The sequence below is a fragment of the Microbulbifer weihaiensis genome (assembly GCF_048323715.1).
Classification (GTDB): Bacteria; Pseudomonadota; Gammaproteobacteria; order Pseudomonadales; family Cellvibrionaceae; genus Microbulbifer.
In genome coordinates, this window is sequence record NZ_JBLWFL010000002.1 from 1 (window position 1) to 115,343 (window position 115,343).

Sequence of the window (115,343 nt, forward strand, 5' to 3'; positions counted from 1 at the left end):
AAATTCTGTGAGTGTGATCTGTTGGTCACTTTCACGCAGTTGAAGCCCCTGTTAGGGGCTTTTTCGTATCTGCGGCAAGCCGGTTTCCGGGGTTGCCATCCGAATGGGCCGGGAGTCGGCGCCGCGGTTTCTCATTCGGACCGTGGGGTTAGCTCCGCTGCCCATTTTTTGTTTTTAAAGTGCGCCTGCGCACCTGCTCCAGTGCAACGCCGGGTAATAAAACGGCAATGCCCGAGAGCCAAAGTGGTTATATGGCAAGCAAACGCGAAATACTGGAAGAGCTGTTGGCACCGGTGGTTGAATCACTGGACTGTGAGCTGTGGGGTATCGAGTACCAGACCCACGGCCGCAACGCCATGCTGCGGATCTATATCGATGCCGAGAACGGCATCAGTGTTGAAGACTGTGAAAAAGTCAGTCGCCAGGTGAGTGCTGTGATGGATGTTGAAGATCCCATCAGCAGCAATTACACCCTGGAGGTCTCTTCTCCAGGTATGGATCGACCGCTGTATAAGTTAGATCACTATCGCCGCTTTATCGGTGCCCAGGTGGAAATGCGTCTGCGTATGCCACTCGAAGGCCAGCGCAAGTGGCGCGGCCTGATTGCGGGTGTAGAAGGTGATGAAGTAGTGCTGCGTATAGACAGCGAGAATGAATACCTGCTGCCTATCGACAGTATTGAAAAAGCGAACATTATTCCCCAGTTTGAAGACTGAAAGCGGGCATATCCGGTAAGGTCTGACTGAGTTTTAGTAGAGGCAGTGTTGCAGGGCGTTCCGGTGGTGTGATCCGGGAGTTCATTGGAGCATTGATTAAACAGCACGTAGCGTTTTTGAAGAGGCAGCTGCATGAACAAAGAAATCTTGCTGGTAGCCGAAGCGGTTTCCAACGAGAAAGGCGTCGACCGGGAAATTATTTTCCAGGCAATCGAGGCGGCCCTGGCAACGGCCACCAAGAAACGCTACGACGAAGACTCCACCATTCAGGTGATCATTGATCGTAGAAGCGGCGACTACGAAACTTTCCGCAGCTGGGAAGTTGTGGGCGACGAGACGCTCGCCGAGCTGGGTACCCAGTTCACGCTGGAAGAAGCGCATGAAAAAGATCCGGAGCTCAAGGCCGGTGATGTATTCCGTGAACAGGTAGAAAACGTCGAGTTCGGCCGTATCGCTGCGCAGACTGCCAAACAGGTAATCGTGCAGAAAGTACGTGAAGCCGAGCGCGCCAAAATTGTTGACGAGTATCGCGATCGCGTCGGTGAGCTGGTCAGCGGCACCGTTAAAAAGGTTACCCGTGATTTCATCGCGGTAGACCTGGGCAATAACGCCGAAGCGCGTCTGCCGCGGGATCAGCTGGTCGGTCGCGAAATCTTCCGCCTTGGTGATCGCGTGCGTGCTGTGCTGCTGGAAATCCAGCCCGAAGCACGTGGCCCGCAGCTGATGCTGAGCCGCTCCTGCCCGGAGATGCTGATCGAATTGTTCCGTATCGAAGTGCCGGAAATTGCCGAGCAGGTGATCGAAATTCGCGGCGCAGCGCGCGATCCCGGTCTGCGCGCCAAGATTGCAGTAACCACCAACGACGGCCGTATCGACCCGGTTGGTGCCTGTGTTGGTATGCGCGGTGCACGTGTTCAGGCGGTTTCCAACGAGCTGTCTGGTGAGCGTGTGGATATCGTGCTGTGGGACGACAACCCCGCCCAGTTCGTTATCAATGCCATGGCGCCGGCTGAGATCGAGTCCATTGTGGTGGACGAAGACGCTGGCTCCATGGATGTGGCAGTCGCCGAGGAAAACCTGGCGATGGCCATTGGCCGCAGCGGTCAGAACGTACGCCTGGCGTCTGAACTGACCGAGTGGCAGATCAACGTCATGAGCGTTGACGAGTGGCAGGCCAAGCAGGAGGCCGAGTCCGGTGGCATCATGGAAACCTTCATGGAGCGTCTGGATATCGATGAAGATGTAGCGAGTGTGCTGGTCGATGAAGGCTTTACCACCCTCGAAGAAGTGGCTTATGTGCCCATCGAAGAGATGCTGGCGATCGAAGGCTTCGACGAAGACATCGCCGAAGAGCTGCGCGCCCGCGCCAAAGATGCGCTGCTGACTCAGGCGCTGGCATCTGAAGAGCAGCTCGAAGCCGCTGAGCCGCAGGAAGACCTGCTGAATATGGAAGGTATGGATCGTCAGCTCGCATTCCAGTTGGCCAGCCGCGGCGTGGCCAGTATGGAAGACCTTGCCGAGCAGGCAGTGGATGATCTGCTGGACATTGAAGGAATGGACGAAGAGCGTGCAGCCGCGCTGATCATGAAAGCTCGCGAACCCTGGTTCGCCGACGACAGTGACCAGTAAGCCGGATGCCCTGGCGCCGGGCGAAAGCCCGGCACAGACCGCACCTGAATATGATGGTGCGCCCAGAATTGCCTGCCGAGCAGGTGAAGGGCGGAGCAGCAAAATGAACTGACGCTGCGCCGCTACTAAGCGACTTTTTAGGAGAGAGAATGGCCGAAGTAACAGTTAGCGAACTCGCCAAATCGGTTGGTGCCACCGAGGAGCGTCTGCTCAAGCAGATGCAGGAGGCGGGTTTGCCCCACACTTCCGCAGATGCAAAAGTGTCCGCAGAAGAAAAGCAGGTCTTGCTCAACTTCCTGAAAAGCAGCCACGGCAGCACCAAGGATGAGGAGAGCGCTGCTCCCCGCAAGATTACCCTCAAGCGTAAAACCACAACCACGCTGAAAACCGGTTCAGGCACCGGCCGCAAGACCGTGAATGTGGAAGTGCGCAAGAAGCGCACCTACGTCAAACGCGCCGAAGAAGCCGAACAGGCCGAGCCGGATACCAGCGCGCTGAAGCAGGCCGAAGAAGAACTCGCGGCAGCGGAAAAGGCTGCGGCAGAGCGCGCGCAGGCTGAAAAAGAGGCTGCGGAAGCGGAAGCCCAGGCACGCGCAGAAGCGGAAGCCAAGGCAAAAGCGGAAGCCGATGCCAAAGCGAAGGCGGAAGCAGAAGCGGCGGCGAAGGCTGCAGAAGAAGCCAAAGAAGTCGCCAAGCCGGCGCCAGAAAAAGTTCAGCCGAAAGCCAAGCCTGAGCCAGCGCCCATTCGTTCCAGCTATGTAGACGATATCGAAGCGATGCGTATTGCGGCGATCGAACGCCGCAAGAAAGAAGATGAGCGCGAAGCGGCAGAGCTGGAAGAAAAGAAAGCTCGCGTAGAAGCAGAGCGTGCGCGCGTTGAAGAAGAAAAGAAAAAGCAGGTGGAAGTTGCCAAGAAGAAGGTAGCTACCGAAGCAGAGAAGCCTGCGACTGCTGTGCGTCGCAAGCATGAAGGCGTCGTTACTGTTGCCGATGATCGAGACGATGATGAACCGCGCAAGCGTCGCAGTCGTCGCGGCAAGGGCGGTCCCAAGAAGTCCAGCAAGACTTCACTTTACGATGCTGCTCTGGAGGCTTTCGAGTCCGATGAGGAAGAGAAGCGCAGCACTCGCTCGCTGTCTCGCGCCGCCGTCAAGATGAAGAACACACACGGCTTCAAACGGCCGACAGGAAAGCAAGTGTACGAAGTACAGCTGGGCGAGACGATCACTGTCGGCGATCTTGCCAAGCAGTTGAATATCAAGGCCGGCGAGCTGATCAAGCGCCTGATGAAGATGGGCGAAATGGTCACCATCAATCAGAGCCTGGATCGCGATACCGCGTCCCTGATCGTCGAAGAGCTGGGTCACAAAGTTGTTCTGCGCTCTGAGAACGAGCTGGAAGAAAAGCTGGTTGCGCAGTCCCAGGAAATTGAAGGCGAAGAAGTATCCCGTGCGCCGGTGGTTACCGTAATGGGCCACGTTGACCACGGTAAAACTTCCCTGCTCGACTACATCCGTAAAACCAAGGTGGCCTCCGGCGAAGCCGGTGGTATTACCCAGCATATCGGCGCATACCGGGTGAAGACCAGCCAGGGCGAGATCGCCTTCCTGGATACCCCGGGACACGCAGCATTTACCGCTATGCGCGCGCGCGGTGCCCAGGCGACTGACGTGGTTATTCTGGTGGTCGCTGCCGACGACGGTGTTATGCCGCAGACCGAAGAAGCTATTGCGCACGCCAAGGCCGCGGGTGTTCCGCTGGTTGTCGCGATTAACAAGTGCGACAAGGAAGCAGCGGATCCGGATCGCGTGAAGAACGAGCTGGCAGCAAAAGACGTCATCCCGGAAGACTGGGGCGGTGATACCCAGTTCATCGAGGTTTCTGCCCACACCGGTCAGGGTATCGATGACCTGCTGGAAGCGGTTTCCCTGCAGTCCGAAATGCTGGAACTGAAGGCGAAAGTCGGTGTGCCGGCAAGCGGTGTCGTGATCGAAGCCCGTCTGGAAAAAGGCCGCGGTGTGGTTGCCACCCTGCTGGTTCAGAGCGGCGAGCTCAAGCGCGGCGATATCGTGCTGGCAGGCCAGAGCTATGGCCGTGTGCGTGCGATGACCAACGAACTCGGCAAATCCGTGAAGGAAGCTGGCCCGTCCACCCCGGTGGAGCTGCTTGGTCTGGACTCCACCCCGAACGCCGGTGATGAATTCCTGGTTGTAGCCGATGAGCGCAAGGCCCGTGAAGTGGCTGAGCAACGTGCGAACAAAGAGCGCACCGAGCGTATGCAGCGCCAGCAGGCGGCCAAGCTGGAAAACATGTTTGCCAACATGGAAGCCGGCGAGAAGAAGGTTCTGCCCGTGGTGGTCAAAGCCGACGTGCGCGGCTCGCTCGAGGCAATCCTCGCTTCGCTGGCCGATATCGGCAACGAAGAAGTATCCGTCAACGTGGTTTCCAGCGGTGTCGGCGGTATCGCGGAAAACGATGTGAACCTGGCGCTGACTTCCGGTGCGATCATCATCGGTTTCAACACCCGTGCCGACGTGGCTGCGCGCAAACTGGCGGAGACCGAGAGCGTAGAGATCCGTTACTACAGCGTGATCTACAACCTGCTGGACGAAGTGAAGCAGGCGCTGTCCGGCATGCTGGACCCGGAAGTCCGCGAAGACATCGTAGGTATTGCCCAGGTGCGCGACGTATTCCGCTCGCCGAAGTTCGGCGCCATTGCCGGCTGTATGGTGATCGAAGGTACTGTGTACCGTAACAAGCCGATTCGTGTACTGCGCGATAACGTCGTGATCTACCAGGGTGAACTGGAATCCCTGCGTCGCTTTAAAGACGACGTTCAGGAAGTTCGCAACGGTATGGAATGTGGTATCGGCGTTAAAGACTACAATGACGTGAAGCCGGGAGACCAGATTGAGGTCTACGATATCGTCAAGGTAGCTCGCGAGCTGTAATCCAACGTTCAAGTCGTTACCCCGGTGAAAGCCGGGGTTTCTGTGTTCGCCTGCAAGCAGGCTCCTGCAGGGTCATTCCCGGGAGCCTGCTTGCAGGCGAACCGCCATTATCAATAGGTAAACAATGGCCAAAGAATTCCATCGTGCAGACCGGGTAGCGGACGCCATGCGTCGTGAGCTGGCCCGGCTGATCCAGCACGAAGTACGCGACCCGCGTGTTGGCATGGTCAATGTCAACGATGTGGAAGTGAGTCGAGACCTCACCGTCGCCAAGGTCTACGTCACTCTGGTGGGCGAAGACGATCGCAGCAAGATCGATATCTCCATGAACGCGCTGAACAAGGCCGCAGGTTTCCTGCGCACCCAGCTCGCCAAGGAGATCCAGATCCGCACTATTCCACGCTTGCAGTTCCGCTACGATGAAACTTCCGTGCGCGGCCAGCACCTCTCGGCGCTGATCGACAAGGCAGTTAAGGCGGATCAGAGCAAGTCCCAGGACAGCGACCAAGATACCGACAAAGATAGCGACGACTGATGGGCCGCAGACCAAAATGGGGCCGGCAGGTCGACGGTGTGCTGTTGCTGAACAAGCCCGCCGGGATCACCGCCAATGATGCCCTGCAAAAAGCCAAACGCCTCTTTTTTGCCAACCGAGCCGGTCACACGGGCGCGCTGGACCCGCTGGCTACCGGTGTGCTGCCGATATGCTTTGGTGAGGCGACCAAGTTTTCCCAGTACCTGCTGGATGCCGACAAGCGCTACCGCAGTACATTCTGCCTGGGCATGACCACCGAGACCGGTGATGCGGATGGCAATGTTATTGCGACCAGTGATGCCTCCGGTATCACCGAGCAGCAGGTTCGCGACGCCATGGCGGCCTTTCGGGGCAAGATCAGCCAGATTCCCTCGATGTACTCTGCTCTCAAGCATAATGGCCAGCCGCTGTATAAGCTGGCGCGCCAGGGTATCGAGGTCGAGCGGGAACCGCGGGAAGTTGAGATTTTTTCCTACGAGCTGCTGAATTTCGTGCCGGGCACCAACCCCCGTGTGGAAATTGAGGTGCATTGTTCCAAGGGCACCTATGTGCGCAGCCTGGCCGAGGACCTCGGCAAGGCGCTGGGCGTGGGGGCCTTTGTGGAAAAGCTGCACCGCAGCGCCGCTGGCCCGTACGAGGAGAAAGATGCCATCACGCTGGACGAGCTGGCGGAAGAGCGCGGAGAGGATCGGGCGGAATTGCTGGATCATCACCTGTTGCCAATGGATTCTCCGGCGTCCGGGCTGCCGAAAATGATCCTCAGCGAGGACACCGGTTACTATCTGCGTCAGGGCCAGCCCGTTATGGATCTGCAGGTCTATCGCTTGGGCGACGAAGGTGATATGGTGCGCCTCTTCCTGGAAAGTGGTGAATTTCTGGGCGTTGGAGAGATTACTGATGACGGGCGGGTCGCACCCCGCCGGTTAGTGAAATAATCCGTAGGGGCGCCTGCTTGCAGGCGACCGTGGGTAAACGAGTAGCTGGTCTGTAAACATGCACGGGCCAGCCGAATCTTTAAAGCATGTTACGAACGAGGTAATTCGTTATGGCACTGTCTGCAAACGAAAAAGCAGCCATCCTGAAAGAGCACGGCCAGTCTGAAGGTGATACCGGTTCTCCGGAAGTTCAGGTAGCCCTGCTGACTGCCAACATCAACAAGCTTCAGGGTCACTTTGCTTCTCACAAGCAAGACCACCACTCCCGTCGTGGTCTGATCCGCATGGTAAACCAGCGTCGTAAGCTGCTGGACTACCTGAAGCGTAAGGATCTGAACCGTTACGCACAGCTGATCGCCAAGCTCGGCCTGCGTCGCTAAGACCCTGAGAATGCCCGCCAAATGGCGGGCATTCTTCTATCTAGATTCTGAATTTTCAGGGGCAAGAGGTTTTTCCCCTGGGAGTGCCGGGTTGCTTTTGGGTCGCTGAGAGTGGTTATCTTGCCGCTTAGGGCTCAAACTCGGCAATTCGCCTGCAAGGCTGGATCCTACGAAGTAATTAGTGACTGTAGGAGCCTTACTCGCAGGCGAGCAATGTAGGGGCTGTTGGAATGGGCCAGCAGCCGTGAGGAAACAGGAAAGATACTAGTGAATCCAGTAACCAAAACATTCCAGTACGGAAATCAACAGGTCACCATCGAGACCGGCCGAATCGCGCGTCAGGCTACCGGCGCAGCGCTGGTCACCATGGGCGAAACCGTGGTGCTGTGTACCGTTGTCGGTGCCAAAGAAGCCAAAGCGGGCCAGGACTTCTTCCCGCTGTCCGTACACTACCAAGAAAAGGCCTATGCGGCCGGCAAGATTCCCGGTGGCTTCTTCAAGCGTGAAGGCCGCCCGTCAGAGAAAGAAACCCTGACTTCCCGCCTGATCGACCGTCCGATCCGCCCGCTGTTCCCGAAAGGCTTCATGAACGAAGTACAGGTGATGATCACCGTACTGTCCGCGGAAAAAGACGTAGATCCGGATATCGCTGGCATGATCGGCACTTCCGCAGCCCTGTCTGTTTCCGGTATTCCGTTCGGCGGCCCGATCGGTGCTGCGCGTGTGGGTTACACCGAGAAAGACGGCTACCTGCTGAACCCGGGCTACAAGGCCCTGAAAGAGTCCGAGCTGGACATGGTTGTAGCAGGCACCAAAGACGCGGTACTGATGGTTGAATCCGAAGCCGCCGAGCTGCCGGAAGACATCATGCTGGGCGCGGTGCTGTTCGCCCACCAGGAAATGCAGGCCGTGGTTAAGGTCTGTGAAGAGCTGAAAGCCGAAGCTGGCAAGCCCACCTGGGACTGGCAGCCGGAAGCCGTAAACGAAGAGCTGAAGTCTGCACTGGAAAGCCAGTTCGGCGCGCAGGTAGCAGAAGCCTACAAGATCACCGACAAGCAGCAGCGTACCACCCGTCTGGGCGAACTGCGCAGCGCGGCGGTGGAAGCGCTGGCGACAGAAGAGCTGGATGACGCTACCGTCAAAGGTTACTTCGGCAAGCTCGAGAAGAAGATTGTACGTGGTGCTGTAGTTCGCGGTGAGCCGCGTATCGACGGCCGCGACACCAAGACCGTCCGCCCGATCGCCGTAGAAGTAGGCGTACTGCCGAAAGGTCACGGTTCTGCACTGTTCACCCGTGGTGAAACCCAGGCCTTGGTTGTGGCCACTCTGGGGGCAACCCGCGATGCGCAGATCATCGACGCGCTGGAAGGCGAGCGTAAAGACTACTTCATGCTGCACTACAACTTCCCTCCCTACTCTGTAGGTGAAGCGGGTCGTGTAGGCGCTACTGGCCGTCGTGAAATCGGCCACGGCCGTCTGGCCCGCCGCGGTATCGCCGCGGTACTGCCGAACCCGGAAGAGTTCCCGTACACCCTGCGTGTGGTTTCCGAAATCACCGAATCCAACGGTTCCAGCTCCATGGCTTCCGTATGTGGTTCCAGCCTGGCGCTGATGGATGCGGGTGTACCGCTGAAAGCACCGGTTGCCGGTATCGCCATGGGCCTGGTGAAGGAAGACGATGGCTTCGCGGTTCTGACCGATATCCTGGGTGACGAAGACCACCTGGGCGATATGGACTTCAAAGTAGCTGGTACCGCCTCTGGTGTGACCGCGCTGCAGATGGACATCAAGATCGAAGGTATCACCGAAGAGATCATGGAAACCGCTCTGGAACAGGCGCTGCATGCACGTCTGCACATCCTCGCGGAAATGAACAAGGTGATCGGCGCTTCCCGTGAAGTTGTAAACGAGAACGCACCGCGCTACGCGACCCTGAAGATCCATCCGGACAAGATCCGCGACGTGATCGGCAAGGGCGGCGCGACCATTCGCTCCATTACCGAAGAGACTGGCGCTTCCATCGATATCGAAGACGACGGTACTGTCAAAGTCTTCGGTGAAGACGGTGAGAGCCTGGAAGCAGCGGTTACCCGTATCGAAGAGATCACTGCAGAAGCAGAGATCGGCGCGATCTACGAAGGTAAGGTTGTGCGCATCGTCGACTTCGGCGCCTTCGTAAACTTCCTGCCGGGTAAAGACGGTCTGGTACACATTTCCCAGATCGCGGAAGAGCGTGTAAACGCGGTTTCCGACTACCTGAGCGAAGGCCAGATGGTTAAGGTCAAGGTACTGGACGTAGACCAGCGCGGCCGTATCAAGCTGTCCATCAAGGAAGCCAACGCTGACGCGGCGGCGGAAGCTGATGAGGCGACCGGCGAGGAGTAATCCTTCCCGGTGAACCAGCCTGCATGCAGGCGGTGAAAAGCGGTGGCTATAGGCCACCGTTTTTTTTGTCTTGAATTTGGCCGAATCAAAATAGCGGAAAAATAATGGAAGTTTTGCTGATTTACCTTCTTGTCGGTATCGGTGCGGGAACCATAGCGGGCCTGTTCGGCGTTGGCGGTGGGCTGATCATTGTGCCGGCCCTGGTACTGGTATTCACCGCGCAGGGCATTGCACCGGAAATCCTCACCCATATGGCGGTTGGAACCTCGCTGGCGACAATCATCGTCACCTCCATCAGCTCTATCCGTACCCACCACGGCAAGCGCGCGGTGGACTGGAACATCGTGGTCGCGATGGCACCGGGAATCCTTGTGGGCTCCTGGCTTGGGGGTACGACCGCGGACTGGCTGAGCGGTGCGTGGTTGCAGCTGCTGATTGGTGTATTTGCTGTGGGGATCGCGCTGAAGATGTGGCGGGATGGCCTGCGCAAAGAACCGTTATCCACAGATGGAGGCCGTGTGCCCGGGAAGGCAGGGCTGTCGCTGGCCGGAGGGTTTATTGGCTGGGCATCCGCGATTTTCGGGATTGGTGGGGGCTCACTTACGGTGCCCTTCCTGTCCCGCTGTCACGTGGTGATGCAGCGCGCTGTGGCAACTTCTGCGGCCTGTGGCCTGCCGATTGCCGTGGCCGGGGCGCTCAGCTTTGCCTACCAGGGGTGGGGCAATGTGCAGTTGCCCGAATGGAGCAGTGGCTATATCTACTGGCCGGCCTTTTTCGGCATTGTTCTGACCAGTGCCTGGTTCGCCAAGCTGGGGGCGCTACTTGCCCACAGGCTCTCGCCCCAGCTGTTGAAGAATTGTTTTGGCGGACTGCTTTTCCTGATCGGCGTGCGGTTTGTCTGGCTGAACTACCAAGTACTTTTCAGCTGATATATATGCCAAATAAAAAGGCCGCTGCGGGTAACCGCAGCGGCCTTTTTATTTGCTGTGAGGCTTAATGCCTTAGCTGATGGTCTTGGCCGGGGCCTCGGCGGGCTCTACAGGCTCGATATGATCGTCTTCCGCACCTTTTTCCCAGACCTTGGACTTCATGCCGACCAGCACCAGGATGATGCCGATACCGATGCTGAACAGGGCGATCTGCAGGTACAGGTTGGGCAGTTCCTGGATGTTCTCCGGATCGAAGTTACCTGCCAGCAGGCCGGAAATGATGTTGCCGATGGAGTAGGTGAGCACGAACACACCCATCATCTGGCCAGCAAAGCGGCGTGGAGACAGCTTGCTCACTGCGCTCAGCGCCACCGGGCTCAGGCACAGCTCACCAACAGTGTGCAGGAAGTAAGTGGTGATCAGCCAGTAAGGCGCGACTTTCAGGCCCTGTGCCGCATACTGGGCGGCAAAGAACATGATCAGGAAACCGGACGCCATGATGATCAGGCCGATTGCGCATTTCATGCTGTAGGACGGGGTGATCATGCGCTTGCCCAGGTTGATCCACAGGGCAGCGAAGAACGGGGACAGCACAATGATGAAGAAGGCGTTGGCGCTCTGGAACCAGGAGGCCGGCACTTCAAAGGCGCCGATCAGGCGGTCGGTGTAATCGCGACCAAACAGGTTCAGGGACGAGCCAGCCTGTTCGAAGCCGGACCAGAAACAAGCGGACGCCAGGCACACCAGGAACAGTGCCCACATACGTTTCTTCTCCGCGTCGGTCAGGTTACCGGCGAAGTAGATGAATCCGTAGTAAGCGAAGAAGGTCAGAGTGAAGGCGACGGCCACATACTGTGCGATCACGACCGGGTTAATGGTGATCTTGCCAGTCAGGGCCAGGCCAGCGACAACCGCGGCCAATACCACTACTGCGCCAATCACCTGCCAGGCGCGCTTGGCGCCATGCGCGGAGAGGGGGTTTTCCGGCTCGAGGCTGGCGTTGCCCAGGTTGCTGATCGTGAAGCGGTACTGGATCAGGCCTACCGCCATACCAACCGCAGCGGCACCGAAGCCCCAGTGCCAACCCACGCTCTCACCGAAGTAACCACAGATGAAGTAGCCGATCAGGGAGCCGATGTTGATGCCCATGTAGTAGATGGCGTAGCCGCTGTCACGACGCACGTCATCTGACGCGTACAGGTGGCCAACCAGCGCACTGATGTTCGGCTTCAGCAGGCCGGTACCGGTCGCAACCAGCATCAGGCCTACGAAGAAGGTGCTTTCGTTGGGAATGGCCAGCACGATATGGCCACACATGATGATGATGCCGCCGTACCAGACGGTCTTCTGGCCGCCGAGCAGGCGATCCGCGATCCAGCCACCGGGGAGGCCGAGGAAGTAAACCGCACCGGTATACAGCCCATAAATGGCGGCGGCAGCGGCTACAGTAAACCCGAGTCCTTCTTCCTGCAGGCTGGCGGTCATGAACAGGACCAGCAGGGCCCGCATTCCGTAGTAACTCATGCGCTCCCACATTTCAGTAAAGAAGAGCGTGGAGAGCCCTTTCGGGTGGCCGAAGAAGCCGGCACTGTTCTGATGCGTATTTGACGACATATCAGTGGTTCCAGTTGTTATAGCTTTAATAAGTAAAACGAACTCGAGTTTAACAGCGGACTCTATTTCAGGCGAATGGTTACAGGTGAAACAGGCTATGAACCTGCCAAATGCTTTTCTTTGCGACAGGAATAATGGTAAATCTGCCATTTCCAGAGATGAAATGGGGAGAAAAACGATGAAAACCCCGCAAAATTCTGCACCATCATGGTGGATATGGTCACAATGGCCGACTTTGTCCATCCGTGGGGTGTTGCTCGCTGCTGCTTTACTGGTTGGTTGCGTTGCGGCTCCCCCTGAGCCGGCGAGCAATATTGATACCGCATGGCTGTTATCCGGAGTGGCACTCCTTGGCGAACCGCTCGATCCATCGAACCTCCCGGATGATCGAATCCTCGAACTGCCCTGGGCCATGAAGGACTACCTAGCACAACTTGAACCAGCCGCTGATCCGGATACGCGCCTGCAGGCTCTCATAAAGGGCTTTGAAACTCAGGATTTTCAGGTGGAATACAAAGCCGACGCGACACTGACGGCCGCAGAGACCTACACGCGCCAGCAAGGCAACTGCATGGCATTTACCGTGATGATGGTGGCCATGGCCCGGGAACTGGGCGCCGATGCCTACTTTAATCAGGTCGATGTTCCGCCGATCTGGGAACACGACGACCTCCACACGTTTGTGGTCTATCGACACATCAATATGGTATCCCAAAGCGCCCGCGGGCGTCGGGTAGTGGATTTCAACCTTGCCGCTTACGATCCGGTGTTTGATCAACGAAGGCTGCGTGACTCCGAAGCCTTTGCGCAGTACTACAGTAACCGCGGTCTCGAGTGGATGCAGCAGGGGAATCAGGCTGATGCGTTTTTGTATATACGCAAGGCGCTTGATTTGCACCCGGGCAGTGCGGATTTGTGGGCCAATCTGGGAGCGCTGTACAGCCGCAATCTGCAACCGGATGCGGCCGAGCAGAGTTACTTGCAGGCGTTACAGCTTGATGCGTCACACGCGATTGCGATGAGTAACCTGGAGCGGCTTTACCGGCATGACCAGCGCCATGCCTTGGCTGATTATTACGCTGAAAGGGCGCGCTACCATCGAGAGCGCAACCCTTACTACCTTTATTATCAGGCCCGCAACGCCTATGAGAGTGGAAATTATCGCACGGCGAAAAAACAGCTAACGCGGGCGCTGGGGCAACATCAAGGAGATCACCGGTTCCACTTCTTGATGGGCTTGACCAGCTATCGACTGGAAGAATTCGCGACCTCACGAGAACACTTTTTTGAAGCGTTCCATTTGGCTGATAACCCATCTGCCCAAAGTGTTTATATTAAAAAACTGGAGTTGCTGGAGCGAGAGCTTCCAGACTCACTCAATCAAGTAACGCACCACAACCTGCGAAATACTCCGGGAACACTTCATTTGAACCTCGAAAGACTTCGACATCGGTAGATCAATATTTCTGTGTTGGCTAAGGGCGTTTACGGCTCCCTGCATGGTGGATTCAGTGCTGCAAAATGTAATACAAGTTTCGCTTGAGCCGCGCGACGACCTTTAAGTATTGCTACTTTCGAACAGGAATAATTCAATCTGTTCTTTTTGTGAGCTGCCTAACGTAAGAATTGTGACATGGAGCATATTTTTCTTTTGAGATTGTGATTCCGTTGGTAGATTTCTCCGCCAAATGAGCCCGGTAGGAATCTATGCTTTTACGAATAATCTTTGCCTTAATCGTGGCTTGTACTTGCGGTTGCGCCACCCATTCACAAGTTTCTCCTTCGTCACACATGTCCGGGCAGGCATCTGAGACACTTATTGACGCGGAATACCTACTTAGTGGCACAGCGCTGTTTGGCAGCGCTGTAACCGATAATGTGGTAGAGCCAGGCTTGCTGGAAGTGAGTGCTGAGATGGCGAGCTTTATCGAGGAGTTGGCTCCGGGAGAGCCCGTTGAACAGCGCTGGCAGGCGTTGGTGGCTCATTTCAACCAGGGAAGCTTCGCAATTGAGTACAGCGCGCAAACGACTTTGTCTGCAGCGGAAACTTTCCGGAATCGCTCGGGTAATTGCTTGGCCGTCACGCTATTACTGGTAGCCCTCAGTAGAGAACTGGGTATCGAAGCTCATTTCAATCAAGTGGAAACACCACAGCTTCGGAAATTCGAAGACCAACACACCTATGTAAATTATCGCCACATCAACATGGTGGCCTACCCTCCATCCGGCAAGAAAGTTGTGGATTTTGGGCTGATCGATTATCAACCCACCATGTACCAGGAAGAAATTTCTGATCGGGTCGCATTCTCCCAGTATTACAGTAACCGTGCGGTGGAAGTAATGCGTGAAGCCGGAGACCCGCTGTACGCTTTCACGCTTCTGAAAAAAGCGATCTCTCTGTCACCAGGTGACAGTAACTTCTGGCTAAATTTGGGGGCCATATACAAGCGCCATGGCCACTTCCAGGAGGCCGCCGGTGCCTTCCAGATCGCGCTGCAACTGGATCCTAAAAGTTATATCGCGATGAGTAATATGGAGCGGCTTTATCGTGAAAGCGGAAATGCGCAACAGGCCTTAAAGTTTCTCGAGGCGAAGCAAGAGCTACTCGCTCTCAATCCCCATAATCAGTATTACATATCGAAAAGCCTATTTATGAATGGAGAATACCGGGCTGCTAAGGCGAGGCTGCAACAGGCTTTGAAAGAAAACGCGGATGATCACCGCCTGCATTTTCTTATGGGGAAAACTCAATATCTGCTAGGAGATCTCAAGGCTGCCACATCGCATCTTACGAAAGCATTCAGTCTACTCGAAAGTCGGGAAATTGAATTGGCTTATGAAGCCGAGCTGTCGGAGCTGAAGTCTACAAAGCGGCTTTAATTTAAGGGTTGCGGGAGAAGGGCAACATTTGCCTGTAATTTGTGACAAGTAGTCACAAACTTTGGAAAGTAAGAGATAGAAAAAACAAAACCCCGGCGGAGCCGGGGTCTGTGATTTTTCCTGGCCCTTGGTACTACTTAGGGCAGAAAATCTAGTGTCACTTAGAAGCGGTGGCGAATACCAGCAGATACAACGCGTCCAGTGATTGGTGTCAGTGCCATGGAGACCGCGGAAGTTACTGAGTTCCAACCAACGGTATCCTCAATAGTCGGATCTTCGTCAGTCAGGTTCAGCACTGCCAGGGAAAACTCGGTACCGAAAGGTGCAGAGTACATCATGGTTACGTCGTGACCGCTCCAGGACGGGAAAGTGCCACCGTAGTCGGAGTCGGTTTCTGCCAGCCAGGTGTACGTATAACCGACGGTAACGTCGTTCCAGTTGTAGCTTAACGCAAGGTTCGCCTTATCCTGCGGGAATTCTTGCGTTCCAGCCTGTTCTTTTAGGCCGATAACTGGAAGGATTTCGTTGTACTTCGCGATGTGAGACCAGCTCAAGTCAGCTTCCAGTGCACCAAACTGGGTGTCGATACTCCAGTTGGCTTTCAGATCTACACCCTCGACCTCACGCTCGGCCAGGTTGGCAACTACGTTGACGATACCGCAATCCGGTACAGTTTTGCCGCTGCCTTCGCAACGAGTGATCGCGCCCGGTACGCCGTTGGCTGAAGGTGCACGATTTACGTACATGCCCGCAGGTAGTTCACCGGACTTTTCCAATAGCAGTACGTCGTCCAGACCTAGCTGGGTAACCGCTCCGTCAATTTGTACGTTCCACCAGTCCACGCTCAAAGTCAGGCTTTCCAGCGGAGATACAACGACCCCGAGATTCCAGGACGAGGTTTCTTCTGGTGCAAGCTCGATGTTACCGCCTGTATAGTTCTCGATCTGCGAAGAGGGGCAGTCTGCCGGTGCGATGCCCTGTGCTTCACAGCGCATCAGGTCTGGAGTTTCGTTAAAGCTCTGAGCGAAGCCCTGGTACATGTCAGCCAGGTTCGGCGCCTTGAAACCTTCGCCCGCGGAAGCTCGCAAGGTAATGATCTCGCTAGGCTGGTAACGCAGGGAAACCATCGGAGAAAATTCGCCGCCCACGTCATCGTAATCGTCGAAGCGTGCTGCAACATTGGTAGTCAGAGTGTCCAGCACCGGCAGCTCGACTTCCGCAAATGCCGCTTTGCGACTGCGAGAGCCGCCTGCGGAAATGCCTGCGGAACCGATAATGTTGCCTGCTTCGCGGTAGGAGTCGTAATCATCCTTGTATGATTCTCGAGCGGATTCGACACCTGCCGCCCAGCCAATCGCGCCGCCCGGTAGTGAGAATTGCTCCAGCATGCCGTCAAAGGTAGCGCCAAAGCCTTCGAATACAGTGCTGATATCCCGGGAAACGGTTGCCTTGGATTGCGCTATCGCATCTGCGTTTTCCGCTGAGAACGGATTGGTCGGATCGTATGCGCCAGATGCAACCAGATCGGTAATGATACTGGCTATCACATAGTTCTCGCCTGAACTGTCTGCATTAAAGCGATAATCTCGAGCATAAACTTCGAAGTTTACAGCATCGTTGAACAGGTTACCCTTGAAGCCCAGAGTGGTGTCGAATTCGTTGGAATCTCCATAGTCGTCACGAGTGCCGTGCGCAACAAAGCGATGGTACAGGATGGCATCCTGGCCGAATTCGTTGTAGGGCGATGATTCAGAAAAACCAAAACCGCCGATAGCTGGGGCGAATACGCCTTTATCTGACTTGTTGCTGAAGCGATTTTCGATGAACACTGACAGATCGTCATTCAGGTCGAACTCACCAGACAGGAACGTGGAGCGGCGCTCGTAACCCCGGGACGCAGCGCTGTAATTTGCAAAAGCGTAACCGCAGCCGGTGCCTTCAACCCCGTAAGGATTTGCTACTGGGGTCAGGCCTGCATAATCACAGGAGCCAACACCACCGAGTGCTTGGGTGAAATCGGTAGTGAAAGCGGAGTTACCTCCACCGTTGATACCTTGTACGTCACTACCGTCAATCGGCAGCCCATTCACACCTGAGGTACCGTTAATTTGCGGCGCGGAATACCAGCGGTCTCGGTCAAAGATGGTGCTTTTCTTCACATATTCGGCAGAGAAGACCACGTTGCCGCGCTCTGAAGATGTGCCTAAAGTAAAGCTGGCGCTTCTGCCATCCGCGTTATCGCGCGAGGGAGAGGTTGCGCCCAGGGACAGCTCTGCGCCTTCCCAGTCTTTTTTCATGATGATGTTAATGACACCACCAATTGCGTCTGCCCCGTAAACCGCGGACGCACTGTCGGTGAGGATTTCAACACGCTCGACAGCGGCCATTGGTATTGTGCTGATATCCACCGCGGAAGAGCCTGTCCACGGGTTACCCGGCACGCGTCGGCCATTGACTAGTACTGCTGTGCGGTCTGCGCCGAGGCCCTTAAGGCTAACAAGTTGCGCGGAGCCAAAGCTCGAGCCTGACTGGCCGGTGTAAGAACCCAGGGTGTTGTAGGAGGAATTGCGCAGGTAATCGGCAATAGTATCCGCGCCGCTCATTTGGATATCTTCCACGCTTACGGTGGTCACGGGGCGAGGGGTGTCGGAGACTGCGCTAGCTATGCGCGAGCCGGTTACTACAATTTCTTCTACCTGTGCGTCTTGTGCTGATGCGCTCAGGGCGGCGAAGCCACTGAGTGCTGCAACAGCAATGCTCAACTTGGTCTTGATCATAATGCATCCTTTATGTACTTAGTGCACTTACAACGTTTTTATCGTGAAGATGTATTTTTAGCGCGACATGACTTTAAATGATCAAAATCCCTAATGGAACTTTCGTGACATTTGGTGGAGGGGATAACGGGTGCCGGGGAGTTTTTTTTTTGGTCGTATTGGTTGATTATTGATCTTCTTGGGTGTTTTATTTTTTATAAAATTAAAATATTTTGTTACAAAATTTCTGATATTCAATTTTATTAGGATGGGATTAACTAAAGCGAGAATTCGATGTCCATTCGTCGAGTGGTTCAAAAATTAGCCGGTATGTACAAAAAATGAAATACGCTGAAGCGGAATCGCTCTGGAAGAGCGGGATGGTGGGGAGTGGATATGAGATTTGGTGAATCCCCGAGCAGGGATATTATCACGCAGAGCCTCTACCTGGCCCTGCGCAATCGGTAGCCATTTGTAACGTAGGTTATGCGAGACTTTGCTTGATTCCGTCCAAGAACAACTGTACTGCCAACATAACCAGCACCATCCCCATAAGACGCTCCACGGCAATGAGCCCGCGGTTGCCGAGCAGGCGGGCCAGCGGAGACGAAGCCAACAGAATAACGGCGGAAACGCCCCATGCTCCGAGTAGCGCCAGGGTCCAATTCCACAACTGTTCCCCTTCACTATTTGTCATCAGCATCAGTATGGCCATCGTCGAGGGGCCAGCCACCAATGGAACTGCAAGGGGAACAAAAAACGGCTCGCCTTCCAGTCTTTCTCCCATGATCCCACCTTCTATCGGGAATACCATTCGGATGGCAATCAAGAACAGGATAATTGCGCCCGCAATTCGAATAGCTTCTTGTGAGAGGCCAAGCCAAGCGAGTACATAGCGCCCAGCATAGAGAAATACAAGTAATACAATCAATGCGAAAACCAGCTCGCGCATGATCACGAAGAGTTGCCGGCGTTGCGGCACATTTTTAAGTGCCGCAAGGAAAACGGGGATATTACCTAATGGATCCATGACGAACAGGAGTGTCAGGAACGCGGTTAATGTATCCATATGCTTAAAACTAGTCAGGTGAGAGTGCGAAAGGGACGCGTGCGGAATACCCCGCACCACGAGAGAATAAGCCAATAATAGACTGTGCCAGGGGGGAGATTAAAGTCGCTTTTGCCACGGTGCATGAAATGCCAGCTGTTCCGGCATTAGGCGGGAGATATATCGGCAGCAGGGGAGAGTTATGTGAGTTGGAGGCGTTGACCTTCAAAATGACTGCTCCCCGCCAAGCGGCGGGGAGCAGTGTAAGGCTAAGCTGTTAAACTTATATCAGAAACGCGCGCTTGCGCCGAAGCGGAAGTAACGCGGAGTTTGATAGGCCTGGTTGATGCCCCATTTGGGATCAGGGGTTCCCGGAGCCAGTTCTGCAAACTCATAAACTTCGGTTTCAGCTTCAGCATCCAGCAGGTTGAAGACTTCTGCACGAAGCTCAACATCGGCAAGACCGAAGGTAGTGTTGTATACCAGTGACAGGTCGATCTGGTTTACCCAGCTGGTGCGGCCGCGGCTACCACGCTCGGTAAACACGAGGTCGCCATTCGGATCCGTGATGTAGTAAGTGTCACCGTATCCGGGAGTGCCATTGGGGTGTCCAGCACCGAAGGAGTTGATCGGACGACCAGACTGCAGCAGGAAGTTTGCGCCCAGCAGCAGGTCTTCGGCTAGCTGATAGTTACCGTAGACTTTGAACTTATGGGTACGGTCGTTCGGCAGGTAACCGTACGCGCCGTCCATCAGCTCGGGGAAGTCGAAGTCCTGAGTGATACCTGCATCATCCTGTCCGTTGTCTGACTTTACGTAACCTTCGGTATTACCCTTGCTCTCAGACCAAACATAGGTTGCAGTTAATCCCCAAACGCCGTCGAACGCTTTCTCTGCAGAAAGCTCCATCTCTTTGTAAGTACGTTTGGCTTCCGGGTAACCCAACAGCTCGGCAGAGAAAGTGGTCATTTCCAGCTCGCCGGTACCAAAACGATCATATGGAATCGTAATGTCGTTACCGGGGTTTGCCAGAACGTAGCCGTGGGCGTCACCAGTGTGCTCGTAACCCAACGCGTCGATAGCGTGATCGATGATCACATCGTCGATGTGAGATTTCAGGTCGCGATAGGTAAATTTGGTGCCGAAGGTCCAGTCGTCATTCAAAGCTCGCTCGTAACCTAGAATGAATTCGTCCTGATACATAGGATCCATGTTCACGTCAGACAGCTGGGCGCTATCTGGCACCTCGCCGCTGCCGGTAACCTGGATTGAACCAATTTCTTGAGTTGTCGGTACGCCTTCGGCGCCAATGTTGACTGGCGCGATGGTTTCTGGATCATACTGACCGTCGAACACAAAGTAGCGCTGAGTGCCCAGCTCACCACCGGAGAGGCGTACGTTGGTGTTGGACGCGATCGGCATGTAGTAGCGGCCCCAGTTACCGAAAACGCGCGACTCACCGTTGCCTGTTGGATCCCAGGAGAAGCTCAAGCGGGGAGCCCACTGGTCATCGATCTCGATAAATACGTCACCTTCGCTGTTGTAGTTGGAGAAGGTTTCGTTACGCAGACCGGCGCTGATTTCAAGGTTGTCGAGGATTTCCCAGGTGTCTTCGATGTAAAACGCCTTAGATTCAACCTCAAAGTCACCGGCAACTTCACCAAGACGGTAGCGGATGATATGTACCGGTGAGCCATCGCCATTGGCATCCGGCACGATGCCGCCATTGGAAAGTTGCGTACCAGGATCAGCGGTGTAATAGCGATAATAGACACCACCCGCTTCACGGAAGCCAAGACCGGAATAGGTTTCTGAAGATGTAGACGCGTTGCTCTCCTGGTCATAGCCGAAGCGTACGCTGTGATCGCCCAGTACCCACTCGAAGTCGATGCGGTCTGCAATTCGCTCGTCACCACCAAGCTGTACGCGTGCATTCGCTTCACAGCCCGGGAAGAGGGAAGAGTTGCCAGGGATAGCACCAGCACTGGTGTCTACCACGTAAGGACAGGTAACGTCGGTGCTGCCGGTGGTGGTGAGGCTGTACTCGTTTTGACCGTGCAGGGCGGAAACGCTGAAGTTATCGGTGATTTGGCCGTCATAACGAATCAACCAGTTTTCACCGCCGCGCTGATCCGATACCGAGCCTTTCGCACCCATTTTTTTGTTGGTATCGGTGTCGAAAGCGTACTGCTGGTTTTCGCGGGTGCGCTCGTCACTGAAGTGGGTGTAGGTCAGCAGGTGATCATCGGTAATGTTCCAGGTCAGGTTGACACCCCAGAAGTCGTCGGTAATTTCACGATCATTAAAGGTGTCGGGTGCACCGCGGGTAGTGAACTCTTCCGCAGTCTCCTGTTGTTCGTACAGTGCGTAGAAGAACAGTTTGTCCTGGATGATTGGGCCACTAACGTAGTAGTCCGTAGTGTATTTTGAGCTGGTGTTTTCCGAGTTCAGGTCGTAGAGAGTACCGTCAGTGGAGAGAGTGTCAGGGCTTTCTCCTCTCATGCTGCCGGGTTCGAAGTAGGAAACCATGCCGTAGTGGAATTCATTGGTACCGCGCTTGGTTACGGCATTGAGTACCCCACCCAGAGAGCGACCGAATTCGGCGCTGTAGCCACCAGTTTTGATCTGGAACTGGTCGTAGAACTCAAATGGAACGGAAGATCCACCGAGACCGTTGCGGAAGTTGGTTACGTTCAGACCATCGATGTAGTAGGCGTTTTCACCAACGGATGCGCCGCCGAATGACACCAAGTTCTTGTCTTCACCGAAGGCAGAGTCACCGAGAACGGTGCCTGGAGCCAGCAAGGCAACAGACTCGATGCTTCTTGAAACCGGCAGCATGGCGACGTCTTCGAGGCCAATGTTCAGTGCTGATTCTGCGGTGCCGGTGCGAATTGGGGAGATGACATCACCAACTACCACGACTTCCTCAACACTACCCATTTGCATCGGAATGGTGAGGTCTGCTTCACTACCAATGGAGACCATTACGGACTCTACAGAGGCACCTTGATACCCTTCTTTGGTGGCAGTGATTCGGTAATTGCCGGCAGGTAGATTAACTTTAAAGTCACCGTCGCTTCCGGTTGAAATGGTGCGTTTGAATCCGTTATCGGCATTCTCGATGGTAACGGTGACGCCGTTGATTTCGCTGCCGCCTTCCGCGGTGATGAAAGTACCCTCGATGGAGCCGTTCACGTTGCCGGCAGCAAAGACCGGAGTGCTCACAATGGAGGCGCCTATAGCAAGCCCCAATAAACTCTTCCTGAAGTTAGTCTTCATAAACCCTCTCAATTATTGGTTCATTTATCACTTTTTTATTTCGAAAGAGGGCGCTGCCCCAAACAGCGACCTCTGTGCCCAACAAACCAATAACGAGTGCGTGGGGGCAAACCTCAATTGCGCTGGCAGATAATTTCAATATTTTTATTTTTTGTTAACTTTTGTGCCAGCATAATCGGATTTAATGGGTTTTTATTATTTTGTGACTAATGTCCTATTGCCTTATTTGTTGCCAATCTGGCATCTATGAATTATTTCGACCTAAAAAAAAGGCGGCCCGAAGGCCGCCTAAAATGATCAAGATATTTTTTTCACTTAGAAAGTGAATCGAACGCCAACAAACGCGCTACGGCCAATCGGGTTGTACACTGCCGCGTTGGTGTCGGTGCCCGTGCTGTTGCCCGGAACACCGGACAGGATGATCGGCGCGTCTTCATCAAGGACATTATTTACGCCGAGGTTAGCACTGATGCTGTCGGTGAACTGGTAGGACGCGAACAGATCGTGGGTCACGAACTCACCTACAGAGTAGTTAAAGTCCGCGCTGCTCAGATCCGGGGATGCGTCGCTCAGGTAGGAAGTTTCCCACTGAACCATCAGGCGATCCAAGGAGTAGTTGATGGTTGCCAGCCACTGATCTTCGAAGAAGCCCACTTCGCCAACCAGTTCGTCAGCATCACCAAATTTGGTCTGGGTGTACTCCAATACGTGTCCGTAGTTCAGACCTACGTCCAACTGGCCCTGACCAACAGCCATGCCCCACTGTACCTGCAGGTCGATACCTTCGGTCTTCAGTGTACCTTCGTTGATGAAGCCAGAGTTCACTTCGGTGATCTCACCTTTCTGGAACGCAGGGCCGCTGCCATCACGAACGATGAAGTCACAGAAGTTGTTCGGGAAGCTGGTAGAGTTGTAGCAGAAATCAACAGAAGTCTGGCGACCTACGGTGTCGATCAGGTCTTCGATTTCAATGCTGTACCAGTCCAGAGACAGGGTGATATCACCGAAGTTACCGAGTTCCTGACCGAATACTGCACCGAAGGTGAAGCTGTCGGATGTTTCGGTGAACAGATTCTCGTTACCCTTGCCAGTGAAACCGCCAGTGCCCTGGATTTCTGGTTGGGTCAGCTCGAAAATGCCTTCAGAAGCGATACGATCGGCAACCGCCGGGATGCTGCGACAGTTGTCGGCTACAACACCAGTGGTGGATGCAGTTACGCCGTTACAGGGGTCGCTGACAGAAGCAAAGTTCTCACCACCTGGGGAGTACAGTTCGCTAATGTTCGGCGCGCGGACTGCACGAGCATACTGACCGCGGATACGCAGGGAATCGTCAACCACCCATGAAACACGGCCTGTGTAGGCTTCGGTGTCGCCAATGGTGCTGTAATCGGAATAACGGTAAGCCGCGCCAACACTCAGTGACTGAACCAGCGGCAGGCCGGCCAAAACAGGGGCTTCCACTTCGACATAGATTTCATTGACGTCGTAGCTGCCTTCCGTCGGTTCTTCTTTGTTACCAGCGTTCTGGCCTGTACGGGTCAGTGCGTCGGGGAAATCAGCCGCGTACTCGTCACGATATTCCCAACCAGTCGCCAGACTCAGCGGGCCAGCAGGCAGTTCTGCGATAGTACCGTTCAGGTTAATGCCGGCGATGGTCTGTTTGGTGCGCTGGTCGCGGACGGACGGCGCAGAGACATAATCGGCAGCATCCTGAGAAATGGAGCCTTTACCAAAGATGTTGATCGGCACACAGCCTTCAGCGACTGCGGCAGGGTCGGCACAGATGATGTTGCCGTTACCGTCGTCCACGACGTTCAGAGCGTTGCGGAAGTTGGAGATGTTCAGCTGGCCGGTACCACGCTGGCTATCCTGCATCTGGCCCTGACCAATGAAGGCATCCCAGTTCCAGTCGTTGATCTCGCCACGGAGGCCTGTGAGGGCACGGAAAGTCTGGCGTTCCGCAAAGGAACCGCGCTGATCCAGCTCAGTGGTACGACGTACGAACTGGATGTGGTCATCGCCTGCAGCTACGGCCAGATCACGGAGCTCCTGAGGTACGAAGGGGTTATCGATGGAAATGCCATCGATGTACAAATCTTCGTAAGAGAACGGATAAGGCTCGATCTCAGTCTGAGTTTCAGTGCGTGCGAAAGTAGTTTCTACGAAGGCTTCTACTGAGTCAGTGATATTGTAGGTGAGGTTGTTGCTGATCAGGAAACGTTCGGTAGGTACAGTGTAACGACGGAAATGCTGACGGTTGAATCCGTACTTGTCGCCATCCCATGCCACGACTTCACCGAGGTCGTTGTCGAACACGTACTGGTCGCCGTTAGATGGAATACCGAAGCGGCCATACTCGGAGAAAGAGGAGTAGAATGGTGCAACGCTATCGGTAACATCACCGCCAAAGTAGATAGCAGACAGGTCGTCCACCGCGGTGTTCTTGCGATCACGGGAAAGAACGCCACCCTCGTTACTGTAGGTGATGGAAACAACCGCGTTACCACGTCCGTCGTCAAAGTTGCCGCCGGCAGTCAGGTTGAAACGATCTGTCTGGTCGTCGCCGAACTCAAGAGTTTCACCATGGGAGGTGCTGATGCTTACACCTTCAAAGTCGTCCTTCAGGATAACGTTGATTACACCAGCCAAAGCGTCGGAACCGTAGATCGCGGAAGCGCCACCAGTGATTACATCAACGCGCTCGATCAGTTCTGTAGGAATAGTGTTCCAGTCAACGGCAGCGGTGCCAGCAACGCCGGAAACATAGCGACGGCCATTTACCAGTACCAGGGTGCGGTCTTCGCCCAGGTTGCGCAGTTCAACAGTGTTGATACCGCCGCCAGAGGTCAGGAAGTTGGAGTTGCTGGAGGAAAGGCCAGATACACCAGTTGCTGGCAGTGAGCGCAGAATGTCTGCGCTGTTCAGCTCGCCGGAAAATTCAATATTGGACGAATCCAGAGTAGTGATTGCAGTCGGGCTTTCGAGGTTCGCACGTACGATACGAGAACCAGTAACGACTACTTCTTCTACCATCGCGGCGTCTTCTTGCGCGAAAGCAGGGAACATTGGAACCGTGATCGCAGCAGCTACTGCTACAGACAGGAGGTTCTTTTTCATTGTAAATCCTCTCTAAGATCGTTGGATTTATAAGTTTCACCACGGGTGTGGTATTAGCTGGAAATAGCTACCCCCAAGTGGCTATTTCCTTCCCAACGGATGTATAACGAACCAGGAATCGACCCCCTCAAAAAAAAATGAAATTTTCTTTTCGGGATGAATGACAGGTACGGGGGAGGGGGGCGCGGGGAGGTTAGATACAAAAGACAGTGACGCAGGCGGGAAAGGGGCCTTTGGGGGATAAAATGCTTGATTGGCTCAATTGGTTGTAATGACAGGTAAGGGGCCCCGCCGCAGATGCGCCGGGGCCAGGGTGAGGTGGCTAGAAACTCAGGGTTACGCTGCCGTAGAAGAAGCGTCCGACGGTGTCGTAGCTTCTCATCAGCGTGTTCATGTCATCGTTGTTGGTGACATAGGGGGGTTGCTGGTTCCACGCATTCCGGACGCCTGCAGAGATTCCAATATTCTCCCAGCGGTTGTAGCTGAAGTTGAAGTCCTGGTACCAGGTGGCATCGATATGGGTGGCCAGATCGGACGGTGCCGGGTCAAAATCATCCACTTCACCGAGCATGCGCACCGTGGTGTTGGCGCTCCAGCAGTCGTAGTCGTAGCCGACGTTAAAGTAGAGCTTCCACTCCGGGAAGGCGACGATAGCCGTTGTTACCGGGTCAGCGCCGTAGTAGCCCGCCAGATCTACCACCGGGTCTTCCGCGCTGCCGCGGTATTTCCACTCGTGCAGATAGGTGGCTGTGGCATTGACGCGTACAACCCCGGGCCCTGCGTCCACGCTGTAATCGAAGCCGAAGTCGACACCGGACGTTTCAAATGTGGCCACGTTCTGGGTATTGAGCAGCTGGCCGGCAATCGTCAGGTCGTCGGCGCGACGACCAGGAGCGGTTGCCAGGACGCTGGTGCCGACTGACTCGGCGCCGGTGATGAGGTCACACAGGGGAGAGCTGAACCCCGCGCTTTCATAGCAGCCCTGCACGATGGTGTTCGTGGTCAGGGTGCCTATGGCATCGTCGATACTGATATTGAAGTAGTCAACGGTGAAGTCCATGTCTTCCACGAACGTCGGGGTCCAGACGATACCCAGCGTATAGCTCTCAGACTTCTCGGCCTCCAGCTCTTCGTTGCCCCCAAACAGACCGGTGGCCTGATCCGAAGCGAAGGTCGTTCCAGGGGCAATACCGTCGGCCTGACAGTTGGCTACAAGGTTGGCGTTGTCGTTCAGGGTGTAGTTGTCACAGGGATCGGAGTAGGACTCTGCCGATACGGTTGGCGGCAGGAACAGGTCATCGAGGCCCGGTGCCCGGAAGCCCTCTGAATAGGTACCCCGGAAACGGAGCTGTTCCAACGGGGCATACTCGAGTACTACGCCAAAGGTGGTGTCATCGCCGATGGTGCTGTAATCCGAATAGCGAAAGGACGCCTCGAACGCAAGTACCTGTGCCCAGGGGCGGCCTTCGAGAATGGGAACACGCACTTCGCCGTAGAACTCGTCGACGTTATACCGACCTGTCCAGGCATCGCCACTGACGAAGTAGATCTGTCCGATTTCTGCCGCACCGTCGGCGACGATTTCCACGCTTTCTGAACGGTGCTCATAACCTACTGCCCACGCTGGTGGTTCGCCGGTCAGGCTCCAGTCGCCGAAGTCACCCACCAGGTTCGCCTGCAGGCTCCGCAGGGTGGAACGTTCGACCGGTGAATTGGTCACCAGGGCATAGTCCTGCATTGCCGGGGTGAGGGTGCCTACTGTGAAGGGATCCCAGGCCGGGACACCGCCAGAGTCCGCGAGTGCCTGAGCGCACTCCTCGTCTGCCGCACAAGCGACGGGGTCCAGCAGGTTGTCAAAGCGCACGGTGTTGCCGCGTCCGCGGTCAATCTGGGCATCCACCCAACGTGCATAGTTGTACGACATATCCCAGGCCCACTCATTGCAAAGCTCGCCTTCAAAGCCGACGACGCCCCGCCAGGTGTTCAGGTCCTGGGAGAAGGCGCGACCGCCGGTCTCCTCAAGGCGTCGCCCGATGGTGACGGTCTCGTCCAGAGGGTTGTAGGGGTTGGACACGGGAACTTGTGGGCCCCAGAAGGTACCTTCAGCCGCAAGCAACTGGTCGGAGCGGCGATTGACGAAGGAAAGTTCGGTGAACCCATTGATCGTGGTTACGTCTTTCCAGTCGTAGAGCTCGTATGTGCCGTAGCCATACATGGATGCAACTTCCTGGGGAGTGATCAGGTAACTCACCTCGGCAAAGTTGTACGCATCTCTGGCGGTATCGAATGCCCGCACGCCCTCGACAGGATCCAGAACAAGCTGGTCAGAGTTTGAAACCGGTGAAAAGCGGGCGGGGGTTGTGGTACTGCTGCCGCCACATAAGATCCGGCCGCCAATTTCACGCAGTGGGCACTCGGAGAAATTGCGGTCGGCCTGGGAAATGTCTTCGCGCTTGGTGTATTGCGCGTTGAGCATTACGTGCCCGCGATCATTTGCGGCGCCGATCGTCATTGCGGCGAGATATTCATCGCCATCGCCGTGGGTGGAAGAGCCATAATCAAACGTCAGCTCTGCACCTTCAAAACCTTTCTTGGTAATAATGTTGATTACACCGGCAATGGCGTCGGAGCCGTAAATGGTTGAGGCACCATCGCGCAGGATTTCCACGCGTTCAATGATGGAAGTGGGGATGGTGTTCAGGTCGACTACGCCGGTGGCGCCTGCGGAAGAGCTAAGGCGGCGGCCATTCATCAGAATGAGAGTTCGGTTGGCGCCTAGGCCGCGCAATGACACTGTAGCCAAACCGGCGCTGCCATTGTTTACCGATGAACCCAACTGGCCACCTGTCATTGATGGGATGTCTTGCAGGAAATCTTCCAGTGTGGTCTGGCCAGACTGTTCCAACTGTGCTGCGTCAAAGACACTGATGGGAGTGGCGCTATTGGCGTCTGTTGCACGCTGAATACGAGAACCGGTGACGACAACTTCCTCCACTTGTGCCTGGGTGTCCTGGGCGAAAGAGAAGGGAGAAAAACTCGATGTGACGGCGGCTGCCGCGATTGCGCCCGTAATTGCCCGAGAAAGACGGGTTTTGTCCATGGTATACCTCTCCTGATACCGGTAATGTTCGCCGAATTTGGCCGCACCCTCCCTGACAACTGCGAACTTCTATCAACAGAGGCTTGCTACAACACTAGAACAATTTTTCTTCGTTCAAGGAGATTGGTGAATGAAATTGCGCCTTTGGTTCTGAAGGGCTAATTGTTACGTCAAAGTGGGGGAAAAAGGCGAAATTAATGTGCGCCGGTTGGCTTGGGGGTGTGAGAGTTTGGTGCCACCTGCGGTCTTGCGCTGTGCTCGCGATGAGGCGCCGTATGGATTGGATTTATTCTTGAGGAAAGGATGCGGCGTATTTAGCCCGAAAAAACACTTACATGCTAAAGCTGAAAGTGGTGTACCAGTATCTGCCTGTTAGGTCGTAGGTTCGCCCGTCGAAATTATCATTGAACGCGGAGGCGGCAAATGGCGGAGACTGATCCAGCATGTTGTCGATACCGATCGCGAAACGCATCCCGGCGGGCACCGCGTAGGCAAACTGCAGGTCATGTGTTGTCCAGCTGCTGATCGAGCGATTCACTGGTTTGTCATTCAGGGTAAAACTTTCGTCCATCGCGCTGACAAAATGCACGGTGTATCCACCTTCCCAGCGGCCTTTCTGCCAATACACACCGGTGTTTGCTTTCCAGTCGGGCAGCGACCCCGCACCGCCGCTCGCCGCATCAATAAAGGTGCCCGCGAGATCTTCTATGGGGCTGCCAGGCGCCAGCTGGTTCAGGTAGCGATAAATATGGCTGCTATTCATAGACCAGCGAATCAGCCCCAGGGATTTTGACTGGTATTGATAGCGCAAGCTCGTGTCCATACCGGTAACTTCACGCGCCCCGATATTCAGGCGAGTGGCAACAATTCGGGTGATGTCACCTTTGGCATCCCGTTGCACCCGTTCGGCAAACAAACCACTGTAGGCATTTTGGTTAATAAGGTATTGCGGGCTGGTGTCGATGACGTCGTTTTGGCGAATTTCAAAGATGTCCAGGCTGGCGTGGAAGCCAGTAAAGTCCCCGGGCGTCCAGACGATGCCGAGAGCGCGGTTGTCGGAAGTTTCCGGTTGCAGGTGCGGGTTGCCGCCAAACTCTGTCAGATATTGGATGCGGGCCTGGTCTGCACGGCCCCGGCATCCGGGAAGCTGATCGGCGTAACTGTTGGTACAGGGGTCAAAGAGGTACTCCTGGCTCTGGTAGCCACTTTGGTTCATGTCGATCAGCGTGGGTGCTTTAAAGCCGGTGGCGTAGCTGGCGCGCACCAGTACCGATGGCCATGGGCGCCAGCGGAGAGCAATTTTGGGGTTGGCCGTGTTGCCGAAATCGCTGTAGTCGGAATAGCGAACGGCGCCATCCAGCCACAATGCTCCCTTCAGTAGCGGGAGGGAAATTTCCGCGAAAGCTTCACCGATCAGGCGTTCGCCTTCGGCGGAGCCTGATGCAACCCCGCCAATCAGTGACAGGCCTTCAGCTTCGGTGGAAGTAAAGTCGATGGACTCCCTGCGCACTTCAACCCCCGCCGCGGCGAGGATGTCGCCCGCGGAATTCTGACCGAGCGGGCCATCAGCGATGTACGTCAATGAGGTCATGCGGCTGGCACCATCCACGTCATTTTCAGTGCGAATGAATGTCAGTTGGTCTTCACCAATACTGCCACTTGGGCCGAGGAGGTCGACGGGAACACATCCGGCGCTGACAGAGCACTCCTCTGGTCCCTTTAAGGCTGCAGAAAGCCGATGTGGATCGATCAGATTGTTGAGTGTCTCGTGCGCGCGCGTGTAATGGGTGGTGGCTACCAGCTCCCACTGCCAGTTGTTGACGAGGCCTTTAATCCCGCTGTTGAGGCGCCAGGTATCTGTACCGTTGGTCTGGATTCGCGGGCCCAGCTCGATAACGCGCTTGCGGACATCGGTGATCTCCTGATCGAACGGGTTGTAGACCTGATCTGCGGCAATGGTCAGGTCGCCGTTGTCGAAGCGAGTGAACACCGGAGTGGGCGCCAGGGTTGCCTTTGAACGGGTGCGAACCACCATGGCCTCGGTGTGGAACTCAACGCTGTCTTCGATTTCCCGCTTGCCGGCCAGATATAGGGATTGCCGTTCTGAAGGTACCCGTGCGGACGTATATTCGCGGAAGTTGTACAGGTCTTCTGGGGTCCAGGCTCGATACCCATCCTCGCTATTGGTGACCACTTCATCGGCAAGGGCGATATAAGCCTGCGGTGCGGCTGACGAGCGTAAATCCGTACCGCCCCAATTGCGATTGTCTGCACTTTTCGACAGCCTGCGGTCACGACTCAGAATTCCGCCCTGACGGTATTGCGCCAGGCTCAGCATCAGGTGGCCCTTTTCACTGCCCTTGCCCCAGGTCAGGTTATAGGACTCAGTTTGCTGGTCGTCGCGAGCGCTTTGTCCGTAATATGTATTAACAGACAGTCCGTCGAAGTCTTGCCGCAGCAGGATATTGACCACTCCGGCAATCGCGTCGGAACCGTAAACTGCGGAGGCGCCATCTTTGAGCACTTCGATGCGGTCAACAGCAGAAAGCGGGATGGTGTTCAGGTCGGCTGCTTCGCCGCCAAATCCGTTACTGACAATGCGTCGTCCATTGATGAGTACCAGCGTATTGCTGGCGGGCAGCCCACGCAGGGTGACGGTAGCGGTTCCGTTACCACCGTTGGTCACGGAGGTGCTGGTGGAGTTGCCGGAGACGGCGGGCAAGTACTTCAGCAGTTCCGCAATGGTCTGGGCGCCGGTAATTTCGAGTTCCGGCTGGGCGAGCACGTCGATAGGGGCGTAGCTGTCCAGCTTCAGGTAGCGGAGGTGGCTGCCCGTAAGGCTGCGGCCGGTTACGGTCACTTCTTCCGCGGGTAATGGAACCAGGTCGTCCTGTGGCGGCGCTGCATCCTCCGGGCGGGCCAGAACAGCGACTGCATTCGTGCCCGTATGGGTAAATGTGAGCGGAGTAGTTTTCAGCAGCTCATTCAGCGCAGGGGTTATGCTGCCATCAGGGGTCTGCAGGTGTCGTGCGGCGATGTGGATGTTGGCCGCAATTTCAGTCTCTACAACGAGCGACACCCGGCATTGACGGCCGAGTGAGATAAGCGCGCGGGACAGGTTGCCAGCGGGGAGCTGAACGCCATCTTTCGGGCAGCCGGCCAGGGCACTCTCTGAGAGTACTGCCAGTATTCCCGTCAAAGACAAAGACGCCCAGTGCCGGAGTTTCAAAGAAATAGTCCCACCCGCCTCTTCCGGCGCGATCGGCACCGGAAAGGAGTTAATTTGTAATCTTTCGTTTTACTGGGGGGTGTGGATGCTTTTGGCTAAAAAAAATACGATCACCCCGCTGGGGGTTTATATCTTAGTTAGGCTTGGGTGACAAGAGAGTCAGGTTGGGGTCGCTGTGATCCTGCTCGAGACCCAGTGCCGCAGCGATAGCAGAAAGTGTGCTATCTGGATCCGTGAGCTCGAAAGTACCGGACAGTGTGCGGTCGCCGAGGCCCGGGGCTGCGGCGGGAACACTCAGGTAGCGATTGAGTTCTTCCAGTGCATCGCGCAGGGGTGTTTCATCGAACACCAGCTGACCACGAGTCCAGTCCAGGGCTTCTTCGGCGGAAGTGTGGCCAACATCGCCAATGCCGCCATTGGATACACTGACTTTCTGATTGCGGGTAAGCTTGACAGACTCCGGCTGCAGGCCGCTGGCCGTTCGCGATTCGCTGACGGCAACCACACCGCCGGTGACAGAAACGCGGGTGTTCTCAGGGTTGCGCTCCACATTGAATTGCGTTCCCAGCACCCGGATGTTGGCAGCACCGGCTGCGACGCTGAACGGCCGCGATGTCTGGCGGGCAACCTCAAAATAGGCTTCGCCTTTCAGGAGTTGGGTGCGGCGCTCTTCGCGGCTGAAGTTGACCACCAGTTCGGAGTTGGTGTTCAGGTGGACTTGCGAGCCATCCGGCAGTGCGACTACACGGGTCTCACCGACCGTGGTTGCGTAGGTTTGCTCGTCAGTAGGGCCCTGTTGCAGCCATTGGTTGCCCACCCAAAGCGCGACACTCAGGCAGGCAGTGGCCAGTCCGCCACCGAGCAGCCACTGGGGCAGGCTCCAGCCGGGGGCATTATCTGTCGCTGCAGCAGAGCCTTTAGTGCTGGCTGCGACAGGCTTGTCTGCGTGGCGAAAGTTGGTGCTGGGAACGCTTTCCGGGTATAGCTCGTCAATTGGCAGGTGTGAGAGCACACCGAGGTCTCCCCAAAGTTCAGACATTTCGTCGAATGCCTGGCGGTTCGCACTGGATTCCGCGATCCATGCGGAAAAAGCACGGCGGTCGGCCATGCTTAAGTCATCGGAGCGCAGGCGTGCGATCCAGGCGCATGCCTGGTCGAGTCTGTCTTCCGACTGTACGTCGTGTACTTCCTGAGGGTTCACCGCACTAATACCTTAAAGTGTTCCTGAATTCTGGGCTCGCCCAGGTAGCTGCAGGTGGGGTTTAACCTGGCAGCGCATAATGATTTGGCTGAAAAGTTCTGTCTCGCACCAATATGGTGCCCAAAAATTGGCGCTCAAATCAACTTGGTTGAGCTTCTTGTGCAATTTTTGCGATAAAAGCTGACAAAATTTAGCACAAATTTCCTGTGGGATCCGGATTTTCTTATCTGGATACCGCTGCTCATACTTAAGACGAACGTAGTTGGACACCCCTCAAATAAATTTAGTCGGCTTGCTTCAGATCAGTGCATCGGGTGCATTTGCATGATAAATCGGGTGCGGGACGCCATAGCCTGCTCTGCAAATGTCGGGGCGAGTGCCTGTGCCGGCGCGGAATGCCGGAATCAGGCCTCGACCTTTTGCCTGCACACTTTGAGTGCCTGGAGGATGTATTTCTCCACACTACTGACCGAGATGTTCATCTCCTGGGCGATTTCGGTGTAAGAGAGCCCGCGGTTGCGGTGGAGCAGGAAGGCTTGTCGACACTTCAGGGGAAGGCTGTCCATGGCCTCATGAATAGCCTGCAGTTGCTGCCGGGCTGCCAGCACCCGCTCTGGAGACTGATGGTAGGCAAAATCCTCATCTGTAGCGGTAGCGCCTTCGGCAGGAAGCTGTTGACTTACATAGTCGATGTGTAGCTTTCCCCGGCGCAGCTGGTCGACTGCCAGGTTGTTGGCAATCTGGAACAGGTAGGCGCGGGGGTTCTCAAGGTCTTTCTCGTCAGTGAGCTTTTGCAGGCGCAGGTAGGCATGCTGAGCAATATCTTCCGCATCTTCTGTGCTGCGCACGATTCTGGTGACAAAGCGCACGAGCGCTTGGCCATGATCGGCAAACAGCGATTCCAGAAGAGTCTTCCGGGCTTTATTCATCGGATAGTGGAAACCCCGTACAGCGTTCGTTCTGATAGTTATATGGCGGGTGACGCGAAGTTATAACATACATGAAGCGGAGTAGACGAGTGGTCGTTTTCCTGCGGCAGAGCGATTGAGCGGCCTGATTGATGGCATGTCTATCCCTATCTGGTGATGCCGGTATAATGCGGCCCTAGCCTCAAATTGAGGTGCTGTGAACCTGTCCTCAGGCTAACTGCAGTTGTGCCCCTGAATCAATAGAAGGCGCCAGATGGCGCGGAGAGCGGATGAGTTATCAAGTACTGGCGCGGAAGTGGCGGCCGAGGTTGTTCCGGGAAATGGTCGGTCAGGAGCACGTGCTCCAGGCGCTGATCAATGCCCTCGATAACAATCGCCTGCATCACGCTTATCTCTTTGCCGGTACACGCGGGGTGGGCAAGACCACCATTGCGCGAATTTTAGCCAAATGCCTTAACTGCGAGACAGGGGTAAGCTCTGAGCCCTGTGGTCAGTGTTCCGCGTGCTCCGAGATCGCCGACGGCCGCTTCGTGGATTTGATCGAAGTGGACGCCGCATCGCGCACCAAGGTGGAAGATACGCGCGAACTGCTCGAAAACGTCCAGTACGCGCCGACCAGAGGCCGATACAAGGTGTACCTGATCGACGAGGTGCACATGCTTTCCAACAGCTCTTTCAACGCGCTGCTGAAGACGCTCGAAGAGCCGCCGCCCCACGTCAAGTTCCTGCTGGCGACAACGGATCCGCAAAAGCTCCCCGTCACCGTGCTGTCGCGCTGCCTGCAATTCAATCTCAAGAATATGAGCCCCGAGCGGGTGGTGGCGCACCTGCGCTTCGTTCTGGAACAGGAACTTGTGCCCTTCGAGGAAGCGGCGCTTTGGCATTTGGGTCGCGCTGCCGACGGCAGTATGCGCGATGCCATGAGCCTTACCGATCAGGCAATTGCCTTTGGTGGCGGCAAGATTAGTGAAGACGAAGTGCGGGCAATGCTCGGTACTCTCGACAGTGCATTGGTCTGGAAGCTGGTACAGGCCCTGGCCGCGGAAGACCCTGCGGCCCTGTTTGCTGCGGTGAATGCACTGTCCGAGCAGGCTCCGGACTACAGCGCCGCCCTCGCAGAGCTGGCGTCAATCCTGCACCGGATCGCAATCGCACAGGTTCTGCCACAGGCTATAGATAATGCGCTTGGTGACGCGGAACTGCTGCAGCGTTACGCCGCAACTATTGCCAGTGAAAACGTGCAGCTCTATTACCAGATGGCACTGCTGGCTCGCCGGGATTTGCCTTTGGCGCCGGATCCCCGCGGTGGTTTTGAAATGGCACTGCTGCGCATGTTGGCGTTCAAGCCCCAGGGTGTGGCAAATATACCGACGGCCAGGATTGGTGCGCCGGCGACTCCTGCGGTACCTGAGCAGGCTCCAGCCATTCCGTCTGGATTCGTACCTGATCAAAACGCGACGGTAATGGGTGAGGATGTTGGCGAAAAAAAGCCGTCCCGCGAGCTTGACCCGGCGCCGGCTGGCCCGGATTACCAGCCTGGTGACTATTCCTCGGCGGTTGGTGTTGCGCCCGCGCAACACGCTCGCGAGGACGTTGCGGCCCTGCAGGCAGCGCCCCAGCCCCAATCACCAGAGCCTCAATCACCAGGGCCTCAATCACCAGAGCCCCAGTCACTACAGCCGCAACAAGCGCCAGTAGATGACACTCCTCCGTGGGAAGAGCCCGCAGTAAGAGCCGATGATGTAGCGCCGACTCCGCCATCTTCTCCGGTTGAGGCATTCGTAGAGGAGGCCGCCCCCGCTCGCGAGCAGGCCGCACCTGATCACGCTGCGCCGATGCCGGTGGAGCAAAATGGCGCGGTTGACGATCAATCGCGGGTGCCTGCCGCAGAACAAGCGCTATCCGGCCCCGGCGCCGAGAATCCCGTGCATGAGGATATGTCCGCGCCGGTTATGCATCAGCACCCTGAATATCAGGAGGCTGTCGGGCAGGCGCCTGAACCTGATGCCCGTGCCGAGATGCGCGAGCGCTTGCGCCAGCAGGTCGCTGCGGTGGTGTCCGCCCCAGCCCCAGCTGCTCCGTCACCCGCTGCGCAGCCAGTGAAGCCGGCTGCGGCCGAGCCGGCCCGGCCAGCGGCAAGGCTGGAAGCCCTGACCCCCGGCAGCTGGCCGGCTATGTACCCACAGCTGGGGGTGACGGGTATCCTGCATTCCATTGCATCGCACCTGGAGCTGCTGGGACGGCAGGACAATATACTTTCCTTCACACTGGATCATGCATTCAGCAGCCTTTACGACGAAGGGCACCAGCGCCGGCTGGCGGATGTGCTGGGGGATTTCTTTCAGCAGCCCCTGGTGGTTCAAATCCAGGTTGGCGAAGTCGTGGGGGGAACTCCGGCGCGCCTGGTCGCGGCGACGAAAGAGGCCCAACTGCAGTCGGCCCGGGATGCCCTGAGTGGAGATCCACTGGTGCAGGATCTGCAGGCCGAACTGGGTGCGCAGCTGGTACCGGAATCCGTGGAGTTCCTGGGCTGAGCCCGGCTGTGGATAAATCGAAGCAACTATTTTTTGAAGCGGTGAAGTCATGATTAAAGGTTTGGGCGACTTGATGCAACAGGCCCAGAAAATGCAGGCCGACATGCAAGAGCGCATGGAAAAGATGCAGAAGGAGCTGGCAGACCTGCGCGTGACCGGCGAAGCCGGTGCGGGCATGGTCAAAGTCACCATGAACGGCCGTCACGATGTCACTTCTGTGGATATCGATCCGGGCTTGCTCGGCGAAGACAAGGAGATGCTGGAAGACCTGCTGGCGGCTGCGGTCAACGATACCGTAAGGCGCGTTGAGGAGGCACAGCAGAAGCTCCAGAAGGAGCACATGGGTGGTATGGCTGCCGGGATGAATTTGCCGGAAGGGTTCAAGTTTCCCTTCGGCTGAGCTCCAGAGGTGACCGCAGAGGGGGCCCTTCGAGGGCCCTTTTGTTTACGCGAGCAAAGAAATTTTTATGTTTAGCCCCCTTATTGAAGACCTGATACGCGCACTGCGCTGTTTGCCCGGTGTTGGGCCAAAGTCCGCCCAGCGCATGGCCATGTACCTGCTGGAAAAAGATCGCGACGCGGCAGGCCTGCTGGCCAGCTCATTGCAGCAGGCTGTGGAAAAGGTCGGGCGCTGCGGCCAGTGCCGCACGCTGACCGAGCTGGATATCTGCTCCCTGTGCACCAACAGCAGGCGCGACCGGTCGCTGTTGTGTGTGGTGGAAACCCCGGCAGATGTACTGGCCATCGAGCAGGCGGGCAATTACCACGGGCTTTATTTTGTACTGCACGGCCATCTTTCCCCGATTGATGGTATCGGGCCCGCAGACCTTGGGCTGGACATGCTCGGCGAGCGTCTGGGGGGCAGTGGGGAAGGGATGGTGCGCGAATTGATCGTTGCCACCAACCCCACGGTCGAAGGGGAAGCGACTGCGCAATTCATTGCCGAGCGCGCGCGGGCAAAAGGGGTCACCGTGAGTCGTATTGCCCACGGCGTGCCCATCGGCGGCGAGCTGGAATACATCGACGGCGGTACCCTGGCACACGCCTTCAATAGCCGTACGGTGCTGTGATGCAACAAGTGAGCAAACAACTGGTGGATACCACACCAATCTGGATCGACAACAGTGCGCAACTCGCCGAACTGTGCGCGCGCTGGCGTCAGCAGAGTGCCGTTGCCCTGGACACCGAGTTCATGCGCAGCCGCACCTTTTACCCGCTGCCGGCGCTGGTGCAGATCGGTGATGGTAAACACAGCTACCTGATCGACAACCTGGTGATCGAAGACCTGCAGCCACTGCGTGACCTGTTGCTGGATACCCGGGTGGTCAAGGTCATGCACTCCTGCAGCGAGGACCTGGAAACGCTCGAGCGCTTACTCGGCGCTGTGCCGGAGCCGATCTTTGATACACAGATTGCCGCTGCCCTGACCAATATGGGGGCAGGGCTCGGGTACGCGGCAACAGTGCAGCAACTGCTGCAGATTGAGTTGCCGAAAAGCGAAACACGCTCGGACTGGCTGCAGCGGCCCCTGAGCGAATCCCAGAAAAACTATGCCGCGCTGGATGTGGCCTGGTTGCCGCTGGTGTATGGCATGCTCCTCAAGCGCCTGCGTGAACTGGGGCGGTTGGATTGGCTGCAGGAAGATTGTGCGGCCCTTGTGCAGGCCGCGCGAAACCCTGAAGCGCCGGAGCTGTACTACCAGCGTGTCAAAGGGGCCTGGCGCCTGCGCGGCAAACAGGTTGCCGCGCTGCAGGATCTCTGCGCCTGGCGCGAGCGCGAAGCGCGACAACTCGACGTGCCACGAAATCACCTGCTCAAGGAAAATGTCTGTTTGTCGCTCGCACAGGATCTGCCCAAGTATGTGGCCACTCTGCCGCGCCCCGGGCTGGAAGGAAAAACCCTGCGGCTCTATGGCGACACCCTGCTGCACATTATTACGCGGGCAGCCGAGCGCACCGACTTGCCGGCAGCGCTGCCGCAGCCGCTCAACCGCCGGCAGGGCGATGAGCTGAAACTGCTGAAGAAAAAGTCCACCGAAGTGGCCGAGGCGAGTGAAGTGCCTCCGGAAATCCTGGTGCGAAAGAAAGAACTGGAAGCGCTGGTGCAGGCAGATCGCCCGCAGCTTGAGGGCCGTTTGCTGGGCTGGCGCCGGGATGTCATTGGCGAGCCGCTGCTGACGTATCTGACCCAATTGAGAAATTCCTGATGAAAACCATATGTGATATTTACCGCAGCCCGCGGGAATCGGACATGTACCTGTATGTGGAAAAATCACAGGGTATGCAGCGCGTACCGGAAAAGTTGCAGGCGCTATTTGGCAAACCGATACATGTGACCACCCTGCTGTTGACGGCGGAGCGTAAACTGGCGCGCGCAGATGTGGATAAGGTCATGAATGCGCTGCAGGAACAGGGCTATTATCTGCAGATGCCGCCGGTGGCTGACGATGAAATGCGGGCAATCGCCGCGCAGAACAGCAAGCTGCCGCGGGGATGAGCCGCATGGCTGTCGCTGATGCGAGGGGATACAGGTGGTAAGCCAGACGCCTTTCTGGCTGCGCAAGCGGCTTGAGGAAATGACCGAGGCGGAGTGGGAGTCTCTTTGTGACGGCTGCGGCCGCTGTTGTCTGCACCGGTTGGAAGATGAAGATACCGGCGAGGTTTATACTACCTGCGTTTCGTGTCGCTTGCTGGACACGCATAGCTGTCGCTGCACCAACTACCCGCAGCGTAAACAGCATGTCCCGGACTGCATACAGCTCCGGCCTGCAGATTTAGCAACATTTACCTGGCTCCCTGTGACCTGTGCCTATCGAACCCTCGCCGAAGGCCGGCCACTGGCCAGCTGGCATCCGTTGATATCAGGGGATCCCAACTCTGTGCATGAGGCGGGTATTTCGGTGCAGGATAAAGTGATCAGTGAAGAGAATGTGGACCCGGATGATTACGAAGATCACATCGTCACCTGGGTTGGGGATGAATAATCAAAAGAGCATGTTAAGCGAACACTATGGTTGAAGAATTTAAATTGGCGTGGCTTATCTACGTCGGTGGGGTCATCGTGCTGCTGGCCTCCGGCTGGTGGTTTATGCGCAACTGGCGCTGGTCCTGGTTGCGCTACCTGATCCTGCTGGAAGCGGCAGTTGTATTGCTGGTACCGGCGCGGGGCACGGTTGCCGAAGCTCCGCCAATCCCGCTGTTGCCCCTATTTGCGTATCAAATGGTGTTTGAAGAGGACGGCGCGACCCCCGAGGTGTCGGCCAGCTTGGTGTTTGCCGCAGGTGGGGCCTTCGCCGTGATGCTGGCGATTGGCATCGTTATGCTGGTCATGCACCGGCGCAAAGATCGTCGCATGACAGAAAGCGACCAGTATTAACCTGATAGTCAGAACTGACTACTGGTTCTGATTCTTCCCTGCCGGCCGATCCTTCTCAGGGCGCGGGAAACCGCGCCAATCCTTCCCTCCTTTCCTGTTTCTGCCCCACTGGTACAGGGGGCAGCTGCTATATCTAATAGAGCCTGTTCCGGGCCATGTTGTCACGATGCAACCGGTGGATCGATACAGTGGTTTACCAGTCAGCCTTCGTTGATGGTGCGGGCAGGCACTGACAAAGCAAGAATCAGACAAAACACACAAGGTGCCGGATAGGGCATTGGTTGTGCGACTGACGAAGGGACAGGGATGCTCGACCATCTGTTAATTCTGACTGCCGTGATGTTGGTATCCGGCATCCTCGGTGGCCTGGTGAACTACTACCAGATGCTGTTTACGGAAGAGGATCCTGCCGGTCTCGCCCGCTGCCTCATCATGGGCCTGTGCGGCGCCCTGATGGTGCCCATTTTCCTGAAGTTTACCCAGAGTGACCTCCTGATCGAGATTCAGGGGGATCCCTCGCGCCTGTTGATTTTCACCGGTTATTGCCTGCTGGCGGCCATTGCTTCACGTATGTTCGTGTTCAATGCGGCGCGGCGTCAGCTGCGGGATGCGAGTATTGCGCGCGCCCGGGTAGAGAACCTGGAGCAGGAGATTCGGGCCATGCAGCTCGAGATGATGCCGCTCCTGGAGCATGAAATTGAGGGTGACCCGGATCAGGGGCCGACGCTGGATTTCAACCAGATCCGCAAGCTCGATGACAATGCCTTGCATGTACTCAGCCTCTTGAACAACGGGGACTGCGTATTCCGCTCCCTGGCAGGCATGGCGCAGGAGGGGGGTATGGAGACCAACTCCGCAGCCCGTGCCCTGAACAGCCTGCTGGTGCTGGAGATGGTCGGCAAGATCCACAGTCATCTCGGAATCCGCTGGTATATCACCGACAAGGGACGGCAGGTGGTACGCCGTCGCCGCGCTCAGGTAGCCTGAGCGCCATATCTTCTCTATAGATCAATTTCCACATCCAAATCCGCTGGCGCGGCTCCCGCGCGCTTGCTGCCGTCATTCAATCTGACAGATTCCGCCTTTGGCGGGACTCCGGCCTTCCTTTACCATGGTGCCATTCCTGATAAACCTATTCCGGAGCGACCATGAAATTCACGGGTACAGACAGTTACGTTGCCACGGACGACCTGCAGATGGCGGTGGACGCGGCAGTCACCCTGCAGCGACCGCTGCTGATCAAGGGGGAGCCTGGCACCGGCAAAACCCTGCTGGCGGAAGAGGTGGCCAGTAGCCTGGGATTGAAGCTGATCCAGTGGCATATCAAATCGACCACCAAAGCACAGCAGGGGCTGTACGAGTACGACGCCGTGTCGCGCCTGCGTGATTCACAGCTGGGGGTCGACAAGGTTCACGATATCGGTAATTACATCAAGAAAGGCAAGCTGTGGGAGGCCTTTGAAGCGGATGAGCGGGTGGTGCTGCTCATCGATGAGATCGATAAAGCCGATATCGAGTTTCCCAATGACCTGCTGGTGGAAATCGATCGCATGCAGTTTTATGTGTACGAAACCGGCGAAACCATTTCAGCCAAACACCGGCCGATTGTGATCATCACTTCGAATAATGAGAAAGAACTGCCGGATGCGTTCCTGCGCCGCTGCTTCTTTCACTACATCAGCTTCCCGGATCGGGCAACCATGCACAAAATCGTGGATGTCCACTATCCCGATATCAAGAAAACCCTGGTGGCTGAGGCCATGGACATTTTCTTCCAGATCCGCGATGTTCCGGGTCTCAAGAAAAAACCCTCGACTTCCGAGCTGATCGACTGGCTGAAACTGCTGATGGCGGACGACATTTCTGAAGAGGTGCTGCGCAATCGCGATACCTCCTCGGCGATTCCTCCTCTCTACGGGGCATTGCTGAAAAACGAGCAGGATGTGCATATGCTCGAGCGCCTGGCGTTTATGGCGCGCCGGGAGAATCGCTAAGTCCACCCCTGTAGGCGCCTGCCGGTAAGCGAGTAATTCCAAGTTGCTCGCTTGCACGCAGGCTCCTGCAAGTACCATCTAACACCCCGGGGAAACCCAATGCTCATCGGATTTTTCCTGAACTTACGCCGCTATAACCTGCCGGTTTCCATTACCGAGTTACTCTCGTTGCTGGAAGCTTTGCAGCAGCGACTGGTGTATGCCAACCTGGATGAATTCTACTTCCTGGCCCGTACCTGCCTGATCAAGGATGAGAAACATTTCGACAAGTTCGATCGCGCGTTCGCGGCGTATTTCAATGACCTCGAGACCCTCGATGACGTTCTCCAGCAGCTTATACCGGAAGACTGGCTGCGGGCAGAGTTTGTCAAGCAGCTGACGGAAGAGGAAAAAGCAAAAATTGAATCACTCGGCGGTCTGGAAAAACTGCTGGAGGAATTCAAAAAACGACTGGAAGAGCAGAAAGAACGCCACAGCGGGGGCAATCGCTGGATCGGCACCGGGGGAACCAGCCCGTTTGGAAACAGCGGTTATCACCCGGGTGGCATTCGCGTGGGCGGGCAGAGCCGCAACAAGTCCGCCTCCAAGGTGTGGGAAAAGCGCCAGTACCGCAACCTGGACGACAGCATCAGCCTGGGCACCCGCAATATTCAGGTGGCGTTGCGCAAACTGCGCAAGTTTGCCCGCACGGGCGCGGCCGAGGAGCTGGATCTCGACAAAACCATTTCTTCCACGGCGCGCAATGCGGGCCTGCTGGATATCAAAATGGTGCCCGAGCGGCACAATGCGGTGAAAGTGCTGATATTTTTTGATGTGGGCGGTTCCATGGATCCCTACGTCAAGCAGTGTGAAGAGCTGTTCTCGGCCTGTCGCAGTGAGTTCAAGCACCTGGAGTATTTCTATTTCCACAACTTCATTTACGAACACGTGTGGAAGGACAACCAGCGTCGCTACAGCGAGTCCACGCCGCTGCTCGAAGTACTGCGTACCTACGGCAAGGATTACAAGGTGATTTTTGTCGGCGATGCCTCGATGGCGCCCTACGAAATCAGCAGCCGGTTTGGCAGTGTCGAGCATATGAATGAGGAGCCGGGCGCAGCCTGGATGCAGCGGGTTACGGATACCTATGAAAAACTGATCTGGCTCAATCCCACGGCAGAAGAGTACTGGCAATACACCGCAAGTATCGGTATGACCCAGCGTTTGGTTGACGGGCATATGTACCCGATGACCATTGAAGGCTTGGATAAGGCGATTGCCTATCTGGTGAAGGGGCGCTGAGGAAGCGTTTTGAAAACCTGGCCGCGGACGCCTTGTCTTCTTATCACGGTGTTTGGGCATCAAAGTGAAAAATACTCCCCACGGAATGGGGCCCGAAGTACATCCGTTGTAACGGGCGGCAGCACTACCCGGTAGCGCTGCCGCCTCGTACTTTTCAGAGAATCATATCACTCGCCAAATTTCCGTTGCGGTGCACCCTCGTGATCAGCGGTAATACTGAATTCTTTCTTGGTGGTGTCTTTCAGCACCGTATTTTCCTCTTCGGCACCATGCATCCAGTCCACCAGTTTTTCGCGCAGGAAGAACAGGATGATCCCCGCCGCAATCGCTGCAATTGCCACACCGCCAAACGTCGCGAGGGGGCCGGATTCGCCGACGAGCTTACCGATTTCCGCAGCACCTTTGTTGGCGATACCGATAAACGCAAACCACAGTCCCATCATCAGTGACAGGTAGCGTAACGGAGAGAGCTTGGTGACCATCGACAGGCCGATGGGGGAAAGGCACAGCTCACCGATGGTGTGGAAAATGTAGGCGACCACCAGCCACCAGGGGCTCGCCTTGGCGGTTTCCGAGTCACCAATCTGCAACGCTGCGCCCACCATGGACACGAAGCCGAGGCCGAGGAAAATCAGGCCGAGGCTGAACTTCGCCGGTGAGCTGGGTTCGCGCGATCCCAGTCCCACCCAGATGCTCGCCACTATGGGGGCGAGAATGATGATGAACAGCGGGTTTACCATCTGCAGCCAGCTGGCCGGAATTTCAAATCCGAAGATGTGCAGGTCGGTATTGTATTTGGCGAACAGGTTCATGGAGCCGGCCGCCTGCTCAAACCCGGCCCAGAAAATCACGGTAAACAGGCCCAGGATCAGGATTACCTTGATACGGTCCCGTTCTTCCAGAGTGAGAGGACGTTTTTTCTCTTCTGCGCCCAGGTTCGGGGTGAGGCCAAGTTTGGCGGAGGGCTGATTGCCTATTTCGCCGAGAAACTTGTCGGACTGGGTCATTTGCAGAATCAGGCCCAGCAGCATGCCGAGTCCTGCCACCACAAAGGCCAGCTGGTAATCCACTTTCTCGCCGATCCAGCCAATGACCAGGTAACCGAGGATGGAGCCCAGGTTGATCCCCATGTAAAAAATCGTGAACGCGGTGTCCCGGCGTTTGTCACCTTCCTCGTAGAGATCGCCGACCATGGTGGAAATGTTCGGCTTGAAAAAGCCGTTACCGATGATCATCAGGGCCAGGCCCAGCCACAACATGTACAGCTCGGTGCCGTCGGGCAGCCACTTGTGGGGGAAGCCCATGGCAAATTGCCCAAGCATCATCAGTACGCCGCCGAACATGATGCAGCGTCGCTGGCCCCAGACATTGTCCGCCATCCAGCCACCGATAATCGGCGTGAGATACACCAGCATGGCGTACCAGCCAAGGTAACTGAGAGCCTTCGACTGGAGCTCGGTATCCGACAGATGCTCCCAGCCGAAAACGGCTGCAGTGGCGGCTGAGGTCAGGTAGAACACGAAGATACCGCGCATGCCGTAGTAGCTCAGGCGCTCCCACATCTCGGTACCGAACAACAGAAACAGGCCTTTGGGGTGGCCGAGCATCTCCCCGGCGGCTGCCGGGGGTTTTGGCTTGAGGTCTTGCATGGGGTTCCTCTCGCTGGCGCCAGACGATGTCACGCTGTCTGTAATTGGGAAACTGTCGCGCTTTGGCCTCGAATCCGGGGTTGTAATGCGCGTCATTGCCCTGAGTATAGGTCACGAGTAACGCCTGCAAGTGTAGGGACACACGCGAGCAGTCCCAGCAGGTATAATCGCCCGTTTGTCGTTTTTTACCGAATCAGTAGTCACGCATGAGCCAAGATCCATCCCGCCAGTCGCTTCAGCAGGTCGCCCAGCAGGCCCTCCAACAGATGGAAGCGCAGATAGACCTGTGTATGGGGGGAGATCGCTTTCGCCTGAGTAAAAGCCTCGCCAATGCGCGGCGGCGCCTCAAGGAAGGCAAGCCGGCCGATCACATGCTGGCACAACTGCAAGAGCAGGTGGCGCAGTCGCTGGCCCTGGCCGAGGCGCGCCGGGCCAAGCTGCCAAAGGTGGAGTGGCCGGAAGGGCTGCCAGTGGTGGCTCGCCGCGAGGAAATTGCCGGGCTCATCGCAGAGCACCAGGTGGTCGTGGTGGCCGGTGAAACGGGTTCCGGTAAAACGACCCAGCTGCCGAAAATCTGCCTGGAGCTGGGGCGCGGTATTTTCGGGCAGATTGGCCATACCCAGCCGCGCAGGATTGCCGCACGCACGGTGGCCAACCGCATCGCCGAAGAACTGGGGCAATCGCTCGGGGATTCGGTGGGGTATCAGGTGCGCTTTACCGACCAGAGCACCGAGCACACCCATATCAAGCTGATGACCGACGGTATCCTGCTGGCGGAAATCCAGCGCGATCCGCTGCTGAATAAATACGATACCCTGATCATCGACGAGGCCCATGAACGCAGCCTCAACATCGATTTCCTGCTGGGCTACCTGAAGACCATCCTGCCCAAGCGGCCGGATCTCAAACTGATCATCACGTCGGCCACCATCGACCTGGAAAAGTTTTCCCGGCACTTTGGCGATGCGCCGATTATCGAAGTCTCCGGGCGTACCTTCCCGGTGGAAATCCACTACCGGCCGCCGGCGGATTCGGATGCAGATCTCAACGAGCAGGTCATCACTGCGGTTGAGGAATTGCTGCAGGAGGAGAAGGCTTCACCGCGCCGCGGCGGCGACATACTGGTATTCATGAGTGGCGAGCGGGAAATTCGCGAGTGCGCCAAAGCGCTGCGCGATGCACAGCTCCCTCACATCGATGTCTTGCCGCTGTACGCGCGCCTGAGCCTGGCGGAGCAGAGCAAGGTGTTCGCACCGCACAAGGGGCGCCGGATCGTGCTTGCCACCAACGTGGCGGAAACCTCGATCACCGTGCCCGGCATCCGCTATGTCATCGACCCGGGTACCGCGCGGATCAGCCGCTACAGCTACCGCAGCAAGATCCAGCGGCTGCCGGTGGAGGCGGTTTCGCAAGCCAGTGCCAACCAGCGCGCGGGCCGCTGTGGGCGTGTCAGTGCCGGTGTTTGCGTGCGCCTGTACGAGGAGAGCGATTTCCTGCAGCGCCCCGAATTTACCGACGCGGAAATCCTGCGCACCAACCTGGCCGCCGTCATCCTGCAGATGCTGCAGTTGCGGATTGGCGACATTCGGGATTTCCCGTTCGTGGACCCGCCGGATCAGCGCCTGATTAACGACGGTTACAGCCTGCTGCAGGAACTCGAGGCGGTGGATAGCCGGGGCAAGGTCACAGCCCTCGGGCGCGCGCTCTCGCGCCTGCCACTGGATCCGCGACTCGGCCGCATGCTGCTGGAGTCCGGACCGGCAGGCAGCCTGCGCGAAGTACTGATCATCGTCAGCGCCCTGGCCGTGCAGGATCCCCGTGAGCGGCCGGCGGAAAAGCGTCAGGCTTCGGATGAAAAGCACAAACAGTGGCTGCACGAGCAGTCCGACTTCCTGACACTGGTCAACCTGTGGGACGGCTTTGAAGCCCAGCGCCAGGAGCTCAGCCAGAACCAGCTGCGCAAGTGGTGCCAGAAGAACTACCTGTCGTGGCAGCGCCTGCGGGAGTGGCGGGACATTCACCATCAATTGCGTTTGGCGATCCGCGACCTGAACCTGGCGATGAACAAGGAGCCGGCCAATTACACCAGTGTGCACAAGGCGATACTGCCGGGCCTGCTGGGCAACATCGGTGTGCGGGATGAAAACAGGGAGTTTCTTGGCTGCCGCAATCGCCGGTTCCATATTTTCCCCGGTTCCGGGCAGTTCAAGAAACCGCCGCAGTGGGTGGTGGCGGCGCAGCTGTTGGAAACGAGCCGGCTGTACGCGCACACGGTTGCGAAAATCGAGCCCGAATGGGTGCTGGCCTGCTCCGATCACCTGGTGAAACGCCACTATTTCGAACCCCACTACAGCCCGCGCTCAGGGGCGGTGATGGCGTTCGAGAAAGTGACGCTCTACGGACTGGTGCTGGTCGATAAACAGCGCATTCATTTCGGCAAGCTGGATCCAAAAGTCGCGCGCGAGGTATTTATCCGCGAGGCGCTGGTAGAGCGCCGTTATCGGGGCAAGGGCAAGTTCTTTAAACACTACGGCGACCTGCTGGAGGAGCTCGAAGACCTGGAGGCCAAGTCCCGGCGCCGGGATATCGTGGTGGACGATGAAGTGGTCTACCGCTTTTTCGACGAGCGTGTACCGGCAGAAATCGTCAACCTTGCCGGGTTTGAAAAATGGCGCAAACGCGCCGAGGAAAAAGATCCCGAGCTGTTGTTCATTCCGCGGGAACTGATGATGCAGCAGGATGCTGGACACGTGGGGGAAGCGCAGTTTCCCGATCACCTGAGCAGTGGCGGCATCGAATACCCGTTGAGCTACCACTTTGAGCCGGGCAGTGCGGAAGACGGCGTGAGCATTCTGGTTCCGGTGGGCGCCCTGCACCAGACGCCGGCGGCGCGCCTGCAGTGGGTTGTACCGGGCATATTGCGGGATAAATGTATCGCACTGGTGAAAGGCTTGCCGAAACAGTACCGCAAGCATTTCGTACCGGTTCCCGCCGCTGTGGACAAGGCGCTGCCGCGCATGCAGGCGGGCAACACGCCCCTGTGGCAGTCGCTCGCGCACGAACTCAAACGACAGACCGCGCAGGATATCCCGGAGGATGCCTGGCAGACCGCAGAGCAGGGGCTGGAAGACTTTTACCGCTTCAATATCCAGGTACTGGATGAAAATGGCAAACTGCTGGACCAGGGACGCGACCTGACTGAGCTGCAGGTGCGCTACCGGGATCGGGTGCAGCAGGAGCTGGCCAGTGCCGGGGACGACTTCGAACGCACCGGCATCACCGCCTGGGATTTCGGTGACCTGCCGCTTTCCCATCAGCTCGATCAGGGCGGACTCAAGGTGCGGGCTTACCCGGCGTTAATTGCCGGCAAAGACAGTGTCGACCTCAAGTTACTGGATAACCCGGAAGAAGCGCGGTGCCTGACCCGGGCCGGTATCTGCCGGCTGGCAATCCTGCATCTGCCCGAGCCGGTGAAATATCTGCGCAAGGAGCTGCTCAAGGGCAAAGAATTGGGGCTGAGCGCGGCGGATCTCGGGCGGCGGGAGGAGGTTGCCGACGATATCCTGATGGCCGCGGTGCGCGAGTGTTTCTGGCGAGACGAAAACTGGCCGCGCACCCAGGCAGACTTTGTCGCCGCACTGGAAAAACGCGAGCAGCTGGTCGCCGTCGCGCAGGAAATTGCCGACGTTCTGCTAAAGGTGCTGGCCCAGTTGGTGCCGCTGCGCAAGCAGATCAAGCAGCAGAAGAACCTGGCGGTGGCACTGGCAGTGGCGGATATCAACCGCCAGCTCAGCGGGCTTTTCTTCCGCGGTTTCCTGTTTTTGACGCCCCTGGACTGGCTGCGTCAGTACGGACGTTACCTAAAGGGCATCGAGTTGCGCCTCGAGAAGGCTGCACTCGACCCGAATCGGGATCGCCGCCTGACTGCAGAGTTACAGGATGCCCTGGAGCCCTACGAGGCCATGGTGGCCAAGATCGGCGGGGGCGATGCGCCGCTGCTACTGGCGGGTGATCCGGAGCTTGTGGAGTACCGCTGGACACTGGAGGAGTTTCGCATTTCCCTGTTTGCGCAGACACTCAAGACCCTGATGCCGGTCTCGGCCAAACGCCTGCGCAAGAGCTGGGCGGAGCTTATTGCTGCCCGCACCTGATTGATTGCGCGTGGCGGCTGGAAGCCTGACAGCGCTGACAAAAGCGTTAATACATCGTGTTCGCTGTAATAAAGCTGGTTGATCCTGCGACTCATGGTTGCTCGGAGTCACAAAACGGGCAAAGATCAGCGGATTGGCGCTGCGCTATAGAACCTGGCGCCGGCTCTGCTGGTCTCAACTCAACACCATTCCCCGCTCTGCTAACTATAATGCGGGAGCGGCGGATTTCGCGCCGCCGGGGTGTTATTACCACTATCCAAACTGGAGAACTGCCATGACCAAGAAAAACCTGCCTCTGGCCGCTGCCGTGGGTGCTGCATTCCTGGCTTCCGCATCCATTAGCGTCACGACTTCCGCCAACCCTTTTGCCGCCGAGGAGCTCTCTTCCGGCTATAACCTGGCCATGGCCGACGACGATAAAAAGAAAGAAGGTAAATGCGGCGAAGGCAAGTGTGGCGAAGACAAAATGAAAGAGGGTAAATGCGGCGAAGGTAAGTGCGGCGAAGACAAGAAGAAAGAAGGTAAATGCGGCGAAGGCAAGTGTGGCGAAGACAAAATGAAAGAAGGTAAGTCTGCCGAAGGTAAGTGCGGCGAAGGTAAAAAGAAAGAGGGCACTTGCGGCGCTTGAGCCGGTGCTCTTTTTTAAGCGCAAGCGGCAGCCCGGTATCGGGTTGCCCTTTGGCACAACAATAATGGCAGGCGGCCACTTTAGGCGATTATGGTGAACACACAGCGGCCTTATCCCGTGCACGGCGCAGGGCTCGGCCTTCGTCGCGCAATGATGGGGGAGACGATTTCCCCGGAGCACGTGGATTTTCTCGAGGTGGCACCGGAAAACTGGATTGGCGTAGGTGGCCGTCTGGGGCGCTGGCTTCGGGCGCATACCGAGCGCTTTCCATTTGTGATTCACGGCCTTTCGCTGTCTATCGGATCCCCGGCGCCCCTTGATGAAATGCTCGTGCGCGACATCAAAAAGTTCATGCTGGATCACGATATCCGCTGTTACAGCGAGCACCTGAGTTATTGCTCCGATCAGGGGCACCTGTACGATTTGCTGCCCATCCCGTTTACCGAAGAAGCGGTGCACTATGTCGCCGGCCGCATTCGCCGGGTCCAGGATATTCTCGAGCAGCGGATCGCCATGGAAAATGTGTCCTACTATGCCGCTCCGGGGCAGGAGATGAGTGAGCTGGCCTTTCTCAATGCCGTGCTGGAAGAGGCAGATTGCGACCTGCTGCTGGATGTGAACAACATTTACGTCAATGCCATCAATCACCACTATGATCCGGAGGCATTCCTGTGCGGCCTGCCCGCAGAACGGATTCGCTACGCGCACATTGCAGGCCACTTCGACGAAGCGGATGACCTGAAGGTGGATACCCACGGCGCACCGGTGATTGACCCGGTGTGGCAGTTGCTGCAGCGTGCCTATGGCATATTTGGGCCGATCCCCACACTGCTGGAGCGGGATTTCAATATTCCGCCGGTTGCCGAACTGCGCACCGAGGTTGAGCGCATCCGGCAATTTCAGCGGGATGCGGAGTCGGTAGCCGCAGGGCCAGCGGGTGGTGACCAGCTGTCGGGGGCATCGATCCATGTGCGCTGAAAAGACGCAGGGCGAACTCGCGGCGGAAACTGCGCCATTTTGCCGCCTCCAGTACGGCTTTGCCGCCCACCTGCGCGACCCCGATGCTGTTGCTGCGCCTGCAGATATCGAGCCCCGCCGCATGCAAATTTACCGGGACCTGATTTACAACAATATCGAATCCTTTGTGTCTGGCGGTTTCCCCGTACTGCGCAGCCTGTATGACGACAAGCGCTGGCATGCCATGGTGCGGGATTTTGTGCATCGGCATCAGTCGGCCAGTCCCTACTTCCTTGAGATAAGCCAGGAGTTCCTGCAGTACCTGCAAAGCGAGCGCGGAGCAAACCCCGAGAGCGCTGGTGATCCGGCGTTTTTGCTGGAACTTGCGCACTATGAATGGGTCGAACTGGCCCTGGATGTCAGTGACGCTGAATTTCCTCGCGATTTGGTGACGGAAGTCTACGCGGGAGAGGTACTCGACCGGGTACCTGTCGCGTCGCCGCTGGCCTGGAGCCTCAGCTACCGGTACCCGGTACAACGGCTGGGACCGGCCTGTCAGCCCGCCGATCCACCGCAATTACCCACCTTTTTGGTTGTGTATCGGAATCGCGCTGATAAAGTGGCGTTCCTCGAGGCAAACGCTGCCACAGCCCGGCTGTTGCAGTTGATCGAAGAATCGGCGGGAAGCGGGTTGACCGGCCGCCAGCTGCTCAACCAGCTGGCCGGAGAAATTCAGCACCCGGATCCGGATCAGTTTGCACAATTTGGCGCGGAGCTGTTGCTCAAACTGCTGCGCCTGGAGATTCTCGCAGGAGTGCAGCCCGGCTGAAGCCGGGGGGAAGATGCTATTCTGGCAAGTAATCCAGTGGCTCGCGCACAACGTAATTCACCTGCCGGATGGCGGTGCCCCGGGCGGAACTCGATAATTTCCGCTACTCCTCTTCTGGGGAAGGCGGGCCCCGCCTCTGGCCAATTCATAATGCTCGGCGTTAAAATCCTGAAATCGATCGAAAAAATCAGTTTGAACATTCAATTATCCAATGCGAGGAGCAGGGACTTGCTTGTACGCACTCATACTATCGCCTTGATGCTGTCCGGTTTGCTGGCGGCTCCCTTGGCTATGGCGCAGGACGCGTCAGATCCTTTCGGCTCAGATCCCTTTGAAGAGTCGCCAACGCAGGCCCCGGCGGCAACAGAGGAGGCACCTGCCGACCCTGACAGTGCCGGAGGCGAGAACGCCGGCACCGGCGAGGAAGACTCGGCCGCGGAAGTGTCTGCCAGCGACGACTTCGGCTCGGAACTTGAGGACGAATACGGCTTCGACCCTGCGGACGAATTCACCAGTGAAGAAGAACCTGAGGATCGGGATCCCTGGGAAGGCTTCAACCGGGCAATGTTCCGTTTCAACGATACTGCGGATCGCTGGTTTTTGAAGCCTGCGGCCACCAGTTACCGGCAGATAACCCCGATCTTCATGCAGACCGGGGTATCGAACTTTTTCTCCAACCTGTCCGAAGTCAACAACGTCTTTAACGATGTGTTGCAGTGGAAATGGGGCCAGGCAGGCAATGATACCGGCCGCTTCCTGATCAACAGCACGGTCGGCCTGGTCGGCCTGTTTGATGTGGCGCGCCATATGGGACTGGAACCCAGTGACGGCGAAGACTTTGGCCAGACGCTGGCGGTATGGGGCGTGCCCTCCGGCCCGTATCTGGTACTGCCCATGATGGGGCCCTCGACAGTGCGCGATGCACCGGCGAATGTTGTCGAGTGGTACACCAATCCGCTGACATACATTGACGACGAATCCGTGGAGTACACGCTGAAGGTCGTTGACCTGGTGCAGGTTCGTGCCAGCCTGTTGCAGGCGGAGGCCCTGCTGCAGGGCGACAGATACGTGCTGATGCGCGATGCCTACCTGCAGCGACGGGAATTCCTGATCAAAGACGGTGAAACTGAAGATGACTTCGGTGGCGACATGGATGAGTACGATTTCTAAAGTGTTCGCCCCGACACCGGTACCCGCAGTCGCGGTTGCCGGTGTTGGTGCTTTCGGGCACCTTTTGTCGTTGCCAGGTGATGCACATCAGGGAAAGTTATATGCATGAACCGCCGACAATGCCCGAACGCCACGCCCTTCTGCTGACCGGTCCCGGTCAGCCCTCCCGGGAACTGGTGCACTCTGCGCTGGTTCGCCTCGGATACTCCGTAACCGCTGTTGATAGCGGTATAGAAGCCATAGGGCAGTTTTCACCCGGCATGCACGAGTTGGTGGTTACTGACCTGGATCTTCCCGACGTGGGTGGCCTGGAGGTTTTACGCAAGGTTAAGCACCGCTCCCCCGATACTTCGGTTGTCGTACTTGCTTCCAATAGCGAAGTGAATGACGTGGTACAGGCTCTGCGCCTGGGGGCCAGTGATTATCTGCTTACCCCGATCTCCGATGCGGGCGTGATCGATCACGCGTTAACCCGGATCACGGAAGCCCGGGATCTTGCAAAACAGAACCGCGAATACCGCGAAGAACTGGAAATTCGCAATCGCGAGCTGCATGAACACATCGAACTGCTGCAGCGGGATCACGAAGCGGGCCGGCAGTTACAGCAGCACCTGTTGCCGCGCACCCCGTATGACTATCCGGCGGGCATCCAGGCGGAGTACCGGTTGCTGCCATCACTCTACCTGAGTGGCGATTTCATTGATTACGGCCTGTTCGGCGAGCGCTTTATTGCTTTTTACCTGGTGGATGTGTCCGGGCACGGCGTGTCCTCCGCCTTGGTCACGGCCCTGATCAAGCATTCGATCATGCACCTGCTGCGGGAGCGCCCGCTGTTCAGCCAGCTTGATACGATCGATAACGACCTGCTGGATATCCTCAATCTGATCAACGATGAGCTGCGTGGCACCCACCTGGACAAGCACGCGAGCATGTTCGTGGGGGTGGTAGACAGCCGTGCGCGGCAGCTGCATTACGCCGTCGCCGGGCAGGTGCCGATGCCGGCGCTGGTGACGGAAGACGGTGCCCACTGGCTTACCGGCAAAGGGCGCCCGCTGGGGCTGTTTAAAACCGGTGGTTGGGAGGTTCGCCACTGCGCATTGCCTGCCAGCTGGCGACTGGTGGCCTGCTCAGACGGGGTACTGGAGCTGCTGCAAGGCAATTTGTTGAAAAAAGAAGCTGATCTCCTGGCCAAGATCAACCAGAGCCGGGGAGACCTGAATACCCTCTGTGCAGCGCTAAAAGTCGACACCGCCGAATCCTTTCCAGACGACATTACCATCCTCACGCTAAGGCAGAACTAGGCCGGTTTAAGGCCCGGTTTTTGCTAAATATTCTGCAGTTGTATTCATGCGCCGTTCATGGGGGTTGCGGGAGACTGCTGCAGTGGAGGGCAGTTTAGTGACGGGCAAGTCGCAAATATGCTGGCGGTGCTGGTCAAGCGGGCTCTTGTCAGTCGCAGTTGGCAGGAGTAAGCTCCGCCCACTTTAGCGTTGAACTACCCTTGCACAAGGAACTGTGCGCGGCCAAAAGTCGCAAATTTACAATCCCACACCCAAATCGGGGCGAGTGGCACTGAGACGGGTGTGTCTGAGGTTACTATGCAGTCCGGGCAGATAATGGTTGGTGACCACCAGGGCATTTATGTCGTGAAACTGGTGGGCGATGTGCGCCTCAACCTCTGTACTACCTTCGATAGCTACATCAACAAGATGTTCGCTCACGGCGACTTTCGCAGTGTCGTGTTTGACCTGAACGAGGCCGAAGGTGTCGATAGCACGACCCTGGGCCTGTTGGCCAAAATTGCGTTCCGTTGTGAAGAGCGCGGCAAGATGAAGCCGCTGGTTCTCTGTGAGAACCCGGGGTTGATACGCCTCCTGGATTCCATGGGGTTTGAAGAGCTGATGGATATCAATGGCGCGGCCGCGGCGGAGGACGCTTACCCGGTGGAAACGGTAGCCCTGCAATGCAATACGCCGGATGAGCGCGCAGCCCGGGAAATGGTGCTGGAAGCGCACCGCGTGCTGATGAGCATGAACGAACAGAACGCGGAAACATTTCGCGACCTGGTGCATGCACTGGAATCGGAACAGAAGGCCGAACACCCATTGCAGCGCAAGTCGGTAGCCTCCCGCTGACCCCATTCGATTAATTGAGCGAACGCTCTGCCTTTCTTCCTGTCGTAACCGAACGCGCTTGACTGCGCGCTCGGCCTGCCTGTTCTCCGGTCGCACTAACTGCCGGAAATTATCGCAAACAGCGGAATTTCGAGGATCTCAGTTATCCCCCCGGGCCTCCGCGCGTGCGCGCGTAAACAGACCGTGGGGGAGATAGACCAGCTCGGATACACGACGGATAAGGTGTTCCTCAAACGCATCGATTTCCCCATCCGCAAATGCCACCTGCCACATCTGCTTGATGAGCTGGTACTTCTCCTGATCGCTGAAATTATCATTTACCGTCTGGGTAAACTCATACAGCGATGTGGCCTCATTACGCTGTTTCAGGGCGCGCTCGATCATGGCCTGGGCCGTATCAGCATCGAGCTGGTAGTGCTCCTGAAGCAAGTGAACCAACGCAGCATGCTCACTTTCATCCACTTTGTGATCGGCCGTGGCAATTTCAGCGAGCAGGGCTGCGCTGATCATGCGGGCGTCCGTTTCTTCACGAACTTCCACATCCTCACCGCGACCAATCTGTTCAAACAGCTTGCGGATCTTTTGCAGCATGAATAAGGCCCTGTCAGGTATTGAGGGGAATCAGCGCTGTTGTTCCAGCAGTGTCTCCAGCTTCTGTTGATCGGCAACGAAATTGCGAATGCCCTCAGCCAGCTTTTCAGTGGCCATGGCATCGTCATTCAACTGATAGCGGAATTCCGCCTCACTCAGTGCTGTGGTCGGGGCCGGCAGGCTGGCGACTTCACCGGGCAGGCCCGCTGCCAGTGTGCCTTCATCGTCCTGCAGCTCCTGCAGTAATTGCGGGCTGATGGTGAGCTTGTCGCAGCCGGCGAGTGCCTCGATTTCTCCCGTATTACGGAAGCTGGCGCCCATCACGATGGTCTCGTAGCCGCGGGATTTGTAGTAATCGTAGATACTGGCAACCGACAGCACGCCGGGGTCGTCTTCGGCAGTGTAGTCGTTGCGGCCGGTGCTGGCCTTGTACCAGTCCAGGATACGGCCAACGAACGGGGAGATCAGGGTGACCCCGGCTTCGGCACAGGCAACCGCCTGGCACTGGCTGAACAGCAGGGTCAGGTTACATCCGATACCCTCTTTTTCCAGGATCGATGCGGCATGAATGCCTTCCCAGGTTGAAGCCAGCTTGATCAGCACCCGCTCGCGGTTGATGCCTTCCTGCTCGTACAGCGCAATCAGCCGGCGTGCATAGTCGATACTGGCGCGGGTGTCGAAAGACAGCCGTGCGTCCACCTCGGTGGAAACCACGCCCGGGACAATTTTCAGTATTTCGGCACCAATCGCCACCGCCAGTTTCATGGATGCCTGTTGGATGAGATCGCCACCGGCGTTGTGCGCCCACTGGATGGCTGCTTTCAAGTGATCCTGGTACTGGGGCAGCTGCGCGGCCTTCAGGAGAAGTGACGGGTTAGTGGTGGCATCCTGTGGTTGATAGCGGCGGATGGCTTCAATATCTCCGGTATCCGCTACCACCAGACTGCGCTGTTTCAATTGCTCCAGCTTATTCATTCGTGTGTCACTCCCTGGTTATTCTGGTTGCCGCGTCGCTGGCAAGGTTACTGCAAAAATCGATGTCGGTGGCCGGGGGCCGCGTTATGCCGCCACGCTCACCATGGCCAAAGCCTGCTCGAGCACTTCCGGCCCGGCGCCATCGCGGAACGCGTTTTCGCTCAGGTGGCGGCGGAACCGGCGCGCCCCGGGTACCCCCTGAAACAGCCCCAGCATATGCCGGGTAATGTGGTTCAGGCGTCGGCCTTTTGACAGCTCGCGCTCAATGTAGGGCAGCATCGCGGTTACGGCCTCGGCGGGCGTGGGGCCCGGTTCTCCGCCAAACAGGGCGCTGTCGACTTCGGCAAGCAGCCCCGGTGTCTGGTACGCGGCCCGTCCGAGCATAACACCATCCAGTTGCGATAAGTGCGCCTGGCATTCGGCAATGGAGTTGATACCGCCGTTGAGCACAATCTCCAGCTCTGGATAGTCGCGCTTCAGCTGATACACCATGTCGTATTTCAGCGGGGGCACTTCGCGGTTTTCTTTCGGGCTGAGGCCATTCAGCCAGGCTTTGCGCGCGTGCACGATAAAGGTACTGACACCAGCTGCAGCCTGGGCTTCCACAAAGCGGGTGAGGCCGGGGTAGTCTTCCATGTCGTCGATGCCAATCCGGTGCTTGACGGTGACCGGTATGGCAACGGCGCTGCGCATGGCGGCCATGCACTCGGCCACCAGGTCGGGCTCGGCCATCAGGCAGGCGCCAAAGCGGCCTTTTTTCACCCGGTCGCTGGGACAGCCACAGTTGAGGTTCACTTCGCTGTAGCCCCACTCCTCGGCAATCGCTGCACAGCGGGCCAGCTCTTCCGGGTCACTTCCCCCCAGTTGCAGCGCCAGCGGCTGCTCGGCTGCATCGAAGTCCAGGTGGCTCTCGCGGTCGCCATGCAAAATCGCGCCGGTCGTTACCATCTCGGTATACAGCAGGGCCTCTTTCGTCAGCAGCCGCCAGAAATAGCGGCAATGGCGGTCGCTCCAGTCCATCAGTGGAGCGGTGCAGAAGCGGTGATTTACCGGCCGGCCGCTTCCGGCTGTTGGCGGAAGGGAATTGGCAGTCGAGGTTTCTGGAGATTCAGACATAAATAGGGGCAAGAAGGGCGTACAGATTAAAAACTTGCCGCATTATAACTTTGTTCGCCGCGAGTCCCAGTGGGGTGGCCGTGACCGGGGTGGTAATGCCTACCGTCTGCGCAAGTAACATGGCTCACCACACGCTGTAACTGCTGAGTTAACTGTTGCGTTCTTCTGTGGGGGCTTCACGGCTGCGTACAGAGGGCTCGCTGATAGGGGGAGGCTCCGGAGCATCCAGCAGGGGCTTGAGAATTTTGCTGACCTGGCGGGCGGTCGCGCGGTAGCTGGTGAGCTTTCCTCCGGCCACGGCCACCACGCGGGGCTGCTTGGGGTCATTGGTGCAGATCATGGTTTCTCGGCTGCGGGCGAACGGCCTGGATGCCGAGTGAGGGAGAACGCGCAGTCCGGAGAAACTGTCGCTAAGCTCGTGCAGCTGGAGTGGCCGCGTCTCCGGGAAGTACTGTTTCAGTGTCCGCAGCAGGTAGGCTTTTTCTTCCAGGGTTGGTGCCACTTCACCGGGGGCGCCGCGGTAGGGGCGCTCGGTGGTGCCGACCAGGGTTTCCCCCAGCCAGGGCATGACAAACACGGCGCGCCCGTCTTCGGCTTCCACGTAAAAAATCTTGTTTGCGAGCTTCAGTGGAACCTGGATATGGGTTCCGGCCACGAGCTCCAGCGATGGCAGATTGGCCCCCGGCGAGCACTTGCTGTTGGTTTCCTCGATCCACGGGCCGGTGCAGTTCACCAGTACTTTGCAGTGCAGGGTGCTGAGCTGGCCTTCCGAGAAGTAGTCGGCGCGGACAAACCTGTCGGTAACTTCTGCGCCTACAAGGCTGCCGGGGCAGATGAGTTCGGCGCCGCCGCGCTGGGCAGTGCGGATCACTTCGCGGGTCAGTGCGGCGTCATCGGTCTGTGCGTCGTAGTAGCGATAGACCGCCAGCAGGTCGTCGCTGTTGAGGCCGTCCAGCTCCTCCCAGTCGGAGATGTTCAGTGCCTTGAAGCGGGAATAGGGGTCAAATAGCCCGGCCAGCAGGGCATAGATACTCAGTCCCAATCTGACTTTCCAGGGCGAGCGCTTGCTGTGGCGGTACACCGGAATCAGGAATGGCACCATATGCACCAGATCCGGCTTGTGCGACAGCAGCCACTTGCGCTCTTTCAGGCACTCGTAAACCAGTGAGAACTGTCCGCTTTCCAGGTAGCGCAAACCGCCGTGGATCAGTTTTGATGAGCGCGAAGACGTACCCGAGGCCACCGCATCCTGCTCCAGGATCGCGACCCGATAGCCCGCAGCCGTCAGGGTTTCTGCTACACCGGCACCTTGGATACCGGCGCCGACCACCAGCACATCATATTCCGTAGACATTGCTGGCTTCCCTGGAGCGCATCAGTAGAGGCAGGTTTCCGGTGAGCAGGTGGTGGGCGCCCCGGTGGTGCCAGTGAACGGCTTCCTGGGCGGTATTGATTTCGTGTACGACCCACTGCCAGGGACCCGGCGGTAATTCCTGCCGGTCAACGCAGGAGTGCTCGATCAGCAGGTAATCGGGAGCCAGCGTAACGACTTCGACTGAGAGGCAGCGGGCCACGTTGGGAATGCGCAGCGCCACCTGATCAAAACCCATACTGCGGGCCATACGCAGGCTGCGAATATCGTCTGTCTGCAGCACAAACATGTCTAGATTGCGCAGAACTTCCTTTTTTATGCGGGCAATCGCCATTTCTGCGCCGATATGCTGCAGGGTCGCCGCACTGACTTCCACAAACCACTCCAGGTGACGGTGACGGGTAGACCAGTCGGCTAACTGGTCGAGTCGGCAGATCGGCAGAGTTTGCAAAACCGGGTTGCGTAACCCGTGCAGCGGACCGCTGACGTTGGCCTCGGGGAACTGGAGTTTTTCACCGTGAAAGCACCAGGGGGTGCCCTCCTCGCTGAACTGCACTTCGGTGGCGATCGCGCAGGCGCCCAGTCCATGGGCGGCTTCGAAGGCCGCGAGAGTATTCTCTGGATGGTGGATCTTGTCGCCTAAATGAGCAATCAGCATGCGCGGTCAATCCAGGTAAAAGTGGGCTTATTGTATGGGTGACCCGCAATGCGGTACTGCCTGAATGGCGCTTGGAGCGCTGCGCTTGCCGCCGGGTCTCATAAAAGAAAATAGTTCCTGCTGCGCGCCTTGCAACTTGTAAGCGTTAACTCTGGCGTAGGGAAACTTCTCTCCGGTTTTATTCGTTCAATTGCTCTCAAGCTCTCCTGGAAACGGCCGATAGCATAGTCAGATGGTATGGGTGAGAGGGCCGTTTTCGTGCTGATATTTGTCGGGTTCATAATTGTTGCGATCTCGGTTTTCGGAGGCTTCGCCCTGTCGGGCGGTCACCTGGGGCCTCTTTACCAGCCTATGGAATTTCTCATCATTGGCGGTGCTGCCCTGGGATCGTTTATTGCCGCGAACAACGGCAAAGCCATTCGCGCTACCGCGCGCACGCTGTCCCGCCTGAAGCGCTCGACCAAATACGACAAAACCATCTACATGGATCTGATGGCACTGCAGTACAAACTGCTGTGGAAAATGCGCCGCGACGGCGCCATCGGCATCGAGAAAGATATCGAGTCGCCAGCAGACAGCGAAATTTTCGCCGAGCATCCGCGACTGCTTCAGGATCCGATGATCATGGGGTTCACCACCGATTACTTGCGGCTGATGGTCAGTGGCAGCATGGATCCCATTGAACTCGACGAGTTGATGACCCACGAAATCGAAGCGTTTGAGCACGAGGCCCGGGTTCCGGCCGATGCCCTGCTGAAAGTGGGTGACGGATTGCCCGCGTTTGGCATTGTGGCAGCCGTTCTGGGGGTGGTGAAGGCGCTGGCTTCCGCCGACGCCGGCGCCGGCGAGATCGGATTGATGGTTGCCCACGCCCTGGTTGGTACCTTCGTGGGCATCCTGCTCGCCTACGGATTCGTCAATCCACTCGCAAGTCGCATTGAACGCCAGGTTCAGGAAGCGGTGAAAGTACTCCAGTGCATCAGGGTGACACTGCTGGCGAATCTCAACGGCTATGCCCCCCAGCTGGCGGTGGAGTTTGGCCGCAAAACGCTCGATACCTCAGACCGTCCGACGTTTGGCGAACTTGAGGATCACGTTCGCCCGACGCTGTCCGCCGCATGAGTAACGCCAAATTCAGTAATCGCCGAGTCGTCATAAAGCGCCCGCGCAAAGTGCGCGAGGGGCATCACGGTGGCGCCTGGAAGATCGCCCTCGCGGATCTAATGACGGCGCTGATGGCTCTGTTTCTGGTGTTGTGGATTGTTTCCAACGCCTCGCCGCAGGAGCTGCAGGGTCTGGCGGAGTATTTTCGCACGCCACTTGCGGTTGCCCTCAGTAATGGTGATCGCGACAGCGCCAGTACCAGCGTGATTCCCGGGGGTGGTGCCGATCCGGCCCATGTGAGCGGCGAGCGCGCGCGGGTTGACCTGCGCACCCAGCGGCTGCCGGATGATGTGCGTCGCTCCCTGATGGAGCTGCGCTTTCGTATCGAGAGCGTTATCCAGGGAGACCAGGAATTGTGGGAACTGCGTGATCAGGTGCGATTTGAACTAACCCCGGAGGGGCTCCGAATCCAACTGCTGGATACCGAGCAACGCTCCATGTTCCAGCTCGGCAGCGACCGCCTCGCACCCCATCTTCGGCAACTGATGCGCGCAATGGCACCGCTGCTGAACGAGCTGCCCTATGCCGTCAGCATCAGCGGACATACCGACAGCCTCAGTTATGCCGCTGGTGACAGCGGATACAGCAACTGGGAACTATCCGCCGGGCGCGCCAATGCATGCCGTCGGGAGCTGGTCGCCGGTGGATTGGACAGCAACAAAATGTTGCGGGTCATCGGCATGGGTGACCGGGTACCGATACCGGGAAGCAACCCGGGGGATGCTGTTAACCGACGAATCAGTCTCGAAGTCTTGAGCGATGCCGCCGCCATGCGCATTCGCTCGGGCGGACGGACTGAGCCACTGCAACCACTGCAGGAGCGATGATGGATATCACAGATTTTTATGACACGTTTTTCGAAGAAGCTGGCGAACTGCTCGAAGAAATGGAGCAGCACCTGCTGGAACTGGATGTCGACTCCCCGGATCCGGAACAGCTGAATGCCATCTTCCGTGCAGCGCACTCCATAAAGGGCGGTGCGGGCACCTTCGGATTTGAGGCGTTGCAGCGCACCACACACCTGCTGGAAAACCTGCTCGATTATGCCCGCTGTGGTGAACTGATTTTGCGACGCGATCTCATCGACGTATTTCTGGAAACCAAAGATATGCTGAATGACCAACTGGACGCTTATCGCCAGAGTGCCGAGCCTGACCCTGAGGCACTGGAAAGAATTTGTCAGACCCTGCGCCAACTGGCGCTGGAAGAGATCGGTGAAGAGGCGGATGTCGCCGGCGCGGAGGCCCCGGTTGCTGCAGTAACTAATGAAGCTGCCGTCGAGGCAACACCGGTCGTGCAGCAACCGGCAGCGGACAGTGGCCATTTTTGTGTGGCGTTGCTCCATGTGGCGGAAAAAGATCGCCGCCTGCTGATCGATGAACTTTCCCATCTCGGCACGGTGAAATCCGAATCCGGTGATGAAAATCGCTACGAAGTCGTACTGGCATCGTCACTTAGCAGTGACGATATCGAAGCCGTGATGTGTTTTATCGCCGAGCCGGAACAGCTGCATATTTCACCCCTTGCGGCGTTGGCCGATCCTGTCGCGGATGAGTCCGCACCGGCGCAGAAGCAGCCAGCTGCGGAAGCGGAGCGCAAAGCCGTCGCGACGGTGAGCAAACCTGCAACCCGGGCCGGTGAAAAAAGTGCTGCGCCCGGCAGTGCTGCTAAGGGCAATGGGGAGAGCGCTTCCATTCGGGTACCGGTGGCCAAGGTGGACCAGATCATCAACCTGGTGGGCGAGCTGGTGATCACCCAGTCGATGCTCGATCAGGTAGCGGAGGAGGCCGACGGCAAGCGTGGCGGCAAGCTCACCAGTGGCCTGGGCCTGCTCGCGCGCACGGCGCGCGACCTGCAAGAAGCAGTGATGTCGGTGCGCATGGTGCCGATGGATTATGTGTTCAGCCGGTTCCCCCGCCTGGTTCGGGATCTCGCCAGCAAGCTTGATAAAGAAGTCGAACTGGTCACCGAAGGCAAATCCACCGAGCTGGATAAAGGCCTGACTGAGCGCATCATCGACCCGCTTACACATCTGGTGCGCAACAGTCTGGATCACGGCATTGAAACGCCGGAGCGCCGCGAAGCCGCGGGAAAATCCCGCACCGGCAACCTGCTGCTTTCAGCCCAGCATCAGGGCGGCAGTATTCTGATTGAAGTCAGCGACGATGGCGGCGGCCTCAATCGAGAAAAAATTCTCGCCAAAGCCCAGGCTAATGGCCTCAATGTCTCTGAAAATATGAGCGATGAAGATGTCTGGCAGCTGATTTTTGCTCCCGGGTTTTCCACAGCTGCCGAGGTGAGCGATGTATCTGGTCGCGGTGTCGGCATGGACGTGGTCAAACGCAACATCGAAGCCATGGGCGGTCACGTGGAAATTCTGTCGCGTCCGGGCCAGGGCACCACAACGCGGATTGTGTTGCCGCTGACACTGGCGATTCTCGATGGCATGTCTGTACGCGTGGGTAGGGAAACATTTGTGCTGCCGGTCAGCGGTGTGATCGAGTCGTTGCAGCCGCGGCAGGAGGATCTGTATCCGATGGCGGGTGAAGACCTGCTGCTTAAAGTGCGCGAAGACTATATGCCGCTGATATCCGTACATACCGCGATGGATGTGGATGGCGCAGTCAGCGAGCCGACGAAGGCGATTGCGGTGATCGTACAGGGCCAGGGCCGACGCTATGCGCTGCAGGTGGATGAACTGATCGGCCAGCAACAGGTCGTGGTCAAAAACCTGGAAACCAACTATCGCAAAGTGCCCGGTGTATCGGCAGCCACCATTCTTGGGGACGGTCGTGTGGCGCTCATTCTCGATATCGCAGATCTGCATCGCCTGCACCAGAGCAAGAAGAAGCAGGGGGCCTTTTCAGGACAGTCCCAAGTATTTATGCCCGCATCGGCACAGCACGAGTTGGCGATGCAGTCTCCGCTTTCCCGCACTCACTAAGAGGTAGCTATCCATGAGTCATGTCAGTGCACCAGAAAAGAATTTGGCCGCGGCGCGGGAACGGGAATTTCTCGTTTTCTCCCTCGGCGATGAAGAGTATGCAATCGATATCCTCAAAGTGCAGGAGATCCGTGGCTACGACAATGTCACCCGGATTGCCAACGCGCCGGACTTTATCAAAGGCGTGGCTAACCTGCGCGGGGTAATCGTCCCAATCGTGGATCTGCGAATTAAGTTCCGCCTTTCCAATGCAGTGTATGACGAGCAGACGGTAGTCATCGTAGTCAATATTGCCGGCCGCGTGGTGGGCATCGTGGTGGATCGGGTATCCGATGTTATGACGCTGAATGCCGAGCAGATCAAACCTGCCCCGGAGTTTGGTGTCAGCCTGCCGCTGGATTACATCAGTGGCCTTGGCAATCTGGAAAAGCGCATGCTGGTTCTTGTCGATATCGAAAAACTGCTCACCAGTCAGGAAATGGCGCTGGTAGCGGAAGCCGGGGAGTAAGGTTAGATGCGAAGCAATCAACCGGTGACAAACCGGGAATACACCGTGCACGAAAATCACTTCCTGATTTCCAGAACGGATTTACAGGGCAATATCGTTTACGCCAATCCGGCATTTGTTGAGGTCAGTGGCTACCAATACGATGAACTCATTGGCGCGCCGCACAATATCGTTCGCCACCCGGACATGCCGCAGGCAGCGTTCGGCAACTTGTGGCAGACGATCAAAAAGGGCGACGTGTGGATTGGCCTGGTGAAAAACCGCCGTAAAGATGGCGGCTTCTATTGGGTACGCGCGCACGTTATCCCGGTCATCGAGTCTGGTGTGGTTACCGGTTTTGTCTCTGTGCGACTCAAGGCTGAGCGCAACGCGATTGATCTTGCGGAGCGACAGTACCGCGCGATACGTGAAGGACGCGGTAAAGGCATGACATTGCTGCGTGGACAGGTCATTCCTCGCGGCCCACGGGGCTGGTGGCACCGGGCCAGGCATGCGTCGGTTAATGTGCGCCTGGCGATCATGGTTGCATTGACAAGCGCAGTGGCTATTGGCAGTTCCATCTGGTGTTGGCAAATGGCGGTTGATGCCGGCGCAGGAGTCTCGTCCTGGTCTGTCATGCTTATGCTGGTGGAAATCGCTGCAGTACTGGGGCTCGGCTACTCCCTGAGCCGCTCGATTTTACGGCCGGTGCACGATATGCAGAACTTTGTTTTGCAGATCGCCGCGGGCAACCTGAACGCCACTGCGTATTCCTGTGAGCCGGGAGAAATGCAGGATCTCGCGCGCGCGCTCAATGTGATGCACCGCAGCCTGCGCAGTATTGTGGAGGAGGTCAACGCGGGTGTTTCCATAGTGGTGCCCGCGGCGAGAAGCATCGCTGAAGGCAATGACGACCTGGCTTCCCGTTCGGATCAGCAGGCCGCCTCCTTGCAGCAGACGGCTTCAAGCATGGAAGAAATCACCATTACTGTGGGACAGAACGCCGACAATGCCCGCCAGGCCAGCGGCCTTGCAGAAAACGCCTCGCTGGAAGTGCAGACCAGTGGCGAGACCATGACGCAGATCGTCGCCACGATGGAGCGCATTACCGCAAGCTCAAAACAGATGGCAGCCATTATCGAAACCATTGACGGCATCGCCTTTCAGACCAATATCCTCGCACTGAACGCGTCGGTAGAGGCGGCGCGCGCTGGCGAACACGGACGCGGCTTTGCCGTTGTGGCGCAGGAAGTACGCAATCTGGCTGGCCGCTCTGCGGACGCAGCCCGGGAAATTCGCGGTCTGATCGACAGCTCTACCAGAGAAGTGGACAAAGGCGCGGGGCTTGTGCGACATGCCGGCACTTCCATCGCCGGCGTAGTGAAGTCCGTCAGCCAGGTAAGCGACATTATGCGCGAGATCTCGACCGCATCGGTCGAACAGAGTACCGGTATAGGCCACATCAATGTCGCGGTTTCGCAAATGGATGAAGTCACCAAGCGCAATGTTGACCTGGTGCGTGCCACCGCAGACTCCTCCGTCGCTTTGCAAAACCGAATGGCGCAACTGTCGCAAGCGATGGATGTGTTTAATCTCGGCACATCCAGGGTCAGGCGGGAAAATAATATCGCGGCTGACACGAGAAAAGCGGGTTAACGGACGTGGGCCAGGCAGCAGCGCCAATTATCCATCGCGAGCTTGAGCTGACGGATCGTGATTTCCACCGCATCCGCAGCCTGATCGCGGAGCGCGCGGGTATAGTACTTGCCGAGCACAAGCGCGATATGGTGTACAGCCGCCTTGGCCGCTGTATACGCCAGCGTGGGCTTTGTCGATTTGGCGATTACCTGTCGTTACTGGAATCCGGGCACGGCGGCGCTGTCTGGGAGGAGTTCGTCAATGCTCTGACAACGAATCTAACCGCATTTTTCCGCGAGTCGCATCATTTTCAGCTGCTCGCGGATCACCTCCGCGGTCGCACAGAGCCCGTTCGCGTCTGGAGTGCCGGCGCCTCTACTGGTGAAGAACCTTATTCTATCGCCATGACCTTGCACGAAGTACTGGGTCCTCAGGCAAGGGGCGAGGTCCTCGCCACCGACATAGATAGTGAGGCTTTGGCGCGGGCGCGCCAGGGGATCTATCCGGTGGATCAGGTGCGCCGCCAGTTGGGGGATGAAAAACTGCGCCGCTATTTCCAGAAAGGCAGTGGCACGCGGGCAGGACTTGCCCGTATACGCCCGGAACTTGCAAAGCTAGTACAGTTTGAACGGCTTAACCTGGTGGGGCCACAGTGGGATATCAATCAGCGTTTCGACGCAATCTTTTGCCGCAACGTAATGATCTATTTTGATCGCTCGACCCAGACACGTCTGCTAGAGCGCTTTGCGCCACTGCTTAAGAGCGACGGCCTGCTGTTTGTCGGGCATTCAGAAAGCTTCACCCATATCACTCAGAAATTCCGTCTGCGTGGCAAGACGGTGTACACCCTTGCCTGAGCATCGACGACGGCTGTCCGGGATATTTCTCGGAATCAGCAAACTTTAACCGCTGTATCCCCTAAAGCTGGTCGTTTTGTTGCCGATGAATACCTTAGTGGCGGTACGCCGACGAAAGCCAGTAGCGCGAGCGGGAGAGCAGACGTTACCCATGGAAAAAATAAAAGTGTTATGTGTCGATGATTCGGCACTCATTCGCGGTTTGATGCGCGAAATCATCGATAGCCAACCTGATATGGAAGTAGTGGCGGTCGCGCCGGATCCATTGGTGGCGAGGGATCTGATCAAGCGCCTGAATCCGGATGTGCTCACACTCGATGTGGAAATGCCACGCATGGACGGGCTGGATTTTCTTGAGCGCCTGATGCGCCTGCGCCCGATGCCTGTGTTGATGGTTTCTTCGCTTACCCGCGCGGGGTCGGAGATCACCTTGCGGGCGCTGGAGCTTGGAGCGGTGGATTTTGTCCCGAAACCGCAGCTGGGCATTCGTTCAGGGCTGCTGGAATACGGTGCACTGATCGCCGACAAGATCCGCGCTGCGGCTGGCTCGCGCCCCGCGCGCCGCGAAACGACTGTAGCCGCTGCACCGCGTTCGCTGGACAGCGTGATGGTATCCAGTGAAAAGCTACTGATCATCGGTGCATCTACCGGTGGCCCTGAAGCGATCCGCCAGGTACTCGAGCCGCTGCCACCAAACAGCCCGGCGATCCTGATTGCGCAACATATGCCGAGTGGTTTTACCCGCTCTTTTGCCGAAAGGCTCGACAGGCTTTGCCGTATCCGGGTGAAGGAGGCGGAGCAGGGCGAACGTGTGCTACCGGGGCACGCCTATATAGCCCCTGGCGACCAGCACCTGAAGCTTGCCCGCAGCGGTGCCAATTACCTTGTTGCCCTGGATTCCGGGCCGGCAGTAAATCGCCACCGCCCGTCCGTGGATGTGTTGTTTCAGTCCGCCGCCGAGGTGGCAGGGCGCAATGCAATTGGCGCGTTGCTCACGGGTATGGGGCGCGATGGTGCCAGGGGGTTGCTGGCGATGCGTGATGTCGGTGCCGCCACACTTGCGCAAGACGAGCGGACATCGCTGGTTTTTGGTATGCCGCGGGAGGCGATAGCCGTGGGCGCCGCGGAGGAAATAGTCGCTCTCGAAAATGTCGCCGCGCGTCTGCTGGCGCTGGCAGCGGCTTCCGGGCGTGCGCACCGGGTTTAAATTAAAAAACCATAAGTTATTGGGCTACCGACGAGGAGTAACGCCGGCCATGATGAAATTGATAAGAAACCTCAACATCAACACGTTGGTGGCCGGGGTGCTACTGTGCTGTACCCTGCTGATGGGCGCGCTGGTGGTACTGCGTGTGGCGACCAACCAGGTGGGTGACGAATCCATCCGCACACTGCACCGCGTGAATGTGCAGGTTATGCATGATGTGTTCCGCGCATATTCGGTAATGAACCAGGGCATGATTGGTCTCAATCTCGCCGCCGGTGAACTGGACAGTGGCCGCAGTCTGAGTGCCAAGACCTACCTCAAGGATGTCGGTGAGACGCTGCAGGACGCGCGCACGGAGTTCACTAAATTGGGTAGTGTGGAACTGGATGAAAATGAAGCAGAACAGTTCGCAGAATTGCAGGAAGTCTTTGCGGATATGCTCAGCGAAGTCGAGGCTCAATACCAGCTCCTGCTACCGGAAAAACCCGATCTTGAGAGCTACCACGAGCGCAAGGAAGACCTGAGTGTATTCAGCGACGACCTTAATGCGGCACTGCTGTCACTGCTGGATAACGCCGGCACACACAGTGCAGAACTTATGCAGGACTACCGGGAAACAACCGGCTTTTATGCCAATGTTGGCGTACTGGTAGTGATCGTAATCGCGGTAATCCTGGCGCTTATTTACATGTTGTTACGCAACATAGTCGTGCGGCCCCTGGGGGAGGCGATGGAAAACCTCCAGAGCATCGCCCAGGCGGATCTTTCGCGCCCCATCAATGATCATGGCAGGAACGAAATTGGAAAACTCTTCCAGGCCATGCGCGATGTGCAGAACAGTCTCAGCCGTATTGTTACCCAGGTGCGTTCCGGAAGTAACTCGATCTACAACGGCTCATCGGAAATCGCCCGAGGCAACGTCGATCTTTCCGCACGTACTGAACAGCAGGCGGCGTCACTGGAAGAAACTGCGACGAGCATGGAACAGCTCACCGCAACGGTAAAACAGAATGCCGACAATGCGCGCCAGGCCAGTGGCCTCGCCAACGACGCTTCCGGCACCGCGACCCGCGGTGGCGAGGTAATGCAGCAGGTTTCCAGCAAAATGCAGGGCATAACCGAGAGCTCCCGCAAGGTAGCGGACATTACCGGCATGATCGACTCGATCGCCTTCCAGACCAATATCCTCGCGCTGAATGCGTCAGTGGAAGCCGCGCGCGCTGGGGAGCAGGGACGCGGCTTTGCCGTGGTAGCCGGTGAAGTGCGCAATCTCGCCGGCAACAGTGCGGATGCCGCACGCCAGATCAAGGCGCTGATTGAAAATTCGGTAGGGGAAGTGGAAGAGGGGGCATCCCTGGTGGCCCAGGCCGGGGAGACCATGAAAGAAGTTGTGGACGCGGTGAAGCGTGTGACTGACATCATGGATGAAATTTCCGCAGCGTCTCAGGAGCAGAGCAGCGGTATCGAACAGGTAAGTCGCGCGGTCAGCCAGATGGATGAATCCACCCAGCAAAATGCGGCGCTGGTTGAACAGGCGTCCGCGGCTGCGGCTTCCCTGGAAGCCCAGGCGCGCAGACTGGAAGAAGCTGTAGCCATTTTCCGCCTGACAACGGAGGCGGATGAAGGTGGATCCGGCTATGTGGAAGAGGGAGAACGGGAAGCCGGTGCATCGTCCCAGGAGCATGTATCACGTCCGCAGGTGGTGAGAAACGAGCAACGCGACACGGTCGCGGTGAAAAAGAATTCTTCCTCAGAGCGGGGAGAGCAGGAGCCGGCTTTGGCTGGTGAAGACGAGTGGGAAGAATTTTGACCCTCAAGCGAGAGAAGTAGTCATGGACAAAAATATGAAAATCCTGGTGGTAGATGATTTCCCCACCATGCGACGTATTATCCGCAGCCTGCTCAAAGAGCTCGGCTTTAACAATGTGGATGAAGCGGAAGACGGTCAGGAAGGCCTGGCTAAAATCAATGCGGGCGGTTTTGAATTTATCGTCTCGGATTGGAATATGCCCAATTTGAACGGCCTGGATATGCTGAAACAGATCCGCGCCAACGACGCCACCAAGGCGCTGCCGGTTTTGATGGTGACCGCGGAAGCGAAAAAGGACAACATCGTCGCCGCAGCGCAGGCGGGTGCGAACGGCTATATCGTCAAGCCGTTCACTGCAGCAACACTGGAAGAAAAACTCAATAAAATATTCGAGAAGCTGGGCAAATAAGGTTTTGTAACCCGCCTGCACCCGTGAGGGAAACTGATGATGATTAACGAAGTACCGTCAGCTGGTTTTGACTGCGGCCACAACGATGAGCTGGTATTGCGCATCGGCCAGCTGACCAGAATGCTGCGGGACAGCATGCGTGAGCTGGGTCTCGACAAGGAAGTGGAAAAGGCCGCTAAGGCCATCCCCGATGCGCGCGCGCGGCTGGATTACGTCGCGTCCATGACCGAACAGGCCGCAGAGCGTGCACTTAACTCGGTGGATCGCGCACAACCGATCCAGAACGAGATCGAATCGCGCGCGGAAGCACTGGATCGCCAGTGGCAGGCCTGGTTTGAAAAGCCGGTGGAACTGGATGAAGCGCGCGAACTGGTGCGCGAAACACGGGAGTATCTCGGAGCTGTCCCTGGCATGGCGCGGGAAACCAGCAAGGAATTACTGGAAATCCTGATGGCGCAGGACTTCCAGGATCTGACCGGACAGGTCATCAAGAAAATGATGGAAGTGATCCAGGAAGTCGAGCGGCAGTTGCTGCAGGTATTGCTGGAAAGCGTACCCGAGGGCGATGAGCGCGAGGCGTTCAAACGTCGCCTGGAAGACGGTTCTGCGGCAGACAATAAGCGCCGCGAGGAGGCCTCGCTGGTGAATGGCCCGCAGATCAAACCGGAGGGCGATGACGTTGTGAGCAGCCAGGATCAGGTTGACGATCTACTGGAAGAGCTGGGTTTCTGACGTCACCTGGTGGCTGAGGGGCCACGCGGGCCGCCTGCTTTACCCGGCCTTTCCCTGGTCTTTAGTGTTATGGAAACTCCAGGGACGGAGTATCCAAGGATGGACTTTCACGGACTGATAGCAGATCGCTTCGCCTGTATTGCCGGCTCGGGTTACCGCCAGCGGCATCGCAGGTGAAGATGTTCTCGGGCTAGGATGCCCATTTTAATATCACGCCTTTTGGAGTGCGCCCAAGCGCACCTTCTCACTACCGCTTAAATTCAATCGCTTGTGGGTAGCGCGAATTAGCGCCCACAAACACCGCTTATTCTTCCTTTAGTCCTTTCACCTCTGGCCGACAATGGCCGGCACCCGAGAATCACCGGATGCCGAGATGGCCGACGACAGCCAGGATCAGGACAAGACAGAAGCGGCCACACCCCGACGCCTGGAAAAAGCGCGCGAAGAGGGCCAGGTGGCGCGTTCCCGCGAGCTTGCGACAGTCATGCTGCTATGGGCCGGCCTGGGCGGTTTGTGGGGGCTGGGGCCCGCGCTGTTTACCCAGGTCGGACTGGTGATGGAGCAATCCTTTCTGTTTGACCGGCAACGGGTATTTGACCCAGTGGTGATGGTGAGCAGTGCAGGCAACTTGCTAACCCATGCCTTGCTGGCACTGTTACCCCTGTTCGCGGTATTGGCAGCGGTAGCGCTGGCAGCACCGAACCTGCTCGGCGGTTTCCTGATTTCGGCCAAGTCACTGAAGCCGCAGTTCTCAAAACTTAATCCCCTCAAGGGACTCAAGCGCCTGTTCTCCAGCCAGGCATTGGCGGAACTGGGCAAAGCCATCGCCAAGTCCCTGCTTGTCGGTGCGGTGCTTGCATTTTTCCTGCACAGCAAGCGCGGAGAGTTTCTCGCGTTGATGGATCTCGGTACCGAGCGCGCGATGGCTTCGGCATTGGGCCTCGCGGTTCAGGCCTGCGGGTTGATGGCATTTTCGCTCATTTTGGTAGTGGCCATTGATGCGCCTTACCAACTATGGAACCACGGGAAAAAACTGCGGATGAGCAAGGAGGAGATTCGCCGTGAATTCAAGGAGAGTGAAGGCGATCCGCAGCTCAAGGCAAGAATCCGTCAGCAGCAGCAGGCGATGGCTCGCAATCGCATGATGAGCCGGGTTCCCGAAGCCGATGTCATTATTACCAACCCGACCCACTATGCCGTGGCCCTGCGTTACGACGAAAACCAGATGAGTGCACCGCGGGTTGTGGCCAAGGGTGTTGAGGCTGTGGCCGCTCGCATTCGCGCGCTGGGAGACGAGCACAATATTCCACGGCTTGAGGCACCGCCGCTGGCACGTTCGCTATATCGCCATGTGGATCTCGAACACGAAATCCCCGCGCCCCTGTATACCGCGGTGGCCGAAGTCCTCGCCTGGGCGATGCGCTTGCGCCGCGCCCGGGATGAGGGCGGCAGCCCGCCCCCCGCGCCGGTCGAGTTGCCGGTTCCCGAAGAATTGGAGGTGAATCCATGAAATCTTTGACCCGGTCTTTCGGCAATAGTGGACTGTCACTGCCTGCGGGCAGGGTACTGGCTGGGCCAGTGCTGATCATGTTGATTATGTCGATGTTGATCCTGCCGCTGCCACCGTTCGCGTTGGATTTGTTTTTTACTTTCAACATTGCGCTGTCTCTGATGGTGCTGTTGGTCAGTATGTTCACCCTGCGTGCACTGGATTTCTCTGCCTTTCCCGCAGTATTGCTTTTCACCACGCTGTTGCGCCTGGCGCTCAATGTGGCATCCACACGCGTAGTACTGATGGAGGGGCATAGCGGTGGTGCCGCGGCGGGCAAGGTAATTGAGGCGTTTGGCCAGTTCCTGGTGGGGGGAAATTTTGCGGTTGGCCTCGTCGTGTTCCTGATCCTAGTGGTGATCAACTTTATGGTGATCACCAAGGGTGCAGGGCGTATCGCCGAAGTGGGCGCTCGCTTCATGCTTGACGCGATGCCGGGCAAACAGATGGCGATTGATGCCGATCTGAATGCTGGCCTGATCGGAGAAGAAGACGCGCGCAGGCGCCGTGAAGAAGTGTCGCAGGAGGCAGATTTTTACGGCTCGATGGACGGTGCCAGTAAATTTGTACGCGGCGATGCGGTGGCGGGTCTGGTGATCATGGCGGTGAACGTCATCGGTGGCCTGCTGATCGGCACCATGCAGCACGACATGTCATTTGGCGACGCCGCGCGCACCTATACGTTGCTCACCATCGGCGACGGCCTGGTTGCACAGATCCCGGCACTGGTGATCTCTACGGCAGCTGGTGTCACCGTTTCGCGCGTGAACACCGATCAGGATGTGGGCCAGCAGATGATTGGACAGCTGCTCACCAACCCGCGGGTACTTTACCTTGCGGCCGGTGTCATGGGACTGCTCGGCCTGGTGCCTGGCATGCCGAACTTCGTCTTTTTGCTGTTCACCGCAGCGCTGGCTGGTACCGCGTGGCTTATGGGGCGGCGCCGTGAAGAACAAATTGTGCGCGAACACATAGAGGCAGAAGCACCGGTTGCGCAGGAAGCACCGGAAGCGAGCTGGGATGATGTTGAACTGATTGACACCCTCGGCCTGGAAGTGGGGCATCGCTTGATCTCCCTGGTGGATCAGCGTCAGCAGGGCGAATTGTTGGGGCGGATCAAAAGTGTGCGCAAGAAATTCGCCCGCGACGTCGGTTTTCTGCCGCCGGTTGTACACATCCGCGATGACCTGGAACTCAGCCCCAACACCTACGTCATCACCCTGAAAGGAGCCGAGGTAGGCCGCGGCGAAGCCTATCCGGGGAAATGGCTCGCAATCAATCCGGGCCAGGTTAGTGGCGAATTGCAGGGGGCTGTCACCGAAGAACCGGCATTTGGTTTACCCGCGGTGTGGATCGAGCAGGAGCAGCGCGAACAGGCGCAGGTTTACGGCTACACCGTGGTGGATGCGAGCACTGTGGTGGCGACGCACTTCAATCACCTGTTGCATCGCCACTGTGCAGAAATGCTTGGCCGGCAGGAAGTGCAGCAGCTACTGGATAAGCTGTCTGGCGAAAACAAAAGTCTGGTGGAAGAAGTGGTGCCGAAAACGATTTCTCTCACTACGCTGCAGCGCATCCTGCAGAACCTGCTGGACGAGGATGTTCCAATTCGCGATCTGCGCTCCATTCTCGACACCCTGGCAGACCAGGGCGAGCAACCGGGTGACATCCATGAGCTCACCGCCAGAGTACGTCTTGCCCTGGGCCGCGTGTTGGCCCACCAATGGTTTCCTGGAACCGGAGAGCTGCGGGTAATGGGATTAAACGGCCAGCTTGAACAGGTACTGTCGCAGGCGCTGGAAGGTGGCGGTGCACTGGAGCCTGGTCTCGCCGATACCTTGATGGCGCAGGCCTCGGCAGCCATCGAGCGTCAGGAAACCGCCGGCGATCCCCCGGTGTTGGTTGTACGTCACGGCCTGCGGCCGCTGCTGGCCCATTTCCTGCGCCGCCGTTTGCGTCATCTCGCGGTGCTGTCGCAGGCGGAAATTCCGGACGACCGGATCCTGAGAATAACCAATGTCATCGGCGACCGCATGGTGGCCGGGGCATGAACCCTGGTGGCGTTTCAGGAACAGGCGGTGGAGCTATGCCAGCAACCCCGCAGTGTTTTTCGTCAACCAGAAAACGGGTTCGGGAAAACCTGTTAACGGATGAATAGGCGCAATCATTTCCGCTTATTTCCCGCATTCAATTCTTAACAACGGCAAATAATGGACTCGGTACCGGTGGCTATATATCACCTTGGCCCATCGGAGCTCCGCGAAAAGAAAAAAGGCCTCTAAAGGGGCAAACCGGGTAATCGAATGTATACAGCTCAGGGAACCATCAACCGGGATAGCCTGCTGGAAGAACATCTTCCCGCTGTGCGCCGGCAGGCCCTTTCACTTCAGGTCAAACTGCCAGCCGGTATTGACCTTGATGACCTGATCCAGGCCGGCACCGTCGGCCTGCTTGATGCGCTGCAACGCTTTGATCCGAATGCCGGCGCAACCTTTTCTACCTTTGCCAATCAGCGTATTCGCGGTGCCATGATCGATGAGCTGCGCACCCGCGACTGGGTGCCGCGCAGCGTGCGGCGCAATGCCCGGCAGCTCGAAGAGGCGCTGCGCCGGTTGGAGCAGCGCCTGGGCCGCCCTGCGGAGGAGCGGGAGGTCGCAGCGGAAATGGGCGTTTCCCTCAGTGAGTACCACCAGCTGTTGAGCGATACGAATAGTGGGAACCTGCTCGCATTTGAGGAGGTGGTTGAAGAGAGCGGTGAGCCCGAAGCCGGGCCCGGTGCTCCTCCTTCGCCATTTGCTGCGCTACTGGATGAGCAGCAGCGTGCAGGTCTCATAGCCGCGATCGAGGCGTTGCCAGAGCGTGAAAGGCTATTGATGGCGCTCTACTACCAGGAAGAACTGAACCTGAAAGAGATTGGCGTGGTGCTTGGGGTTACCGAGTCGCGGGTCTGCCAGTTGCACAGTCAGGCAGTGAAGCGCCTGCGGGCCCGGCTTGGTAATGGATAACCATGAATCCACCGCCAGCCTGCATAAGCAGAAAGCAGCAACAATGGCGAGAGGAAACCAGTCTAGTATCCTTCCGGTTTCTCGAGCTCCTGTATGATGTAGCCCAGTTCTTCCATTTTTTCATGGAAAACCTGCTGGGCATCGAAAAGGCCTCGATTGTAGAAGTACGGCCCCAGCTCTTTCGCAATAAAATCTATAAAAAATTCAGCCTCAAATCCCCCGATATCCTGATTCAGCTCATCATTAAAGTACGCTTTTAGTTTGCTGACCATGAGCTCCTTCTGTGCTTTTGAAAACTCTATCTCTTTCATGGTTTGAACGGATCCGTTGATTGTTTGTACGGCAATAACTGATATATCGGGTTGACAGTACAACGAGTCAGGCTGCATTTAAAAGAGCGTACTTTGATGTAATGGTACCAGGTAAAGCAAAGACGGCGGCCAAAAAGCCGCCGTCAAACCGGTCAGCCTTCGAGTTTAAAGTAAATCGGTACGGTAACGCTGTAATCGTCGGCACCCAGAGCCGACGGTATTGCAGGATATGGGTTTGAACGTTCAACACTGCGCAGGGCTTCGCGGTTAAGGCTGGAGTAGCTGGATTCTTCCACTACCTGAATGTCCTTTACCTCGCCGTTCTTGTTGAGGCTGATACGCAGACGCACCTCGCCTTCCCAGCCCTCTGCCCTTGCGCGCCGCGGGTAGCGGATATTTTTCAGTGTATGGCGGGTAATGGTGGCTTCATAGTGGTCTGCGGCGCTCTGTTGCTTCACACCGGTGACGCGCGGTGCGGCGTCGATGGATAGGCTCGCCGCTATTAACGGCAGTGCCAGGGCTAAATGTAAAGCTTTCATTGTCTGTTCCCTATTTAATGATTGGCATTGTGGCGCAGTGGACGCAGGCTGGTCGCCCGGTAGTGGAGTTATCGGCGGAACGGGTTGAGACTTTAGCCGAGAGCGCCGGGGAATCCCGACTGGAATACGAACATTGGCTGGCCAAGTGAACGCAGAATGATGTTTCGCTCTTTTAGCGAGGCGGATAGATATTCACCGGGCCGAAAATAGTGCGAGGCGGCCAGTTGGCCGCCCTTTTTTTCAGATCAGCCTGCGAGCTTGAAGCTGATTGGTACGGTGAAACTGTACTTGTCGGTGCCCAGCGACGCGGGGATGGCGGGGTATGGGTTGGCGCGTTCCACACTGCGCAGGGCTTCGCGGTTCAGGCTGGAGTAGCTTGATTCCTCCACAACCTGAATATCCTGCACCTCGCCGTGCTGGTTGATGCTGATTTGCAACAGCACATCGCCTTCCCAACCCTTTACCTGGGCCCGTTTCGGGTAGCGAATATTTTTAATGGTGTGCTTTGTGAGGATGATTTCGTACTGGTCAGACACGCCCTGCTGCTTCACACCGGTAAGGCGCGGTGCGGCATCGACGGACAGGCTCGCTGCCAGTAGCGGCAGGGCCAGGGCAAAATGTAAAGCTTTCATTGTTGGTTCCCGATTTAATAATTAGCTTCTTGGGCGGCGGGCAAAAAAATGCCCACAGGGGAATTTATCGGCGGGAACATTCGGGACTTTAGCGTAAGGGCAGGATAAACCCGCCTGGAATATCCAGAGCGGGTTAACCACTGGGGTGAGAGGATTCAGGTCTTTTTAATCTTCGCCGGTTAGGGCCTGCTGTGCCTGGCGTGCCCAGGCTACGCTGTGCCGGTAGGCCGTCTCGTAAATGGGCAAGCTGCCGACCAGTTTCAGTTGGGAGAATGCGCCGTTTTCATACAGTTCGACTTCGTTCAGGATTTGCCCGAGATCGCCGGCGCGTGTGAGCAGGGCATTTTTTACGTCCTGGTTCAGGGGAACCTGCTGCATAAGCTCTGCCATGGAGATATCCATTATCGCGTCGAGCAGGGACAGCAAGCCAACGATGAAGCTATCGCTGGCATTGCGGTTGCCGCACACCTCTGCGAGAACTTCACACATACGGCCGCGCACCAGCATTTTGCGCGTGAGCTCCTCCGGTTTGCCACGTTCCCCCTCGATCAGGAACAGGCTTGCCCAGCGCTGGATCTCTTTCATGCCCAGCAGGCCGATGGCGTGGGAAATGGAGTTCACCTCCCGGTGCAGGCTTACCGCGGCAGAATTCACCAGCTTGAGGATACGGTAGGTCAGCTTGGCATCGCGAAGTGCGATTTCTTCCAGTTTGAGCGGGGATGCGGCGGGGTTCTGTAGTTCGCTCAGCAGCTCCAGTAGCAGGACTTTGTTGCCACTGATCTTTTTGCCTTTCACCGGCTCCGGAGCACTGAGGAAGTCGCCCTGGTAGTAGGTAAACCCGAGTTCCAGGCAGGCGGTGAAGCGAGCCTTGGTGTCCAGGTTGTCGGCCAGGGTTTCCACGCCATGCGCACGCAGCTTGTTTACTGCAGCCCGCAGTTGGTCGTCGTTCATGGTGCGGGTATCGAGCTTGACGATGTGAGCAACGTCCAGCATTGCATCCAGCTCGGTATCTTCCGGATCGTAACTCGACAGCGCGATGCGGTAGCCCCGTTTGGCCATGTCCCGCAGGCGTTCCACCCGCTCTGAGGTGAGCAGTACGTCGTCGCCCACTTCCAGTATGTAGTGCTTCTGTGGCAGATCCGGCAGCACGGTGGCGAAAATCACATCGTCGGTGATTTTTAGGAAGCCCGGTACCCGCTTGGTTTTCCCTTGCTGGTAAACCTGGTTGTAGTTGCCGAGGATGATCGGGCTGCTGGTTTCCAGTTCTTTCAGGGTGGCGCTTTTGTTGCCGCGCTCGCCCTGCAGAAGTAGTTCAAAAGCGGCGACATCCTGATTGCGGGTGTATACCGGCCGGCAGGCCAGCAGTACGTCCAGGGTGTCGTCACTCATTGCTTGACCAACTGGTGTCACGCTGTGGACTCCTTAGTGATATTCGAAAGCGCAGCAGCATGTGTACGCCGCTGCTAGTCAGGCTCGGGAGTTGACCTTGCCGGTGTGGTTTCGGGCCCGGCCATCAGGGCCGTAAAGTCCTTTGCCCGCTGCTTCCTGCAATGCATTCAGCAGCCGCTGATTGCTCTCGGTACGGATTCCTATCATTGTGCCATTGGTGCGGTTCAGTTCCGCCGCTTCATGCGCGAGCGCGAGAAGACTGTGCCACTGTTCGAGACAACCGGCATCCTGAGCGGCATCTACATCACCGCTGCGGTCATCCTTGTAGCCCAGCCGATGCAGTGTCTGGCGACGCTGCTGTTCGAAGTGATTGATCGCTTCCAGGCTGTGCTGTTTGCGCTTGGCGAGATCCGCCAGGCACGCTCCATTGATTTCGCCCGCGCTCAACTGCTGGCGTTCCTCGCGCAATAGCTGCGCGAGATCTTCCAGCCGACCGCGGTGCTGTTGAAGGAAATGTGCCAGGCTCATAACGCTTCCGGCGGTGCATCTTCCTGCAGGCTTGCGATCAGGCCCTCGGCAATCCGGTCTGCGCGGATCTCAAACTTGCCGGACGCAATTGCCTCGCGCAGCTCTTCCACGCGCAGGGTATCGATGTCCTGGCCGGTGTCGGCGCCGGTCTGGTGCAATTGGCTGGTATTCTGGATTGAGTGCGCTGCGCTGGCCTGTGTCGCCTGCTCGGCCTTTCCGCTGGCCGGCTTTTCACGCAGCTGGTTGGCTTGCGCCAACTGGGTAACATTCTGGATTTTCAAGCTGCTGTCTCCGTTGTTCTTCCTACGCTCTATCGGCGCCTGAAGAGCGGACTTTAACTTATTTGTGTGACAAGGTTCACATTTTGGGGCGTCTCCGGGTTCAAGTACCGGAAGTGGCGTTCACGCTGACTTCACCCGGGGCGCTGACGTGGCCGGAAATGACCTGTCTGTCCGGGAGGCGTACCCGCACCCTGGTACCAAGGCCGCCTTCATCGAGGGCGCGGCCCTCGCGCACAATGCGAAATCCCTGCCCGCTGGCCACCAGGCTTACGGTCTGCCGCCGTTTTACCAGTGGGCGCGGTTTCAATTGGTGTCGTTGCAGTGTGCTGCCGGCGCGCAGCGGGCGGCTGGCGACCTGGCCCAGGATCTCGGCCGTGTTGCTGAGCGTGCCACGGGGCAATGCGCTGATCTCGCCCTGCATCCGGCGCAGCAGTGCTGCAGTGATCTCGGTGCCTGCCAACACCTTTTCCTTTGTTACCCAGTAATCACCAAAGACGCGTACCTGCGCTTGCAAATAGCGCGGGTGCAGGTCATTGCCGCACTGCACACCCACCGTCACACGGCCCCATTGCGCTTGACCATTACCGGGCAGGAAAGGCTGGGGTTTGTGGCAGTCAGGCCAGTGCGCGGTGTCTTGAATATCGACTTCCACCCGTTCGCCCAGGTGGCGGCTGCGCTGCGCCAGAAATTGCTGCACGGCTTCGGTTATCGCGTGGCTGCTATTCGCCGCCTTGAGGTTTGTACTGAGTGCCAGCAGCAGAGCAACAGCAAAAAATATACGAAGCATGGTGTTACAGGGCACCGGGTCGGTCTGCGGGTTTACGACGGCATTTTACGGACGCCGTTTTTTTACGAACGGAGGAAATGGGGGTAAAACCGGTGCTTATTTTTGAATTTGTGATTGAGTCGGTATCGGTAGTCTGCATTCCGTAAAAATAACACCGGGAGAAACGGCATGATCGATCGACTCGCCGCCGCCCTCAATTTTGATCGGGAAGCGCTCGGCTTGCGCAACCAGCGCCAGCAAGTACTGGCAAATAATATTGCCAATGCGGACACACCAAATTTCAAAGCGCGGGATTTTGAATTTTCCCGCGCGCTGGCACAAGCCACTGGGCATAGCAGCGCGGAAAAAGGTTTGCTGCTTTCCACCACGTCGTCGCAGCACTTGGCTGTGCGCAGCCGCGTCACTAGTCGGACCGATTTACTCTACCGGGTACCTGATCAGCCGAGCCTCGATGGCAACACCGTCAATATGGATGTTGAGCGCACCCGCTTTGCGGATAACGCCGTGCGTTACCAAACCGCGTTGACCCTCCTCAATAGTCGCATTCGCGGCCTCAAATCGGCCATGCAGCCGGAATAAACCACCAGGAGTGCAAATGTCGATGTTTTCAATTTTTGAAATTTCCGGTTCCGCGATGGCGGCGCAGGGGCAGCGGATGAATGTCACCGCGAGCAATCTTGCCAATGCAGACAGTGTGGCTGGGCCGGATGGTGAAGCCTATCGGGCCAAGCACCTGATTTTCGAGGCGCGCGAGCAGGATGGTAGCGATATTGGCGGTGTGCGCGTTCGCGGTGTTGTAGAAGATGCTTCGCCCCTGCGCCGGGAGTTCCGTCCCGAGCACCCCCTGGCAGATGAGGCGGGATACGTGAATATGCCGAACGTGGAACCGGTGAATGAGATGGTCGACATGATTGCCGCATCGCGTTCTTACCAGGCCAACGTTGAAGTGATGAATACGAGCAAACAGCTGATGATGAAAACCCTCACGCTGGGAGAAAGTTGATGACGGTAGGCAATGTCATTGATAGCAGCGTGCGCAGTGCGCTGAACACCTCGGCGACCACCACGAGTCAGAGTGCAGATTTGCAGGACAGCTTTATGACCCTGCTCGTAGCCCAGCTGCAAAACCAGGATCCGATGAATCCGATGGAAAATGCCGAGATGACCTCGCAGCTGGCCCAGATCAATACCGTCAGCGGAATTGAAAGTCTCAACGATACCCTGGCCGGCATCAACGGCCAGCTGGATACCAGCCAGGTGCTGCAGGCAGCCGACATGATTGGCAAAGGGGTATTGGTGGAAGGTGAACGCGTACTGGTCGGTGAAGAAGGTGCCACTACGCCGTTTGGTGTCGAGGTGCCGCAAGCGGCGGATGAAGTGCGCATCACCATCCGCAATGCCGTGGGCGAAGTGGTACGTACCTTCGAGCCCTTCTCCATGGATGCCGGCGTTGAGTCCTTTACCTGGGATGGCACCACCAATGATGGTTCCGTGGCCCCGGAAGGCGCCTATAGCGTGTCGGTCAGCGCGACAGCCGGTGGTGATTCCATTGTGGCCACCACGCTGAATTACGCACTGGTCAGCGGTGTCAGCCTCAATGGAAATGGGGCGCCAGTGCTTGATCTCGGCGGTATTAGCGAACCGGTGGATCTCGGCGAGATTCGCCAGATTCTTTAATTCCCGGATTTATTTCAATTACACGTTCAGGACAAGATTATGGGTTTTTCACAGGCTCTCAGCGGTCTCAACGCCGCCGCCATTAACCTCGATGTGGTCGGCAACAATATCGCCAACTCGCAGACCGTGGGCTACAAGGGCTCCAGTGTGCAATTCGCGGACGTCTATACCGGCGCGCTCGCAGGCCAGGGCACCCGTGTGGCTGCCGTATTGCAGGATTTTTCCAACGGCACCCTGGAGGCTACCGGACGCAGCCTCGACCTGGGTATCAATGGCAACGGATTTTTCCGCTTTACCCAGGCCGGTGAGGTGGTTTATTCCCGCAACGGCCAGCTGACACTCACCGCTGATGGTTACCTCCAGAACGCCCAGGGCGCGCGCCTCACCGGCTTTCCCGCCGGCGTCGGCACCGGTGGCCAGCCCACAGACCTGCGCGTGCCGGCCGGCGCGATGAATGCTACTGCCACCAGTCGTGTGGAAGCGTCCATGAACATGGATGCTGCAGTGGATGCAATCGATCGCGCACTTTTCCCATTCGATACCACCGACAGCGACAGCTACTCCTACGCCAACACCGGTACCGTGTACGACTCCCTCGGTATCCAGCACACCATGACCACCTACTTCACCAAGACCGCAGACAATGTCTGGGAAGTGCGCGTGGCCGTGGATGGCAATGCGGATACCGCCAACGTGGGTGAGCTGGTATTCGACAACAACGGCAGCCTCAACGAGCCATCCAGTACGTTCCCCCTGTACAGCTTCACCCCGGGTGGCGGTGCCGACGTGCTGAGTTTTGATGTGCGCTTTGACGGCACCACCCAGTTCGGCAACGACTTTGCCTTGAACTCGCTCGATCAGAACGGCTACGCCGCCGGCGCTCTGGTAGGTATCACGTTTGACGACGACGGCACCCTGATTGGCAACTACGCCAACGAGAAAAGCCAGGTGCTGGGTGTGATTGCCCTGGCCAACTTCCGCAACCCGGAAGGCCTGTCGCCGAACGGTGACAACGTATGGGTAGAAACCGGTGCGTCCGGCCAGCCTCTGCTTGGCCTTGCCGGCGTGGGGCAGTTCGGCACTCTGGAATCCGGTGCGGTGGAAACCTCCAACGTGGACCTGACCCGCGAGCTGGTGGATTTGATCGTGGCCCAGCGCAACTACCAGGCCAACACCCAGACCATCAAGGTACAGGACGAAGTGCTGCAGGCTGCAGTGAACCTGCGCTAAGCCCTGGCGCTTGCAGCGAGTGACTAAGTAAAACGAACGGAAAAACACTATGGATCGCATTCTGTACACCGCCATGAGCGGCGCGCGCCAGAGCATGGAGCAGCAGTCGGTGGTGAGCAACAACCTTGCCAACGCCACCACATCCGGCTTTCGCGCGCAGCTCCACGCACTGCGCGCAGTGCCGGTACAGGGCGACGGGCAACTGGCCACGCGCACCTCGGTGGTGGCGTCCACCCCGGGTGCCGACTTCCGTGCCGGGCCAGTCAATGCCACTGGGCGCGATCTCGACGTCGCCCTGCAGGGGGATGCCTGGCTCGCAGTGCAGGCCGCCGATGGCGGTGAAGCCTATACCCGCCGCGGCGATTTGCAGGTGGATGCCACCGGCATGCTGACCAGTGGCGGCCGCCCGGTACTGGGCGAAAACGGCCCGGTCGTGGTGCCGCTGGGTGCCGCTCTGTCCATGGGTGCCGACGGCACCATCAGTGCCATTGGCGCCGGGGAGGATCCCGAAGCGCTGGTGCAGGTTGCGCGCCTGAAACTGGTCAGCGGCGGCGACGCAGAACTGCTGCGCGGTAACGATGGATTGTTTCGCAGCTTCGACGGTGCCACAGGCACTGCGGCGCCTTTGCCACAGGATGAGCAGGCGCGTCTGGTCAGCGGCTCCCTGGAAGGGAGTAACGTCAGCCCGGTGGAGTCCATGGTGGCGATGATCGACAACGCGCGCCGTTACGACATGCAGTTCAAAGTGATCGAAAGTGCCGATGAAAATGGCCGCAAGGCAGACAGCCTGCTGTCACTGGATTAACAAGAGCCAATTTGAGAAAGCATCATGATTAAATCCCTGTGGACCGCCAAAACCGGCCTCGAATCCCAGCAGGTGAAAATGGACGTGATCGCCAACAACCTGGCGAACGTCAGCACCAATGGATTTAAAAAATCCCGCGCGGTGTTTGAAGATCTGTTGTATCAGAACATGCGCCAGCCCGGTGCGCGCAACGACATCCAGAACACCTTGCCATCCGGCATGCAGGTGGGCAGTGGTGTGCGCCCGGTCGCCACCGAGCGCCTGCATTCGCAGGGCGGTTTGGAAAATACGGGCAATTCCCGCGACCTGGCCATTAACGGCAAAGGTTTTTTCCAGGTACGCATGCCCGATGGCAGCACTGCATTTACCCGCGATGGCAGCTTCCAGTTGGATCAGAACGCGCAGATGGTTACCGCGAGTGGCTACCCGCTGGAGCCGGCGGTCATCATTCCGGACAACGCCCTCTCAGTGACGGTAGGCAAAGACGGTCTGGTATCGATCACCGAGCCGGGCAATACCCAGAGCGTGGAGGTGGGGCAGCTGACCTTGTCCACCTTCGTCAATCCCGCTGGCCTGCAGGCCATCGGCGAAAACCTGTATCTGGAAACCAGCGCTTCCGGTATGCGCAGTGAAAGCATCCCGGGCATGAACGGTGCCGGCAGCCTGTACCAGTCTTATGTGGAAACTTCCAACGTCAATGTGGTGGAGGAAATGGTCAGCATGATCCAGACCCAGCGTGCCTACGAGATCAACAGCAAAGCGGTGCAGACATCCGACGAGATGCTCTCGCGCCTGGCGCAGCTGTGATGGCCATGACGCGGGTTGCTTTGGCTTCCTGCCTCGCTATTTCCCTGCTGGCCGGGGGCTGTGCGCAATTGCCACAGCGCTCGCTGGCGGGGGAGCCGGAGTGGGTGGAAATCCCAATGCCACCGGCGCCGCGCGCTAACGGTGCCATCTTCCAGCCGGAGTCCGGCTACCGACCGTTGTTCGAAGACTATCGCCCGCGCATGAGCGGTGACCTGCTCACCGTAGTATTTAACGAGCAAGTGAGCGCCTCGAAAAGTGCGGAGGTTAATGCGGATCGTGAAGGTGGCACCACCTTTACCGCCGACACAGTGCCCATCGGTCTGGAAAAACTTGCTGATTACGGACTGGATGTAACCGGCAGCAGCAATTTTGAAGGCGGCGGCGGAGCCAAAGCGCGCAATACCTTTTCCGGCACTTTGACGGTCACCGTGCTTGAGGTATTGCCCAACCGCAACCTGCGTGTGCGTGGTGAGAAGCAGATCCGTATCAACCAGGGTACGGAATTCATTCGCTTCTCTGGCATTGTGGATCCGCGGGAAATCGCTGGCGACAACTCGGTGCTTTCGACCCAGGTGGCGGATGCGCGCATCGAATACGTGGGGGATGGCTACATTAACGAAGCCCAGACCATGGGCTGGCTGCAGCGCCTGCTGCTGAATCTCTCTCCTTACTGACTTTTATCTTCGGACCGCGGAAACCCCATGGGACAATTTTTCTCGAGCCGGTCGCTGCTGCCATTGGCAGTAGTCGCCATAAGCACCTTTGCCAGCGTTCTCGCCAAGGCGACCCCGATACGCGAACTGGCAGATTTTGCCGGCGTGCGCGACAACCAGCTGGTGGGCTATGGCCTGGTGGTCGGGCTGGACGGCAGCGGCGACCAGACCATGCAAACGCCGTTCACCACCCAAAGCCTCACGAATATGTTTTCCCAGCTTGGTATCACTATTCCCGCCGGAACCAACATGCAACTGCGCAATGTGGCGGGTGTGATGGTCACTGCACAACTGCCGGCCTTTGCGCGCCCGGGACAGCGCCTGGACGTGGTGGTTTCTTCCATTGGCAATGCCCGCAGCCTGCGCGGCGGCACGCTGCTGATGACGCCGCTCAAGGGCTTGGACGGGCGCACCTACGCGGTCGCCCAGGGCAACTTGCTGGTGGGTGGTGCCGGTGCAGAATCTGGCGGATCCAGTGTCCAGGTCAACCAGCAGGCCGGAGGGCGTATCAGTGGCGGTGCGTTGGTGGAGCGGGAAGTAGCCGTAGCCCTCGGTGCCGGTGGCTATCTCGACCTGCAGCTGCGCGAGGCGGACTTTGGTACTGCCGAGCGGGTAGTCGATGCGATTAATCGCGCGTTCGGCAGTGGCGTTGCCGGTGCAGTGGATGCCGGATTGATCCGGATGCAGAGTCCGGTTAACGACAATGAACGCGTGCGTTTTATTGCCCGCGTGCAATCCATCGATGTTACGCCCCAGGCGCCACCGGCACGCGTGGTACTCAATGCCCGCAGCGGCGCGGTGGTGCTGAACGGGCAGGTGACGCTGGGCGCAGCTGCAGTAGCACACGGCAATCTATCGATAGTGATCGACACCGCCTTTGGGGTCAGCCAGCCGGCACCGTTCAGCAGTGGCGAAACCGTCGTCGTGCCAGACAGCGATATCACCGTGCGCCAGCAGGCGGGCACATTGAAATTTGTGGAAGGTGCGAACCTGCTGGAAGTGGTGGATGCACTCAATGCCCTGGGGGCAACGCCAGCCGATCTGATGACCATTCTCGAAGCATTGAAAGTCGCCGGCGCACTGCGCGCAGAACTGGAGATTATCTGATGGATCCTGTCGATACCCGCGCGCGTTTTGCCCTGGACGTTCAGGGCCTGAACAGCCTGAAAAAAGGGCGTGATCAAGGGGAACAGTTGCAGGGTGCAGCGGAACAGTTCGAAGCGCTGTTTCTGCATCAGGTCATGCAGAGCATGCGCGATGCGGTACCGCGCTCGGGCCTGGTAGACAGTTCGGCAACCCGCTTCTATGAGTCCATGTACGACCAGCAGCTCTCCACCCACCTTGCCGGTCGCGGCCTGGGCCTTGCCGAGCAACTGGTGAGCCAGCTGTCGCAGCGTAGTACTGGCGAAACATCCGAGTAAATAATTTTATCCGGCTATCACGGCTCAAGGCTCAGGGCTCCGCGCCGATAACCGGAATAACGGTGACACGGAATCACAAGCATGAGTATTTTTTCAATTGGCCTCAGCGGCCTCAACGCCGCGCAGAATGCCCTCAATACCACCAGTAACAATATCAGTAACGTTTACACGCCGGGTTACAACCGCGAGCTGACGCTGTTGTCTGAACGCAACGGATCCGGCGGCGTTACCGTGGAAGATATTCAGCGACAGTTCGATGCGTTTGTCGCAGGGCAATTGAATCGCGCCAATAGCGAAACCAGCGCACTCAGCAGTTACGTTACCCAGGTCACCCAGATCGACAACCTGTTGGCGGATCGGGATGCGGGCCTGGCACCGCTGATGCAGGATTTCTTTGCCTCCTTTGAAGATCTGGTGAGTGCCCCTTCCGACCCCGCGGCGCGCCAGGGTGTGATTGGCGCGGCAGATACATTGAGCGCCCAGTTCCGCGCGTTCGATGAGTACCTGAATGATATGCAGGACGGTATCAACCAACAGGTGCGCGAAGAAATCACCCAGATCAACAATACCGCCTCACAGATTGCCAACCTGAACCGGGAAATTGCCCTGGCCAAGGCGAAACACGGTGAAGCCCCCAACAGCCTGCTCAACCAGCGCGACCAGCTGGTAGCAGATCTGAGTACCCGCGTGGATGTGGAACTCTCGGTACAGGAAAGCGGCACCTACAACCTGTCGATCGGCAACGGCCAACCGATTGTCGCTGGCAGCCGCAGCTTTGAGCTGGAAGCCATTGCCAGCTCTGGCGACCCCGCGCGTACTGCCGTTGCCTATCACGATTCAGCCGGCAACACGATCGAGCTGAAAAATAAGGCCATTAGCGGCGGCTCACTCGGTGGCTTGCTCAGCTTCCGCAGTGAAGCCCTCGACAAAACCCAGAACCAGCTCGGACAGCTGGCAGTATCACTCTCGAGTGCGATCAACGAACAGCACGGTAAGGGCTTCGATCTTAACGGCCTGGCTGGCGGCGACATGTTTCCCCTCGCCGAACCGCGCACCCTGAGCAATGCCAACAACAGCGGCGCTGCCGAACTGAGTGCCTCCTTTGGTGATCTCAATGCATTGGTCGCCAGCGACTACGAGTTGAAAGTCAGCGACGCCGCTGCTGGCGAATTCCAGGTAACACGCCTCGACAGTGGCGAGCGCTTTACCGCAACGCTGGACGCCAATGGTGAGCTGGTTTTCGGCGGTGTAGTGATTCAGGTAGACGATCCCACGGCACTGGCTGATGGCGATCGCTACCAACTGCAGCCGGTGCGCGGCGCGGCCGGGGCAATGGAAAACATAATTCGCGATACCGATGCGATTGCCGCGGGTGTCAGTGGCAGCAGTGGTGATAACGAAAACGCCCTGGCGCTGCAGCAGTTGCAACAACAGAACCTGGTGGGTGGTAGCTCTACCTTTAACGGTGCTTACGCGATCATGGTGAGTGATGTGGGCAGTAGCTCCAACATTGCGCAGGTAAACCTCGATGCCCGCCAGGGATTAAGTGAGCAGCTGTACGCGCTGCAACAGTCGGAATCCGGGGTAAACCTGGACGAAGAAGCCGCAAACCTGATCCGGTATCAGCAGTTTTACCAGGCCAACGCCAAAGTGATCCAGACCGCATCCACGGTGCTGGATGAAATTCTCGGCCTGCGGTGATCAGCGTCACCTGTATAGAACCCAGTGCTCGGCCAGTTGAGCCGACAGTAAGCGCGAAATTTTAAGAGGCAATACCATGCGTATCAGCACGCTCACTATTTTTGAACAGAGCATGAGTTCGTTGAACCGCCAGCAGGGCAGCCTGATGCAGGTGAGCCAGCAGATCGCCACCGGCCGTCGTGTGGTCAACCCGTCCGATGATCCGCAGGCCGCATCACAGGCTGTGCAGGTTTCCCAGGCCCTGGCGATCAACAGCCAGTACGCTGACGCGCGCACCAGCGCGCGCAATGCCCTTGCACAGGAAGAGAGCATATTAAACAGCGTAAGCGATGCCATCGGTAGCGCCCGTACACTGATCGTGCAGGCTTCCAGCGATACCCTGAGTGACGCGGACCGCGCATCCGTTGCCAGTGAACTGCGTGGTATTTACGAAACGGTTATCGGCCAGGCCAACGCCACTGATGGCAACGGCCGCTATCTGTTTGGTGGTTACAAGGACAGCAGTGCGCCTTTCGTGCGCGACGCGAGCGGCAATGTGGAATACGTTGGCGATAACAACCGGCGTGAAGTGCGTGTAGACGCTTCGCGCCTGATGCCGGTAGCCGATAACGGCGATGCAATTTTTCGCAGTGTGCACGGCGGCGCGGGATATGTGGCGGAGGCCGATAGCGGCAATCAGGGCAGTGTAACCTTCAAAGGCCCCCAGGTTGTCAATGAGGCCGACCCTGCCTACGGCGGCGCTTTCGATATCACCTTCTCCGTTGCGGCAGGTGTAGCGACCTACTCGGTAAACGGCGGCACGCCACAGGCGTATGAATCCGGGCAGGCAATCCGCTTTGGTGGCCTGTCCATGACCCTCGATGGGATCCCGGAGGATGGCGACAGTATCCGCATGGACAAGGCGGAAAACCTGAACACGGATCTGTTCAAAACTTTTGAAAAGGCCATCGCGGCTCTGGAGCAGCCCGCTGGCAGTGAGGCTCAAAGAGCCGCGCGAAAAAACACCATGAGCAGTGTACTGCGCGAATTCGACAACAGCCTCGATAATGTGCTGACTACCCGCGCCTCTGTGGGTTCGCGTATCAACGAGCTGGATGTGGTGGATGCTGTTGCGAGTAATCGCAGCCTGAACTATGAGGAGAAACTTTCCGGTTTGGTGGATCTGAATTACGTATCTGCGATTGCCGAATACAGCCTGCGCCAGGTCGGTCTGCAGGCGGCGCAACAGGCGTTTATCGATATCAAAGGCATGACGCTGTTTGATCGCATGTAACAGTGTGAGTCACTCGATGCCGGAGGCTTCTTGCAGGCGAAAGAAGTTGTGTGGTCAACCAATCACCTGCAAGCAAGCTCCTGCGGAAATACGATCAGGGCGGGTTGAGTGCGGCGACAAGCTGCACGATGGTGGTCAGGCCCTGCTCAAATAGCAGCTGCAGGAAACGACCAAGGTCGGTCATCAACACGGTGAGCAAGAATAGGCCAAAGGTGAGTGACACCGGGAAGCCAATGGAAAATACCGTCAGCTGTGGCGCCGAGCGGTTGAGGATTCCGAGGGAGAGGTTGACGATCAGGAGCGCCGCCACCATCGGCAGTGCCAGCAGCAGTCCGGAAGAAAAAATCGTCCCGCCAAATCGCGCAAGCATTTCAAATCCCGCGGGATTCAGGCCACTATAGCCAATCGGCAGTGTCTGAAAACTGCCGGCCAGCGTATCGATCACCACCAGGTGCCCATCCACGGCAAGAAACACCATCATTGTGACGAGATGCAGGAAGCGCGACAGAACCATGGTGTTGACCCCGTCTGGTGTTACGAACGTGGCGAATGCCAGGCCCATCTGCAGGCCAATGAAATCCCCCGCCGCCTGCACGACTGAAAACATCACCCGCAGTACCAGCCCGATGGCGGCGCCAATCAATGTCTGCTCGATTATGATCCCGAGCCCGGCCCAGGACCAGACGGGTACCGAAGGTAACAGTGGCAGGCCGGGTGCGATGGCAAAGGTGATCAATGCCGCGAGACCGATTTTTATCCGCGTAGGTGCCGACTTATGACCGAGCAGTGGCGCGGCCATAAAGAATCCGATGAGGCGCACAAAGGGCCAGAGAAAGGCCACGAGCCATGCGTGCAGCTGTGCGTAAGTGACGTCGATCATGAACAGGTTGTGTCGATCACGAAATCATTAATGGAATATTCTGGAACAGCGTGCGGGTAAAGTCAGTTATCAGCCCCAGCAGAAACGGGCCGGCAATCACCAGAACCGCAAACACTGCGAGAATTTTCGGGATAAATGACAGCGTCATTTCATTGATCTGGGTGGCCGCCTGAAACAGGCTCACCAGCAAACCCACAAACAGTGCGGTCAGCAACATCGGTGCGCCTAGGGTTAAGGCAACCAGCATTGCCTGATAGGCGAGATTCATTACGGTTTCTGGAGTCATAATAGGTCTATTTTTTTGAAAAAGTACCGGTATTTGATGTGCGGGTGCCAGTGGGGCGTAACGTGGCGGAACTGCTACCGGGTGTAGCCTTGTGAGACACGCCGTAAACCCATCCCTGGGGGCTCTTCCGCGAGGTCCCTCTCGCGGAAGGTCTCACAAGGCTACACCCGGTATCAGTCCCTTCACATGAAACTCTGAAAAATAAACTAGCCCTGATCAGTAATTTTCGAGCATCCGTTAAGTTGGCTGACGCTAGGGATAGAAACTCTGCGCCAACGACCCAATCAACAACTGCCAGCCATCCACCAATACAAACAGCATCAATTTAAACGGCAGGGAAATCGTGGCCGGGGGGACCATCATCATCCCCAGAGCCATCAGTACGCTGGCGACAACCAGATCAATAATCAGGAACGGAATAAAAATCGTGAAACCAATCTGGAAAGCGGTCTTTAATTCACTGGTTACAAACGCCGGCACCAGTACCCGCATGGGCACTGCCTCCGGTCCTTGCATCGGCCCTGTATTTGCCAGCTTTGCAAACAGTGCGATGTCTGGCTCGCGGGTTTGCGCCAACATAAAACTTTTCAGTGGCTCACTGCCGCGCAGGAGAAACTCTTCAAACTGGATTTCATCCCGGGTTAACGGTTGCCAGGCATCGTCGTAGATTTTCTCGAATACCGGCGACATCACAAAAAACGTCAGGAACAGGGTAATTCCCAGCAACACCTGGTTAGGCGGCGCTGCCTGGGTTCCCATGGCGGTGCGCAACAGACCGAGCACGATGATGATGCGGGTAAAGCAGGTCATCATCAGCAGAATTGCCGGCAGGAATGCAAGACTGGTGAGCAGCAGCAGCGTTTGCAGCTTGATCGACCACTGCTGGCCGCCGTCCGCTGTGGGCTGGCTGATCAGGCCGGTCAGGTCCTGGGCCCAGCCGAGCGCAGGCAGGGTTAGGAAAAATACCGCGGGCAGTAGCGCACTCAAGACTGTTTTACTGATGCTCAAGTCTGCTTCCCCCGCCCGCCCAGGTTCTGCCCCAATGCGCGTGCGAAGCGTTCGGCGAAGCTGCCTGTATTCGTTGCAGCGGCCGTGCCTTTTTCTGTGGGCGTTCTTGCCGGCAACGTATGCAGGTGATTGATCTGTCCGCCGCCCACGCCGAGCAGCAGCCACTGGTCCTCAACCTGCAGTACCACCACTTTCTCCCGTGTGCCGAGCGCCTTGCTGGCCACAATATTCAATTGCGGGCCGCCATTGGCCTGCGCCAGGCCCGGGGCCAGGCGGCGGGCCAACCAGGCGCACAGCAGGATCAGGGCGATCAGCGCCAGCAGAACGCCGGCCACCTTGCCCAGCATTGCGAGGCCGATTACGGATTCGCCGCCAGTGGCGCTTGCAGGATTCATCGGTTCAGTTTGTGAATGCGTTCCTGCGGTGTGACGATTTCAGTAATACGGATGCCGTATTTGTCTTCGATCACCACCACTTCACCCTGGGCAACCAGGTAGCCGTTAATCAGGATATCCATCGGCTCTCCGGCCAGCCCATCCAGTTCCACCACTGATCCCTGTGCGAGTTCCAGCAGCTGCTTGATCGTAATCCGGGTTCGCCCCAGCTCAACGCTGAGTTTTACCGGAATATCCATCACCATTTCCAGATCGCGGGCGGCGCCGGTGGTTGCGCTGTTTTCCAGGGGCTTGAATACCTGGTCTGCGGCGCTGCGCGGCGCACTCTCGGCGCTCTCCTGTTCCGCCAGCGCGTCAGACCAGGCGTCGCCGGCGTTATCGGTAAACTGTTCGGCCATGGCTGCGGCCCAGCTATCTTCGCCGCTCTGTTGTTCGGTCTTGCTATCAATAGCGTCGCTGTCGCTCATGCTTCAGATTCCTCGCGTTGCGGGGCGAGGCCCGCGTTGAAATTGCTGGTGAGAGAGGTTGGCCGCGGCGCGGTACGCTCGATTACCCGGTTCACCCGCAGGGCGCTCTGTCCGTTGCGGCTGCCGTATTCACATTCCAGAACCGGCACGCCGTCTACTCGGGCCGTGACTGCAGTGGGCAGTTCGATCGGCAATACATCGCCTGGCTTGAGCGCCAGAACCCGGCCGATGCGGCTGGGTATATTGGCAAACTCGGCTACCAGTTCGACTTCCGACTGGCGAATTTCCCCTGCCATGCGCCGGTTCCAGGTCTGGTCACCGGGATCGCGGCCGTCCACCACCGGGTTAGCCAGGCGATCCCTCAGCGGCTCGATCATCGAGTAGGGCATGCAGATCTGGAATCGCTCAGATAAATTGCCCACTTCCAGGTGGAAGGTGGTGGTAACGATGATTTCGTTGGGGGAATTGGTAATGTTGGCGAATCGCGCCTGCAGCTCCGAACGCAGGTAGGATATTTCCAGCGGGTACACCGAGCGCCAGGAATCCTGGTAAGCGTTAATGGCGAGATCCAGGATGCGCTGGATCACGCGCTGTTCGGTATTGGTGAACTCGCGGCCTTCGGAGCGTGTAACGAAGCGTCCGTTACCCCCGAACAGGCTGTCCACCACCATAAATACCATCGCCGGCGGAAACACCACCAGCGCGGTGCCGCGCAGCGGCTTCATGGAAATCAGGTTCAAATTGGTGGGCACGGGCAGATTGCGCGCGAATTCCTTGAAGCCCTGATAGCGCACCGACTCCACGGTGATGTCCGCCGAGCGCCGAATCAGGTTGAACAGGCTCACGCGAAAGTGCCGCGCAAAACGCTCGTTGATGATGTCGATACTGTGCAGGCGCTCGCGGATCACCCGCTGCTGGGATGCCGGGTCATAGGGGCGCATTTTCGGCGCGTCGGCGGCACTGTTGCCGCCGCTGTCACCGCTGTCGCTGTCACCGCCGTGCAGCAACGCGTCGATTTCTTCCTGGGAAAGCAGATCGTCCTGGGACATGGTGGAATTCCCTATTGCACGATGAACTCGGTAAACAGCACGTCGTCGATCAGCAGCTCTGGCTGGTCGCTCCCCATAGGCTCGGCAAGCGTTGCCAGGATGCTCTGCACCAGGGCCTGCTTTCCTTCAATGCTGGCAAGCTCTTCCGGTGCCTTGGCGGAATGCAGCATCAACAGCCGGCTGCGTACCTGCGGCATATGCTCAAGGAGAAAATCCCGGGTTTCGTTATTGCCCACCTGGAGTGACATGCCGACATACAGAAGGCGGTTGGAAAACTGGTCGCCCTGCAGGTTGACCGTGAACGGACTGATCTTGACGAAAATGGGATTGGTGGCGCGCTCGGGGCCTGCGTTCTGCTCTGCAACTGCCGCCTTGCTGTTGGGATCTTCTCGCAGTAGCAGATACAGGTTCATTGCCACCAGTGCGGCAATCAGTACCACCGCGACGACCGCGAGCCAGAGCATGCCGCGGGATTTTCCGGAATTTTCTTCAGCCATTTGTGTTGCGCCTTACTACCAGCGTTAGTTAGCGATTTCTCGCCCACGGTTGCGGGGGAGCTTGCCGGGGAGTATGCCGGGGCCCGGCGGGGATGAAGGGAAGAATAGGGCGGCGAATTAGGCTTATCTCGGCGTTTCACCAGCGCCGGAAAAATGGCGTCACAGGCGCTGGCTTGCGCGATACCTCACTGGCATCGCGCCGTAAGATGCGGGCACAGAATCAGGCTTAGAAATCAGGCTTGCAAATCAAGCGTAGAGATCGACCCCACGCAGGTGCACCGAGCGGGGTGCAGCAGGTACAGGCTGGGAATCCGGGCTTATTTCCTGTTCCCTGCCGCTAATGGCATTGCCGGCCCACGCGGGTGCCTGCTGCTGGTGTGAGGGATTTTGCTGGTGCTCGCCCACGGAGGTTTCGCCAAGCGATATCCCCTGTTGTGCAAGGGCCTCTCTCAATTGGGGCAGGGCCTGCTCGACGGCGCTGCGCACAGCCGCACTGGCGGCAAGGAACTGTGCGCGCGCGCCCTGTTCGTCGAAACTCAGGCTTACTGTCAGAGCGCCCAGCTCGCGCGGGTGGAGGAACAAATCTACCTGCTGGTCGCCGCGATGGGCCATGTTCAGCAGGTGTTGCCCGAATTCGGCACCCCAGGCACTGCTGCCCAGTGGTGATTGCATAGCCAGTGCCGGATTTGGCGTTGTGGATAAGTTGCCAGCGGAGGTTGGGGCGCTGGTCGCCGCCTGCGTGGTGGCACTCACGGCCAATTGAGCTGGGTCTTGGAGCGCGGTAGCCGGCAGCACACTGTCAGCGGCTGCCTGTCCACCTGGCCCATTGCCGGTGGCGGCCATCGTCAGTTCGCTTGAAGTGTTGTTGGCCATTGCCAGCGGTTGGGCGCGATTGTCTGCGACAGGCGTAGGGAAATCAGCCTCGCCGGCTGTATCCAGAGTGACTGTTTGTGCAGGCAGCTGCGGGCCATGTTGCGCACCTGCAAATCCGGCACGCAGTACCGCGCTATTATTTTGCTGGCTGGCTTCCAGGCTGGAGACTGCGGTTTGCAGTGCAGGCTGTACAGTGCCAGCCAGTAGAGCCATCAGCCCATTGTCGGCACCGCTGTTTTCACTGGCTTCGAGCCTGTCCTCATCTGCGAAAACGTTTTCCACCGCCAGGCGCTCAAGCAGGTCTGCCGGACCGGGCTGGCCGCTATGCCATTCGCCCAGACCGAGCTTGCCCGTGGCATTGGTAAGCGGAACCGCTGCCGAATGCACACCCGCCGTGCCGAGCCCGGGCTGTGACAGTGTTTGTGCAATGGCGGACTGCATCTTTGACTGCATGGCTGAGTGCAGCGTGCCTGCAAACGACAGTGTGCCCTCACCGCCAGTCCGGTGGCCGGGGTTTCCGCTGTTGGTGCCGTTGAGTTGTCCGGTACTTGCCGGCAGTTTGCCGAGCAGGGCGGAGATATCCATAGCTTGATGTCCTGAAATGCCTCGTAGGCTGCTTAAAACGGATTCTGCCCGCCCGCTTGTGGGCGGCGGGCGAGCAGGTTCTGGGTCATTTCATCGGCTTGCAGGCGCTCGCGGCGCTGTTCCCGCAGTTGTTCCTGTTGCGTGCGACGGGATTCGAGTGCGCTGAAAGAGGACAGTTCACGCTGGCGTTGCCGCCAGTGTTCGCTGCTCGCGTCCACGCGCTCCTGCTGCTGCGCGAGCACCGCGCGGGCGCGCTCGATGGCGTTGTCCAGTGACCGGATAAACCGGTTGTAATCGTCCAGGGTGGCAGTGCTGATTCCCTGGGTCATGGCCAGGTGCAGGCGCTCGCTGTACTCGCGGCGGTAGCGCTGCAGTGTTTCCAGTTGACCCGAGGTTTGTTCGCGGGTCTGGCGCTCTTCCGCCAGCAGGCGCCCGGCGCTGTCGCGGGCCTTGCGGCTCTGGTCGATCAGGAAATCCAGTGGTGCGGGTCGGCTCACGAATGTACTCCGGCGTTTGCGCTATCGGGCAGTAGCGCCGCCATGGCGGCGGCGGTGGATTGGATGTCGGCGCGCTCTTCCATACCCTGCTGCAGGAAATGTTCGATATGCGGGTAGCGCTGCACCGCCTGGTCCAGCTGCGGATCGTGACCGGGGCTGTAGGCACCCACACTGATCAGGTCGCGGTTGCGCTGGTAGCGGGAGAACAGTTGCTTCAATCGCTGCGCGCGGCGCTGCTGGGTACCGTCAACGATCGCACTCATGGCGCGGCTGATAGAGGCCTCGATATCGATCGCCGGGTAGTGACCGGATTCCGCGAGCGAGCGCGACAGTACAATATGGCCATCGAGAATCGCGCGGGCGGAATCGGCAATGGGATCCTGCTGGTCGTCACCCTCGGCGAGGACGGTGTAAAACGCGGTAATGGAACCACCGTTTTCGCCGTTCCCGGCGCGCTCCACCAGCACTGGCAGCCGGGCAAACACGGACGGTGGATAACCCTTGGTGGCCGGTGGCTCGCCGATGGCCAGCGCGATTTCCCGCTGTGCCATCGCATAGCGGGTGAGGGAGTCCATGATCAGCAAAACATTTTTACCCTGATCGCGAAAAAATTCGGCAATACGGGTGGCGTAGGCCGCGCCCTGCAATCGCTGCAGGGCCGAGGTGTCCGCCGGTGCGGCCACCACCGCGGCGCGGCGTCGGCCCTCTTCGCCGAGGATGTTGTCGATAAAGTCTTTCACTTCGCGGCCGCGCTCGCCGATCAGGCCGACCACGATCACTTCCGCGCTGGTGTAGCGCGCCATCATCCCCAGCAGCACCGACTTGCCCACCCCCGAGCCTGCAAACAGACCCAGGCGCTGGCCGCGGCCGACACTTAACAGGCTGTTGATTGCGCGGATGCCCACGTCGATCTGCTCGCGGATCGGCGTGCGGTTGAGTGGATTGATGGGTACGGCTGCGAGGCTGCCATTCACCGAGGCGTCCAGTGCAGGACCGCCATCCAGCGGCCGACCGCTGCCGTCTACCACGCGCCCCAGTAGTTGTTCGCCGAGGGGGAAGCGGCGCGCACCACTGCCGCCAAGGGGAAACACGCGTGCGCCGGGAATCAGGCCACTGATCTCCTCCAGTGGCATCAGGTACAGGCGCTCCCCGGTAAAGCCGACCACTTCGGCTTCCGCATAGGTTGGGGTTTCCGTGCCCGGCGCGGTGAGCTCGATCTGGCAGCCGCTACCGAGTGGAATCTTCAGGCCGACCGCTTCCAGAACCAGGCCTGTGGCGCGCACGATTTTTCCGCTGCTGCGGTAGCGCGGCGTCTGTTCCGCGCGTGCCGCGGTACGCTCAAGCGCAGCCCGCCAGCGTGCCTGGTGCGGTTGGCCGTTGGCCTGCGTTGCGGTATCGGTGATTGCCGTGTTGCTCATGTGATTGCGGTGGTGGTCAAAGTGAGGCGTCTGCATGTGTGTTGCCCGCACACGGGCGCACCCGTGCGAGCAGCGCTTGCCAGCGGGTTTCGCGGCTCGCATCAATTTCACTGTTGACGGTGGTCACCCGGCAGCCGCCGCGTTCAATGCGTGGATCCTGATCCAGTTGCCAGCCGGCGCGCTCCAGTTCGGCGCCCAGGACTTGCTGCACCAGCGCAAGGTCTTCGGCATGCAGCCACAAGCGGGTGCCGCCATTCAGGGTCGGTTCTTCCCGCAGCAGTGCCCGCACCAGCTCCGCCACCTGCTGTGGCTGTGCCTGCAGGGCGTCATCGGCGAGCTGGCGGCCTACGGTTATTGCGAGCGCACTGATGTCTTCCGCAATGACGTCATCAAGGGAGGCCAGCGCATCACTGAAGCTGCGTGCGAGCTCGGCGAGGGGCGCCAGTAGCACTTCCCTTTGCTGCGCCGTCTCCGCATTACCAGCCAGGCGACCTTCTTCCGTACCCTGGGCGTAGCCTTCAGCGAAGCCCACGTCATATCCCTCGCGCCGGCCCTCTGCGCGGGCCTGCTCGCGCAGGGCCTTCAGTTCTTCTGCCAGCGTTCGCTGGGCGGCGTCGCGCCTTTCCCGGGCGCGCTCTCCGCTCAGGTCGTCAGGCTGCCAGCGGCGCCAGGCGATTGCTTCAGACATAAACCTCTTCCCCACCGCTCAGGACGATTTCGCCCGTATCGGCCAGGCGGCGCACGATCTGCAGTATGGCCTTGCGTTCGCGCTCCACCTGGGACATACGCAGCGGACCACTGGCTTCCAGCTCCTCGCGCAGCAGGGTGCCGGCACGACTCGACATGTTGTGCAGGAATTTTTCCAGCAGTGCCGGGTTGCTGCCCTTGAGTGCGGTGACCAGCTGTTTGTTCTCCACTTCTTTCAGCACCAGCTGGATTGCGCGGTTGTCGAGGTCCAGCAGGTTTTCGAACAGGAACATCTCGTCGATGATCTTTTGCGCGAGGTCTTCGCTGTGTTCGCGCACACGGTCTATGACGGTTTCCTCTGCATTGGAATTCATCAGGTTGAGGATTTCCGCCGCGGTGCGGGCGCCGCCCATCTTCGCGCGTTTCAGGTTCTGGCCGTCGAGCATGCCGGTGAGCACCTCGGTGAGTTCCTGCAGCGCAGCTGGCTGTACACCGCTGAAGGTGGCGATACGCAGCACCACGTCCTCGCGCAGTTTTTCTTCAAAGTATTCCAGTACCGCGGCCGCCTGGCGCCGCTCCAGGTGCACGAGAATGGTGGCAATAATCTGCGGGTGCTCATCGCGGATCATTTCTGCCACGGTATTGGCATCCATGATATTGAGTGCGTCGATACCCGATTCACTGGTGGTCAATTCGAAGATATCTTCCAGCAGGCTTGATGCGCGCTCGTTGCCGAGCGCCTTGGTAAGCACTGCGCGGATACGGTCGCTCGAGTAGAGGTTGAGCGCGCCGAATTCCTCGGACTCCACATGGAAATCCCGCAGCACCGTACGCATTTCCTCATGTGTGACCGTGCGCAGCGAGGCCATTTCCTGGCTGATGTCCTGCACTTCGCGCGCGCTCAGGTGCTTGAACACTTCTGCAGCGGCGTCTTCATCCAATGCGAGCAACAGGATGGCGCTGCGGCGCAGGTTGCTCATCTTTTTCTCGCGTTGCACCGCGTTCTGTAAATGTACGTTGTTAGTCATTCTGGCTTATCCAGCTGCGTACGATCATGGCCACCATGGCCGGGTCTTCTTTCGCCATACCCTGCAGATCCAGCAGGTTCTGCTCGTAGACTGACGAGCGGCGCTTGCGGCGGGGCTGTGGTTCCGGGGGCTCTGCCTGTTGAGCTTCATTGTCCGCGACAATTTCGCCCGGCACGTTGGCCGGAACCGGTGTGTTCTGCTGCGGTGCCGGTATCGCCGCAGGAGGCGGCATGGCCTCGCGCAGTTGCAGATGGCGTTCCACCATTGGGCGCACCAGCCAGCGGAAGGCAAACAGCAGGGTGATACCAACCAGCAGGTAGCGACCGAGTGCCAGCATCAGCTGGCGCCAGAAGGGGTCTTCATGCCAGGCCAGTTCGGGCAATACGTTTTCTTCCTTTGGGGAGAAGGGGCTGTTGACGACTTCCAGTCCATCACCGCGGGTTTCCGAATAGCCCATCGCCTGGCGCACCAGCTGCTCGATGTGCTGCAGCTCCTCATCGCTCAGGGGCGCCTGGGTTACCACGCCTTTTTCATCGGTCACGTCACGGTAATTCACCACTACCGCCGCGGTCAGTCGCTCGACGCGACCGCGCTGGCGCTGGATGTGAGTGATATCGCGATCCACTTCGTAATTGACCAGCTGCTCCTGACGCAGGCGGCTGCGGTCTGCGGTGTTTTCTTCCCCATCTTTTTTCGCCTGGCCATTACCGTCGATTGGGGAGGGCGCACTGCCCGGCGGGGTATTGGTGAGCGCACCGGGAATACCGCCGATACTGGCGGCGTCGCCGTTGAAGTCGCTGTTGTGCTGTTTGCTGCGCACCGCGGCAGGCTGGCCGTCCTGGTTGGGGCTGAAGCGTTCGCTGGTCTCCTCGCGTCGGTCGAAATCCACCTGCGCGGTCACCTGCGCGCGCACATTGTGACTGCCGAGCATTGGTTCGAGGATGCGTTCGATGCGCTGTTGATAACTGGATTCAATCGTATGGACATAATCCAGTTGGGTGCCGTCGAGGCTGTTTTCATCGCTCCCGGGACGGGAGAGCAGGCGCCCGTTCTGATCTACCAGCGTGACATTGTCTGCGCTGAGATCGGGCACGCTGCTCGATACCAGATGCACAATGGCCGCGGCCTGGCCATCGCCCAGTACGCGGCCGGGTGCCAGGGTGAGGATGACCGACGCCTTGGCCGGTTCGCGCTCGCGAATAAATACGGAAGGTTTGGCCATGGACAGGTGTACCCGCGCGCGGGTGACCGGGCCGAGGGATTCGATGGAGCTGGCGAGTTCGCCCTGCAGGCTGCGCTGGAAATTGACCCGCTCGGCAAACTGGCTGATACCGAAGGCCTGCCGATCCATGATTTCAAAACCGGTATTGCCGCCGCTGGGCAATCCCTGTTCGGCCAGCTGCAGGCGCAAACGGTAGACCTGGTCATCCGGTACCAGCAGGGTGCGGCCGCCCTGGCTGAATTCGTAGGGGATCGCCCGGCTTTCCAGTTCACCAATAATGCGGCCGCCGTCTTCCTCACTGAGGTTGCTGAACAGTACCCGGTACTGTGGAGCCTGTGACCACAGCAATACAGCGGCGACTAGTGCAATGGCGGCAGCACCGGCCACCAGTAGCGGGATCAGCGGGTTACCCAGCAGTCGCGCAGACAGCTGGTTTATGGATTGCGCGGACGCGGCTGCGCTCGGGTTGGCGCTGCTCATCACGGGGCATCTCCGCAGTGGACACTGGGCTTCGTTCGGTTTGTTGAAGGCATTACTGCTGATTCATCCTACTTTGAAGGCGGTTTTGGAAGCTGAGCTGATTATCGACAGCCGGCAAAGTGGTAAAGGGAAGAAAAGCCCATTTTTTTACCGCTAATTGGCCGCTTGGGTTGCGCGCCGGCACTGATACCTTTGCGCTGCGGAATAACAAGAGATGCGATCATGACCACACCTACCTCCTCTGTGCAGATGCAATTCCTGATCAACAATTTGCAGGGCCTGGCCGGAGAAGCCGCCGGTAAAAATACCCGGGTCGATCTCGCGGTGGGTGGCGGCTTTGGTGCTGCGCTGCGTGCCAGCCTTGAGCGGATCAATACGTTGCAGAATGAGAGCGCGTCGAAGTCGCGTGCCTTTCAGGCCGGCGATGCCGATGTCGCGCTGCATGAAGTGATGATTGCAGGCCAGAAGGCCAGCATTGCATTTGAGATGGGGGTGCAGGTGCGCAATCGCCTACTCAATGCATATAAAGACATTATGAATATGCAGGTGTAGTGAGGGATTCAGGCGCAAGCGCCAATTCCCCAGTCTGCGCGATGATGTTTAGAGCGGCGTTCGAGTTATCGATCCAGCCGCTTTTTTACGGACATAAAAAAGGCCCCATAAGGGGCCGAAGAATCAGGGCCGGTACGCCCCGAGAGGATGGTATTAGCCGAGCAGGGACAGCACGCTCTGCGGCAGCTGGTTGGCCTGGGACAGTACAGAGGTACCGGCCTGCTGCAGGATCTGCGCGCGAGTCATATTGGAAACTTCGGTTGCGTAGTCCGCGTCTTCGATGCGCGAGCGCGCCGCCGACAGGTTGGTCTCGGTGGTGCTCAGATTGTTGATGGCAGAGTCGAAACGGTTCTGGATCGCACCCAGGTCGGAGCGCAGGGCATCCACGTCGCTCAGTGCGGAGTCCAGGGCGGCCAGCGGGCTGCTGGATTTTGCAGACAGCGCGGTGTCCGCATCAACGGTAACTGTGATGGCCGCATCGTTTGTGCCGTCTGTGTCGGTATCGGTACCGGAATCGGCAATGGACATATCGGTTACGGAGTAGACATCACCAGAGCCGGAGTCGGTCACAAAGTAGTTGCCGTCGTCGTCAGTGCTCAGAGTACCGGTAACAGTGTTGCCATCTGCGTCCTGGATAGACACTGCGGTAGACGCGTTGTATTCGACTGCGGTGCCGTCGTCGGTGGTGAAGCTGTCATCGGCGGCTACGGCAGTCAGAGAACCTTCGTAACCGTTTACGTTAAAGGTATCCAGGTTCAGGGTGCTGGAATCGATCTGCTTCAGGTTCATGGTGATTTGTTCACCATCGTTCGCGCCGACCTGAATGGTGAAGCCGCGGTCTTCGGCCAGTACCTGTACGCCGTTGAAGTTGGTTTCAGAGGAGATGCGGTCGATCTCGGACAGGCGCTGGTTGATCTCGTCCTGGATGGAGTTCAGGTCGCTCTGGGAGTTGGTGTCGTTCTGGGCCTGTACGCTCAGCTCGCGGATGCGCTGCAGGTTGTCGTTGACCTGGTTCAGTGCGCCTTCTGCGGTCTGTGCTACAGAGATGCCGTCGTTGGCGTTGCGCTGGGCCTGGGCCAGACCGGTGATTTGCGAGCTCATGCGGTTGGCAATGGCCTGACCGGCGGCGTCGTCGGCGGCGCTGTTGATGCGCAGGCCGGAAGACAGACGCTCCATGGAAGTCTGCAGGGCGCTCTGGGATTTGCTCAGGTTCTGCTGGCCGATCATGGCCGTGATATTGGTGTTGATCACTGACATTGTTTTGTCCCTCGGTATGTCACCGTTTGAATGTGAATACAACGGCGCGGGCCGTTACTAATAATGTCGGCGAGCCTCCCCAAGACTTTAGGCGCCTGCGGAAAAAATTCGCATTTCAGAAAGTGAAAATTGTGGATATAGCTGTGGCGGGCCAAAAAAAAGGGGCCCGGAATGGGGCCCCAAAGGAGAGAAAGTCAGACAAGATTTTTACCGATCAGCCGAGCAGAGACAGTACGCTCTGCGGCAGCTGGTTGGCTTGCGACAGTACGGAAGTGCCGGCCTGCTGCAGGATCTGCGCGCGAGTCATATTGGAAACTTCGGTTGCGTAGTCCGCGTCTTCGATGCGCGAGCGCGCCGCCGACAGGTTGGTCTCGGTGGTGCTCAGGTTGTTGATCGCAGAGTCGAAACGGTTCTGGATCGCACCCAGGTCGGAGCGCAGGGCATCCACGTCGCTCAGTGCGGAGTCCAGGGCGGCCAGCGGGCTAGAGGAAGCCTGAGTTAACAGGGTCGCTTCGTCAGAGTTGATTGTTACAGTGAGGGAGTCTGTTGCATCGTCGATAGCCATGTCGCTACTGTCGATCGCGATAGCATAAGTATCGCCATTCGTATCGGTACCTTGAGCAAACCAGTTGCCGTTGTCATCTTGGTACAAATTGCCGTCAATGGTGAAGCCGCCGGTACCATTGTCGTTAACGGTAACGGTAGCCGCGGCAATGCTATCTCCTTCACCGTCTTTCATATCGCCGTCAGTGTAAGCGGTCAGTGTGCCTTCGTAACCGTTCACGTTAAAGGTGTCCAGGTTCAGGGTGCTGGAATCGATCTGCTTAAGGTTCATGGTGATTTGTTCACCATCGTTCGCGCCGACCTGAATGGTGAAACCGCGGTCTTCGGCCAGTACCTGTACGCCGTTGAAGTTGGTTTCAGAGGAGATGCGGTCGATCTCGGACAGGCGCTGGTTGATCTCGTCCTGAATGGAGTTCAGGTCGCTCTGGGAGTTGGTGTCGTTCTGGGCCTGTACGCTCAGCTCGCGGATGCGCTGCAGGTTGTCGTTGACCTGGTTCAGTGCGCCTTCTGCGGTCTGCGCTACAGAGATGCCGTCGTTGGCATTGCGCTGGGCCTGGGCCAGACCGGTGATTTGCGAGCTCATGCGGTTGGCAATGGCCTGACCGGCGGCGTCGTCGGCGGCGCTGTTGATGCGCAGGCCGGAAGACAGACGCTCCATGGAAGTCTGCAGGGCGCTCTGGGATTTGCTCAGGTTCTGCTGGCCGATCATGGCCGTGATATTGGTATTGATCACTGACATAGTTGTGTCCCTCGGTATGTCACCGTTTGAATTTGAATACAACGGCGCTGGCCGTTACTTCGTTTTTCGGCCGGCAAGTCGCTGGCTTTAGGGTTTTGAATGAAAATCTGTGCAACTGGCCTGGCTGGCCATGTTTCGGCGAATTTATTTCGATAAGCCCTAAAGTCGCGGCTTTAATGGCCGATGTGGTAACTAACCGCGGTAATTCGCAATACATGGCGTCCGTTAGTAGCAGTAAAAAAGTCTGTGGTGTTGAATTAAAAGGGAGCGTTGATGGCTACCATTTCATCTTTGGGTATTGGTTCCGGTCTGGATTTGGGCGGCTTGTTGGATCAGCTTGAATCCGCAGAGCGCGAGAAGCTCACACCAGTCCTGCGTCAGCAGCAAAGTTATGAGACAAAAATTTCTGCGTTTGGCTATCTGGAAAGCGCACTGGACAAAGTAAAGGACGCAGCGGAAGCGCTGAGCGAAGCAGAGGATTTTGCCGGGGTGAAAACCAATCTGAGTGGTGAAGCCCTGACGATTACCGCTGGCGAAGAGACCCCGGTGGGAAATTACGAAATCGAAGTTACCCAACGCGCGAAAAGTTACAGCATAGCAACACAGGGTATAGCCGATAAAACAGAACAGCTCGGTGGCGGTACCATCGGCTTTACCCTTGGCAGTGGCGATACGTTCAGTGTCACCCTGGATGATGCTGACAGCTCGCTCGAAGATCTACGCGACGCAATCAATGAGGCCGATGCCGGTGTAGTGGCTTCCATCGTTAACGATGGTAGCGGTACGCCGTATCGACTGGTGTTTTCTTCGGCGGATACCGGTACAGAAGCAGCGATCAGTGCCATCGATTTCGGCACTGGTGGGTTTGGAGATGTATTGTCGCTCGACAGCGCGACAGAAATATCCGCACAGAACGCAGAACTGACCGTCAACGGCATTGCAATTCAGTCACAAAATAACCAGGTGGAGGATGCGATACAGGGCGTGACCCTGAATCTGGAAGAAACCGGCACCGCAACTTTGGAAGTAACCCGGGATACCGCGGGTATAGAAAAGAAGCTGAATACCTTCGTCGATACGTATAACAATTTGCAGGAACTCATGTCGGATCTGACCGGATACGACAGCGCGTCAGGTTCCGGCGGGGTTCTTCAGGGTAATGCTACGGTGCGCGGTGTGGAGTCGCGCCTGCGCGGTCTGATTGGCGGTTCACTGGACAGCGATGTGTTTTCCTCGCTGGCGGACCTGGGCATGACCTTGGAACTGGATGGCACCCTGACCCTGGATGAAGAAAAGGTCGAAGACCTGGTGGCGAACAACCTCAGCGACCTGAGCAAACTCTTCGCGGGTGTTGGTGACGATAGCGAAGACGGATTTGCTGATCGTATCGAGAGCGCCCTGAGTGCCATGACCGAAGAGGACGGGTTGCTTGAAAACGCAACCAGCGGCCTGGAGGCGAGTATCGAATCCCTGGATCGGCGCTATGAGAGTATCGAGTCCCAGATCGCAAGCACGGTTGCGCGTTATCGCACCCAGTTCAGCCAGCTCGATAGCCTGATTGCACAGATGAATTCCACAAGCTCCTACCTGACCCAGCAATTTGATGCGCTGGCGGCCCAGTTAAAGCAATAAAAGCAGAGAGGTCTTAGTTGTACTCAAAAGGATCCGCTGGCCGCGCTTACGGCGCCGCCAGTTATGCCCGAGTCGGGCTTGAAAGCGATGTGTTGTCGGCCAGTCCTCACCGCCTGATCGTGTTGCTGTTCGAGGGCGCTGATACCGCGATTGGCACCGCACTGGTGCATATGAAGGATGGCAACCTGGCGGAGAAAGGCCGGGCGATCTCCAAGGCGCTGGATATCGTGAATAACGGCCTGCTGGCAGCGCTTGACCGGGAGCAGGGTGGCCAGCTGGCAGAACAGATGGCGGCACTGTACGACTACATAGCCCGCCAGCTGCTTAAGGCCAATTTGCACGACGACTGTGCCGCGCTGCTCGAAGCCCGTCGTCTTCTGGCGGACCTGGCATCGGCATGGAAAGCCATTGAGCCTGGATTGCAATCCGCATGAAAAATCATCACATCGTCGACAGCTGCCCACTGACAACACCGTCGCGCCTGCTGGCCGCCTACGCCAATCTCCTTGCTCGCTCGACGCGGATGTTGGCATGGGTGCGGGAACATGACTGGTTTAACCTGGTGGAAGAGCAGACCTGTTATGCCATTGAAGTTGAGTCGATTGCCGCAGCGGAAGCCAATCTGGATCTCGATGAGAACGAGCGCCTGCGCAAGGCAGAACTGCTGGAGCAGATTCTGGCTCAGGATTTGGAAATTCGCCGTCGCTTGCGCGAACGCCAGGATCAGCTGCAGCAGCTTATCGGCGTGAATCAGCGCAAGCGCGACCTCTCCCGATCGTACGGTGCACTGATTCCGATGGATTCGCGCACCCGGTGAGTGGCATAACGCCGATACTGGATACCCTCCTGCACCAGGTCCTGGGCAAGAGGGTGGATACCGCCTCCCCGGAGCGGCAACCCGCACCAGTGAAGCCGCTGGTTCCCACCGAAGCCATTCAGGCACTGCGGAGTGACTCCCGCCTCGACCCGCGCTCTAATCCTGCACTCTATAGCGAACTGGGCAAAGCATCCGGTGGGGCTTCGGTGTACGTCTCTCCTCCGTTGGAAAGCAACGCGGTGCATACCCAGCTAAGCGGCGCCGCGCGTTTTTTATCTGAACTGTTTCATGGACATGCCAGAAGTGCGCCGGTTATTCGTCCCGCGGCGCCATTGCTACCAGCGGGCGATCAAAGTGCTGAAAACTTGGCCTTCAATCTGCAGCGCACTGTGGAAAACAGCGGGCTGTTTTACGAATCCCACCTTTTGCGCAGTTACCAGGGAAAGTGGGACTGGGGAAAACTCCCCGCAGAGCTGCAGATGACCCTGCAGCACAAGGCGCTGCCCAGTATATCGGATCACCTCAACAATGAAGCAATGCGAGGACTGCTACGGCAGCAGTTTGAATTACTCGCCGTGCCGCAATTGCGTTGGGATGGCGATGCGTGGCCGGGGCTGCATTTGGAAATTCGTTTGGAATATCAGCAAATCGTTGGCGATGTGTGCAGTAACTCGTCGGAAGGTGAACAGAAGGAGCACGCTGAACATGAAGACGCTGCTGTCTGGCAGGCGGATTTAACTCTAGCCTTGCCGAATCTGGGTAAATTGGCGGTGCAGTTGCACCTGCGCGGCGATAGCCTGAAGCTTATTGTCGTGCCGGCCAGTGAAGTTGCAGAAGATCTCGTTACCGGATGGCTTGCTGAGTTGCGTGATCAGCTCACAGCGATTGGACTCAGTGATATTCAACTGATTGTCGGGACTATAAATGAAGGATAACCCGCGTCGTCGCGCCGTTGCCCTGGCCTACGGCGACAAAGAAAGTGCACCTAGGGTTGTGGCGAGCGGTTACGGGGGCGTGGCTGAACAAATTATAAACGCCGCCAAAGAGCAGGGTGTTTATGTGCACGATGCGCCGGAATTGGTGTCGCTGCTGATGCAGTTGAACTTGGACGAGCAGATTCCTGATCGCCTTTATCAGGCTGTTGCCGAAATTTTGATCTGGGCACGGCAGTTGGATGAGGTTGGCGGCCAAATTCAGAGAGAGTAAAACTTGCTCACCCTGAGTAACAGAAAGTCACGAAATAATGTTTTTTCTTAAAAAAGATAAAAAAAGATGTAACTACATAGGGCTAACATGGTAATTTTTCCGTCAAGGGTGACGTGAATCACTAGTTTTTTGTGATCTTCGTCAAGGAATTGTTGTGGAGAAGTTCACTCGGTCACTCGGGTCGTAGTTCCATCAGCATTGTCTTCCTCATATACCCGTACGGTTCTAGGGGTAGTTTGAACTGTGCGGCGTGGCCCTTCTTCATTGCGCGCTGCGCAAAGTGGAATCTTCCAGGGTGAATCTGCATTTCTTAGCGGTTGCCAAGCAACGTTCAGTGCGATTCACCATTGATTCCAGGGATGGTAACTGGATATGGGACAGCGGATTACACCGGTTGCCGGTGATCGAAAACGACTGTCACTTTGACCAGCAGAATGGATGCGGTTTTGGGGGACTCCCTTTGCTTCTGACGAGAATTTAAGCGCGGCCAGGTCACGGCTTGGCACGAATAAAAAGAAGTAAGGAGTTAAGCTGTATCATGTTTGATAGTGCACTTAGTGAGATTCAGGATATCAATCTCAGTTACCTGTTGTTGGCACAACGCTTGCTCAAGGATGACTACGCCACCGCCCTGTTCCGGCTCAAGCTCGATGAGTCTATGGCCGGTGTATTGGCTTCGCTCACCGCGAAACAGCTGACGAAGCTGGCGCGCTCCAATCAGTTACTGTTCCGGTTGAACATTGAAGATGCCAACCAGTTGGAACAGGTTACCGCGAATAAACGCGCGGAAGGGCTGGAGCACATACATGCGGCTCTTCTGATGTCTTCGGTATCACCCTGTGTGAATTGAGTAGGCGCCGCTATGTCTGAGAAAAGTCTGCTCGATGAAATGCAGCAGGTTAAGCTGGCCATCGAACTCATCGAGTTGAATGCGCGGCTGCAAGTGCTCGAATCTGAAACCGATCTCAGTCGCGGCAGGTTGATCCGCCTCTATAAAGAAGTGCGGGGTATGTCACCGCCCAAGGGGATGCTGCCGTTTTCCACGGATTGGTTTACCACCTGGATGCCGAATATTCACGCGTCGCTGTTTTACGGAATTTACCTGCGCCTGACTGCCGAGCAGGGCTGCGAACGCATGGAAGGGTTCATCAAGGCGTACCGCCTGTATATGGAACTGACTGAAGAAGAAAGCGAAGAGCCGGTACTCGGGCTCACCCGGGCCTGGACCCTGGTGCGTTTTTTTGAGAGTGGCCTGTTTGAGCTTTCCGCATGCACCAGCTGTTCTGGCCATTTTGTGAATCATGCGCACACGCCCAGTCATAACTTCGTCTGCGGTATCTGCCAGCCGCCATCCCGGGCTGGCAAGACACGCAAGCGGCGCGCGGCCCAGATGCTCAGCGAGCAAAGTGCTGCAGCGGCTGTGTAACGCCGACAGAGAGCATGCGCCGTTTGGCGGGTATCAAATCCTAGAGAGCGATTGTGGTTCCCGCCGCCCCCCCAACCTGTCTTCCCATCCACACCCATATACGCTACGCCAGCCCGTCACCATGCGGCGCTGCATTTCCTGTTGCATGTGTTGCAGCGCGGAATACCGTGCCCGCTCTCGCTAAAGTTCCGTTGCCTGCCGCCGATATCTTCATAAATAAAGAAATGGCGGCCTAACGCAACTGGCCGTAAAAAACCGGTTCAACGCCGCTGGCTACACTGGATATTGCTGGGCGACAAACCGGATTCGCGGAGTTTGCGTCGGCTGCCAATGTCGGGCTCGGGGAAACGCGCTATGAAATATGCGGGGATAAAGGTGGCAACGGTGCTACTGCTGGTGGTGGTTCCTCAACCGCCAGGAAAAACCGAAACCACCGCCCGGGCAACCGCGCGGATTACATTAACCCTGCCCACTCGGGTCACGCTGTCCACAGCCGCTGCTGGAAGTGATGATCTGCTATGCCTCAACCATGTTCCGGCCTGGACATACCATGTGTATGTCCGCGATATGGATCAGCCCCCGGGCGCCGACACACGCTCAGTCGGTAAGCCGGGGCAGCACTGTATCCCATTACCGACGTCAACCATGGGCAAGCTGGTATTTGTTGTTGCCGAGTAGCATGGCGCGGAAAGGTGGCCCGCTCGCGGAGGCGGGGATAGAATGCCCCCTGGTTGCTCACCTTTCGGACGGTTACACGGTTTCATGCAAAAGATCACCGCGCTTCTATTGTGTCTGCTCGCCCAACCGGTATTGGCTGCGATGTCGTTGGACAAAATAATCGTCCACCTGAACGATCAGCCCAACTCGCGGGAAGACGTTTTGGTCACAAATCCAGATCAGGAAACCCTCTACCTGCAAACAGAGATCTACCGTGTGGATAACCCGGGTATGCCCAACGAGAACCGAGTCAGGGTCGTGGATCCGAAAGAGTTCAAGCTGCTGGTCAGCCCGGCGCGCGCCGTAATCGGATCGGGAGAGAAAAAGCGCTTCCGCCTGATGTCGCTTGAACAAAACCTTGAGCGGGAAAAAGTCTATCGAGTGACCTTCAAACCCGTGGTAGGGGATGTCAAAACCGACCGCTCCGCACTGAAAGTCCTGGTTGCTTACCAGATCCTGGTATTTGTACAGCCCGAAGATGGCATGTATCACATAGCAGTGGAAAACCACGGTGGTGAGTGGCAGCTGGTGAATAACGGCAATGTCAATGTGGAGGTGGGGGATGTTCAGCACTGCCTTTCCGACGACAGCTGTAAACCGCTGGCGGTTAAAGGTCGGCTTTATGCAGGCGCAAGTCTGCCGATCGACGAAAAGGTTTCCGGCGGCTATTTACGCCTTCAGGTGCGTGGGCGAATCAGCGAAGAAGTGCGCCTTCCCCTTTAGACGTCAACTACACCTGTTTTCCAGTTACTCAAGTTCGACCGTCAGGGTGAGGGTATCCAGGTATTGGGTATCTTGAGCCTGATTAATCTGTGATTGATCGACCTTGATCAGTATTTCCATATTCTCCTGGGTATTCCCCTGGCACTGGCTGTCGGTATGGCCTGGCCAGCCGGGGGAGGGCTGTGACTCCTGTAATTGCTCACTGCGACCGCTGGGAAGGTGTTTTGCCTGGGTAGAGTACTCCAATTGGTCGCTGCCCTGGAGAATAAACTGACCGTTGCCATTGGCGCTGTCGGCCGTAATGCGGAAAAGGGCGCCGCCACTACTGCTTACGCAAAATTGTGTACTACCGGAAGCCCCTTCTCCCGGTGTGAACGTCAGGGCAATATCTTCTACGCCGCTGAGGTCAATGGTGGATTCCGTCCGCAGTTCGATGGTGAAAACGATGTTTTCCAGGTAGGTGTAGCGAACCGAACCGTTGCAGACTGATTGCCAGCCACTCCCCGCATAAGTGCCGCATTGATATATGGACAGGGTGAAGGTTCCAGAATAAACGCCAGGTTTCAGTTTGTCGTTGGGGTCGACTAATTGCACGGACAGCGCGACCGGGACCTGCATGCCATTGGTGCCTCCGGGAAACATGGAAGACACTGATCCATCGCCGGTGGTGGCGGCGGGCACTTCTGTTTCCGGCGGTATCAAATGGCGCACTCCGCCACTGGATAGGGTGATATTGATATTGGTGGCCTGGTTACCTTGCCCCCTGTCCCTGCGCAGAATAAAGCCTTCTTCTTTTTTATCGTATTCACCTGAAATGATTACGGTATAGGGCAGGGCTGTGGTACAGATTTCACCCCATTCGACAAAACAGCTGCGCACTGAAAAAGGATACTCTCCCAGATAGCCGGGAGTATCTTTATGGGTGAAGGTGAGCGTATTGTTTTCCAGCCCGCATACGCCAACAAACCGGTTGCGGTCGTAGTTGTTTTCGGTTGTCAGTGGTATTGCTGCCCCATTGCCACAGGGATCTGCATTGGTACTCTGTGCGGCCGAGTTCCCTGCCGTGAGCGCCAGCAAAGCAACGTTTAAAACTAGCAGGACTAGCCTAGCGGTTGGCGACATGAGGTGCCTCCTTCTCGCATACGGCCTGATCGAGGTCAACTATCCCTAAATTCAACCAATTATCTCCAGCTTCCTGCTCCGGGAGTGCAACCCGGCAACCGTTCCATAGCACATCGGGTGCACGCATAGTCTGCGGGTTGGCGAACATTTCCATTTGAAACACGCCATAGTCATCAGTGACGGCCGTGTACTCGCCAATGGATATTTTCTTGCCGGTGACTGGGGCGCCGGCGCGAAAGATGCGGCCGATTACCAGGATCAGCGGGCGAATTTTGTAATCGACATCTGCCACGTTGCCAGGATAGAGCGTTACCGATTCCTGGTTGTCCTGGTATTCGAAGAAACCATCGCCCAGAGGTTTTACGCTGATGTCATAGCTCTGGAATGCGGAAAGGTTTACAACCGAGCGTTCGCCGCCTTTTGCATAGCCGCGCCGTACACCGTCCACCAGGATTTCGAAATTCTGGTCCGGGCTGCCATCAATATTTACCAGCAGCGCGCTGTCAAGTGCGCGCTCGCCACCCCAGGCCGCACCGGATTGATTGGCAATAATACTGGTGCTGAAGCTTCCCAGATAGTTCAGGGATTTACTCGTATTGCCGCCTTGGGATGTATCGCGAAAATTCACGCTGGAGGTCACTTGCCCGCGATGCCCGGCGATGCGGGTATTGCTGCTGAGTAAATAGGCATCGGCGCTGACCTCACCTGAAAAGTCCTGGTTGACCTCGGCGTCCCAGCGATCACCGTCTCGCCAGCGGGACTGAAAGCCCAAGCGGGTGTTCTGGTCGTCGGTTCGCCCTGCATCCGCTCTTGCACTGGTGGCATGGGTCCAGTTGCCGTCCTGGAAGCGGAATTGAACCGTTAAGGTGGAAAGCTGTTCGCCATCCGCATCATTGTGGGCAAGCACGAAATCACCCTGCCAAAAGCGGTTGCGGAAAAAATTCTTCCGATACTGCAGAGTCTTCAGGCGGCGGGCACCTGTTGTCGCCGTATCCAGAGTGAACTCTTGTGAATCGAAATATATCGGGGCGTTTCTTTCCTGGTAGCGCAGTGAGAGTTGCCCGTTCCAGACCGAAGTGCCCAGCATGGCATTGCGTTGCCGGTAACCCTGGCTCAGTAACGAGTATTCCATTGGACTCGTGTCCTGGCTGTCTTCGAGAAACGCCTCGGAAGCACTCAAGGACAGCCATGGCGTTTGCAGGTTTCCGTAAACACGGTAGCCGTACCTGCCATCCTGCGTGGTCAGTACGCTGGGGGAAATTTCCAGGCGTTCACCGACCCAGCGGGAGCCCAGTTCGAAAATTTGTTCCGCTTCGGTCGCCGCAAATCCGGTAAACAGGCCGGCATTGTCCAGCAGTCGCCGCGCAAGCGTTCCCTGTACCAAGTAAGTTTCCGAGCTATCTGGCATAACCCGGTCCTGACGGATCTGTGCCGGGGTGCCCGCTTGCAGGCTCCACTGCCACTCGTTTGGTGCCGGCAAAATGGCGTCCTTGGCGAAAAAGTGGCTGTACTCGGAAATAAGGCGGCCGCTTTCATCCAGTGTTCGGATGTCCAGCGTATAGGCACCACCGGGCAAGGTGCTGGTGTCAATGAGCTGGTTGCCGGCCTCGGTAAATTCACTGTGCACCAGCCGGTTGTCTTTACGCAATTCGACGCGGCCTCGCACAGGCATATTCACTTCCAGCTGCGCGCCCTGTTGATAAACCCTGTCGGTGCGGCTATTGAGCGAGGAACGGTATTCAACGCCGTAAAAATAGGGGCTGGAACTGATGTTGTTGTACTGGTTCTGTGGTTGGATCAACCCCAGGGAATAGGATTTACCCTGAAAGTCCCGGGACCAGTGCAATTGATATACCTGGCTGCCAGACAGGTTATCCACAGCCCACTGGCTGTGAAGGCCGCTTTCGCCGAAACTCAGAATACTTTGACCGAACAAAGCATTGTTCTGGAGCGATTGCCCCCCGTCGTTATGAACCCCGGACCAGCTGCCTGTAAGATTCTGGACAAAAGATACTTCACTGCTGGACTCTGGCAGAAAGGGATCTTTGATGGCCGCGGTTTGCGGGAGCAGTTCTGGCGACAGGAAAAGGTCAATTCTGAACCTGCTGTCGTCATAAATAATCGCCAGTGTTTCTGGCGATAAAACGCCGCAGTTTGCCTGTTGTTTTGTGTAGCAGACGCGGTGGGCGTTTTTTTGCTGCGGTGTGGATAACTGCGATAAGACGGTTTCCGGGGCGAGGGTGTGCGGCAGCAGCTCAATAACCCGGTTGGGGTCGAGAAACTGTACCGACTCTGGCGTCACCAAAACCTGCACAGTGCCGAGGGAGCGATTACCAAAATAGAGGTCAGCAACCAGTTGCTGAGGGGCGGCCAGATCGGCAAACCCTTCTGGAATCGCTGTCTCCAGGGTAAATGCAGTGGTGGCCGTCGCATGGTTTGCCCAGCTGGAGAACATCAATGCCAGCGCGAGAATACCCCGCGCGGTGGTCTGGTTCATAATGGTAGAGAACGACCGCCTGTGGCGGTCGTTGTCGGGGGAGTTATTCGGCAGTTACGGTTACAGTCAGCGTATCGCTGAATGTGGACAGTGCATTCGCGTTTTCCCAATCGGCCTGGAGCACAGTGACCAGCAGCTGGCGGTTCTCGCCGCTGGTGGCACAAGCGACATTGGCCGCGCCGCGTTCGTTGCCGGTCAAGGCTACCCCAGACTCTGCGGAGACATGGCTGACACTGGTCAGGTCATTAGCAAAATCAACGTTGTAATTGACGTAGCTTGTAGCGCCACCATCAACCATCCGGAACTGGGTGCCGTTTGCGTTGGCACTGTCGAACTGGATGGAATAGGTAGAGTAGCCGTAACCACCCACGCAAAAATTATCACTGCCCCTGGCGTTGTCACCAAGGAAACTACCGGCATCAATTGCGATATCGTTCAAACCTTCCAATTCGATCAGCTGGGGCAGGGTCAAGCTCACGGTGATATCGGTCTTGTCTGACTGCGCTGTAGTAACCTGCGCATTGGCATTTACTGCTGCAACGGCGATAGAAGCTGTAATCAGATAACGAACAAATGGTTTCATCTCTTTATCCCTAATCCTGAAAGTCATTCTTATATGGGGTATGGGGCACTGCTTTCCGCGCTGCGCCGTGTCGCCTATTCGAAGAAGTTGGCGTTTTTTTCCCCACTTTGGTCTTTCCAGACGCAATAATACTTATTTTGTGATCGGAGTCACGGATTTTGTTCGGCTGTCTATAGGTTCATATTTTGGGGATGCGTTTTAGGCATAAAAAGTCGCGAAAGGGAGGCCGGGCAACTTAATATTCTTGACCCTGTGCGCTAGTGATTCCGGGCGATATAATGCCGCGCCTCAAAGTCAGCCAATTGACCCAAACCAACCCTGTCAGGCGAATCATGACCGTAAGAACCCGTATTGCTCCTTCTCCCACCGGCGATCCCCACGTAGGTACCGCCTACATTGCCCTGTTCAATCAGTGCTTTGCGCAGGCCCAGGGCGGCCAGTTTATTCTGCGCATTGAAGATACGGATCAGGTTCGCAGCACCCCGGAGTCAGAGCAGGCCATTCTCGACAGCCTGCGCTGGCTTGGGCTCGAGTGGCAGGAAGGCCCGGATGTCGGCGGCCCCCACGGTCCTTATCGCCAGAGCGAGCGCGGCGACATCTACAAGAAGTACTGTGATGAGCTGGTGGCGAAAGGCCACGCGTTCCACTGCTACCGCACCGCCGACGAGCTTGAGCAGCTGCGCGCCGGCCTGCAGGAAGCGGGCCGCACCACATTGAAGCCCAGCGACCTGGCTCTGCCGGAAGAAGAAGTCGCCAAGCGCAAGGCGGCCGGTGAGCCCTACGTGGTACGTATGAACGTGCCGGAGAGCGGCACCTGCGTGATTGAAGACTTGCTGCGCGGCACCATCGAGATCGACTGGGCCCAGGTAGATGCCCAGGTACTGCTCAAGTCAGACGGCATGCCCACCTACCACCTGGCCAACGTGGTGGACGATCACCTGATGGAGATCACCCACGTCCTGCGCGGTGAGGAGTGGATCAACTCCGCGCCCAAGCACAAGCTGCTGTACGAATACTTCGGCTGGGAAATGCCGGTGCTGTGCCACCTGCCGCTGCTGCGCAACCCGGACAAAACCAAACTGTCCAAGCGCAAGAACCCGACCTCCATCCTCTATTACCAGCGCGCCGGCTTCATGCCGGAAGCCCTGCTGAACTACCTCGGCCGCATGGGTTGGTCCATGCCCGACGAGAGCGAGAAGTTCACCC

The 115,343-nt window shown here is 57.5% G+C and carries 102 protein-coding genes (1 of these 102 running past the window's edge); 62 read left to right on the top strand and 40 right to left on the bottom strand.

All coding sequences use genetic code 11. The features are described 5' to 3' along the window. The first annotated feature begins 251 nt into the window (after positions 1-251). From rimP to ACNKU7_RS03870, 8 genes are all read left to right on the top strand, one after another. Positions 252-716: a ribosome maturation factor RimP gene (rimP, locus tag ACNKU7_RS03835; RefSeq protein WP_418295645.1), complete on the top strand. Its 465-nt coding sequence runs from the start codon at positions 252-254 to the stop codon at positions 714-716. A 132-nt stretch (positions 717-848) separates the two neighbouring features. Beyond that, the gene (gene nusA, locus ACNKU7_RS03840; protein WP_418295646.1) at positions 849-2,345 is read left to right on the top strand and encodes a transcription termination factor NusA; all 1,497 of its coding nucleotides are present in this window, start codon (positions 849-851) and stop codon (positions 2,343-2,345) included. 149 nt (positions 2,346-2,494) lie between these two features. Further along, positions 2,495-5,296 carry a translation initiation factor IF-2 gene (infB, locus tag ACNKU7_RS03845; protein WP_418295647.1) on the top strand — a complete coding sequence of 934 codons (2,802 nt, stop codon included), beginning with the start codon at positions 2,495-2,497 and terminating at the stop codon, positions 5,294-5,296. Between the two features lie 124 nt (positions 5,297-5,420). Next, positions 5,421-5,831 carry a 30S ribosome-binding factor RbfA gene (gene rbfA / locus ACNKU7_RS03850; RefSeq protein ID WP_418295648.1) on the top strand — a complete coding sequence of 137 codons (411 nt, stop codon included), beginning with the start codon at positions 5,421-5,423 and terminating at the stop codon, positions 5,829-5,831. Further along, complete coding sequence (gene truB, locus ACNKU7_RS03855; protein ID WP_418295649.1) at positions 5,831-6,766, top strand: tRNA pseudouridine(55) synthase TruB; 936 nt, start codon at positions 5,831-5,833, stop codon at positions 6,764-6,766. The genes rbfA and truB overlap by 1 nt, the downstream gene beginning before the upstream one ends. Before the next feature lie 110 nt (positions 6,767-6,876). Next, the gene (rpsO, locus tag ACNKU7_RS03860) at positions 6,877-7,146 is read left to right on the top strand and encodes a 30S ribosomal protein S15 (RefSeq protein WP_066966910.1); all 270 of its coding nucleotides are present in this window, start codon (positions 6,877-6,879) and stop codon (positions 7,144-7,146) included. A gap of 267 nt (positions 7,147-7,413) precedes the next feature. After that, entirely contained in the window at positions 7,414-9,531 is a 2,118-nt protein-coding gene (gene pnp, locus ACNKU7_RS03865; RefSeq protein ID WP_418295650.1) for a polyribonucleotide nucleotidyltransferase, read from the top strand. 104 nt (positions 9,532-9,635) lie between these two features. Then, positions 9,636-10,460 (top strand): sulfite exporter TauE/SafE family protein, encoded by an 825-nt coding sequence (locus ACNKU7_RS03870; protein ID WP_418295651.1) that lies wholly within the window; start codon positions 9,636-9,638, stop codon positions 10,458-10,460. 72 nt (positions 10,461-10,532) lie between these two features. Here ACNKU7_RS03870 and ACNKU7_RS03875 read toward each other — a convergent pair whose 3' ends face one another. After that, on the bottom strand, positions 10,533-12,074 hold the full coding sequence (locus ACNKU7_RS03875) for a peptide MFS transporter (protein WP_418295652.1): 1,542 nt from the start codon (positions 12,072-12,074) through the stop codon (positions 10,533-10,535). A gap of 97 nt (positions 12,075-12,171) precedes the next feature. Here ACNKU7_RS03875 and ACNKU7_RS03880 point away from each other — a divergent pair, with 97 nt between their 5' ends. Both ACNKU7_RS03880 and ACNKU7_RS03885 read left to right on the top strand, forming a co-directional pair. Further along, positions 12,172-13,530 carry a tetratricopeptide repeat protein gene (locus ACNKU7_RS03880; protein WP_418295653.1) on the top strand — a complete coding sequence of 453 codons (1,359 nt, stop codon included), beginning with the start codon at positions 12,172-12,174 and terminating at the stop codon, positions 13,528-13,530. Positions 13,531-13,781: 251 nt separating this feature from the next. Continuing rightward, entirely contained in the window at positions 13,782-14,954 is a 1,173-nt protein-coding gene (locus ACNKU7_RS03885) for a tetratricopeptide repeat protein (protein ID WP_418295654.1), read from the top strand. A 161-nt stretch (positions 14,955-15,115) separates the two neighbouring features. On the opposite strand, the gene ACNKU7_RS03890 is transcribed toward ACNKU7_RS03885, so the two are convergent. The 8 genes from ACNKU7_RS03890 to ACNKU7_RS03925 all read right to left on the bottom strand — a co-directional run bounded on the left by ACNKU7_RS03890 (position 15,116) and on the right by ACNKU7_RS03925 (position 33,619). Next, positions 15,116-17,731: a TonB-dependent receptor plug domain-containing protein gene (locus ACNKU7_RS03890; protein WP_418295655.1), complete on the bottom strand. Its 2,616-nt coding sequence runs from the start codon at positions 17,729-17,731 to the stop codon at positions 15,116-15,118. Positions 17,732-18,194: 463 nt separating this feature from the next. After that, on the bottom strand, positions 18,195-18,779 hold the full coding sequence (locus ACNKU7_RS03895) for a MarC family protein (RefSeq protein ID WP_418295656.1): 585 nt from the start codon (positions 18,777-18,779) through the stop codon (positions 18,195-18,197). 267 nt (positions 18,780-19,046) lie between these two features. After that, on the bottom strand, positions 19,047-21,986 hold the full coding sequence (locus ACNKU7_RS03900; RefSeq protein WP_418295657.1) for a TonB-dependent receptor: 2,940 nt from the start codon (positions 21,984-21,986) through the stop codon (positions 19,047-19,049). 369 nt (positions 21,987-22,355) lie between these two features. Then, entirely contained in the window at positions 22,356-25,160 is a 2,805-nt protein-coding gene (locus ACNKU7_RS03905) for a TonB-dependent receptor plug domain-containing protein (RefSeq protein ID WP_418295658.1), read from the bottom strand. A gap of 322 nt (positions 25,161-25,482) precedes the next feature. After that, the gene (locus ACNKU7_RS03910; protein WP_418295659.1) at positions 25,483-28,260 is read right to left on the bottom strand and encodes a TonB-dependent receptor plug domain-containing protein; all 2,778 of its coding nucleotides are present in this window, start codon (positions 28,258-28,260) and stop codon (positions 25,483-25,485) included. 331 nt (positions 28,261-28,591) lie between these two features. After that, entirely contained in the window at positions 28,592-31,459 is a 2,868-nt protein-coding gene (locus tag ACNKU7_RS03915; protein ID WP_418295660.1) for a TonB-dependent receptor, read from the bottom strand. 163 nt (positions 31,460-31,622) lie between these two features. After that, the gene (locus tag ACNKU7_RS03920) at positions 31,623-32,690 is read right to left on the bottom strand and encodes a FecR family protein (protein ID WP_418295661.1); all 1,068 of its coding nucleotides are present in this window, start codon (positions 32,688-32,690) and stop codon (positions 31,623-31,625) included. A gap of 404 nt (positions 32,691-33,094) precedes the next feature. Beyond that, on the bottom strand, positions 33,095-33,619 hold the full coding sequence (locus ACNKU7_RS03925; RefSeq protein WP_418295662.1) for an RNA polymerase sigma factor: 525 nt from the start codon (positions 33,617-33,619) through the stop codon (positions 33,095-33,097). Between the two features lie 269 nt (positions 33,620-33,888). Between ACNKU7_RS03925 and dnaX the strand changes: the two genes are divergently transcribed. From dnaX to ACNKU7_RS03975, 10 genes are all read left to right on the top strand, one after another. Next, entirely contained in the window at positions 33,889-36,153 is a 2,265-nt protein-coding gene (gene dnaX / locus ACNKU7_RS03930) for a DNA polymerase III subunit gamma/tau (protein WP_418295663.1), read from the top strand. A gap of 49 nt (positions 36,154-36,202) precedes the next feature. Continuing rightward, positions 36,203-36,553: a YbaB/EbfC family nucleoid-associated protein gene (locus tag ACNKU7_RS03935; protein ID WP_418295664.1), complete on the top strand. Its 351-nt coding sequence runs from the start codon at positions 36,203-36,205 to the stop codon at positions 36,551-36,553. A 67-nt stretch (positions 36,554-36,620) separates the two neighbouring features. Then, positions 36,621-37,223: a recombination mediator RecR gene (gene recR, locus ACNKU7_RS03940; RefSeq protein ID WP_418295665.1), complete on the top strand. Its 603-nt coding sequence runs from the start codon at positions 36,621-36,623 to the stop codon at positions 37,221-37,223. Further along, positions 37,223-38,359 (top strand): ribonuclease D, encoded by a 1,137-nt coding sequence (gene rnd, locus ACNKU7_RS03945; protein ID WP_418295666.1) that lies wholly within the window; start codon positions 37,223-37,225, stop codon positions 38,357-38,359. Before recR ends, rnd begins: the two co-directional genes overlap by 1 nt. Continuing rightward, positions 38,359-38,649, top strand: coding sequence for a YcgL domain-containing protein (locus ACNKU7_RS03950; protein ID WP_418295667.1), 291 nt, complete (start codon positions 38,359-38,361; stop codon positions 38,647-38,649). Before rnd ends, ACNKU7_RS03950 begins: the two co-directional genes overlap by 1 nt. A 34-nt stretch (positions 38,650-38,683) precedes the next feature. Then, a complete protein-coding gene (locus tag ACNKU7_RS03955) occupies positions 38,684-39,136 on the top strand; it encodes a YcgN family cysteine cluster protein (protein ID WP_418295668.1) in 453 nt (150 codons plus the stop codon). A gap of 26 nt (positions 39,137-39,162) precedes the next feature. Further along, positions 39,163-39,528: a hypothetical protein gene (locus tag ACNKU7_RS03960; protein ID WP_418295669.1), complete on the top strand. Its 366-nt coding sequence runs from the start codon at positions 39,163-39,165 to the stop codon at positions 39,526-39,528. Between the two features lie 306 nt (positions 39,529-39,834). Beyond that, positions 39,835-40,515, top strand: a complete 681-nt coding sequence (locus ACNKU7_RS03965; protein WP_226663126.1) for a YEATS-associated helix-containing protein — start codon at positions 39,835-39,837, stop codon at positions 40,513-40,515. 161 nt (positions 40,516-40,676) lie between these two features. Then, complete coding sequence (locus ACNKU7_RS03970; protein WP_418295670.1) at positions 40,677-41,522, top strand: AAA family ATPase; 846 nt, start codon at positions 40,677-40,679, stop codon at positions 41,520-41,522. A gap of 99 nt (positions 41,523-41,621) precedes the next feature. Beyond that, a complete protein-coding gene (locus ACNKU7_RS03975) occupies positions 41,622-42,803 on the top strand; it encodes a vWA domain-containing protein (RefSeq protein WP_418295671.1) in 1,182 nt (393 codons plus the stop codon). 167 nt (positions 42,804-42,970) lie between these two features. On the opposite strand, the gene ACNKU7_RS03980 is transcribed toward ACNKU7_RS03975, so the two are convergent. Beyond that, positions 42,971-44,452, bottom strand: a complete 1,482-nt coding sequence (locus ACNKU7_RS03980) for a peptide MFS transporter (RefSeq protein ID WP_418295672.1) — start codon at positions 44,450-44,452, stop codon at positions 42,971-42,973. Between the two features lie 206 nt (positions 44,453-44,658). On the opposite strand from ACNKU7_RS03980, the gene hrpA reads away from it, so the two are divergent. From hrpA to ACNKU7_RS04015, 7 genes are all read left to right on the top strand, one after another. Continuing rightward, positions 44,659-48,603: an ATP-dependent RNA helicase HrpA gene (gene hrpA, locus ACNKU7_RS03985; protein ID WP_472439824.1), complete on the top strand. Its 3,945-nt coding sequence runs from the start codon at positions 44,659-44,661 to the stop codon at positions 48,601-48,603. A 274-nt stretch (positions 48,604-48,877) separates the two neighbouring features. Continuing rightward, positions 48,878-49,231, top strand: a complete 354-nt coding sequence (locus tag ACNKU7_RS03990) for an HvfA family oxazolone/thioamide-modified RiPP metallophore (protein ID WP_418295673.1) — start codon at positions 48,878-48,880, stop codon at positions 49,229-49,231. Positions 49,232-49,321: 90 nt separating this feature from the next. Continuing rightward, positions 49,322-50,209 (top strand): HvfB family MNIO-type RiPP peptide maturase, encoded by an 888-nt coding sequence (locus ACNKU7_RS03995; protein WP_418295674.1) that lies wholly within the window; start codon positions 49,322-49,324, stop codon positions 50,207-50,209. Next, positions 50,199-51,017: an HvfC family RiPP maturation protein gene (locus tag ACNKU7_RS04000; RefSeq protein ID WP_418295675.1), complete on the top strand. Its 819-nt coding sequence runs from the start codon at positions 50,199-50,201 to the stop codon at positions 51,015-51,017. Before ACNKU7_RS03995 ends, ACNKU7_RS04000 begins: the two co-directional genes overlap by 11 nt. A gap of 228 nt (positions 51,018-51,245) precedes the next feature. Next, positions 51,246-52,187 (top strand): MlaA family lipoprotein, encoded by a 942-nt coding sequence (locus tag ACNKU7_RS04005; protein WP_418295676.1) that lies wholly within the window; start codon positions 51,246-51,248, stop codon positions 52,185-52,187. Positions 52,188-52,306: 119 nt separating this feature from the next. Next, entirely contained in the window at positions 52,307-53,488 is a 1,182-nt protein-coding gene (locus tag ACNKU7_RS04010) for a PP2C family protein-serine/threonine phosphatase (protein ID WP_418295677.1), read from the top strand. 282 nt (positions 53,489-53,770) lie between these two features. Continuing rightward, positions 53,771-54,322 carry an STAS domain-containing protein gene (locus tag ACNKU7_RS04015; RefSeq protein ID WP_418295678.1) on the top strand — a complete coding sequence of 184 codons (552 nt, stop codon included), beginning with the start codon at positions 53,771-53,773 and terminating at the stop codon, positions 54,320-54,322. Between the two features lie 138 nt (positions 54,323-54,460). On the opposite strand, the gene ACNKU7_RS04020 is transcribed toward ACNKU7_RS04015, so the two are convergent. From ACNKU7_RS04020 to ACNKU7_RS04040, 5 genes are all read right to left on the bottom strand, one after another. Further along, positions 54,461-54,913 (bottom strand): tellurite resistance TerB family protein, encoded by a 453-nt coding sequence (locus tag ACNKU7_RS04020; protein WP_418295679.1) that lies wholly within the window; start codon positions 54,911-54,913, stop codon positions 54,461-54,463. A gap of 30 nt (positions 54,914-54,943) precedes the next feature. Next, positions 54,944-55,888 carry a transaldolase gene (gene tal / locus ACNKU7_RS04025; protein ID WP_418295680.1) on the bottom strand — a complete coding sequence of 315 codons (945 nt, stop codon included), beginning with the start codon at positions 55,886-55,888 and terminating at the stop codon, positions 54,944-54,946. Between the two features lie 84 nt (positions 55,889-55,972). After that, positions 55,973-56,908, bottom strand: a complete 936-nt coding sequence (gene dusA / locus ACNKU7_RS04030) for a tRNA dihydrouridine(20/20a) synthase DusA (protein ID WP_418295681.1) — start codon at positions 56,906-56,908, stop codon at positions 55,973-55,975. Positions 56,909-57,152: 244 nt separating this feature from the next. Continuing rightward, complete coding sequence (locus tag ACNKU7_RS04035; RefSeq protein WP_418295682.1) at positions 57,153-58,358, bottom strand: glycerol-3-phosphate dehydrogenase/oxidase; 1,206 nt, start codon at positions 58,356-58,358, stop codon at positions 57,153-57,155. Next, positions 58,342-59,034 (bottom strand): glycerophosphodiester phosphodiesterase family protein, encoded by a 693-nt coding sequence (locus ACNKU7_RS04040; RefSeq protein ID WP_418295683.1) that lies wholly within the window; start codon positions 59,032-59,034, stop codon positions 58,342-58,344. The genes ACNKU7_RS04035 and ACNKU7_RS04040 overlap by 17 nt, the downstream gene beginning before the upstream one ends. Positions 59,035-59,292: 258 nt before the next feature. Here ACNKU7_RS04040 and motA point away from each other — a divergent pair, with 258 nt between their 5' ends. From motA to ACNKU7_RS04105, 13 genes are all read left to right on the top strand, one after another. Next, positions 59,293-60,156, top strand: coding sequence for a flagellar motor stator protein MotA (motA, locus tag ACNKU7_RS04045; RefSeq protein ID WP_418295684.1), 864 nt, complete (start codon positions 59,293-59,295; stop codon positions 60,154-60,156). After that, on the top strand, positions 60,153-61,025 hold the full coding sequence (gene motB, locus ACNKU7_RS04050; RefSeq protein WP_418295685.1) for a flagellar motor protein MotB: 873 nt from the start codon (positions 60,153-60,155) through the stop codon (positions 61,023-61,025). The genes motA and motB overlap by 4 nt, the downstream gene beginning before the upstream one ends. Next, positions 61,025-63,142 (top strand): chemotaxis protein CheA, encoded by a 2,118-nt coding sequence (gene cheA / locus ACNKU7_RS04055; protein WP_418295686.1) that lies wholly within the window; start codon positions 61,025-61,027, stop codon positions 63,140-63,142. Before motB ends, cheA begins: the two co-directional genes overlap by 1 nt. 13 nt (positions 63,143-63,155) lie before the next feature. After that, complete coding sequence (locus tag ACNKU7_RS04060) at positions 63,156-63,650, top strand: chemotaxis protein CheW (protein ID WP_418295687.1); 495 nt, start codon at positions 63,156-63,158, stop codon at positions 63,648-63,650. 6 nt (positions 63,651-63,656) lie between these two features. Beyond that, positions 63,657-65,285: a methyl-accepting chemotaxis protein gene (locus ACNKU7_RS04065; protein ID WP_418295688.1), complete on the top strand. Its 1,629-nt coding sequence runs from the start codon at positions 63,657-63,659 to the stop codon at positions 65,283-65,285. Between the two features lie 5 nt (positions 65,286-65,290). Then, positions 65,291-66,124: a CheR family methyltransferase gene (locus ACNKU7_RS04070; protein WP_418295689.1), complete on the top strand. Its 834-nt coding sequence runs from the start codon at positions 65,291-65,293 to the stop codon at positions 66,122-66,124. A gap of 151 nt (positions 66,125-66,275) precedes the next feature. Beyond that, positions 66,276-67,331 carry a protein-glutamate methylesterase/protein-glutamine glutaminase gene (locus tag ACNKU7_RS04075; protein WP_418295690.1) on the top strand — a complete coding sequence of 352 codons (1,056 nt, stop codon included), beginning with the start codon at positions 66,276-66,278 and terminating at the stop codon, positions 67,329-67,331. 49 nt (positions 67,332-67,380) lie between these two features. Next, positions 67,381-69,141 carry a methyl-accepting chemotaxis protein gene (locus tag ACNKU7_RS04080; RefSeq protein WP_418295691.1) on the top strand — a complete coding sequence of 587 codons (1,761 nt, stop codon included), beginning with the start codon at positions 67,381-67,383 and terminating at the stop codon, positions 69,139-69,141. 22 nt (positions 69,142-69,163) lie between these two features. Beyond that, positions 69,164-69,550, top strand: a complete 387-nt coding sequence (cheY, locus tag ACNKU7_RS04085) for a chemotaxis response regulator CheY (RefSeq protein WP_418295692.1) — start codon at positions 69,164-69,166, stop codon at positions 69,548-69,550. A 39-nt stretch (positions 69,551-69,589) separates the two neighbouring features. Then, the gene (gene cheZ, locus ACNKU7_RS04090) at positions 69,590-70,282 is read left to right on the top strand and encodes a protein phosphatase CheZ (protein ID WP_418295693.1); all 693 of its coding nucleotides are present in this window, start codon (positions 69,590-69,592) and stop codon (positions 70,280-70,282) included. 373 nt (positions 70,283-70,655) lie between these two features. Continuing rightward, a complete protein-coding gene (gene flhB / locus ACNKU7_RS04095) occupies positions 70,656-71,792 on the top strand; it encodes a flagellar biosynthesis protein FlhB (RefSeq protein WP_418295694.1) in 1,137 nt (378 codons plus the stop codon). Continuing rightward, the gene (gene flhA / locus ACNKU7_RS04100) at positions 71,789-73,882 is read left to right on the top strand and encodes a flagellar biosynthesis protein FlhA (RefSeq protein ID WP_418295695.1); all 2,094 of its coding nucleotides are present in this window, start codon (positions 71,789-71,791) and stop codon (positions 73,880-73,882) included. Before flhB ends, flhA begins: the two co-directional genes overlap by 4 nt. Before the next feature lie 252 nt (positions 73,883-74,134). Continuing rightward, positions 74,135-74,836, top strand: a complete 702-nt coding sequence (locus ACNKU7_RS04105; protein WP_418295696.1) for an RNA polymerase sigma factor FliA — start codon at positions 74,135-74,137, stop codon at positions 74,834-74,836. Positions 74,837-74,898: 62 nt separating this feature from the next. On the opposite strand, the gene ACNKU7_RS04110 is transcribed toward ACNKU7_RS04105, so the two are convergent. The 7 genes from ACNKU7_RS04110 to flgA all read right to left on the bottom strand — a co-directional run bounded on the left by ACNKU7_RS04110 (position 74,899) and on the right by flgA (position 79,303). Further along, positions 74,899-75,147, bottom strand: a complete 249-nt coding sequence (locus ACNKU7_RS04110; RefSeq protein WP_418295697.1) for a DUF2164 domain-containing protein — start codon at positions 75,145-75,147, stop codon at positions 74,899-74,901. Between the two features lie 152 nt (positions 75,148-75,299). Continuing rightward, the gene (locus tag ACNKU7_RS04115) at positions 75,300-75,686 is read right to left on the bottom strand and encodes an energy transducer TonB (RefSeq protein WP_418295698.1); all 387 of its coding nucleotides are present in this window, start codon (positions 75,684-75,686) and stop codon (positions 75,300-75,302) included. A 245-nt stretch (positions 75,687-75,931) separates the two neighbouring features. Next, positions 75,932-76,318 carry an energy transducer TonB gene (locus ACNKU7_RS04120; protein WP_418295699.1) on the bottom strand — a complete coding sequence of 129 codons (387 nt, stop codon included), beginning with the start codon at positions 76,316-76,318 and terminating at the stop codon, positions 75,932-75,934. Positions 76,319-76,483: 165 nt separating this feature from the next. Next, entirely contained in the window at positions 76,484-77,728 is a 1,245-nt protein-coding gene (locus tag ACNKU7_RS04125; protein ID WP_418295700.1) for an EAL and HDOD domain-containing protein, read from the bottom strand. A 57-nt stretch (positions 77,729-77,785) separates the two neighbouring features. After that, positions 77,786-78,235 (bottom strand): flagella synthesis protein FlgN, encoded by a 450-nt coding sequence (locus ACNKU7_RS04130; protein ID WP_418295701.1) that lies wholly within the window; start codon positions 78,233-78,235, stop codon positions 77,786-77,788. Next, positions 78,232-78,516 (bottom strand): flagellar biosynthesis anti-sigma factor FlgM, encoded by a 285-nt coding sequence (flgM, locus tag ACNKU7_RS04135; protein WP_418295702.1) that lies wholly within the window; start codon positions 78,514-78,516, stop codon positions 78,232-78,234. The genes ACNKU7_RS04130 and flgM overlap by 4 nt, the downstream gene beginning before the upstream one ends. A gap of 100 nt (positions 78,517-78,616) precedes the next feature. Next, on the bottom strand, positions 78,617-79,303 hold the full coding sequence (flgA, locus tag ACNKU7_RS04140) for a flagellar basal body P-ring formation chaperone FlgA (protein WP_418295703.1): 687 nt from the start codon (positions 79,301-79,303) through the stop codon (positions 78,617-78,619). A gap of 168 nt (positions 79,304-79,471) precedes the next feature. Here flgA and flgB point away from each other — a divergent pair, with 168 nt between their 5' ends. The 11 genes from flgB (at position 79,472) to flgL (ending at position 88,930) form a co-directional block, all read left to right on the top strand. Further along, positions 79,472-79,882 (top strand): flagellar basal body rod protein FlgB, encoded by a 411-nt coding sequence (gene flgB, locus ACNKU7_RS04145; RefSeq protein WP_418295704.1) that lies wholly within the window; start codon positions 79,472-79,474, stop codon positions 79,880-79,882. Positions 79,883-79,898: 16 nt separating this feature from the next. Further along, the gene (flgC, locus tag ACNKU7_RS04150) at positions 79,899-80,306 is read left to right on the top strand and encodes a flagellar basal body rod protein FlgC (protein WP_418295705.1); all 408 of its coding nucleotides are present in this window, start codon (positions 79,899-79,901) and stop codon (positions 80,304-80,306) included. Continuing rightward, positions 80,306-80,980, top strand: a complete 675-nt coding sequence (gene flgD / locus ACNKU7_RS04155; RefSeq protein ID WP_418295706.1) for a flagellar hook assembly protein FlgD — start codon at positions 80,306-80,308, stop codon at positions 80,978-80,980. Before flgC ends, flgD begins: the two co-directional genes overlap by 1 nt. Before the next feature lie 39 nt (positions 80,981-81,019). Further along, complete coding sequence (flgE, locus tag ACNKU7_RS04160; protein ID WP_418295707.1) at positions 81,020-82,210, top strand: flagellar hook protein FlgE; 1,191 nt, start codon at positions 81,020-81,022, stop codon at positions 82,208-82,210. A gap of 49 nt (positions 82,211-82,259) precedes the next feature. Further along, the gene (locus tag ACNKU7_RS04165) at positions 82,260-83,015 is read left to right on the top strand and encodes a flagellar basal body rod protein FlgF (RefSeq protein ID WP_418295708.1); all 756 of its coding nucleotides are present in this window, start codon (positions 82,260-82,262) and stop codon (positions 83,013-83,015) included. Positions 83,016-83,039: 24 nt separating this feature from the next. After that, complete coding sequence (gene flgG / locus ACNKU7_RS04170) at positions 83,040-83,822, top strand: flagellar basal-body rod protein FlgG (protein WP_418295709.1); 783 nt, start codon at positions 83,040-83,042, stop codon at positions 83,820-83,822. Continuing rightward, positions 83,822-84,496 (top strand): flagellar basal body L-ring protein FlgH, encoded by a 675-nt coding sequence (locus ACNKU7_RS04175; RefSeq protein ID WP_418295710.1) that lies wholly within the window; start codon positions 83,822-83,824, stop codon positions 84,494-84,496. Before flgG ends, ACNKU7_RS04175 begins: the two co-directional genes overlap by 1 nt. Before the next feature lie 27 nt (positions 84,497-84,523). Beyond that, positions 84,524-85,642, top strand: coding sequence for a flagellar basal body P-ring protein FlgI (locus ACNKU7_RS04180; RefSeq protein ID WP_418295711.1), 1,119 nt, complete (start codon positions 84,524-84,526; stop codon positions 85,640-85,642). Further along, complete coding sequence (locus ACNKU7_RS04185) at positions 85,642-85,956, top strand: rod-binding protein (protein WP_418295712.1); 315 nt, start codon at positions 85,642-85,644, stop codon at positions 85,954-85,956. Before ACNKU7_RS04180 ends, ACNKU7_RS04185 begins: the two co-directional genes overlap by 1 nt. An 81-nt stretch (positions 85,957-86,037) precedes the next feature. Beyond that, positions 86,038-87,657, top strand: a complete 1,620-nt coding sequence (gene flgK, locus ACNKU7_RS04190) for a flagellar hook-associated protein FlgK (protein WP_418295713.1) — start codon at positions 86,038-86,040, stop codon at positions 87,655-87,657. Between the two features lie 76 nt (positions 87,658-87,733). Beyond that, positions 87,734-88,930 carry a flagellar hook-associated protein FlgL gene (gene flgL / locus ACNKU7_RS04195; protein WP_418295714.1) on the top strand — a complete coding sequence of 399 codons (1,197 nt, stop codon included), beginning with the start codon at positions 87,734-87,736 and terminating at the stop codon, positions 88,928-88,930. 94 nt (positions 88,931-89,024) lie between these two features. Here the strand turns inward: flgL and fliR are convergent, their stop codons facing one another. From fliR to fliF, 13 genes are all read right to left on the bottom strand, one after another. Further along, positions 89,025-89,810 (bottom strand): flagellar biosynthetic protein FliR, encoded by a 786-nt coding sequence (fliR, locus tag ACNKU7_RS04200; RefSeq protein WP_418295715.1) that lies wholly within the window; start codon positions 89,808-89,810, stop codon positions 89,025-89,027. A 16-nt stretch (positions 89,811-89,826) separates the two neighbouring features. After that, positions 89,827-90,096 carry a flagellar biosynthesis protein FliQ gene (gene fliQ, locus ACNKU7_RS04205; protein ID WP_418295716.1) on the bottom strand — a complete coding sequence of 90 codons (270 nt, stop codon included), beginning with the start codon at positions 90,094-90,096 and terminating at the stop codon, positions 89,827-89,829. 252 nt (positions 90,097-90,348) lie between these two features. After that, on the bottom strand, positions 90,349-91,071 hold the full coding sequence (gene fliP, locus ACNKU7_RS04210; RefSeq protein WP_418295776.1) for a flagellar type III secretion system pore protein FliP: 723 nt from the start codon (positions 91,069-91,071) through the stop codon (positions 90,349-90,351). Between the two features lie 29 nt (positions 91,072-91,100). Then, positions 91,101-91,499 carry a flagellar biosynthetic protein FliO gene (fliO, locus tag ACNKU7_RS04215; protein ID WP_418295717.1) on the bottom strand — a complete coding sequence of 133 codons (399 nt, stop codon included), beginning with the start codon at positions 91,497-91,499 and terminating at the stop codon, positions 91,101-91,103. Next, complete coding sequence (gene fliN / locus ACNKU7_RS04220) at positions 91,496-91,966, bottom strand: flagellar motor switch protein FliN (protein WP_418295718.1); 471 nt, start codon at positions 91,964-91,966, stop codon at positions 91,496-91,498. Before fliN ends, fliO begins: the two co-directional genes overlap by 4 nt. Continuing rightward, a complete protein-coding gene (gene fliM, locus ACNKU7_RS04225) occupies positions 91,963-93,015 on the bottom strand; it encodes a flagellar motor switch protein FliM (RefSeq protein WP_418295719.1) in 1,053 nt (350 codons plus the stop codon). Before fliM ends, fliN begins: the two co-directional genes overlap by 4 nt. Before the next feature lie 11 nt (positions 93,016-93,026). Next, on the bottom strand, positions 93,027-93,512 hold the full coding sequence (gene fliL / locus ACNKU7_RS04230) for a flagellar basal body-associated protein FliL (RefSeq protein WP_418295720.1): 486 nt from the start codon (positions 93,510-93,512) through the stop codon (positions 93,027-93,029). A gap of 246 nt (positions 93,513-93,758) precedes the next feature. Further along, positions 93,759-94,970 (bottom strand): flagellar hook-length control protein FliK, encoded by a 1,212-nt coding sequence (locus ACNKU7_RS04235; RefSeq protein WP_418295721.1) that lies wholly within the window; start codon positions 94,968-94,970, stop codon positions 93,759-93,761. A gap of 32 nt (positions 94,971-95,002) precedes the next feature. Beyond that, a complete protein-coding gene (fliJ, locus tag ACNKU7_RS04240; RefSeq protein WP_418295722.1) occupies positions 95,003-95,467 on the bottom strand; it encodes a flagellar export protein FliJ in 465 nt (154 codons plus the stop codon). Further along, a complete protein-coding gene (fliI, locus tag ACNKU7_RS04245) occupies positions 95,464-96,921 on the bottom strand; it encodes a flagellar protein export ATPase FliI (protein ID WP_418295723.1) in 1,458 nt (485 codons plus the stop codon). Before fliI ends, fliJ begins: the two co-directional genes overlap by 4 nt. After that, positions 96,902-97,573 (bottom strand): flagellar assembly protein FliH, encoded by a 672-nt coding sequence (locus tag ACNKU7_RS04250; protein ID WP_418295724.1) that lies wholly within the window; start codon positions 97,571-97,573, stop codon positions 96,902-96,904. The genes fliI and ACNKU7_RS04250 overlap by 20 nt, the downstream gene beginning before the upstream one ends. Next, positions 97,566-98,600, bottom strand: a complete 1,035-nt coding sequence (fliG, locus tag ACNKU7_RS04255; protein WP_418295725.1) for a flagellar motor switch protein FliG — start codon at positions 98,598-98,600, stop codon at positions 97,566-97,568. The genes ACNKU7_RS04250 and fliG overlap by 8 nt, the downstream gene beginning before the upstream one ends. Next, a complete protein-coding gene (fliF, locus tag ACNKU7_RS04260; protein WP_418295726.1) occupies positions 98,593-100,302 on the bottom strand; it encodes a flagellar basal-body MS-ring/collar protein FliF in 1,710 nt (569 codons plus the stop codon). Before fliF ends, fliG begins: the two co-directional genes overlap by 8 nt. A 222-nt stretch (positions 100,303-100,524) precedes the next feature. Here fliF and fliE point away from each other — a divergent pair, with 222 nt between their 5' ends. Further along, entirely contained in the window at positions 100,525-100,854 is a 330-nt protein-coding gene (gene fliE, locus ACNKU7_RS04265; protein ID WP_418295727.1) for a flagellar hook-basal body complex protein FliE, read from the top strand. A gap of 153 nt (positions 100,855-101,007) precedes the next feature. On the opposite strand, the gene ACNKU7_RS04270 is transcribed toward fliE, so the two are convergent. Together ACNKU7_RS04270 and ACNKU7_RS04275 are read right to left on the bottom strand one after the other, a co-directional pair. Then, a complete protein-coding gene (locus ACNKU7_RS04270) occupies positions 101,008-102,111 on the bottom strand; it encodes a FliC/FljB family flagellin (RefSeq protein WP_418295728.1) in 1,104 nt (367 codons plus the stop codon). A gap of 214 nt (positions 102,112-102,325) precedes the next feature. After that, positions 102,326-103,414, bottom strand: coding sequence for a FliC/FljB family flagellin (locus tag ACNKU7_RS04275; protein WP_418295729.1), 1,089 nt, complete (start codon positions 103,412-103,414; stop codon positions 102,326-102,328). Between the two features lie 273 nt (positions 103,415-103,687). Between ACNKU7_RS04275 and fliD the strand changes: the two genes are divergently transcribed. The 9 genes from fliD to ACNKU7_RS04320 all read left to right on the top strand — a co-directional run bounded on the left by fliD (position 103,688) and on the right by ACNKU7_RS04320 (position 109,935). Then, positions 103,688-105,046, top strand: a complete 1,359-nt coding sequence (gene fliD / locus ACNKU7_RS04280; protein ID WP_418295730.1) for a flagellar filament capping protein FliD — start codon at positions 103,688-103,690, stop codon at positions 105,044-105,046. Between the two features lie 17 nt (positions 105,047-105,063). Then, the gene (fliS, locus tag ACNKU7_RS04285) at positions 105,064-105,480 is read left to right on the top strand and encodes a flagellar export chaperone FliS (protein WP_418295731.1); all 417 of its coding nucleotides are present in this window, start codon (positions 105,064-105,066) and stop codon (positions 105,478-105,480) included. Beyond that, positions 105,477-105,863 (top strand): flagellar protein FliT, encoded by a 387-nt coding sequence (locus ACNKU7_RS04290; protein ID WP_418295732.1) that lies wholly within the window; start codon positions 105,477-105,479, stop codon positions 105,861-105,863. Before fliS ends, ACNKU7_RS04290 begins: the two co-directional genes overlap by 4 nt. An 89-nt stretch (positions 105,864-105,952) precedes the next feature. Beyond that, positions 105,953-106,798: a flagellar hook-length control protein FliK gene (fliK, locus tag ACNKU7_RS04295; RefSeq protein ID WP_418295733.1), complete on the top strand. Its 846-nt coding sequence runs from the start codon at positions 105,953-105,955 to the stop codon at positions 106,796-106,798. Continuing rightward, the gene (locus ACNKU7_RS04300; protein ID WP_418295734.1) at positions 106,788-107,069 is read left to right on the top strand and encodes an EscU/YscU/HrcU family type III secretion system export apparatus switch protein; all 282 of its coding nucleotides are present in this window, start codon (positions 106,788-106,790) and stop codon (positions 107,067-107,069) included. The genes fliK and ACNKU7_RS04300 overlap by 11 nt, the downstream gene beginning before the upstream one ends. A gap of 538 nt (positions 107,070-107,607) precedes the next feature. Continuing rightward, positions 107,608-107,919 carry a flagellar transcriptional regulator FlhD gene (gene flhD / locus ACNKU7_RS04305; RefSeq protein WP_418295735.1) on the top strand — a complete coding sequence of 104 codons (312 nt, stop codon included), beginning with the start codon at positions 107,608-107,610 and terminating at the stop codon, positions 107,917-107,919. 12 nt (positions 107,920-107,931) lie between these two features. After that, positions 107,932-108,495: a flagellar transcriptional regulator FlhC gene (flhC, locus tag ACNKU7_RS04310; RefSeq protein ID WP_418295736.1), complete on the top strand. Its 564-nt coding sequence runs from the start codon at positions 107,932-107,934 to the stop codon at positions 108,493-108,495. A gap of 354 nt (positions 108,496-108,849) precedes the next feature. Further along, positions 108,850-109,173 carry a hypothetical protein gene (locus ACNKU7_RS04315; protein ID WP_418295737.1) on the top strand — a complete coding sequence of 108 codons (324 nt, stop codon included), beginning with the start codon at positions 108,850-108,852 and terminating at the stop codon, positions 109,171-109,173. 84 nt (positions 109,174-109,257) lie between these two features. After that, positions 109,258-109,935, top strand: coding sequence for a fimbria/pilus periplasmic chaperone (locus ACNKU7_RS04320; RefSeq protein ID WP_418295738.1), 678 nt, complete (start codon positions 109,258-109,260; stop codon positions 109,933-109,935). A 24-nt stretch (positions 109,936-109,959) separates the two neighbouring features. On the opposite strand, the gene ACNKU7_RS04325 is transcribed toward ACNKU7_RS04320, so the two are convergent. From ACNKU7_RS04325 to ACNKU7_RS04335, 3 genes are read right to left on the bottom strand one after another with little or no spacing between them, the layout of a single operon-like run. Next, positions 109,960-111,057, bottom strand: a complete 1,098-nt coding sequence (locus tag ACNKU7_RS04325; RefSeq protein WP_418295739.1) for a hypothetical protein — start codon at positions 111,055-111,057, stop codon at positions 109,960-109,962. After that, positions 111,041-113,554: a TcfC E-set like domain-containing protein gene (locus ACNKU7_RS04330; protein ID WP_418295740.1), complete on the bottom strand. Its 2,514-nt coding sequence runs from the start codon at positions 113,552-113,554 to the stop codon at positions 111,041-111,043. The genes ACNKU7_RS04325 and ACNKU7_RS04330 overlap by 17 nt, the downstream gene beginning before the upstream one ends. 43 nt (positions 113,555-113,597) lie before the next feature. Further along, positions 113,598-114,137: a hypothetical protein gene (locus tag ACNKU7_RS04335; protein ID WP_418295741.1), complete on the bottom strand. Its 540-nt coding sequence runs from the start codon at positions 114,135-114,137 to the stop codon at positions 113,598-113,600. Between the two features lie 332 nt (positions 114,138-114,469). On the opposite strand from ACNKU7_RS04335, the gene gltX reads away from it, so the two are divergent. Further along, positions 114,470-115,343: the 5' portion of a glutamate--tRNA ligase gene (gene gltX, locus ACNKU7_RS04340; protein WP_418295742.1), read on the top strand. The gene runs 599 nt beyond the window's last position; 874 of the gene's 1,473 nt are visible here — the first part of the coding sequence; its start codon is at positions 114,470-114,472; the stop codon falls past the right edge of the window.

What these genes read in the sequence shown, in the direction of transcription:
- rbfA (WP_418295648.1), top strand. Translation starts at nt 5,421, where the DNA reads ATGGCCAAAGAATTCCATCGTGCAGACCGGGTAGCGGACGCCATGCGT.
- fliR (WP_418295715.1), bottom strand. Translation starts at nt 89,810, where the DNA reads ATGATCGACGTCACTTACGCACAGCTGCACGCATGGCTCGTGGCCTTT.
- flhA (WP_418295695.1), top strand. Translation starts at nt 71,789, where the DNA reads ATGAAATCTTTGACCCGGTCTTTCGGCAATAGTGGACTGTCACTGCCT.
- ACNKU7_RS03970 (WP_418295670.1), top strand. Translation starts at nt 40,677, where the DNA reads ATGAAATTCACGGGTACAGACAGTTACGTTGCCACGGACGACCTGCAG.
- rnd (WP_418295666.1), top strand. Translation starts at nt 37,223, where the DNA reads ATGCAACAAGTGAGCAAACAACTGGTGGATACCACACCAATCTGGATC.
- flgC (WP_418295705.1), top strand. Translation starts at nt 79,899, where the DNA reads ATGTCGATGTTTTCAATTTTTGAAATTTCCGGTTCCGCGATGGCGGCG.
- ACNKU7_RS04300 (WP_418295734.1), top strand. Translation starts at nt 106,788, where the DNA reads ATGAAGGATAACCCGCGTCGTCGCGCCGTTGCCCTGGCCTACGGCGAC.
- ACNKU7_RS03875 (WP_418295652.1), bottom strand. Translation starts at nt 12,074, where the DNA reads ATGTCGTCAAATACGCATCAGAACAGTGCCGGCTTCTTCGGCCACCCG.
- ACNKU7_RS04040 (WP_418295683.1), bottom strand. Translation starts at nt 59,034, where the DNA reads ATGCTGATTGCTCATTTAGGCGACAAGATCCACCATCCAGAGAATACT.
- ACNKU7_RS03910 (WP_418295659.1), bottom strand. Translation starts at nt 28,260, where the DNA reads ATGGACAAAACCCGTCTTTCTCGGGCAATTACGGGCGCAATCGCGGCA.
- ACNKU7_RS04060 (WP_418295687.1), top strand. Translation starts at nt 63,156, where the DNA reads ATGAGTCATGTCAGTGCACCAGAAAAGAATTTGGCCGCGGCGCGGGAA.
- ACNKU7_RS04115 (WP_418295698.1), bottom strand. Translation starts at nt 75,686, where the DNA reads ATGAAAGCTTTACATTTAGCCCTGGCACTGCCGTTAATAGCGGCGAGC.
- ACNKU7_RS04175 (WP_418295710.1), top strand. Translation starts at nt 83,822, where the DNA reads ATGGCCATGACGCGGGTTGCTTTGGCTTCCTGCCTCGCTATTTCCCTG.
- rimP (WP_418295645.1), top strand. Translation starts at nt 252, where the DNA reads ATGGCAAGCAAACGCGAAATACTGGAAGAGCTGTTGGCACCGGTGGTT.
- flgK (WP_418295713.1), top strand. Translation starts at nt 86,038, where the DNA reads ATGAGTATTTTTTCAATTGGCCTCAGCGGCCTCAACGCCGCGCAGAAT.
- ACNKU7_RS04325 (WP_418295739.1), bottom strand. Translation starts at nt 111,057, where the DNA reads ATGTCGCCAACCGCTAGGCTAGTCCTGCTAGTTTTAAACGTTGCTTTG.
- rpsO (WP_066966910.1), top strand. Translation starts at nt 6,877, where the DNA reads ATGGCACTGTCTGCAAACGAAAAAGCAGCCATCCTGAAAGAGCACGGC.
- ACNKU7_RS03950 (WP_418295667.1), top strand. Translation starts at nt 38,359, where the DNA reads ATGAAAACCATATGTGATATTTACCGCAGCCCGCGGGAATCGGACATG.
- ACNKU7_RS04035 (WP_418295682.1), bottom strand. Translation starts at nt 58,358, where the DNA reads ATGTCTACGGAATATGATGTGCTGGTGGTCGGCGCCGGTATCCAAGGT.
- ACNKU7_RS03925 (WP_418295662.1), bottom strand. Translation starts at nt 33,619, where the DNA reads ATGAATAAAGCCCGGAAGACTCTTCTGGAATCGCTGTTTGCCGATCAT.
- ACNKU7_RS04290 (WP_418295732.1), top strand. Translation starts at nt 105,477, where the DNA reads ATGAAAAATCATCACATCGTCGACAGCTGCCCACTGACAACACCGTCG.
- fliF (WP_418295726.1), bottom strand. Translation starts at nt 100,302, where the DNA reads ATGAGCAGCGCCAACCCGAGCGCAGCCGCGTCCGCGCAATCCATAAAC.
- ACNKU7_RS03885 (WP_418295654.1), top strand. Translation starts at nt 13,782, where the DNA reads ATGCTTTTACGAATAATCTTTGCCTTAATCGTGGCTTGTACTTGCGGT.
- hrpA (WP_472439824.1), top strand. Translation starts at nt 44,659, where the DNA reads ATGAGCCAAGATCCATCCCGCCAGTCGCTTCAGCAGGTCGCCCAGCAG.
- ACNKU7_RS03880 (WP_418295653.1), top strand. Translation starts at nt 12,172, where the DNA reads ATGAACCTGCCAAATGCTTTTCTTTGCGACAGGAATAATGGTAAATCT.
- infB (WP_418295647.1), top strand. Translation starts at nt 2,495, where the DNA reads ATGGCCGAAGTAACAGTTAGCGAACTCGCCAAATCGGTTGGTGCCACC.
- ACNKU7_RS04105 (WP_418295696.1), top strand. Translation starts at nt 74,135, where the DNA reads ATGTATACAGCTCAGGGAACCATCAACCGGGATAGCCTGCTGGAAGAA.
- ACNKU7_RS04180 (WP_418295711.1), top strand. Translation starts at nt 84,524, where the DNA reads ATGGGACAATTTTTCTCGAGCCGGTCGCTGCTGCCATTGGCAGTAGTC.
- ACNKU7_RS04110 (WP_418295697.1), bottom strand. Translation starts at nt 75,147, where the DNA reads ATGAAAGAGATAGAGTTTTCAAAAGCACAGAAGGAGCTCATGGTCAGC.
- ACNKU7_RS04315 (WP_418295737.1), top strand. Translation starts at nt 108,850, where the DNA reads ATGAAATATGCGGGGATAAAGGTGGCAACGGTGCTACTGCTGGTGGTG.
- nusA (WP_418295646.1), top strand. Translation starts at nt 849, where the DNA reads ATGAACAAAGAAATCTTGCTGGTAGCCGAAGCGGTTTCCAACGAGAAA.
- ACNKU7_RS04165 (WP_418295708.1), top strand. Translation starts at nt 82,260, where the DNA reads ATGGATCGCATTCTGTACACCGCCATGAGCGGCGCGCGCCAGAGCATG.
- tal (WP_418295680.1), bottom strand. Translation starts at nt 55,888, where the DNA reads ATGAATAAGCTGGAGCAATTGAAACAGCGCAGTCTGGTGGTAGCGGAT.
- ACNKU7_RS04275 (WP_418295729.1), bottom strand. Translation starts at nt 103,414, where the DNA reads ATGTCAGTGATCAATACCAATATCACGGCCATGATCGGCCAGCAGAAC.
- ACNKU7_RS03960 (WP_418295669.1), top strand. Translation starts at nt 39,163, where the DNA reads ATGGTTGAAGAATTTAAATTGGCGTGGCTTATCTACGTCGGTGGGGTC.
- ACNKU7_RS03895 (WP_418295656.1), bottom strand. Translation starts at nt 18,779, where the DNA reads ATGGATACATTAACCGCGTTCCTGACACTCCTGTTCGTCATGGATCCA.
- truB (WP_418295649.1), top strand. Translation starts at nt 5,831, where the DNA reads ATGGGCCGCAGACCAAAATGGGGCCGGCAGGTCGACGGTGTGCTGTTG.
- ACNKU7_RS04130 (WP_418295701.1), bottom strand. Translation starts at nt 78,235, where the DNA reads ATGAGCCTGGCACATTTCCTTCAACAGCACCGCGGTCGGCTGGAAGAT.
- flhB (WP_418295694.1), top strand. Translation starts at nt 70,656, where the DNA reads ATGGCCGACGACAGCCAGGATCAGGACAAGACAGAAGCGGCCACACCC.
- flgD (WP_418295706.1), top strand. Translation starts at nt 80,306, where the DNA reads ATGACGGTAGGCAATGTCATTGATAGCAGCGTGCGCAGTGCGCTGAAC.
- ACNKU7_RS03995 (WP_418295674.1), top strand. Translation starts at nt 49,322, where the DNA reads ATGGTGAACACACAGCGGCCTTATCCCGTGCACGGCGCAGGGCTCGGC.
- ACNKU7_RS03990 (WP_418295673.1), top strand. Translation starts at nt 48,878, where the DNA reads ATGACCAAGAAAAACCTGCCTCTGGCCGCTGCCGTGGGTGCTGCATTC.
- flgA (WP_418295703.1), bottom strand. Translation starts at nt 79,303, where the DNA reads ATGCTTCGTATATTTTTTGCTGTTGCTCTGCTGCTGGCACTCAGTACA.
- ACNKU7_RS04020 (WP_418295679.1), bottom strand. Translation starts at nt 54,913, where the DNA reads ATGCTGCAAAAGATCCGCAAGCTGTTTGAACAGATTGGTCGCGGTGAG.
- fliM (WP_418295719.1), bottom strand. Translation starts at nt 93,015, where the DNA reads ATGTCCCAGGACGATCTGCTTTCCCAGGAAGAAATCGACGCGTTGCTG.
- ACNKU7_RS04320 (WP_418295738.1), top strand. Translation starts at nt 109,258, where the DNA reads ATGCAAAAGATCACCGCGCTTCTATTGTGTCTGCTCGCCCAACCGGTA.
- ACNKU7_RS03975 (WP_418295671.1), top strand. Translation starts at nt 41,622, where the DNA reads ATGCTCATCGGATTTTTCCTGAACTTACGCCGCTATAACCTGCCGGTT.
- ACNKU7_RS04000 (WP_418295675.1), top strand. Translation starts at nt 50,199, where the DNA reads ATGTGCGCTGAAAAGACGCAGGGCGAACTCGCGGCGGAAACTGCGCCA.
- dnaX (WP_418295663.1), top strand. Translation starts at nt 33,889, where the DNA reads ATGAGTTATCAAGTACTGGCGCGGAAGTGGCGGCCGAGGTTGTTCCGG.
- dusA (WP_418295681.1), bottom strand. Translation starts at nt 56,908, where the DNA reads ATGGACTGGAGCGACCGCCATTGCCGCTATTTCTGGCGGCTGCTGACG.
- fliN (WP_418295718.1), bottom strand. Translation starts at nt 91,966, where the DNA reads ATGAGCGACAGCGACGCTATTGATAGCAAGACCGAACAACAGAGCGGC.
- flgL (WP_418295714.1), top strand. Translation starts at nt 87,734, where the DNA reads ATGCGTATCAGCACGCTCACTATTTTTGAACAGAGCATGAGTTCGTTG.
- ACNKU7_RS03870 (WP_418295651.1), top strand. Translation starts at nt 9,636, where the DNA reads ATGGAAGTTTTGCTGATTTACCTTCTTGTCGGTATCGGTGCGGGAACC.
- ACNKU7_RS04330 (WP_418295740.1), bottom strand. Translation starts at nt 113,554, where the DNA reads ATGAACCAGACCACCGCGCGGGGTATTCTCGCGCTGGCATTGATGTTC.
- ACNKU7_RS04185 (WP_418295712.1), top strand. Translation starts at nt 85,642, where the DNA reads ATGGATCCTGTCGATACCCGCGCGCGTTTTGCCCTGGACGTTCAGGGC.
- recR (WP_418295665.1), top strand. Translation starts at nt 36,621, where the DNA reads ATGTTTAGCCCCCTTATTGAAGACCTGATACGCGCACTGCGCTGTTTG.
- ACNKU7_RS04010 (WP_418295677.1), top strand. Translation starts at nt 52,307, where the DNA reads ATGCCCGAACGCCACGCCCTTCTGCTGACCGGTCCCGGTCAGCCCTCC.
- flgE (WP_418295707.1), top strand. Translation starts at nt 81,020, where the DNA reads ATGGGTTTTTCACAGGCTCTCAGCGGTCTCAACGCCGCCGCCATTAAC.
- fliL (WP_418295720.1), bottom strand. Translation starts at nt 93,512, where the DNA reads ATGGCTGAAGAAAATTCCGGAAAATCCCGCGGCATGCTCTGGCTCGCG.
- ACNKU7_RS03965 (WP_226663126.1), top strand. Translation starts at nt 39,835, where the DNA reads ATGCTCGACCATCTGTTAATTCTGACTGCCGTGATGTTGGTATCCGGC.
- ACNKU7_RS03890 (WP_418295655.1), bottom strand. Translation starts at nt 17,731, where the DNA reads ATGATCAAGACCAAGTTGAGCATTGCTGTTGCAGCACTCAGTGGCTTC.
- ACNKU7_RS03905 (WP_418295658.1), bottom strand. Translation starts at nt 25,160, where the DNA reads ATGAAAAAGAACCTCCTGTCTGTAGCAGTAGCTGCTGCGATCACGGTT.
- ACNKU7_RS04335 (WP_418295741.1), bottom strand. Translation starts at nt 114,137, where the DNA reads ATGAAACCATTTGTTCGTTATCTGATTACAGCTTCTATCGCCGTTGCA.
- fliE (WP_418295727.1), top strand. Translation starts at nt 100,525, where the DNA reads ATGACCACACCTACCTCCTCTGTGCAGATGCAATTCCTGATCAACAAT.
- ACNKU7_RS04270 (WP_418295728.1), bottom strand. Translation starts at nt 102,111, where the DNA reads ATGTCAGTGATCAACACCAATATCACGGCCATGATCGGCCAGCAGAAC.
- cheZ (WP_418295693.1), top strand. Translation starts at nt 69,590, where the DNA reads ATGATTAACGAAGTACCGTCAGCTGGTTTTGACTGCGGCCACAACGAT.
- ACNKU7_RS04075 (WP_418295690.1), top strand. Translation starts at nt 66,276, where the DNA reads ATGGAAAAAATAAAAGTGTTATGTGTCGATGATTCGGCACTCATTCGC.
- cheY (WP_418295692.1), top strand. Translation starts at nt 69,164, where the DNA reads ATGGACAAAAATATGAAAATCCTGGTGGTAGATGATTTCCCCACCATG.
- ACNKU7_RS04235 (WP_418295721.1), bottom strand. Translation starts at nt 94,970, where the DNA reads ATGGATATCTCCGCCCTGCTCGGCAAACTGCCGGCAAGTACCGGACAA.
- ACNKU7_RS04250 (WP_418295724.1), bottom strand. Translation starts at nt 97,573, where the DNA reads ATGTCTGAAGCAATCGCCTGGCGCCGCTGGCAGCCTGACGACCTGAGC.
- flhD (WP_418295735.1), top strand. Translation starts at nt 107,608, where the DNA reads ATGTTTGATAGTGCACTTAGTGAGATTCAGGATATCAATCTCAGTTAC.
- flgB (WP_418295704.1), top strand. Translation starts at nt 79,472, where the DNA reads ATGATCGATCGACTCGCCGCCGCCCTCAATTTTGATCGGGAAGCGCTC.
- motB (WP_418295685.1), top strand. Translation starts at nt 60,153, where the DNA reads ATGAGTAACGCCAAATTCAGTAATCGCCGAGTCGTCATAAAGCGCCCG.
- ACNKU7_RS04120 (WP_418295699.1), bottom strand. Translation starts at nt 76,318, where the DNA reads ATGAAAGCTTTACATTTTGCCCTGGCCCTGCCGCTACTGGCAGCGAGC.
- ACNKU7_RS04080 (WP_418295691.1), top strand. Translation starts at nt 67,381, where the DNA reads ATGATGAAATTGATAAGAAACCTCAACATCAACACGTTGGTGGCCGGG.
- fliG (WP_418295725.1), bottom strand. Translation starts at nt 98,600, where the DNA reads ATGACTAACAACGTACATTTACAGAACGCGGTGCAACGCGAGAAAAAG.
- ACNKU7_RS03935 (WP_418295664.1), top strand. Translation starts at nt 36,203, where the DNA reads ATGATTAAAGGTTTGGGCGACTTGATGCAACAGGCCCAGAAAATGCAG.
- ACNKU7_RS04065 (WP_418295688.1), top strand. Translation starts at nt 63,657, where the DNA reads ATGCGAAGCAATCAACCGGTGACAAACCGGGAATACACCGTGCACGAA.
- fliO (WP_418295717.1), bottom strand. Translation starts at nt 91,499, where the DNA reads ATGAATCCTGCAAGCGCCACTGGCGGCGAATCCGTAATCGGCCTCGCA.
- fliD (WP_418295730.1), top strand. Translation starts at nt 103,688, where the DNA reads ATGGCTACCATTTCATCTTTGGGTATTGGTTCCGGTCTGGATTTGGGC.
- flhC (WP_418295736.1), top strand. Translation starts at nt 107,932, where the DNA reads ATGTCTGAGAAAAGTCTGCTCGATGAAATGCAGCAGGTTAAGCTGGCC.
- ACNKU7_RS03980 (WP_418295672.1), bottom strand. Translation starts at nt 44,452, where the DNA reads ATGCAAGACCTCAAGCCAAAACCCCCGGCAGCCGCCGGGGAGATGCTC.
- fliQ (WP_418295716.1), bottom strand. Translation starts at nt 90,096, where the DNA reads ATGACTCCAGAAACCGTAATGAATCTCGCCTATCAGGCAATGCTGGTT.
- fliI (WP_418295723.1), bottom strand. Translation starts at nt 96,921, where the DNA reads ATGCAGACGCCTCACTTTGACCACCACCGCAATCACATGAGCAACACG.
- flgG (WP_418295709.1), top strand. Translation starts at nt 83,040, where the DNA reads ATGATTAAATCCCTGTGGACCGCCAAAACCGGCCTCGAATCCCAGCAG.
- cheA (WP_418295686.1), top strand. Translation starts at nt 61,025, where the DNA reads ATGGATATCACAGATTTTTATGACACGTTTTTCGAAGAAGCTGGCGAA.